The 82813-nt window shown below is 41.4% G+C and carries 60 protein-coding genes and 1 pseudogene; 26 read left to right on the forward strand and 35 right to left on the reverse strand.

Annotation, left to right across the window (positions count from 1 at the left end; all coding sequences use genetic code 11):
* The first annotated feature begins 677 nt into the window (after positions 1–677).
* Positions 678–1049, forward strand: coding sequence for a DUF2237 family protein (locus tag V7K53_RS14245; protein ID WP_335198160.1), 372 nt, complete (start codon positions 678–680; stop codon positions 1047–1049).
* 76 nt (positions 1050–1125) lie between these two features.
* On the opposite strand, the gene V7K53_RS14250 is transcribed toward V7K53_RS14245, so the two are convergent.
* From V7K53_RS14250 to V7K53_RS14275, 6 genes are all read right to left on the reverse strand, one after another.
* Positions 1126–3273 carry a hybrid sensor histidine kinase/response regulator gene (locus V7K53_RS14250; protein ID WP_335198161.1) on the reverse strand — a complete coding sequence of 716 codons (2148 nt, stop codon included), beginning with the start codon at positions 3271–3273 and terminating at the stop codon, positions 1126–1128.
* Between the two features lie 4 nt (positions 3274–3277).
* Positions 3278–3850: a chemotaxis protein CheB gene (locus V7K53_RS14255; protein WP_289796630.1), complete on the reverse strand. Its 573-nt coding sequence runs from the start codon at positions 3848–3850 to the stop codon at positions 3278–3280.
* A 65-nt stretch (positions 3851–3915) separates the two neighbouring features.
* The gene (locus V7K53_RS14260) at positions 3916–4779 is read right to left on the reverse strand and encodes a metal ABC transporter permease (protein ID WP_335198162.1); all 864 of its coding nucleotides are present in this window, start codon (positions 4777–4779) and stop codon (positions 3916–3918) included.
* A 45-nt stretch (positions 4780–4824) separates the two neighbouring features.
* The gene (locus tag V7K53_RS14265; protein WP_335198163.1) at positions 4825–5604 is read right to left on the reverse strand and encodes a metal ABC transporter ATP-binding protein; all 780 of its coding nucleotides are present in this window, start codon (positions 5602–5604) and stop codon (positions 4825–4827) included.
* Positions 5605–5754: 150 nt separating this feature from the next.
* The gene (locus tag V7K53_RS14270) at positions 5755–6753 is read right to left on the reverse strand and encodes a metal ABC transporter substrate-binding protein (protein WP_335198164.1); all 999 of its coding nucleotides are present in this window, start codon (positions 6751–6753) and stop codon (positions 5755–5757) included.
* Between the two features lie 671 nt (positions 6754–7424).
* Positions 7425–7565 carry a hypothetical protein gene (locus V7K53_RS14275; protein WP_335198165.1) on the reverse strand — a complete coding sequence of 47 codons (141 nt, stop codon included), beginning with the start codon at positions 7563–7565 and terminating at the stop codon, positions 7425–7427.
* Here V7K53_RS14275 and V7K53_RS14280 point away from each other — a divergent pair.
* The 5 genes from V7K53_RS14280 (at position 7547) to V7K53_RS14300 (ending at position 12058) form a co-directional block, all read left to right on the forward strand.
* Positions 7547–8047 (forward strand): DUF2231 domain-containing protein, encoded by a 501-nt coding sequence (locus V7K53_RS14280; RefSeq protein ID WP_335198166.1) that lies wholly within the window; start codon positions 7547–7549, stop codon positions 8045–8047. The two genes, V7K53_RS14275 and V7K53_RS14280, sit on opposite strands and share 19 nt — an antisense overlap.
* A complete protein-coding gene (locus V7K53_RS14285; RefSeq protein ID WP_335198167.1) occupies positions 8044–8661 on the forward strand; it encodes a DUF2231 domain-containing protein in 618 nt (205 codons plus the stop codon). The genes V7K53_RS14280 and V7K53_RS14285 overlap by 4 nt, the downstream gene beginning before the upstream one ends.
* 98 nt (positions 8662–8759) lie before the next feature.
* Complete coding sequence (locus tag V7K53_RS14290) at positions 8760–9686, forward strand: cytochrome c oxidase subunit II (protein WP_335198168.1); 927 nt, start codon at positions 8760–8762, stop codon at positions 9684–9686.
* Between the two features lie 13 nt (positions 9687–9699).
* Positions 9700–11361 carry a cytochrome c oxidase subunit I gene (gene ctaD, locus V7K53_RS14295; protein ID WP_335198169.1) on the forward strand — a complete coding sequence of 554 codons (1662 nt, stop codon included), beginning with the start codon at positions 9700–9702 and terminating at the stop codon, positions 11359–11361.
* Between the two features lie 94 nt (positions 11362–11455).
* The gene (locus V7K53_RS14300; RefSeq protein ID WP_335198170.1) at positions 11456–12058 is read left to right on the forward strand and encodes a cytochrome c oxidase subunit 3; all 603 of its coding nucleotides are present in this window, start codon (positions 11456–11458) and stop codon (positions 12056–12058) included.
* Between the two features lie 115 nt (positions 12059–12173).
* Here V7K53_RS14300 and V7K53_RS14305 read toward each other — a convergent pair whose 3' ends face one another.
* From V7K53_RS14305 to V7K53_RS14315, 3 genes are all read right to left on the reverse strand, one after another.
* Positions 12174–12770 carry a hypothetical protein gene (locus V7K53_RS14305; RefSeq protein ID WP_335198171.1) on the reverse strand — a complete coding sequence of 199 codons (597 nt, stop codon included), beginning with the start codon at positions 12768–12770 and terminating at the stop codon, positions 12174–12176.
* A gap of 202 nt (positions 12771–12972) precedes the next feature.
* A complete protein-coding gene (locus V7K53_RS14310) occupies positions 12973–14325 on the reverse strand; it encodes a helix-hairpin-helix domain-containing protein (RefSeq protein WP_335198172.1) in 1353 nt (450 codons plus the stop codon).
* Between the two features lie 217 nt (positions 14326–14542).
* The gene (locus tag V7K53_RS14315; protein ID WP_335198173.1) at positions 14543–14677 is read right to left on the reverse strand and encodes a hypothetical protein; all 135 of its coding nucleotides are present in this window, start codon (positions 14675–14677) and stop codon (positions 14543–14545) included.
* Between V7K53_RS14315 and gatA the strand changes: the two genes are divergently transcribed.
* A complete protein-coding gene (gatA, locus tag V7K53_RS14320) occupies positions 14676–16136 on the forward strand; it encodes an Asp-tRNA(Asn)/Glu-tRNA(Gln) amidotransferase subunit GatA (protein WP_335198174.1) in 1461 nt (486 codons plus the stop codon). The genes V7K53_RS14315 and gatA overlap by 2 nt on opposite strands.
* A gap of 106 nt (positions 16137–16242) precedes the next feature.
* Here gatA and V7K53_RS14325 read toward each other — a convergent pair whose 3' ends face one another.
* Together V7K53_RS14325 and V7K53_RS14330 are read right to left on the reverse strand one after the other, a co-directional pair.
* A complete protein-coding gene (locus tag V7K53_RS14325; RefSeq protein ID WP_335198175.1) occupies positions 16243–16707 on the reverse strand; it encodes a helix-turn-helix domain-containing protein in 465 nt (154 codons plus the stop codon).
* Positions 16708–17001: 294 nt separating this feature from the next.
* On the reverse strand, positions 17002–22398 hold the full coding sequence (locus tag V7K53_RS14330) for a Calx-beta domain-containing protein (RefSeq protein WP_335198176.1): 5397 nt from the start codon (positions 22396–22398) through the stop codon (positions 17002–17004).
* 518 nt (positions 22399–22916) lie between these two features.
* Here V7K53_RS14330 and V7K53_RS14335 point away from each other — a divergent pair.
* The 3 genes from V7K53_RS14335 (at position 22917) to V7K53_RS14345 (ending at position 25815) form a co-directional block, all read left to right on the forward strand.
* Entirely contained in the window at positions 22917–24044 is a 1128-nt protein-coding gene (locus V7K53_RS14335; protein WP_335198177.1) for an acyltransferase family protein, read from the forward strand.
* A gap of 264 nt (positions 24045–24308) precedes the next feature.
* Positions 24309–25007, forward strand: coding sequence for a CAP domain-containing protein (locus V7K53_RS14340; protein WP_335198178.1), 699 nt, complete (start codon positions 24309–24311; stop codon positions 25005–25007).
* Positions 25008–25107: 100 nt separating this feature from the next.
* Positions 25108–25815: a hypothetical protein gene (locus V7K53_RS14345; protein WP_335198179.1), complete on the forward strand. Its 708-nt coding sequence runs from the start codon at positions 25108–25110 to the stop codon at positions 25813–25815.
* A 15-nt stretch (positions 25816–25830) separates the two neighbouring features.
* On the opposite strand, the gene V7K53_RS14350 is transcribed toward V7K53_RS14345, so the two are convergent.
* The 6 genes from V7K53_RS14350 to V7K53_RS14375 form a co-directional block, all read right to left on the reverse strand.
* Positions 25831–26007: a hypothetical protein gene (locus tag V7K53_RS14350; RefSeq protein ID WP_335198180.1), complete on the reverse strand. Its 177-nt coding sequence runs from the start codon at positions 26005–26007 to the stop codon at positions 25831–25833.
* Between the two features lie 318 nt (positions 26008–26325).
* Positions 26326–27708 carry a carotenoid oxygenase family protein gene (locus tag V7K53_RS14355; protein ID WP_335198181.1) on the reverse strand — a complete coding sequence of 461 codons (1383 nt, stop codon included), beginning with the start codon at positions 27706–27708 and terminating at the stop codon, positions 26326–26328.
* 275 nt (positions 27709–27983) lie between these two features.
* The gene (locus V7K53_RS14360) at positions 27984–31178 is read right to left on the reverse strand and encodes an efflux RND transporter permease subunit (RefSeq protein WP_335198183.1); all 3195 of its coding nucleotides are present in this window, start codon (positions 31176–31178) and stop codon (positions 27984–27986) included.
* 115 nt (positions 31179–31293) lie between these two features.
* On the reverse strand, positions 31294–32880 hold the full coding sequence (locus V7K53_RS14365) for an efflux RND transporter periplasmic adaptor subunit (protein ID WP_335198184.1): 1587 nt from the start codon (positions 32878–32880) through the stop codon (positions 31294–31296).
* 997 nt (positions 32881–33877) lie between these two features.
* Positions 33878–35167, reverse strand: coding sequence for a glycosyltransferase family 4 protein (locus V7K53_RS14370; protein WP_335198185.1), 1290 nt, complete (start codon positions 35165–35167; stop codon positions 33878–33880).
* An 866-nt stretch (positions 35168–36033) separates the two neighbouring features.
* Positions 36034–36618 (reverse strand): PEP-CTERM sorting domain-containing protein, encoded by a 585-nt coding sequence (locus V7K53_RS14375; RefSeq protein WP_335198186.1) that lies wholly within the window; start codon positions 36616–36618, stop codon positions 36034–36036.
* A 246-nt stretch (positions 36619–36864) separates the two neighbouring features.
* On the opposite strand from V7K53_RS14375, the gene glyS reads away from it, so the two are divergent.
* A complete protein-coding gene (gene glyS / locus V7K53_RS14380; protein WP_335198187.1) occupies positions 36865–39018 on the forward strand; it encodes a glycine--tRNA ligase subunit beta in 2154 nt (717 codons plus the stop codon).
* 85 nt (positions 39019–39103) lie between these two features.
* A complete protein-coding gene (gene murD, locus V7K53_RS14385; RefSeq protein WP_335198188.1) occupies positions 39104–40645 on the forward strand; it encodes a UDP-N-acetylmuramoyl-L-alanine--D-glutamate ligase in 1542 nt (513 codons plus the stop codon).
* A 140-nt stretch (positions 40646–40785) separates the two neighbouring features.
* Here murD and V7K53_RS14390 read toward each other — a convergent pair whose 3' ends face one another.
* From V7K53_RS14390 to V7K53_RS14405, 4 genes are all read right to left on the reverse strand, one after another.
* Positions 40786–41010 (reverse strand): type II toxin-antitoxin system HicB family antitoxin, encoded by a 225-nt coding sequence (locus V7K53_RS14390; RefSeq protein WP_289796608.1) that lies wholly within the window; start codon positions 41008–41010, stop codon positions 40786–40788.
* Positions 41011–41021: 11 nt separating this feature from the next.
* Complete coding sequence (locus V7K53_RS14395) at positions 41022–41204, reverse strand: type II toxin-antitoxin system HicA family toxin (RefSeq protein ID WP_335198189.1); 183 nt, start codon at positions 41202–41204, stop codon at positions 41022–41024.
* 136 nt (positions 41205–41340) lie between these two features.
* Positions 41341–41949, reverse strand: a complete 609-nt coding sequence (locus tag V7K53_RS14400; protein ID WP_335198190.1) for a hypothetical protein — start codon at positions 41947–41949, stop codon at positions 41341–41343.
* A gap of 176 nt (positions 41950–42125) precedes the next feature.
* Entirely contained in the window at positions 42126–42713 is a 588-nt protein-coding gene (locus V7K53_RS14405) for a thylakoid membrane photosystem I accumulation factor (RefSeq protein WP_335198191.1), read from the reverse strand.
* A gap of 388 nt (positions 42714–43101) precedes the next feature.
* Between V7K53_RS14405 and V7K53_RS14410 the strand changes: the two genes are divergently transcribed.
* From V7K53_RS14410 to V7K53_RS14430, 5 genes are all read left to right on the forward strand, one after another.
* Entirely contained in the window at positions 43102–44439 is a 1338-nt protein-coding gene (locus V7K53_RS14410; protein ID WP_335198192.1) for a Mur ligase family protein, read from the forward strand.
* A 56-nt stretch (positions 44440–44495) separates the two neighbouring features.
* Entirely contained in the window at positions 44496–45314 is an 819-nt protein-coding gene (locus V7K53_RS14415; protein WP_335198193.1) for a type 1 glutamine amidotransferase, read from the forward strand.
* Positions 45315–45399: 85 nt separating this feature from the next.
* Positions 45400–46023, forward strand: coding sequence for a Uma2 family endonuclease (locus V7K53_RS14420; protein WP_335198194.1), 624 nt, complete (start codon positions 45400–45402; stop codon positions 46021–46023).
* A 52-nt stretch (positions 46024–46075) separates the two neighbouring features.
* On the forward strand, positions 46076–46699 hold the full coding sequence (locus V7K53_RS14425) for a Uma2 family endonuclease (protein ID WP_335198196.1): 624 nt from the start codon (positions 46076–46078) through the stop codon (positions 46697–46699).
* A 650-nt stretch (positions 46700–47349) separates the two neighbouring features.
* A complete protein-coding gene (locus V7K53_RS14430; RefSeq protein ID WP_335198197.1) occupies positions 47350–50259 on the forward strand; it encodes a COR domain-containing protein in 2910 nt (969 codons plus the stop codon).
* A gap of 174 nt (positions 50260–50433) precedes the next feature.
* Here the strand turns inward: V7K53_RS14430 and V7K53_RS14435 are convergent, their stop codons facing one another.
* From V7K53_RS14435 to V7K53_RS14445, 3 genes are all read right to left on the reverse strand, one after another.
* Entirely contained in the window at positions 50434–51000 is a 567-nt protein-coding gene (locus V7K53_RS14435) for a hypothetical protein (RefSeq protein ID WP_335198198.1), read from the reverse strand.
* Between the two features lie 112 nt (positions 51001–51112).
* Positions 51113–51706 carry a DUF4360 domain-containing protein gene (locus V7K53_RS14440; RefSeq protein ID WP_335198199.1) on the reverse strand — a complete coding sequence of 198 codons (594 nt, stop codon included), beginning with the start codon at positions 51704–51706 and terminating at the stop codon, positions 51113–51115.
* A 689-nt stretch (positions 51707–52395) separates the two neighbouring features.
* On the reverse strand, positions 52396–52590 hold the full coding sequence (locus tag V7K53_RS14445) for a hypothetical protein (protein WP_335198200.1): 195 nt from the start codon (positions 52588–52590) through the stop codon (positions 52396–52398).
* 401 nt (positions 52591–52991) lie between these two features.
* On the opposite strand from V7K53_RS14445, the gene V7K53_RS14450 reads away from it, so the two are divergent.
* Positions 52992–53378, forward strand: a complete 387-nt coding sequence (locus V7K53_RS14450; protein ID WP_335198202.1) for a CVNH domain-containing protein — start codon at positions 52992–52994, stop codon at positions 53376–53378.
* 240 nt (positions 53379–53618) lie between these two features.
* On the opposite strand, the gene V7K53_RS14455 is transcribed toward V7K53_RS14450, so the two are convergent.
* The 3 genes from V7K53_RS14455 to V7K53_RS14465 form a co-directional block, all read right to left on the reverse strand.
* Positions 53619–55232 carry an NAD(P)H-quinone oxidoreductase subunit 4 gene (locus tag V7K53_RS14455; protein ID WP_335198203.1) on the reverse strand — a complete coding sequence of 538 codons (1614 nt, stop codon included), beginning with the start codon at positions 55230–55232 and terminating at the stop codon, positions 53619–53621.
* 787 nt (positions 55233–56019) lie between these two features.
* Positions 56020–56466 (reverse strand): DUF29 domain-containing protein, encoded by a 447-nt coding sequence (locus V7K53_RS14460; RefSeq protein WP_335198205.1) that lies wholly within the window; start codon positions 56464–56466, stop codon positions 56020–56022.
* A gap of 217 nt (positions 56467–56683) precedes the next feature.
* Positions 56684–56872 (reverse strand): type II toxin-antitoxin system HicB family antitoxin, encoded by a 189-nt coding sequence (locus tag V7K53_RS14465; protein ID WP_335198206.1) that lies wholly within the window; start codon positions 56870–56872, stop codon positions 56684–56686.
* Positions 56873–57153: 281 nt separating this feature from the next.
* On the opposite strand from V7K53_RS14465, the gene V7K53_RS14470 reads away from it, so the two are divergent.
* Together V7K53_RS14470 and V7K53_RS14475 are read left to right on the forward strand one after the other, a co-directional pair.
* The gene (locus tag V7K53_RS14470; protein WP_334767871.1) at positions 57154–57453 is read left to right on the forward strand and encodes a Pepco domain-containing protein; all 300 of its coding nucleotides are present in this window, start codon (positions 57154–57156) and stop codon (positions 57451–57453) included.
* Positions 57454–57456: 3 nt separating this feature from the next.
* Positions 57457–61953, forward strand: coding sequence for an HD domain-containing protein (locus V7K53_RS14475; protein WP_335198208.1), 4497 nt, complete (start codon positions 57457–57459; stop codon positions 61951–61953).
* Between the two features lie 71 nt (positions 61954–62024).
* Here V7K53_RS14475 and acnB read toward each other — a convergent pair whose 3' ends face one another.
* The 3 genes and pseudogenes from acnB to V7K53_RS14490 form a co-directional block, all read right to left on the reverse strand.
* Positions 62025–64688 carry a bifunctional aconitate hydratase 2/2-methylisocitrate dehydratase gene (acnB, locus tag V7K53_RS14480; protein WP_335198228.1) on the reverse strand — a complete coding sequence of 888 codons (2664 nt, stop codon included), beginning with the start codon at positions 64686–64688 and terminating at the stop codon, positions 62025–62027.
* A 136-nt stretch (positions 64689–64824) separates the two neighbouring features.
* Positions 64825–65100 (reverse strand): annotated as a pseudogene (locus V7K53_RS14485) (DUF4351 domain-containing protein); the annotation flags it as partial.
* A gap of 2 nt (positions 65101–65102) precedes the next feature.
* Entirely contained in the window at positions 65103–65423 is a 321-nt protein-coding gene (locus V7K53_RS14490; protein ID WP_335198209.1) for a hypothetical protein, read from the reverse strand.
* A gap of 259 nt (positions 65424–65682) precedes the next feature.
* On the opposite strand from V7K53_RS14490, the gene V7K53_RS14495 reads away from it, so the two are divergent.
* The 4 genes from V7K53_RS14495 to V7K53_RS14510 all read left to right on the forward strand — a co-directional run bounded on the left by V7K53_RS14495 (position 65683) and on the right by V7K53_RS14510 (position 70550).
* Entirely contained in the window at positions 65683–66177 is a 495-nt protein-coding gene (locus tag V7K53_RS14495) for a hypothetical protein (protein ID WP_335198210.1), read from the forward strand.
* Between the two features lie 61 nt (positions 66178–66238).
* Positions 66239–66712: a hypothetical protein gene (locus tag V7K53_RS14500; RefSeq protein WP_335198211.1), complete on the forward strand. Its 474-nt coding sequence runs from the start codon at positions 66239–66241 to the stop codon at positions 66710–66712.
* A gap of 180 nt (positions 66713–66892) precedes the next feature.
* Positions 66893–67720, forward strand: a complete 828-nt coding sequence (locus V7K53_RS14505; protein WP_335198212.1) for a P pilus assembly protein, chaperone PapD — start codon at positions 66893–66895, stop codon at positions 67718–67720.
* 190 nt (positions 67721–67910) lie between these two features.
* A complete protein-coding gene (locus tag V7K53_RS14510) occupies positions 67911–70550 on the forward strand; it encodes a carboxypeptidase-like regulatory domain-containing protein (protein ID WP_335198214.1) in 2640 nt (879 codons plus the stop codon).
* Between the two features lie 204 nt (positions 70551–70754).
* On the opposite strand, the gene V7K53_RS14515 is transcribed toward V7K53_RS14510, so the two are convergent.
* The 5 genes from V7K53_RS14515 to leuC all read right to left on the reverse strand — a co-directional run bounded on the left by V7K53_RS14515 (position 70755) and on the right by leuC (position 77450).
* Complete coding sequence (locus V7K53_RS14515) at positions 70755–72299, reverse strand: calcium-binding protein (protein WP_335198216.1); 1545 nt, start codon at positions 72297–72299, stop codon at positions 70755–70757.
* Positions 72300–72858: 559 nt separating this feature from the next.
* Positions 72859–73293: a type II toxin-antitoxin system VapC family toxin gene (locus V7K53_RS14520; RefSeq protein WP_335198218.1), complete on the reverse strand. Its 435-nt coding sequence runs from the start codon at positions 73291–73293 to the stop codon at positions 72859–72861.
* Positions 73290–75215, reverse strand: coding sequence for a DUF4209 domain-containing protein (locus V7K53_RS14525; RefSeq protein ID WP_335198220.1), 1926 nt, complete (start codon positions 75213–75215; stop codon positions 73290–73292). Before V7K53_RS14525 ends, V7K53_RS14520 begins: the two co-directional genes overlap by 4 nt.
* Before the next feature lie 134 nt (positions 75216–75349).
* Positions 75350–75958 (reverse strand): 3-isopropylmalate dehydratase small subunit, encoded by a 609-nt coding sequence (gene leuD, locus V7K53_RS14530; RefSeq protein ID WP_335198222.1) that lies wholly within the window; start codon positions 75956–75958, stop codon positions 75350–75352.
* 88 nt (positions 75959–76046) lie between these two features.
* Positions 76047–77450, reverse strand: a complete 1404-nt coding sequence (gene leuC, locus V7K53_RS14535) for a 3-isopropylmalate dehydratase large subunit (RefSeq protein ID WP_335198224.1) — start codon at positions 77448–77450, stop codon at positions 76047–76049.
* Between the two features lie 294 nt (positions 77451–77744).
* On the opposite strand from leuC, the gene V7K53_RS14540 reads away from it, so the two are divergent.
* Together V7K53_RS14540 and V7K53_RS14545 are read left to right on the forward strand one after the other, a co-directional pair.
* The gene (locus V7K53_RS14540) at positions 77745–79097 is read left to right on the forward strand and encodes a P-loop NTPase fold protein (RefSeq protein ID WP_335198225.1); all 1353 of its coding nucleotides are present in this window, start codon (positions 77745–77747) and stop codon (positions 79095–79097) included.
* Between the two features lie 75 nt (positions 79098–79172).
* Positions 79173–82813 (forward strand): nSTAND1 domain-containing NTPase (locus V7K53_RS14545; RefSeq protein ID WP_335198226.1); only part of this gene is annotated, 3641 nt, incomplete at its 3' end.

Here is an 82813-nt window from a genome sequence, read left to right on the forward strand (position 1 = left end):
TCGCCTGTGAAACTACTTTACACTGCTTTACAATTTTTAATCAAGTTTTATTACTACAGGAAACCTGATACGAGTTATCAGCTTTGCTTATTTAAAAGTAAACAACGAGGCAGGAATACGCCGAAGCGATCTTTTGTATGACATATCTGGTTATATGCCTATTTAGAATCGGTGTCTGATTTATGTCTACGATTGCTCAACAGGAGTAACCCTCTATTCGCGCAGCCTTTCGTAGAAAATGGAACAAGAAATGCTGATGTTGGAGGCTATAAGTATTATTTGCTTAATTCTCTGGGAATAATAAGTTTGTATATTACCGCTATTCTAAAAAAATTAACCCTCAGCTTAATACTGGGGGCTTTTTTTGTTTGGCAAAATGGCATATCTGTAAACTAGAGGGTTGCTATGGTATTTGAGTACGATACATTCCATGCGAAAAGTACTGACTTGCATTACCCTTGGTAGTTGGCCAGGGGTTTTATTTTTTATTTAAACTGAGAGCGATCGCTCTTAAATATTTTGCTGAAAAATTTATTTTTAACGATTTTGAGATAAGTAATTTTAGAATTTACTGCTTTTGGCAATTAATTAGGGATAGCGATTTTAATTTAACCAGGGAATTGACAATAAATATAAGCTTAATATCAAGTGGAAAAATCAAGTACAACGAATTAACGATGACAGACGCTAAAAATGTAATCGATGGAAACCTAGAGGTTTGCTGTACTTCTCCCATGACTGGGTTTTACCGCGACGGTTTTTGTCGTACAGGTGGTCAAGATTTCGGGTCGCATGTCGTATGTGCCCAAGTGACATCAGAATTTCTGGAGTTCACCAAATCGCAGGGGAACGACCTCAGCACACCTGTTCCTGATTTTAATTTTCCTGGATTGAAGCCTGGCGATCGCTGGTGTTTGTGTGCTTCTCGCTGGCAAGAAGCTCTAGAAGCTGGCGTTGCTCCACCCGTAATACTTTCAGCAACCCATGCGAGAGCTTTGGAAGTGGTTTCTCTAGACGAACTCAAAAAACATGCCTTAACTTCGTCTTAATTGGGGATTGGGCACAAGAGGCCGAAGGACAGAGGGGAAAAACTTACTGCAATTTCTCCCCTGCTCCCACTCCAAATCAACTCACTGGAACCTCAATAGGCAGTTCTAATACATTGACAACCGCAGAAATCAACTTATTGGGGTCAATTGGCTTAGATAAATGCTGCTGAAACCCTGCTCTTAGTGCTTCCAAGCGGTCTTCCTCTCGCGTGTACGCTGTTAAAGCGATCGCGGGGATGCATCCGCCTTTTTCTGGTTCCAAAGAGCGGAGTTTCCGAATCAGTGTATAACCATCTTGCCCTGACATACCGATGTCGCTAATCAGGATATCTGGTTTTGCTTGTTCAAGTACTGCTAGCGCTTCATCAACTGAGGCTACCGCAGTGGCAAAAGCCCCATAATCCTCAAACATGAAACTGAGAAAGTTACGGGTATCTGCTTCATCATCTACAACTAACACTCTTAATCCAGCAAGGGGCGTAGATGCTACAGGAGAGGAACTTTTTCCTGTTGCTTCTCTATTCCCCCTATTGTCTTGTAAGAGTGGTAATCTCACAGTAAAGGTGGCTCCTTGCCCAGTGCCTAAACTTTGGGCAAAAATTGTCCCCTTGTGTAGTTCGACTAGATGACGGACGATCGCTAATCCTAGTCCTAGTCCATTGTGCGATCGCGTTGTGGTACTATCTGCCTGGCGAAAACGCTCAAATACTTTGGGTAAAAACTCGGAACTAATACCAACGCCCGTATCGATAACTTCAATTTGGGCGTACTGAGATTTTAAATTTTGAATTTGGGATTGTAGATTACTGTTTTCATCAGTGTTTGAAGAGGCTAAATTTTTACCATCAGATCCCAACCCAAAACCGTTCGACTGAGCGCTCACACTGAAGTCTGAAATCGAAAATCCAACATGCTTTGATAGCCTAACCTCTACCCTACCGCCTTTAGGGGTAAACTTTATTGCATTAGTTAGTAGGTTCCAGACAATTTGCTGTAGACGAGCTGGATCGCCATAGACTGACCCGATCGAAGTATCCAGCACAGTACTTAATTGAATATCTTTCGGTTCTGCTAGGGGACGCACTGCCTCTAATGCCGCCTCCATGACTGAGATTAGATTCACTGCCGATACGTTTAACCGCAACTGACCACGGATAATCCGAGATACGTCCAAGATATCCTCAATTAGTTGCATCTGAGATATGGCGTTGCGTTCGATCGCCTCCAAAGCGCGAGAAGTGGCTTTTTCGTCAAGTTTCTTGGCGCGGAGGATTTTTGACCAGCCGAGCATTGAGGTTAGAGGCGTGCGAAGTTCATGGGAGAGAACAGCTAGAAACTCATCTTTCATCCGATTCGCAGCTTCTGCTTCCTGTCTTGCTGTTTGTTCGCGAATCACTTGAGCGCGGACTTCTTCTGCTTGCTTGCGTTCGGTAATATCTTCAAGAGTGCCTACATAACCCAACAAGTCTCCTTGACTGGAAAGCATTGGTGATGAGCGAACTTGAACCCAACGAATGTTACCGTGAGCGGCTTGAAAACGAAATTCTTCTGAGTATTCCCGACCTTCACAAATGTAAGCAGACCAACTAGCGATCGCTCGTTCTTTATCTTCTGGATGAACAGATTCTAGCCATTTTTTTTCTAAACTATCTGCCGCTTTCAAGCCACAAATTGCCTGATAGCGGGGATTAGTATATTTACAGTTACCTTCGGTATCAGTTTCAAAGATGCCAACGGGTGAGCAGGTACTTAGCGATCGGAATCGTTCTTCACTTTGCCTGAGTTCGGTATTCACAGCTACCAATTGCGCTGTTTGTTGCTTGATGGCTTCTGTTTTCTTAAATAGTTCTACGAATACTGTGACTTTAGAAGTCAAAATATTGGGATCTAGTGGTTTGAGCAGATAATCAACTGCACCCAAGGCATAACCTTTAAACAGCATTTGGTCGCTGGTGCTAAAGGCGGTAAGAAAGATAATTGGAGTGTGACGCGATCGCCCCCGATTGCGAATTAAGGTAGCAGTTTCAAAGCCATCCATCCCAGGCATTTGCACATCTAGCAAAATCACTGCAAAGTCTTGATGCAGCAGACACCTCAAAGCTTCTTCCCCGGAAGTAGCTCTCACGAGATTCTCCCCTAATTTTTCTAGGATTGCCTCTAGTGCCAGCAAATTTTCTAGTTTATCATCTACTAGGAGGATGTTGACTTTGCGTTCCATCTGCATCGGTTTATTTCTGTGATAATTGACAAAGCTTGACCATCTGGGAAGCAATGTTTGAGAGTGTCAAAATCCAGTCTACTGTAATAGCAGAAATTGCTGCCTCTGGCATAATGTCGCTCTCAGCTGTGGCAGGTTCTTGTACAATGGTAATTCCTCCCCGCGCTTTTATTTTCTTAAGGCCTTGCATACCATCTTGGTTGGCTCCTGTCAATATTACACCAATAACTTGCTCTGTGTAGACATCGGCTGCCGACTCAAACAGCACATCAATAGATGGTCTAGCATAAGAAACAGGCTCATCAGTCGAAAGAGCAAAGTGACCTGGTTCAACCAGTAAGTGATAATCTGCTGGGGCTATGTAGATATGTCCTGGTAGTATTTCGTCCTTGTCTTCTACTTCGCGAATTTTCAACAAAGTGGATTCTTGTAATAAATCCTGGAGTGTGTTGCTAGATTCTTTATGACGGTGTTGCACGATCGCGATCGGTACAGGGAAGTCTGCTGGTAAATTGCCCAGGACGATTTTCAGTGCTGATAATCCGCCTAAAGAAGTACCAATTACCACAATTTTAAACGACACTTATTTCGCTCTCATACCTATGGAATGGGGGGTTACGTAAATAGCAAAGAGTATTTAATACTGAATCAGTCAGTGTTTTCCTGCTTCTTTGCTCTTACCAGTAACCCATGTTTAGGTGCAAAAATCATTGCTACAATAAACAACAAGGTTTGCAACACAACTATGCAACCTCCTGTTGCACCATCGATATGATAGCTGATGTAAGTTCCCATAACACTAGAAAATACGCCCGATGCCATTGCAATTAGTATCATGTGGTCGAAACGGTCTGTTAATAAATAAGCCGTTGCTCCCGGAGTAACCAACATCGCTACAACCAGAATAATTCCCACTGTCTGGAGCCCGGCGACAGCAGTTAGCGATAGTAATGATAGTAAAATATAGTGTAGTACCCCTGTATTCAAGCCGATGGAACGTGCATGAGTGGGGTCAAAACAAAATAATAGTAGGTCTTTGCGTAAAACAGCTATTGTTACTAAAGTAATTACGCTAATAATCACCGTTTGGATAATATCCTCATTAGAAATACCCAAAACATTCCCAAATAAAATGTGTGTCAAGTCCACGCTGCTGGGAGTTTTGGAAACTAGTACCAAACCCAAAGCAAAAAAACCTGTAAAGACAAGTCCGATGACAGTATCTTCTTTAATTCTCGTCTTCGCTTTGATATAACCGATCGCAATAACTGAACCCACTCCAAAGACAAAAGCACCCACAGCAAAAGGGATATTTAAAACATAAGCAATTACAACCCCAGGCATTACTGCATGGGAAACAGCATCTCCCATTAATGCCCAACCTTTGAGGGTCATAAAACAAGATAAAACAGAACAGACTACCCCAACTAAGGCACTTACACAAATTGCCTTCACCATGAATTCATGCTGGAGGGGTGTGGTTAACCAGTCTAAGAATGCGAGAGTATTCATATTTTTATAAATCTAATCCAAGCAATATCAACTAAAAATTCTCAATCAATCAGATTCATTTTGATTTCCACGGATTATCTGACTTTTGCTGAGAGATAAATCTCCCAGAGAACCGCCAAAAGTCCGTGAGAGATTCTCTTCTGTAAAGACTTCCGATGTATCACCATAAGCTAGAATAGTCCGATTAATGAGTACTACTTGGTCACAGAAAGTAGTGATAGAAGCTAAATCATGGGTAGAAATCAAAATTGTATGACCTTCTTCCCGCAATTCTAGTAATAAGTCAATCATCGCTTTTTCTGTTTTGATATCTACCCCGGTGAAAGGTTCATCTAATAGTAAAACTGTTCCCTGTTGTGCTAAAGCACGGGCGAGAAAGGCACGTTTTTTCTGTCCCCCAGAGAGTTCTCCAATTTGGCGATCGCGCATCGACCACATTTGCACTCTTTCCAAACTCTCCCTCACCACTCTTTGATCGTTCGCCGACGGAATTCGCAGTATGTTCATGTATCCGTAGCGTCCCATCATCACCACATCATGGACACTTACTGGAAAATTCCAGTCCACTTCTTCTGACTGTGGTACATAAGCAACCAAGCTTTTTTTCTGTACAGTCTTTATCGGTAAACCATTAATCAAAACCCGTCCTGTAACTGGCTTCAAAAAACCCATAATTGCCTTAAATAGGGTTGATTTACCGCTACCATTCATCCCCACTAAACCACTGATTGAACCTGCTTGAATTTGCAAAGAAGCACCATGTAAAGCAACTTTGCCGTGATAAGCTACTGTCAAATTTTCGACATCAATACTAATGGATTTCATTAAAAATCACCTCTAAAATTAATTCATAGTTTGTAGTGAGCGGCTCTAGTCATCTTTCCAAAGACGTAACGTTTTCCAGAGAACAAAATAGGACTAAATTTGTTACTACAAGCTTATTTACAATAGTTAGATTTATTCTTGCATACTTGCTCATTTTTCCTCTAATCCCTGAGTTAGAGTATTAATATTACCTTCTAGCAACTTGAGATAAGTAGGTGCTGGCCCATTCGCTGGAGACAGGGAATCAACATAAAATACTCCACCAAACTTTGCTCCCGATTCTCTAGCTACCTGACGTTGCGCTCCATCGTTGACTGTACTTTCACAGAAAACTACAGGTATTTTATTTTTTTTAACTATATCAATGACTTTTTCTAACTGTTTGGGAGTAGCTTGCTGTTCAGAGTTGACTGCCCAGAGATAAGCTTCTTTCAACCCATAATCGCGGGTGACGTATGAGAAAGCGCCTTCACAGCTTACCATGTAGCGCTTGTCTGCTGGAACTACCGACACGGCTTTTCGCAGTTTCTCATCAACTTCCTTAATCTTTTGGCTGTATGCTTTGGCATTGGTGTTATAAGTCTCTGTATTCGCTGAGTCTAAATTAACTAATGCCTTACGAATATTCTCTACATAAATCAAGGCGTTTTCTGGTGACATCCAAGCATGGGGATTAGGTTTCCCTTTGTAGGCATCCTCCGTAATTTCAACAGGCCTAATTCCCTCACTTAGGGTAACGTGAGGTACATTAGGAACGCTGTTATACAACTTCTGTGCCCAACGCTCTAAATTAAGACCATTATTTAAAATTAGGTCTGCTTTTTGCGCCCTCACTAAATCGCTAGGAGTTGGTTCGTAACCATGAATTTCCGCCCCTGGTTTGGTGAGAGATTCAACAATCGCCTTGTCTCCCGCCACGTTTTGCGCCATATCTGCAATGACTGTAAAGGTGGTAAGAACTACTTTTTTACCTTTTTTATCTAGGTTGGTGGTAGTTGTGCCTGGGTTTGGACTTAACTGTGGTTGAGAATTGGAGGCTGACGGGCTACACCCACTCAAACATAGCCACAATAGCAGCCCAGACGCTATAACCAATTTTTGTCCGTGCTGCGGTAGTTGCATCTGAAAGTTATTGATATTAAATCTCATTATAGCAATTTCATAATCTTCTCACTTTTGTCTCACTTTAGCAGAAGTAAGATAAAAATGAAAGAATTATGAAACTAATATTAGAAGGAAAAAGCGAACCTATTGCAATAAACTGTATTTCTGAGTTCTGACTTAACCATGATTCCCTACTTTTGTCTTTTTAAAGGTTTTTTTGAGTGATTCAAATATTTTTGTTATTTACATCACAAACAAATATTTGATTATTGTGAAATAACTTACAGACAAATATGATATTTCGACTTTTTTATATTTTAAAAATTGCAAAAATAAATACATTGTGAAAATATTTTTTTGTTAAACAACTAACTTTTAAAAGTTTAATATTTATTGTTTTGACAATTCATAAAAATTTACTTAAGCTAAAGGATAGGTTAAGCAAATCAACAAACGACAGCGATTTGATTTAGCTACATCAAGAATTGCTGTTGCAGACTATTGGCATAAGGAAATGAATCAAAACAAAAATTATTCCATGTAGGCAATTTAACCAAATTTGGCTACAAAAAGCTAAGACATGATTAAGCGTATTGAACCGCGCAGATATTGAACAGAATCCCGTCAATTATGGATGGATACTTGTGGTGATGTTAGTGAGTGTCCATCAATTATTGAAGCTTGACTAGCGATTTTAGATTTTTGATTAGAGTCTTCTAGTTTATATCTCGTCTGGGACGGAATAAATCTAAAAGACGTTCGCTAAGACTGCGCGATCGCCAATCCAAAATCCAAAATTTATTGACCAAAGTGCGGTAGATATGTCCAGGAGAAGACAATGCTTGAGTATTTGACATCTTTGAACGACCACAATTTGCCCTATCCAGATACGATTCATCCCATCGTTGTCCACTTCGTAATTGCGATGGTGCTGTTTTCCTTTTTCTGCGATGTAATTGGCTATTTTACTGGTAAATCCGGTCTTTTCGAGGTGAGTTGGTGGAACATGTTAGTTGCCACGATCGCCATCTTCGTCGCGATCATTTTTGGTCAGTTTGAAGCGGGATTAGCACAGCCTTACAGCCTAGCGAAATCGGTGCTAAATTTGCATACGCTAATTGGTTGGTCGCTTTCAGGAATTATCACAGCGATTACAGCTTGGCGCTATGTAATTCGTGCCCGCAATCCTAAAAAAGTACCGATTTATTATTTGGGAGCCGGACTAGTTTTAACCTTAATAGTTGGCTTACAAGTATATCTCGGCGATGAACTTGTTTGGATCTATGGATTGCATACCGTGCCAGTTGTGGAAGCAGTAAAGGATGGTGTGTTGCGATGAACTCAGAATTAATTGACCAATTGAGCGGCTCTTTAGGTGCAAACGGACTGCCTTACACAATTCCCATTCATCCCAACTTAGTCCATCTGACAATAGGTTTGTTCATCATTGCGATGACCTTTGATATTGTTGGTGTTCTGTTCCCCTTTGAAAAATGGGTCTTCAAATTTTTGGCAATTACTGTCGAACGTGACAACTTATTTGCTGTTGGCTGGTACAACATGTTAGCTGCCAGCATCATCACATTTTTCACAGTGGGAGCAGGCTTTTACGAAATGCTATTGGCAGCACCACCGGCTGATATGAAGAGTGCCTGGGGATTGCAGGCAATGGAAACTATGCTCTGGCATGGTGTGGGTGGTGTGTTCTTATTAGCGCTGATTGTTGGCATGACCATCTGGAGAGCATGGCAGCGCTTCGTTTGGGGCAAACAAGAATATAAACAGACAGATAGAGAAGTGCAATGGATCTATCTGTTCGCAGGCATAGCAATCATGTTCATTCTGTACGTCCACGGCACACTAGGAGCGCAATTAGCCGCTGAATTTGGCGTACACAATACCGCAGATAATCTGCTGCGATCGCACCAAGACCTCAATACAACACTCAAGTAAGTCATTTGTTATTTGTCCTTAGTCATTTGTCCTTTGACTAATACCCAATGCCCCATACTTCGGCTTCGCTCAGTACAAGTGCCCAATAAGCAAAGACCATGAAAATCCAGAAGATTTTAAATATTTTGACGCTGCTTACAGGCGCGATCGCAGTGACTGTTACGAGTCTCTGGATCGGCAAGCAGGCTTACTCCTGGCTTCCTCCCCAAGCAGCGGCCGAATCCCTACTAATTGATGATTTGATTAGCTTCTTAGTAACCCTCGGTGCCTTCATCTTCTTGGGAGTAACAAGTACTCTGATGTATTCTGTCATCTTCCATCGGGCAGTCAAAGATGACTTCACTGACGGCCCTCCGATTGAAGGTAATGTCACCTTAGAAGTTGTCTGGACAGCAATCCCAATTCTCTTGGTGTTTTGGATTGCAAGCTACAGCTACCAAGTTTACGAACAAATGGGAATTCAAGGCCCATCGGAAATAGTTCACTTGCATAATCCATTAGGAATCCAATCGGCTTATGCAGACCCAAAAGATCCCCCAGCTAAAGCCTTAGCAGAACCCGTTGAGAAAATTGACGTATTAGCTAAACAGTGGGCGTGGGTTTTTCATTACCCAGAAAGAGATATTACCAGTACCGAATTGCATTTACCAAGCGATCGCCGGATACGTTTAGCACTGAAATCACAAGACGTTCTCCACGGCTTCTACATTCCTGCATTTCGCCTCAAGCAGGATATTATTCCCAATCATGCGATCGACTTTGAATTTACTCCCATCCGTCCCGGACAATACCGATTGACCGATTCCCAATATAGCGGCACATACTTTGCGACGATGCAAGCGAATGTAATCGTCGAATCTCCTGAAGATTATCAGCAATGGCTGGCACAAGCTGCAACCCAAAAGCCATCCCTAGCAAAGAATCAAGCAGCTTTTGAGTATGCCCAAACATCCAATCAATCAGTCCAAACTGGTTGGGTTACAGTTCCACCTGCTGCACCTCCTCTAGTCAATTCACCTGGTTGAAAGGAAAGTAACCATGACTAATGTTCCTATTGAAGGTATTCTTCTCCCTAATGAGAAGCCTAACTACGAATCTCCGAGTAGCTGGAAAGAATACTTCAGCTTTAGTACCGACCACAAGGTAATTGGTATCCAGTATCTCGTTACCTCATTCTTCTTCTTTCTCGTCGGCGGTATCTTTGCGATGGTGATGCGGGGAGAATTGATGACACCCGAATCAGATTTAGTCGATCGCACCGTCTATAACGGTATGTTCACCATGCACGGCACCGTGATGCTGTTTTTGTGGACATTTCCCTCACTCGTTGGTTTTGCCAACTATCTAGTACCCCTGATGATTGGGGCGCGAGATATGGCATTTCCCCGCCTGAATGCCGTCGCCTTTTGGATGGTGCCAGTAGTCGGGATTTTGATGATGGGTAGCTTCTTCGTCCCTGGAGGGCCAGCCCAAGCCGGCTGGTGGTCTTATCCACCAGTTAGTCTCCAGAATCCCACAGGTAACTTAATTAATGGTCAAGTTCTCTGGCTGCTAGCGGTGGCAATATCCGGCGTATCCTCAATTATGGGGGCAGTGAACTTTGTCACCACCATCGTCAAGATGCGGGCCCCAGGAATGGGCTTCTTTAAGATGCCGTTGTTTGTCTGGGCAGTATTTAGCGCCCAAATCATCCAACTATTTGGACTTCCAGCACTGACAGCTGGCGCGGTGATGCTGCTACTTGACCTCACAGCTGGCACTGCCTTTTTCGACCCCGCCAAAGGTGGAAATCCAGTGATGTTCCAACATTATTTCTGGTTCTACTCCCACCCAGCCGTTTACGTGATTATTTTGCCTGTCTTCGGCATTTTCTCAGAAATTTTCCCAGTTTATTCACGTAAACCCCTATTTGGTTACAAAGTAGTTGCCATTTCATCCATCTTGATTGCCGTAGTTAGCGGCATTGTTTGGGTACACCACATGTACGTCAGCGGTACACCTGGCTGGATGCGGTTGATTTTCATGCTAACGACAATGTGCGTGTCTGTCCCCACAGGAATTAAAGTATTTGCTTGGGTGGCAACTATTTGGGGCGGTAAACTGCGGCTAAATACCGCCATGCTGTTTGCCTTGGGTGCATTAGTCATGTTTGTGTTCGCAGGAATCACAGGCATCATGCTTTCTTCGGTGCCCGTTGATGTCCACGTTAACAATACCTACTTTGTAGTCGGACACTTCCACTACGTCCTCTACGGCACCGTGACAATGGGCTTATTTGCAGCCATCTATCACTGGTTCCCCAAAATGACCGGAAGGATGTACTCCGAAAGCTGGGGTAAAATCCACTTTTGGTTAGCCTTCATCGGCACAAACCTCAACTTTTTGCCCATGCACCCCTTGGGATTGCAAGGAATGTTACGCCGAGTTGCTTCCTACGCCCCAGAGTATCAATTCTGGAACATCATCGCCAGCCTCGGCGGATTCCTCTTAGGAATGTCCACCTTGCCTTTCATCTTCAACATGGTGATTTCTTGGATGCAAGGCGAGAAAGCACCCGCTAACCCTTGGCGAGCAATCGGACTAGAGTGGTTAGTTTCTTCACCCCCTCCAGTAGAAAACTTTGAAGAAACTCCCATCATCATCTCCGAACCCTACGGCTACGGAAAATCAGAACCCTTAACAGCCAACCTCCCAGAATAAACGCCAACCATCGGGAAGACGCAAAAACCCTCCGCGTACCTCTGCGCTTCCCTCCGCGTACCTTTGCGTTTCAAACTCCCCCTCAAAAACCAAAATGGACAGCTATATCAATTCCCACGAATTGCCCCATACAAGCGCAGAACACAGGCACGACGAAGAAGGCAACAAAATGTTTGGCTTCATTGTCTTCCTACTGTCAGAAAGCGTCATTTTCTTAAGTTTCTTCATCGGATATGCCATCTACAAAACATCAACGCCTAATTGGCTACCAGCAGGTGTTTCTGGACTAGAAATAAAAGAACCGGCAATCAACACAGTAATTCTTGTTGCTAGTAGCTTTGTAATTTACTTAGCAGAACGCGCCCTTCAACGCCACGACTTAGTAAAATTCCGCCTGTTTCTCTTGGCAACAATGGCAATGGGAACTTACTTTTTAATTGGACAGGCGATTGAATGGAACGGCCTCGCCTTTGGTTTCACCTCCGGGGTATTTGGTGGGACGTTTTACCTACTTACAGGCTTCCACGGTTTGCACGTTTTCACTGGTATTCTGTTGCAATTAATAATTTTGATCCGTTCTTTCCTACCTGACAACTACGATACAGGTCACTTCGGCGTCAATGCAACCTCATTGTTTTGGCACTTCGTCGATGTTATCTGGATTATTTTGTTTGTCCTTATCTATGTTTGGCAGTAAAGATTGATGGGAAGGAAAACCCAGATAATTCCTCTGGGTTGGTGTATGTGGCATTATTAATGACTTTTATGCCCCATACACCATTCACTGTAATAACTATAATTTAGGTCTTAGTTCAACCTTTCAAATTAACCCTCTCCTCAAACTTTGACCCATCTTGATGAGATAAAAATTTTTCACTACTGTGATAACTTCTTCGCCATTGTTCGAGCTTATCTATAGATATCGATTTAGATGTGACATTCACACCATTTCCTCGCCAAGCAACTTCTGCATCTGTTGTGAAAACCCCGCACTCTAATTGGTCTAGCCTCATATTCCAATATTCGCTAAATCGACCTTTTAAAGTAATAACTTGCTCAAATACCTTGTTTCTATGCTTATTTCTTCTTTTTCGTTCTGTTGCTCCAGTTGCCTCTGTATCAATAAACTTAGTTTCTATTAGAAATAGACTACCTTTAAAGGTTAGGAAGACAAAATCACACTTTCCTAAATCTGTATAATCTGAAATTGGAGACTTTTCAAATAACAGCAATTCAGCGCACGAGGGAAACAACTCTTTAATATTCAGAAATAAATAAGCTTGCAATAGAAGTTCCTTATCATAAGGAAATAATATCACTCCTTCAAAAAATTTTTGAATGTCCTCGTGAGTTTGGGGTTGAATTTTTTTACAGTATGAAACAAATCTATGTAGCTCGTTGACAATCATCAAGTTCTAACTCCTTCCCCCGGTCGCAGCCTTAAGGGTCTTAGCATCAAAAGATACCACTCCCTCAAGGAAATTATCATCCGCATAAGTAACTAAAAAAACGATTAAAATCCTGAATACTTAAGGCAATGTACTGTTGACAGTTCAATCAAACGAATTTTTAAGTTGCTTTTCAGTATTGGTGGATTTTTGACTCCTGGCCTCAGCTACCAGTCAGCGATTTTATATGAGCAGGAAAACTGGCATTTTGCAAAGCTTGAACGGTAATTCTAGAATCTTGTACACAAAATTGCCAACCCAAGCGAACAAGCTTACGAGAAGTTTCAGTTTGAATAATTCCAATCACCGGCATTTTTGCCTTTTCTTTGTCTACTGAATGCTCTTGCAAAATTGTTTTCAAGCGATGTAAATCTTCCATATTACCTGCTTGCTGGGGATTTAACTCCACCATTACCATTTGTACTGTTTCTACTGGTTCTGCATCTTCAAGAATAAATTGAGTTTGCTCGTCACGTCGATCTACTTTTCCCCAAATAATCAATCTAGTATCAACTTGGAGCAGGGAACTAATGCGTTCATAAGTTTTCGGAAAAACTACAGCTTCTGATTGCGTAGTTAGGTCTTCTATTTGCAGAATTGCCATCTGATCGCCTTTTTTTGTCACCACTTTTTTGACGTTATTCAACATCACAACTGCACAAAGCCTTGTATCTTCCCTTTGTTCTCCCAGCTGCGAAAGGTTAATTGGAGTCAAAAGTGGTGCTATTTGCCGTAATGATTTCAGGGGATGATCTGATACATAAAAGCCTAGTAATTCTTTCTCCATTTGCAACTTTTTTTGTGGGGGTAAATCCGTCACAGGTTTAGATTTAGGAGCAGTTTCAAAGGCATTATTTGCTCTTTTATTCTGAGTCGAAGAAAATCCGTCACCCAATAAATCAAATAGATTCCCTTGACCACTAGCTCTATCTTTAGCACGAGATTGTGCCCAATCATACACTAATTCTGAGTCGTTAATTAACTGTTGGCGGTTGGATTCAATTTTGTCAAAGGCTCCACAGTAAATCAACGACTCCAGAGTTCGGCGATTAACAGCACGCAAATCCACCCGATCGCAAAAATCAGCGAGTGATTTAAACTCTCCTGTCTCATTTCTCGCCTCCAAAATACAAGCGATCGCATTTTGTCCCACGTTACGCACTGCCGAAAATCCAAACAGAATCTTTCCTGCCGTTGGCGTAAAATCAACACCAGAACGATTAATATCTGGCGGATCTATGGATATCCCCATATTTGTACAGTTAGTAATGTATCTCTGTACCTTATCGGTATCACCACTGTTAGCTGTTAACAGCGCCGCCATATATTCCAATGGGTAATTAGCTTTTAAATATGCTGTTTGATATGTTACATAACCATAGGCTGTTGAATGGGATTTATTGAAACAATTAGCAGCTATTAAGCCATTTTTTATCGTAAAATTATGGTCACGCTCAACCCCAATGTCATAAACATTTTGTTTGCCTAAATATTTACGTGTAGCTATTTTTATCATCCTACCTTACCTCGAAAAATTTTGTTGAATTGAATAAAATTATGAAGTTTGTAGTATTAATAAGCTTATAATACAAAATTATATCATTAGAAAACACTGCTATACTCTTACACAAAAGCAGACAATATATATGAAAACTTTGGCAAACTATTCAATAGATGGTTAATAGCCATGTATTTGCTGTTTTCAAAACTTATGAAGTACATTTCAATACATATTAATCCGCTTTGTCAGATGAATGGGCAATGGCAAGCAGAGGAGAATAAGCAATGCCCAAAGCCCAATAACCAATACCCAATTTTGACCAATATGTACTAGAATCAATGACTTGAGTCACAAAGAGAGCAATCATGGCATCCATCCGCGAGTTGCACCAACAGCTGGTTAAAAAAGAACGTTCTGCCGTTGAAATTACCCAAGAAGCCTTAGAGCGCATTCAAGCGTTAGAGCCGAAATTGCACAGCTTTTTATGTGTGACGGCAGACCGGGCATTAGAGCAGGCGGGTGCTGTGGATGCAAAAATTGCCGCAGGAGAAGAAATTGGGCTGCTAGCAGGCATTCCTGTGGGTATCAAGGACAATATGTGTACCAAGGGGATTCCTACCACCTGCGCCTCTCGGATTTTGGAAAATTTTGTGCCGCCTTATGAATCAACGGCGACGCAAAAACTTGCAGATGCTGGGGCGGTAATGGTAGGCAAAACCAACTTGGATGAGTTTGCAATGGGTAGTTCCACAGAAAACTCTGCTTATCAAGTCACAGCTAATCCTTGGGATTTGTCACGAGTTCCAGGTGGTTCTTCTGGGGGTTCGGCGGCGGCAGTGGCGGCTCAAGAATGTGTAGTTGCTCTCGGTTCTGATACTGGCGGTTCGATTCGCCAACCTGCATCTTTCTGCGGTGTGGTGGGGATGAAACCCACTTATGGTTTGGTTTCTCGTTATGGCTTAGTAGCTTACGCTTCATCTTTGGATCAAATTGGGCCATTTGGAAACACAGTGGAAGATGCGGCAATATTATTAAGTGCGATCGCAGGTTACGATCCCAAAGATTCTACCAGCCTGAAAGTTGCCATTCCCAACTATGCTGCTAGCTTAAAACCAAACTTCAAACCCAGAGGTCAGCTAAGAATTGGTATCATTAAAGAAACTTTTGGTGAAGGTTTAGACCCTGTAGTGGAACAAGCTGTTACCAAAGCAGTAGATCAACTACAAAGTTTGGGAGCAGAAATTCATATAATTTCCTGTCCCCGCTTTCGCTATGGCTTACCCACCTATTACATCATCGCCCCATCAGAAGCATCAGCAAACCTGGCTCGTTACGATGGCGTTAAATATGGGTATCGCGCTCCTGATGCCGATAATCTGTTATCAATGTACACTCGTACCCGTGCTGCTGGTTTTGGTACAGAAGTTAAACGCCGGATTATGATCGGCACTTACGCCCTTTCGGCTGGCTATTATGACGCTTACTACCTGAAAGCGCAAAAAGTCCGTACTTTGATTAAGCAAGACTTTGAAAAGGCTTTTGGCGCGGTTGATGTGTTAGTTTGTCCCACATCTCCCACTACAGCATTCAAAGCAGGGGAAAAAACTACTGATCCCTTGAGTATGTATTTAAATGACTTGATGACTATTCCTGTAAATCTTGCTGGTTTACCCAGTTTAAGTTTGCCATGTGGTTTTGACGAACAGGGGCTACCGATAGGATTACAGCTAATTGGCAATGTGCTGCGAGAAGACCAGCTATTTCAGGTAGCTTATGCTTATGAACAATCTACTAGTTGGCATCTGCGTAAACCGCAAATATCTTGAAAATGGGTATAGGGAATAGGGTCTGGAGCATTGGTTATTGTTCTTGTCTCCCTTATCCCCTTCATCTTGCTCCACTCCCCACTCCCTACTTCCTCTGCCTTCTTGGTCATTTGTTAGTCTGATTACTGACTATTGACTGTTGATTATTGTCTTCTGGAGTCAGGGATTCAGCTGTAAGCTGTGGATTGAGTATATGAAGAAGACCAGCAGATGCACCGACCAATAATAAAATATAGGTCAGAACAAGAGGTATATATGTATTTTGTTTATTGTCTGAATTGTGATGAGCATTTTTAGAATCTTGACAGACAACATTGGCGATCAGGCTGTACGATAAAGCATTTCCATCCAACCCTAAAGCATCTCCATAACGACGGATGAATCCTTGCAGAAAAATCGGCTCAGGCAATTCTTCAAATCGATCTTCTTCCAAAGCTTGCAAAATGCCTACTCGAAGCATTGTTTGAGAGGCTATTTCTTCTATACGAATAGATTTTTCTTGTCTTACTTGTCGCAAGCGTGTGGTTATTTCCTTTAGTTGCTCTACTTGAGCTTCATTTAAGAGCGTCACAGTCTTCTCCTGTATGGGCTAATTCTACTATTCATTGAGAAGACTTAAATCCGCATACGTAATTTTACTGAATATTTGATTTTCGGATAAATTTTTTTGAGAATGGCTTAATCCTGGATTTTAAAATGCTAGTCGAACTCCAGCTAAGTATAAATTTGGTTATAATGAATACTTTGCTTTGCAAAAACTGGTTGCAAAAATAAATATGCCGTAACTTATAATACAGGTATTTTCCCACCCCCTACTCTGGGTCGGGATAATTGCAGCGATCGCTAATGTTTTGCTCAATAACGATTAGTCATCATTCTTGATTGTGCCAACTCCTTGGTGATTATTAAACATGGCATTTGCTGCACCATAGATATTGACAAAAAATGTTTCATTGGGTTCAACTTTATTATCACCTCTGACGCCAATACTAATAACTTTGCTAGTTTCGCCAGGGTTAAAAACAATTGTCCCCAACCCGAAATTGTAATCCGAGTCAGATTCTTGGGCAGTACCATCATTCGTACTGTAATTTACGGTTATCGGTTGATAGAATTCATTAGAGAGAGTGACGACAAAATTAGCATTAGTTGTCATCCCTGTTGTGCCTTCTTTGACTAATACATCTGCAATGCTGATGGCTGGGGGTTGGTCATCATTTATGATAGTAGCCACTCCCAAGCTATCAGTAATTGTGGTGTTTGTAGCACCAAAGAGATTGACGGAAAATGTCTCGTTGGTTTCAGCTTTGTTATCACCTATGACACCAATAGCAAGAGTTTTACTGGTTTCGCCAGGATTGAAAACGATTGTCCCGGAAGCAGGGTTGTAATCAGAGTCAGAAACTTTAGCAGTGCCATCACTCGTGTTGTAATTTACAGTAACCTGCTGTAAACTCGCTGCGGAGAGAGTGACGATAAAGTTAGTATTAGTTGTTGTGCCTGTGTTACCTTCAGCAATTGAGACATCCGAGATACTGACAGTTGTTGGGTTGTCATCATCAATGATGGTAGCCACTCCTAAACTATCTGCAATCGTGCTATTTGTCGCGCCTGAAAGATTGATAGAAAATGTCTCGTTGGCTTCACTTTGGTTATCGCCTATGACGCCAATACTAAGAGTTTTGCTAGTTTCACCAGGAGCGAAAATAATTGTTCCTGAATCAGAGTTATAATCAGAGTCAGCAATTTGGGCAGTGCCATCACTCGTGTTGTAATTTACAGTAACCTGCTGATAACTAGGATTGGAGAGACTGATAGTAAAGTTAGCATTACTTGTTGTGCCTATGTTACCTTCAGGAACTGAGACATCTGAGATGCTGATAGTTGGTTGATTATCATCGTTGATAATAGTACCAACTCCTAAGCCATCTGCGATCGCGGCATTTGTCGCACCCAAAAGATTGACGGAAAATGTCTCGTCAGTTTCAAATTTGTTATCGCCTAAAACACCAATGCTAAGAGTTTTGCTAGTTTCACCAGGATTGAAAGTAATCGTCCCTAAAGCCGAATTGTAATCAGAGTCAGCAGCATTAGCAGTACCATCACTCGTGTTGTAATTTACAGTAACTTGCTGAGAACTAGGATTAGAAAGACTGATAGTGAAGTTAGCATTAGTTGTTGTACCTATGTTGCTTTCAATAACCGAAATATCCGAGATACTAATAGTTGGTTGATTGTCATCGTTGATGATGGTAGCAATTCCTAAACTATCTGCGATCGCGGCATTTGTTGCAGCCGAAAGATTGACAGAAAATGTCTCGTCAGTTTCAAATTTGTTATCGCCGATGACACCAATGCTAATAACTTTAGTAGTTTCGCCAGGATTGAAAGTAATTGTCCCGGAAGCAGAGCTGTAATCAGAGTCAGCAACTTGAGCAGTACCATCACTCGTGTTGTAATTTACAGTAATCTGTTGAGAACTAGGATTAGAGAGAATGATCGTAAAGTTAGCATTAGTTGTTGTACCTGTATTGCCTTCGGTAACTGAGACATCTGAGATACTGATAGTTGGTTGGTTGTCATCATCAATGATGCTACCAACACCTAAATCATCTGCGATCGCGGCATTTATTGCACCCAAAAGATTGACAGAAAATGTCTCGTTGGTTTCAGCTTTGTTATCACCGATGACACCAATGCTAATAACTTTGCTGGTTTCCCCAGGATTGAAAGTAACCGTCCCGAAAGCAGAGTTGTAATCAGAGTCAGCAACTTGAGCAGTGCCATCACTCGTGTTGTAATTTACAGTAATCTGCTGATAACTGGCATTGGAGAGAGTGACAATAAAGTTGGCATTAGTTGTTGTGCCTGTATTGCCTTCAGAAACTGAGACATCCGAGATGCTGATAGTTGGTTGATTATCATCGTTGATGATGGTAGCAACTGCTAAATTATCTGCGATCGTGGCATTTGTCGCACCCAAAAGATTGACAGAAAATGTCTCGTCGGTTTCAAATTTGTTATCGCCTACAACACCAATGCTAAGAGTTTTACTAGTTTCACCAGGATTGAAAGTAATCGTCCCTAAAGCCGAATTGTAATCAGAGTCAGCAGCATTAGCAGTGCCATCACTCGTGTTGTAATTTACAGTAATCTGTTGAGAACTAGGATTAGAGAGACTAATAGTAAAATTAGCGTTAGTTGTTGTACCTGTGTCGCTTTCAGTAATTGAGACATCCGAGATACTAATAGTTGGTTGGCTATCATCGTTGATGATATTTACTGTAGCCGAACTGTTAGTAATTGTGGAATTTGGCGCTCCAGTTATGAGGCTGGGGTTACTCAGGATAATAGTAATGTCTTCATTGAGTTCAAATGCGTTGTCACCCAAAACATTAGCTGTAATTGTCTTTGTGGTTTCCCCAACAGCGAAGCTTAAAGTCCCAGATGCAGCAGTTCCTCCACCCATAACCTGAATATTGCTATAGTCACTGCCAAAAATTGCCGCACCGCTAAAAGCATAATCTACGGTACTAGCTACGCCAATACCACCACTACGAGTAACCGTGAAGGTAACAGCTTGAGTACCGCTATTACCTTCAGTTAAAGTTGAGATGGGAGTGGAAATTGCATATTGAATCGCATCATTAGCAGCAATATTTAGAGTAGTTTCAGTTATTGTCCCTAAATCAGCCCCTGTTAGCGTGCCGAAGTTAAGTACAACTGTTTCTGCATTCTCAGGTAAATCATCTGGGTTAATAGTAAAAGTAATTAGCTGTGTTAAATTTGCGCCTGTTGCCCCAGCAGTAAAGTAGATGGTAGTGGGGGAAAAAGTGTAATCGTTGCCACTAGTAGCCGTGCTACTGTTTTTAACGACAATAGGAATTGTGACAGCCGTTTCAGGAGAGGCATTTAAGGTAACAGAAATAGTTACTGTAGTGGCAGTAATATCTTCTATTGTATTGTACGTAGCAGCACCAAAGCTAACTTTTGGAAGCACATATTCAAATGCTCCAATGTCAATTCTGCCGCTTTCAATACGGTTAAAATCTGTGCCGCGTTGGTCGGTAGTTAAGCTACCATTGTAAGCCGGATTGCCAGCATTCCTGGCAAGACTGTTAAAGTCTAGAGCGTGAGTTTGTGTCGAACCACCATAATCTCCTAGCGGTTTGAGTCCGGGGTTGGGGTTAATAATATCTGTACCCGTACCCAAAGTTCCTGATAATTTACCAGCAATTTTGCCAATCAGGTTGTAAGCATTACCATTGAAGTTGCCACCATAGACATCGGGTGCATCATCACTTAAATCAATATTGCCAGCAATGATGCTATTGCTGATGCTCCAAGTACCAGCAGATCTATAAATGCCGCCACCATTACCTGTGTTACTGTTATCGCTATCAGCGATGTTGCCAAATATAGTGCTATTACTTACGGTGCCACCGCCAGAATAGATACCGCCGCCGTTGACTTTTGCGGTGTTACTGGAAACAGTGCTATTACTAAGTGTGGTCGCGCTGCTGTAGATGCCGCCGCCATTAGTGTTCGCTGTGTTGCCAGAAATAGTGCTATTAGTAGCTGTGACACTACTAGTGCTGTAGATGCCGCCACCGCTAGTGTTCGCTGTGTTGCCAGAAATAGTGCTATTAGTAGCTGTGACACTACTAGTGCTGTAGATGCCTCCTCCAAGGGTTGCTATGTTGCCAGAAAGATTACTATTGCTGACTGTGACACTACTACTGCTATAGATGCCGCCACCATTATTACTACTGCCTGCATTGCCCCCAGTTATCTTCAACCCATCAATTGACAGGGAGGCACTGGCATTAAAAATACGGGAAGTATTGTTACCACTGATGGTGAGTTTATTTGCCCCAGTTCCTTGAATGATCGCTCCTTCAGTGATATTCAATTGCCCAGAAGTGAGGGTAATGGTGTCGGGGGTAGCATCACCGAATATCCCAGTCATATCAAAAATAATTGTCTCAATCCCTGGATCGTTATTGGCATTGATAAGAGCTTGCCTTAACGAGCCAGTACCACTGTCATTGATGTTAGTTACTATGTAGGTGGTGTTATCTACTTTGATAGATACATCGTCAATGGCTAAACCATGATCGTTGCCTCCATCATCTATATCTTCCCAACGCAATATAATCTCTTCACCGTTAGCGATTAGGGTCGCTAGATTAAATATTACAGGCGTTATAACAACTTGATTGGCTATTTGATTGCCATTCAGGGCACCCACAGTTGCAGTTGCAATTGGCCCAGTGAAATCCAGCGAGGTGACAGGCGTCCACGTTCCTGTTGTTAAACTTGTGATAGTTGACCCAGTTTGATAACTGAATTTCAACTGTTGCTGTGATGTATTACCACCATTACGCCATTGTTCACCTGTGTAACTTACTTGCAACTTAGTAATTGCTGCACCTGTGTTGTTTTGGAGTCGCAACCCATAATAAATAGTTCCTGTAGTACCAGAAGCTAGAGAACCAAGTGCCCGGTCTGGGTTATTAGAGCTACCAAAACTGTACAATCCACCTGTGTTATTACTGCCAGTACCAGGGCTGTAAGTTGTTCTCGTAGAATACCAGCCCGAAATAGTTGAATCATTAACCCAAGCTGGTGTTCCAGAAATAGCTAATGAGCTAAAGTTTTGAGTGTATGCGCCAGTAAAACTAGCTGGCAAAATCGATTGGTAAGCCTGTATTACTTCAGGTTGAAATGCCAGAGAAGCCTCAATTTTCCCTGTCTTCACTTCTAAATCCCAGTCGCCATCTAAAGCTGCACTTCCAGTTTTGTCAGTGGAAGCGGCAACATCTGCTCCAGTAATTTGGCTAATCTGCTGTACAAATTTTGTGCCTTCACCACTGGCTACATCACAGCCATAAAGTAGGATATCAGCTTTATCAGTTAAAGCACTTGCCCACTTTTGTAACTGATTTTTGTAGCTATCCAGATTGCTAAGATTGAAGTTGATTGACCCTAGCTGCAAACTCCCTACACTTCCGTGAGAAACAATGTGAATTGATTGAACTGAATTGGATTCACGTTTTGCTAGGAACTCGGTGATTTGTGCTAAACCGTCTCTATTGGCATCAAGAATAACAACTTCATTGCCGAGTGTGATACCAGCCATTAAGCTTTGGTAATCTAGAACTTTTGGATCTATAAAAACAATATTTGTGCTTGCATCGATTAATTTTATAGTAGACTTATTTCTGGTTTTAGGATGAGAATTTTCTAGCTGTTTTATCATAATTATTATTCCTTAAATATAATTTATTAGCTTTGGCTTAGTAATATTTATCGTGCATAACAAAATAGAAAGTGAATGACTCTGCATTCGCTTTCATTCCCAAATTAAATCGGTAATTAAACCTTTTATCTAATGAGACAAAACCGCGATCTTTTTAGTTTTTATATAAGCAAGCACGCCTTGAGTAAAGTTAGCTGTTTTTTCATCACAGCTTTTGTTTATAGCAATTTATACTAAGCCTAGTGACAATACAACTGCATTTTCACTTAAATAACGATGGAGAGATTGATTGAAATTTGAGTATATCTAGCTTTATTAACAGTTCTGATACTACTAATCCTTTTTGGATAGCTAAAACTGTGGTCTAGGTGCGATCGCGTACTTCTAATTTCATACAAGATAGTATGGGCAGGAACCTTGATGAAAAACTATATTTAGTAAGTAGACCTATAAATTTTGCTTGCTTACCTGCATCAAGCGGAGTAATTTAGATACTCATGTAACATAAAATTCCGCTTATGCGCCTGACTTCACTGGATGTTTTTCGCGGCATTACCATCGCTGGAATGATTCTCGTTAATATGGCGGGTGTCGCAGATGATGTATATCCTCCCTTAGCCCACGCCGATTGGCACGGCTGCACGCCAACGGACTTGGTATTTCCTTTCTTTCTCTTTATTATCGGTATAGCGATGACTTTCTCGCTGTCAAAATACAGCGAAGGCAATAAACCAACCTCAGCTGTTTACTGGCGGATATTGCGCCGCGCCGCTATTCTCTTTGCCTTGGGATTGCTACTAAATGGCTTTTGGAATCAAGGTCTTTGGACTTTTGATTTGAGTAGTATCCGAATTATGGGAGTGTTGCAGCGCATCAGCCTTACCTATTTGCTGGCTTCCCTAGCTGTTCTCAACCTTCCGCGCAAAGGTCAATGGATATTAGCAGCAGTTCTACTCATTGGCTACTGGCTAACGATGATGTATATAGTAGTGCCAGAATATGGTGCGGGAGTTTTGACGCGAGAAGGTAATTTCGGCGCTTATGTTGACCGCCTGATTATTCCCAAAGCACATTTATACAAGGGTGATGGTTTCAACTTTATGGGAGATCCCGAAGGGCTTTTCAGTACTATTCCCGCCATAGTAAGCGTCCTTGCTGGCTACTTCACAGGTCAATGGATACGCAGTCAACCTGTACAGTCACGTACAAGTATCGGTCTAGGATTATTTGGAGTCGCTTGCTTAATTATCGGTTGGGCGTGGGGGTGGACATTTCCTATTAACAAAAAGTTGTGGACAAGCTCTTATGTAGTATTTACAACAGGTTGGGCGTTATTATTACTAGCAGCTTGTTATGAACTTATCGAAGTACGGCTGATGCGTCGCTGGAGTAAACCTTTTGAAATTATGGGCTTAAATGCGATCGCTCTTTTCGTTGCATCGGTTTTATTAATTAAAATTTTAGTCAAAACTACTATTGGCACTGCCAAAGACGCTCCCAGTACCTACAATTGGATTTACCAGAATTTTTTCGCATCTTGGGCGGGAGTGCTGAATGGTTCCCTGCTATTTGCCTTAGTCACCGTGTTGTTGTGGTGGGCTGTTGGTTTTCTGATGTATCGGCAACGCTGGTTTCTGAAAGTGTAAAAAAGATTTTTGTTATTATTTACGTTTTAGTGTTTTCAATGTTACAACAGGTGTTAAGTGATAGATTGTAACACTTTAGGAACAAAGGCAATCGCAACTTTATCAATATTATTGGCGCGTTAATCTGCGCTTTCTTTAGCAAACTTACTTAAGCCCTGATATCGTTTCTAACGGCAGAAGCGTATACAGATTTATCTGTGCGTTGAAAATTCTTATTTCTTCTAATTCACTAAATTAATCCATAGAAAAATTGTGAGGTAATCGATGCGTCGCATGAATTTTTGGGTATTTTTGCCAATTACCTTGGTATTGGGCTGCTCAAATCAACTGCTTCAATCTAACCCATCTGTAGCCAACTCTAACCCAGCAGTACAAACTAGTCCAACTTTATTAGCAAAGGCTAGTTACCTTTCACCGTTAGAACAACAGGTAATTGTTGAAACCAATAAGGTAAGAAAAAATCCTAAAGCATACCTCCCAATTCTGGAAAACTATAGAAAGCGCTTTGAAGGGAACCGAGTCAAAATTTCTAATAATACTTATCTGCGAACTCAAGAAGGAGTTAAGGCAGTTGATGAAGCGATCGCATTTCTCAAATCAGCACGTCCTGTAGGAACCTTGAGTGCATCTAAGGGTATGTCTTTAGGAGCAAAAGATCACGTAAAAGACCAAGGCCCAAAAGGTGCTATAGGTCATGATGGTAGCGATGGTAGCAACCCTTTTACTCGCATCAACCGCTATGGTAAATGGCAAACAACCGCAGGTGAAAATATCAGTTATGGCCCAAACAGCGCTCAAGATATCGTTATGCAGTTAATTATTGATGATGGTGTGAGCGATCGCGGCCATCGAAAAAACATTTTTAATGGTGCTTTTAAAGTCTCTGGTGTTGCTTATGGAACTCACAAATCATATAGAACAATCTGCGTGATTGACTACGCTGGCGGATATAAGGAAAAATAATTTGAAATGGGGAATGGGGAAATCGGGGAGAAAAAACGAATGTCTATTGCACCATTCCCAATTAAAAATCTCAAATCTAAAACCCAAAATAGTATCGTCTATGTCTCAAGATTTTCTTGCTATCATAATATCTGTTACTTTTGTAGTTGTTGTTACAAATATTTTATATTTTCAATGGAAAAACAAAAAAGAACAGCAAAGAACTGAAAAAATTAAACTTATTACTGATCAGTTAAAAATTAGTTTTTTAGCAGAAGACAGTAACAATATTATGCAACACTTACACGATTTTAGACTATTCAAGCAAGGAGGTAGAAAACTAGTTAAAAATATATTGTCGGAAGAAATAAAAAACTTTAATATATACATTTTTGAATACAGATATTCAATATCTAGTGCTAAAACTAGATATGAATATTGGCAAACGGTAGCTTTTTTGCATAGCGAAGATATACGTTTTGCTAAGTTTTTGTTAAAACCAAAAGGTATTTTTGATCAACTCAGTCATTTTTTAGGATATCAGGATATCAACTTTAAGAAATATCCCAGATTTTCTGAACAATATTTGTTGCGTGGTAGTGATGAGAAAGGGATTCGTCAGATATTTACTGACAATGTACTGTCTTTTTTTGAAGCCAAAATAGGATTTTACCCAGCTATACAAACAACGCCATGTCTAGAGGCAGCAGATGCTTGTTTGATTTATTACCGTGAAAATGTACGTCTTGAACCAGAACAGATTGAGTTATTCTTACAAGAGGCGATGAAAGTTTTTGATTTATTGAGAGCAAACATATCCGACAACTAAAGGATACTGTCAAAATTATCCTAAACTGAATAATTTTGCGATCGCAGGCAATAATTTATGACCCGCTTCCACCAGAGAGGCGATCGCAGGTAAACTAGAAAATATACCTTTCAACATGGTGATTGCGGTTTTTGCAGTCTTTTGCTTGGTAGATTCTTGGGGATTTTTACCCGCTTCAGCTAAAGTTTGCACCAGCAAGGTCTTGTCTACCTTTGAAGTTGCGTCCTCGAAGATTTTGATCGGAGAAATCTAAAGCCATGTTCCACTTTACAGAGGTGAGCAAATTTTACTACATACTCACTGCTGTAAATTCAAGAATAGTTAGATATATTTCTAAGTTGAGGCTAAAAGGTGCAACGTTGAGGTTCAAAGGCCCAACTTTAAGGTTCAGAGGCGCAACGCCGAGGTTCAAAGAAGCGATAAATCGCCGTCTCTACAATAATTAGTCCTTGGTAGAGACGGCGATTCATGGCGTTTCTTGCTTTAACCGAACAGTATTGTCTATCTAACTTATTCCCCCAGAACCCAAGCACCATGAAACCCATAAGGCACTCGTTGAGGAATTATCACCCGCGCTACAGGTTTAGCCATTATATCTTGAGCATTCAGCACTACTAATTCTGAAGTGTTTGAATTCTCGTCGTGGACGAAAGTCATCAGCCAACCATCATCCTCAGCCATTGCACCAGGACGCGGCGCAAATACAGTTTCACCGTTATAGCGCCCCTGCCCAAATTCATGTATTTGGGATTTTCCATTGCTGAAGTCGTATTTGATAATACCTTCAAATAAAGGTACGGGACTGTTTGCCGCTTTGTTAGTGTAGCCATATCGGTTTTGTCGCCCCAATCGATTTTCGTTGATGCGGGGAAATTCCGAAGCTACATCATCCAACATTTCTTCACGTACTGTCCCCGTGCTGAGGTTAAATCGCCAGCGATGCAAACGGGGTATATTTGCGTTTGGATCGGGTTGCGAATCATCAGAACTCAAAACAGTTGTAGAACTCATACGACACGCAATCAGCACTACTTCGTCTCCCTCTTCGTAAGCATTGAGGGTATGAAAAACGTAGCAAGCGGGACTTTCAAACCAGCGGATATTACTGTTGTCACCGTGACGTGGTACGATACCGAAACGACTGGAGCGATCGCGCTCAAACATCATTAAAGGTTCTCCCCGTTGCGATCGCTCTAGGTTAAAAGTCAGCGGCAAATCCATGAAAATTGTGTAGTTTTCAGTGATGGCAAAATCGTGCATCATCACCCCTATTGGCAGTTCAATTGGCACTGTCCGCAACAGTTCGCCTTCTGCTGAAACCACACTATATTGCAGATACGGTGGCGCAAACAGAGAATAGCCAAAGAAGATCATTTCCCCTGTAACGGGGTCTACTTTAGGATGGGCTGTGAAGGCAGAAACCAGCTTGCCATTATAGCTATACTCGCCAATGGTTTTTAATTCAGGTAGCTTGATGGCGTGAGGTTTACCCCCCTCGTTCAGCGCCAACATCTGACCAGCGTGCCACACTAAGGCAGTATTGGCAGTATTTTTGTAGCGCCCGTGCGGGTTATCCATTTGTGGTGGTTCTAACAACCCAGTCCAGATAGCTTTACCTGCTTCTCGTTCTTTTTTCCATCCGAAAGTCTGGACGTAGCGGTTACGATAAGTGGCTATGCCGTTGCTAATTTGCACACCATGCAACATCCCATCCCCATCAAACCAATGATATTGACCGATAGGTGTCCATTGAGGGTTAGGGCCATTCCGCACAAACATCCCTGATAGGTCAAGGGGTAATTCACCGATGACTGACAATTTGTCGGTGGTAATTTCTTCATGGACTGGAGCAAAGTTGCCATCGAGATAGGGATTGACTGCTATTGTTACCATTGTCTTGATTTCAGCGTACATTTGTACTGTACATTCTGGTTTGTCATTATGCCCACATGGAAATTTTGAGGGCGTTGTAGAATTTTTGCAATCAGTCTACAAATTAAACTTTTTTCTCTTGCTGTTTAATTCATTTTATTTGTAGGAGGTTCCAGTAATCTTCAGAATAGGGTGTGCTAAACCAGACATCTGAATATTTACTTAGCGATCGCTTCTGTAGTTTTCTTTTTTGCAAGTCTCTAAATTGATTTGCTTCAATCGATAACGAAAGATAATCAATCTTCAGTTTTTGTTGAATATACAGCAGTGCTACCACCATTCAATGACGCAGCTTCTACTGATATTTCTTGGTGCCGATTTGGTTTGATAAAGCGCTCTGTTGTCGTCTTAATGACGATGTACAAGATTGGCACTACAAACAAACTTAAAAAAGTCGCAATTAACATTCCACCAAAAACTGCTGTTCCCAAAGATTGGCGACTACCTGCTCCTGCACCTGTGGAATTAGCCAAGGGGAAAATTCCTAAAAGAGTAGCAAAGGCAGTCATCAAAATTGGGCGTAACCGTTCTTGTGAAGCTTCAATTACTGCTTTAGTCATTGAAAGACCTTGATCTCGCAATTGGTTAGCAAACTCCACAATCAAAATAGCGTTCTTACTAGCTAAACCAATCAACATTACTAGACCAATTTGACAGTAAACATCATTAGAAAAACCCCGTAACGATTGAGCTACAAGCGCTCCAAAAATAGCTAAGGGAACTGATAACAGAATGATAAAGGGGTCAATGTAGTTTTCGTATTGAGCAGCTAATACCAAAAATACAAATACCAATCCTAATCCAAAGATCAGGGGTGCTAAACCACCAGAATCTATTTCTTCTAATGCAGTCCCTGACCATTCATAGCCATAACCTGCTGGTAAAACTTCTTTAGCAACTTGTTCCATTGCTTTAATTGCGTCTCCAGAACTAGAGCCAGGGGCGGCGGCACCATTAATTTCAATTGAGCGGAACAGATTGTAGTGATTGATAGTTTGCGCTCCCACCGTTGAAGTAACTGTGACTAAGTTACTTAAAGGAATCATTTGATTCTTTTGAGAACGAACGTATAGTTTACCAATATCTTTTGGGTTGGAACGAAACTGCTGATCTGCCTGGAGATACACGCGATAATTGCGCTGCTGGAGATTAAAATCATTTACATATTGCGATCCCAAAGCAGTTTGTAAAGTACTGAAGACATCATCTATAGAAACTTGCAATGATTTGGCTTTATTGCGGTCTACTTCCACAAGCAATTGTGGTGTATCTGCGGCAAAAGTACTAAATACAGCTTGTAACCCTGGTGTTTGATTAGCTTTACCTAGCAACTGACCCATTGACTGGACTAGATTTTGTAAGCCACTGTTACCTCTGCGCTCTTGCAGTTGAAAGACGAAGCCGCCAAAGTTGCCTAAACCCTGAATTGCTGGGGGGTTCACAGGAAAAACTCTGGCTTCTGGGATTGCCATCAACTTCCCTTGCAAGCTGCCAATAATCGCCTGTACTGATTGATCGGGTTTTGAGCGCTCATCCCATGATTTTAAAGTGGTAAATATGATGCCGCTATTGGCAGTGCTACCACTAAAACCAAATCCACCGATCGCAAAAGTCCCCACTACTTCAGGAATTTTCAGAATTTCTTTTTCTACCTGTGCAATTACATCGCTGGTATATTGCAACGAAACCCCTTGTGGCCCTTGGATAATTGTGATGAAGTAACCTTCGTCTTCATCGGGTAGAAAAGCTGTCGGTACTGTCATGTACAGCCAAGCAGTCATTCCCAAGGAAACAATAAACAACCCAATGACGATGCCTTTAATGCGTGCGAGAAAAGTAAGCGATCGCTTATAACTATGCTGTACCCAGTCGAGAAAGCGATTTATCTGGCCAAAAATCCAACCCAGCCAGCCTGAAGGTCTTTGTCCTTGACGCAGCAATACTCCACACAAAGAAGGTATCAGAGTCAAAGCCAAAAAAGTCGAAATCGCAATGGAAAAGGCGATCGTCAGCGCAAATTGCCGATAAAGTGCGCCTGTGGTTCCCGGAAAGAACGCCACTGGTACGAACACCGCCATCAATACTAGTGAAGTGGCAATAACCGCGCCAAACAGTTCCCTCATTGATTCACTAGCGGCTCGGCGAGGACTAATTCCTTTATCCTGAATAAAACGGCTGATTTGCTCTACTACAATAATCGCATCATCTACCACCATCCCTGATGCTAAAGTCAGACCAAACAAAGTCAAACTATTAATCGAAAAGTTAAAAACTTTGACAAAGGCAAATATCCCAATGAAGGAAAGCGGAATAGTAATTGCGGGAATTAAAGTAGTTCGCCAGTCCTGCAAAAACACAAAAATTACAATTATAACCAGTACCACCGATTCAATCAGGCTCTTAAGCACTTCTGCCATCGACTCTTCGACAAACATGGTTGTGTCAAAAGCTACCTGATATTTCATACCTGGGGGAAAACTTGGAGCCAATCGCGCAATTTCGGCTTTGACTCCCTTAGCTACATCCAAGGCATTACTACCAGGAACCTGATAAATCCCTAAACCGACAGCATCGTTAGCACGAAATCGTAGAAATGAACTGTAGTTTTCTGCACCCAGTTCTGCTCTACCGACATCTTTGAGCTTGACTAATGTGCCATCATCTCCAGTTTTGAGGACAATTTCTTCAAATTCTGATGGTTCAGCTAATCGGCTAGCAGCACGCACATCAAGTTGATACCTTTGTCCTTCAGGAGCAGGTTCTTGTCCAATTCTCCCTGCACCAACTTGCAAGTTTTGTTCAGATAAAGCATTCGCTACATCCTGAGTTGTTAGCCCCCGATTGGCAAGGCGACTAGGATCTAACCACAGGCGCATTGCATAGCGGCGTTCGCCAAAAATTTGAACGTTGCTCACACCTTTGACTCTTTTTAAGGCATCTGCTAAGTAAAGGTCGGCATAGTTACTTAAGAATGTATTGTCATACTCTTTATTTTCAGCGAATAAACCAATCGCTAAGAGGATGTTACTAGATTCTTTCGATACTCGCACTCCCGTGCGTTGCACAGAGTCTGGTAGTTGTGGCTGGGCAACAGAAACCCGATTTTGCACATCCACAGCTGCAATATCTTTATCACGCGATGAATCGAAGGTGGCTGTAATGGTACTAGTACCATCGTTACTGCTGCTGGAAGTGAGATATCTTAGTCCCTCAACCCCGTTGATTTGCCTTTCTAAGATATTTGTCACTCCGCTTTCTACGACTTCTGCACTAGCTCCGCTATAGTTGGAAGTTACAGTGATTTGGGTGGGACTAATTTCTGGGAATCTAGCGATCGGTAGTGAGGGAATACTGATTAATCCTGTTAAAAGGATGATGATCGCACATACCGACGCAAAAATTGGCCGCTTAATAAAGAAGTCAACAAACATAGTTTAAAAATTGGGCTTTGGGTATTTGGTATTTGGCATGGGGGATGGGGACTATTGGGCATTGGTTATTTCCCCCCTGCTCCTCTGCCCCCGTGACCTCATCTTCCCTCTTCAGCTAAGGCTTCTGGCTACCAACTTCTTGTGTTTCAGGAGTAATGGGAGCGTTATTGGTTAAGTTAAGAATGCCGGAAACAACAATTTTGTCCCCTGCTTTTAGTCCTTCGATAACTTGATAACTATTCCCCTCAATAACTCCTAATTTCACCGGTTTTTGTAGAGCTACCAAAGCTGGCGCTCCAGGTTTAGACTTTTCCTGCGGCGTCTGCGCCACAAATACAAAAGTCTCTCCACCTAAGCGGGATATTGCTGTAACTGGAATTAAAATTCCTGGACGTTCGTTCCAGATCACTTTGGTTTGTACTGACTGAAGATTAAGCAGTCGATTTCTTAAATTGCCAAAGTTGGCTTTTACCAAAACTGTCTGCGAATCGGAATTAGCATTTGGGGAGATAAAACTGATTTTACCTGTTGCGATGGGTTTGTCTTGGATATCCAGCATTTGCACAGGTAAGCCCAAGCGCAACTTTCTGGCTTCGGCTACGGGAACGGAAATATTCAGTTCTAAGGAGTCGTTTCTGGTGAGTGTAGTTAGTTGATCTGCTTTTTCCACATAATCTCCTACTTTTGCTGGAATATCACCAACAATGCCAGTGAAAGGTGCTAGAACTTTTGTGTATTGCAGTTGGACTTGAGCGGCTTGGAGTTGTCCAGCGGCTTGAGTTACTTGCGATCGCGCTTGGGCAATTTCTTCTGGGCGGGAACCATTTTCTAGTTGCCTTAAGTTTTGTCTCTGTTGTTCCAAAGCACCACCTAGCTCGTTGATACTCGATCTTCTGCTTTGGCGCAGTTGATCTAGGCGTTTCTGGGCTACAACCAGAGCAGCTTCAGCACTTTGCTGTTCTTTGACATATCCTTCTAAGGTATCTTGGGAAACTGCGCCCTCTTTTCTCAATTGTGCGTATCGCTTGGCGCGTGACTGTGCTAGTTCTACATCGGATTTAGCTGACTGAATTTGAGCCTCAGCCTGAGCAATTTCTTCTGGTTGCGATCCCGATTGGGCATCTCTAAAGCGAGCTTGAGCTTGAGCTAACTGCGCTCTAGCTTGGGCAACTTCTTCTTGTCGCGTACCTGCTTTGAGTTCAGCAAGACGTGCTTGGGCTTGTTGCAGTGTGCCTCTAGCTTGTAATAGTTGAGCTTGGACATTATCACTTTGCAGACTAATAATGACTTGTCCTTGTTGAACGCGGTTGCCCTCTTGGATGAAAATCTCGGTAATTCGTCCTTCAACCTGTGGCTTGATGGTTACTGAACGTGGAGCCTCTAAGGAGCCAATAAACTCCGAACTTTCTTGAACGGTTTCAGTTTTTACTGTCGCTAGCTTGACTGGAACTGCTCTAGGTTGACTAGCATTTGCTTCAGCACCACCTGGTGCATTGCTAGCATTACTAGTTTTCCACCAGCGCCAACCAAAACCTACACCTGCAATTAATAAGACGATTCCTAATAGTAGGGGCCAACGACGTTTTTGAGGTGGCTTAGGCGATCGCTGTGGCAATTGTTGCGACTCTTGACTAGAATCAGTAACAGCAGGCTGTTCTATTTCAATGGGTAAGGGAGAGTCAGGGAACTCAGAATGGGACATCTTCGTTTTCTCGTCTTGTGGATTTAGACTTGGGCAATCTACTCTTCGCTAAAAATGCATTATTTGGAATAGTTTTTTAGCCCTTTTTTTTCTATAGTTGATGAAAAATATGTTTGGGTATTTGGGCGATCGCTCACGATGTCTAGCACCTAAAATGAAGCAATTTTGTTCAGCACATTATGGTTGATTTGTACATTACTTAACTCCGTTCAATTTCTTAAAGTGTAATTTATAGTTTTTTGTTAGCCAGTATAAACCCAGTGCTTTAGCTCAGAGAGAAAGCACGGTTCATGTTGTTGCAGCTAAAGCTTCTGCCTATAAAGCGTAGGCATAGCCCGCCGTTTGCGTAGCGTCTCGTAGAGAAGGCATCGCTTCGGTAATTAGAGCAAGTTAGTAGTTGCTTTTCAGTTCTGGAAATGACGAAATAAAGTTACCTCATTGACCGCAGCAACACGAGCAATTTCTCATGTTGTCGCTGTGGTTAAACTTGCCGTTGCAAATACCTTAGTTGCTGACTAGATCAAGGATGCATAAGTTTGTGCCGTACTTGACGCTAATTTTTCTATGAGTGTTTGCAAGCGCTTGCTTGCATTATAACCACATAGCAGACGAGATTGGTATAAGTTACAGATGAGTTTATCGCCCTTGAGTACTAGTGAATACTGATCTTAAGGAAGAAAAAAGTCTGGAGCTATGCCTTGTTTACGAGACGCTTGTCTGCGACACGCTATGTGTAGCTTTGCTTCTTTGCAGGAGTAAGACTACGCTGATTAATTCAGTTGTCTTTATCAAAGTTGCGAGTTTCATCAAGTTATCCTCACCAAGAACGACGTGCAATCAGCCAATGTTCTCTAGATTCCTATTTTTGAGCAGTCTCAACTTCCTACAGTTAGTTCACCCGATCGGTCGATCTTTAACTCACCCGAATGGGTGATTTAATTTATCCCAATCGGGGTTTTGTTTGTGTAGCCAACGAGTGAGAAATCCTCAATCCCCTTCAACCATCTACAACTGATTTCTTAGAATCAAATTTTGGTAAAATCCCCACAGTTGATTTTCGGTTAGTAACAATATGAGAAAAAAGCCACTCATAGCGATCGAGGGCTTGCTCTAAGGAATAGTTTTCTTCGGCAAATTGTCTTCCTGTGTTACCTAGCTTTCTCCCTAGAGCCGGATTAGCATATAAATCATGCACCGCAGCGGCCATTGCCTGGGGCGATTCTGGCTCAACAACTATCCCACCACCACTGAGTTCGATCGCTTTAGCAGCAGTACCAGTGGCGGGAACTGAACCCACAATTGGGCGACCACTCGCCAACAACAGTGGTATTTTTGAAGGCATATTGAACGAAATCACGTTGTGCTTTTGCACAATTAGCCCGACATCAGAAGCTGCTAGCATTTCAGGTAGTTTTTCTCGCGGCTGTAACGGTAGTAGCAAAACATTATCAGCTCCATTTGATAGACAATATTCCTGCAATCTTTGCAATGCTCTTGATTCGCCAACAATGACAAAGACAATATCTTTGATATGACGTAAAGAAACGGCTGCTTCTATTACTGTCTCTAAACCTTGCGTTAAAGCAATATTGCCTGAATAAAGTACTACGAATTTCCCATCTAGTTGATGGTTAGATATCCAAGAGTTGCTCTGTTTCGGTAACGGGCGAATAAAATTTACATTTACCCAATTGGGAATACAAACGATTTTATTAACAGGTACTCCCTTATTTACTAAATTCTCACGAAACCCATCAGCGATCACACTAATAGTATGTGCAGTCCGATATGCAAATTTCTCTAAAGCTGCAAGAGTTCGGATCATCCACTTGTTTTTTAATAACCCGATACGCACAGCAGCTTCTGGCAAAATATCTTGCACATTTAGAACTATTGGGCAGTTGTATAACCAGCCCAATATTGTTGCTGGCAACGTACCTAGTAGCGGCGGGACTGTTAAGATAATCACATCTGGTCGCCCACCTTTAAAGGCTTGGGGTAAGCTCGTAAAAACAAAGCTCAACTCCAGCAATAGCCGATCTATGAGGTTAGGTTTAGACTTAATACGGACGTAACTTCGCGCAATTGTGACGCCATTTTTTTGTTCAGTAAGATACCATTTATTCTGATACCCATCGTAAACTTCGCGCTGAGGATAGTTGGGCATTCCCGTAATCACTCGCACTTTATGACCTCGCTTTACTAGTCCTTCTGCCAATTCAGTCATTAACGGAGCAATTCCAATTGGCTCTGGATGATAGTTGTAGGAATAAATCAGAATATGCATGAATTATTTGTGAATTTTGTGAAGATAGCATGAGACGATCGGATTACTTATGAATAGCCAGTGGGGCCGCTATTTTTATTATTTACAGAACTTTTTGCATGAAGTACAAAGCTACCGATTTGGAAGCAGTAGGCAGAGATAGAAACTATTTATATCGGATTTGTATCCCTGCATTTTGTTACCTCATTTATTTACAAATGCTGTATTTTGACTGGTTAAATTGTTTGATTAAAAAAAATGTGTTAAACATTGGTAAGAATTTTTCTTTGTGGTTTTCAAAAGATAATTTTTGTCCGGCATAAAATACTTAAAAATCAAAATATGGCTTTGTATAAACAGGTTAGACTATTGATAAATATAGACTTTATTTTTTGGTGATTATGACAATAGTTGGTCTGTTTATTTCCGAACTAATGCCTCAATTTATACTGGGAGAATTGTAACATTATATTCACTGTTATGCATATAACCCTCATTCCGCCTTTTCAACTGGCACATGAAGTATTTTTAACCAAGTTATCAGTATTGTATTCATTAAGCAAAATCCAACTTTTTGAGTAGTTCAAAGGCACTGACCAAAACAGTGTTGGATGCTGAGTCATAAATGGTGGGGTAAAAGTAAAAATTAATTTCACTCAGCCCTGTAGCTTTGTAAAAGTGTTGATGACAAACTAATAGACTATTTGGTGAAATTAAATATGCGTTATCCAGAATCCTTGTAGAGACTTAGCGGTGCTAGGTCTCTACATTCTTTTTCACTCATATTTTAATGAGGTTATATGATAGCCCCACTAGTTAACTGAACTAGTAGGGCTAGAATAGAGATTCAGTAAATTTGGCAAGCTCTGACTAGAAAGCCCTAATTTCTAGTCAGAGGCTTGCTTTTTCTTGAAAGTTGAAGCTACACCCAAACCAGCAAATGCTAGCAAACCCAAGAGAGAAGCAGGCTCAGGGACTTTGGATACTTGGATAGAACCAGAATTTTGATCTAGTGTTGTTGACGTTCCCTGTTGATCGACATCCTGACGTAAGAACAAAGAGTCGCCAACCGTTCCCTGAAAGAAATATTCTCCAATTACACCCGTTCCTCCAGCGACATCAAAGGGACCAAATAATGTCTGAGTGGAAGTATTAAAATTGAAAGCAAAGAAGTTAGATTCTGATACTCCACCACTAACGGTGTTATAGGTTCCCAGAAGATTTTTAGATGGGTCTAAAAAGGAGACATTCAAGGATTGTAAAAAGTTGGTAGCTCCACTACCAGCTTCTGAAATGATTGTTGGTGCTGTAGTTTCGTCGTAGCTGAATGAACCTGTTGCTGAGTAACCAGCATTACCTTGCCAGTTAAAGTTTAATTCAATAGCTTGGGCTGGGTTGTTAGCACCAGCTGCGATCGCAATACTGGTTGCTGCGATCGCGGTGATTTTGGCGAAAATATTCTTCATGGTCATAACTCCGAAATTGATTGTCATGATGCATATATCAGTGCATCAATCAACACTAAGCTTACGATAGAAATATATATCCGTAAATACCGCACAAAACACGGTATGTAATGTAATGAATTTATGAAGAGAAGCACTTGTTTTATAAAGTTTTGCATAAAATGTCAAGTCTATGATTCAGCTAAAAATCACGAGCGATCGCTTGAGAATAACTGATAAAGTTGAGCTACGCAAAGTTGAAAACAGTGTTATATGCCTGGGTTTCTATTAGAAGTTGGTACAGAAGAACTACCTGCAAGTTTTCTCAGTGATGCTTTAGTGCAATGGCAGGAACGCATTCCCCAAAGCCTGGAAGCAAACGGCCTCAAGTCCGAAAGTGTCAAGGTGTACGGTACTCCCCGGCGGCTGGCGGTAGTGATTACAGGTCTACCATCGCAGCAACCAGATCGAGAAGAAGAAATTAAAGGGCCCCCCGCCCAAGCCGCCTTTAAAGATGGTCAGCCGACAGCCGCCGCCGCAGGTTTTGCCAAAAAGCAAGGTGTGGAACTGGATGCGCTATCAGTTCGCCCCACTGACAAAGGGGAATTTGTCTTTGTGCAAAAAAGAATTCCCGGTCGTCCTGTGGCGGAAATTTTGACAGAACTTGTTCCCCAGTGGATTTGGGGGTTAGAGGGTAAGCGGTTGATGCGTTGGGGGAATGGGGATGCGAGGTTTTCCCGACCAATTCGTTGGCTGGTAGCTTTGTTAGATGAGACAGTGCTGCCTTTAGAATTAGTGAATGGTTCTAAAACTATTGAGAGCGATCGCATTTCCCAAGGTCATCGGGTTTTGCATCCTGAACCTGTGACAATTGCCCAAGCTACTGATTATGTTACTGCCCTCAAGTCTGCTTATGTCACCGTTGACCCAGAAGAACGGGTAAATCTGATTAAAGAGCAAGTAAATGCAGTCGTAGAGAATTTAGGCGGGTATACAGTAATTTACCCCGATTTGTTAGCGGAAGTAACCAACCTTGTAGAATATCCCTCCGCAGTTGTTGGTAAATTTGAACCAGAATTTTTAGAATTACCAACTGAGGTAATTACTGAAGTGATGGTTACTCATCAACGTTATTTTCCTGTATTCAAACCAGGGAGTTTTGAACAAGAATTATTGCCCAACTTCATCACCATTTCTAACGGCGATCCCAAGAAATCAGATATTGTTGCTGTCGGGAATGAAAGGGTAATTCGTGCCAGATTAGCTGATGGTAGATTTTTCTACGAAGCTGATTTAACTAAGCCAATAGATAGCTTTTTACCCCAGTTAGAAAAAGTCACTTTCCAAGAAGAATTGGGTTCGGTGCGTGCCAAGGTAGATAGAATAGTTAAAATTGCCGAGCAAATTAGCAGTCAATTAGAATTACCGGAACATCAAAGCCAAAGAATCCAACGTGCTGCTTTATTATGTAAAGCAGATTTGGTGACACAAATGGTCTACGAATTCCCCGAATTGCAAGGCATTATGGGAGAAAAATATGCCTTAGCTAGCGGTGAAGATGCGGAAGTAGCAAAGGCAATTTATCAACATTATTTACCAAAGGGAGCAGGTGATGTTTTACCTGAAACACTCACAGGTAAAATTGTTGGTTTGGCAGATAGATTAGATACTTTAGTCAGTATCTTTGGTTTAGGTTTAATTCCTTCAGGTTCCTCCGATCCCTTTGCCTTGCGCCGTGCGGCTAATGCTGTAGTTAAAATTGTTTGGTTTGATAATATGCCAATAAATTTAGATGATTTATTGAAGCAAATATCGATAGACTTTGCAGCAAAATATCACAAAGATCGAGCATCATTAACCACAGCATTACAAGAGTTTTTCTTGCAACGCATCCGTACTTTACTACAAGAAGAAAAGCAGATTGATTATGACTTGGTAAATGCAGTATTGGGAGAAAATGACCCAGAATACACAGAACGGACGTTAAAAGATTTATTGGATGTACGCGATCGCGCCTTATACTTACAACAAATCCGTAACGACAGTACCTTAGATAACATCTACGAAACCGTTAACCGTTCCACACGATTAGCCGCCCAAGGTGATTTGGATACAAAACAGCTAGAACCAACAACTGTAGTTCGTCAAGAACTATTCCAAAAGCCCTCTGAAGACGCTTTGTATAATGCATTAATCGAATCAGTACCACAAACTCAAGCAGCACAGCAGAACCGGAATTATCAACTGTTACTAGCAGCACTCACAAAAATTGCTCCGGCAGTTAGTAACTTCTTTGATGGCCCAGATAGCGTTTTAGTTATGGACTCCGATCCAGAAGTCAAGCGTAATCGGTTACATCTGCTGGGATTAGTTCGCAATCATGCCCGTGTTTTAGCTGACTTCGGCGCGATCGTTAAAAATCTGTAGCGTAAGTCAACAAAAACTTGTGTAATTTTTGCCAAGAAAGGCTACTATAGGGAGTGCTTAACCAGGGACACTCTGCTTGCAATCTATGTCCAAAGCTCATGTTGTTGGATTGGGAAAGTCCGGTGTTGCTGCGGCGAGATTGTTGAAATGGGAAGGTTGGGAGGTAGAGCTGAGTGATGGCAACACCTCCAAAACCCTCCTAGAACAACAACAAGAACTCGCTGCCGAGCAAATAACCGTTAAACTAGGACAATCCCTAGAATTGAATGGTGCTAATTTACCCCAATTAATAGTCGTTAGTCCTGGTGTGCCTTGGGATATTCCCGTATTAATTAAGGCACGCCAACTAGGTATTGAAACCATTGGCGAAATGGAACTCGCATGGCGAAATTTGCGATCGCTACCTTGGGTAGGAATTACTGGCACTAATGGCAAAACTACTACCACAGCTCTAATTGCTGCCATTTTCCAAGCAGCAGAATTAAATGCACCCGCCTGCGGTAATATTGGCTACGCTGCTTGTGAAGTTGCCCTATCCCAGAGGGGACAGGGGACAGCACTTCGGCTCCCTTCGGCTCCGCTCAGGGCAAGTCGCTCAGTGGCCGAGGGGCAGGGGGGCAGAGGTGAAGGAACTGCGATCCAAAATCATGTTGATTGGGTGATTGCGGAAGTTAGCAGCTATCAAATAGAATCTTCTAGCTCTCTTGCTCCCCGGATCGGTGTTTGGACGACTTTCACACCGGATCATCTTAGTCGCCATCAGACTTTAGAGAACTATTACAACATCAAAGCCAAATTATTACGTCAGTCTGAGTTGCAAGTGTTCAATGGCGATGATGCCTACTTGAGCCAGCTAGGTTTAAGTGCTTGGCCTGATGCCTATTGGACAAGTGTGAGAGGAAAAGATTTTTTGATTAGCGAAAAAGGCTTTTACATTGAAGACGGCTGGGTTGTGGAAAAATTGACTGCAACCTCGACACCAGAACCGATTGTGAAAGTATCTAGTTTGCGAATGGTGGGAGAACATAACCAGCAAAATCTGTTGATGGCAGTAGCAACAGCAAGATTAGCGGGAATTAATCGTGATGCGATCGCACTTGCAGTTCGGGAATTTCCTGGTGTTGCCCATCGTTTGGAGCATATCTGCACATGGGAAGGTATTGATTTCATTAACGACAGCAAAGCCACCAACTATGATGCGGCTGAAGTTGGTTTAGCATCGGTTAACAGTCCAGCGATTTTAATTGCTGGTGGAGAAGCTAAAGCGGGTGATGATACTGCCTGGCTAGCACAAATTCAAACCAAAGCTGCTGCTGTGTTATTGATTGGCTCTGCTGCACCCGCCTTTGCCAAACGTCTCCGAGAGGTGGGGTATCATAACTACCATATTGTGGAAACTATGGAAAGGGCAATTCCCAAGTCGGCAGAATTAGCCAAGCAGTATCAAGCGCCTGTGGTGTTGCTATCTCCAGCTTGTGCAAGTTTCGACCAGTACCCGAATTTTGAGGTGCGGGGCGATCGCTTCCGTCATCTATGCCTTGCTTGGGCAGGAGGCTGGAAACCCGCCAGAGTAGAACTTCCAGAACTTGAAAACTCTAGTCAAGAGTCCATAGTTCAAAGTCGATAAGCATTATTTGTCAACAAGTTCGTAGTAAGGACTTTAGTCCTTGTTTTCTAAGCACTAAAGTCCTTACTATAAACTTTCAAAACTAACTTTACAAAATATCTAGAAGGATTGTTTAGTGCTAATTTAGTATTTTTCTATAATTATATTTTGCTGTAGTTTGCAACTTCAACCTCATGAGCGATGCTTGTAGGTTTAGGAATAGGTAAACCATCTTCTAGCATTCCTTCTATATGAAATTCAATAGCTTCTGCAATCATCTGCTTGACTTCTTCTAAAGTTTCACCCACAGCTACACAACCTGGTAAATCAGGGACATAAGCAGAGTAATTACCTTCAGCCTTTTCAATCACCACTACATACTGCATTGCGGTTCTCCTTATAACTGTGCTTGCCTCCAAATACTACTGAGAGTACCAGGGGCTAAGTCGTCAGACGATTTACCTGGAACTGTAACCACACCGGGTTTATCAGGATGTTTGAACTGTCGATGACTACCTTTAGTTCTATCTAGATACCAACCATCAGCTTCCAGTAGCTTGATTACATCACGTACTTTCATGTTACTACTTATCTGTACAGGTAAAATTTCTGTTACAGATAGAGTGCCTTATTAAGAAAGCAAAGTAAACACAATTATGTCGCAATTATGTCCGTCATTTTGTCATGGGTTTTAGTATTCCTACCCAACACATCAATCAACCAATGGGGCGATTTCCGGGATTGACTGCATGAATATATTCACTACCCGATCGCGGTCTTCCTCGTTTATAATAAGCTTCTTCTGGTTTACCCCATCCTAACTGCAAAATCATTTCCAAAAAGTTAGAATTTTCCCACTTGCACAAACTTGCCCACTCTGTTCTTTGAACAATTCTCTCTACATCAGATGTGGCAATTTGTTGGTGTTGTTTACTATTATTGAAACTCAAGTATAAATCCATTCCTATAGTGACTTCATACCAAAATTCTACGATGGAATTTTTAGCGGCTTTTAATATCTCTAAGTCACCATTGAGGGCAATTAACTCAGTATCTATTTCGGGATAGTGCAAGCTTTTTCCTTTAACTGTCACTTCTCGCCAAATAATACCGGAAACTCGATTTTCTTTCTGATACTCGTGAATTGCAGTTTTGAAATCTTGATAGGCAGTAAACTGTTGCAACCCATCAGTTCTGATAAACTGGTCAATTACAGGATTGCCAGAGACTTTTATTTCTAACTTTAAGCGTTTTCCTTTGAGGCAAGCTTGGCGTTCGGCTGCCAAAATTTGAATTAGTTCCTGGGTGGTGTAAACCTTTGACATCAGAATACACTCTAGTTAATTATTGGACAATGGGCATTGATTACGGACTATAGACTATGGATTAATTTCCTCAATTGTTAAGACAGATATTTCAATATTATGCTTTGACCTTGGTGGCAATGTAGTAACAGATATAACTAAAAATTAGGGCAGACCAAATTGGTCTACCCCATAATTTACTTAGCTAACTCACTACTAAACTCGTTAAAGGCTCGCCGCTTTAGCTGTGCTGTTTCAGTGCGTGGTAATAAATCAAAGATTTTACGAAATTGATCGTCTATATCTTCAAAAGGTACTTGACCCTTTTTATTCAAAACTACTTCACCTGATTTATTTAACACCACGACTTGAGGAACACTCCCAGCAAAGTAATATCCTGGTTCTGTTGGATCGTAGGTCTCTTTAGGCGGGATAGTATCTACATTAATCGGCATAATCTCTGCTACCCGACCATAGAATTCCTGTACCCGTGAAATGGAAATGGCATATCTTTTGGAATCGCTACTATCATCCAGATAAAAAGCCAAAAACACGGGTTTATGTTCCGCTAAAGTCTGTGCGAGTGTCTGTCTGGGAGGAACCAATGAACCATTCCCAGCATAAACGACAAAGATGTTGCCATCATATAAATCATTATTCAGACCAGCAGATGCAGGTTGCATACTTATAATGAAAAGACTTACAAGCAACAACAGGCATTTGGATAACCACCTTTGCCAGCTAGTAATTTGTTTATGTAAAAAAAGAAACTTTGTGCTATTCATCAAAAGGAACCTTGCAAGCTACTACTTGTTGTGAGTTTGTGCTGAATTTGGCCAACTGGGCTAGATATGTAATTACGCCCACGCACTATTTTTTAAGATAACGCCTACTGAGATTATCTCTCGCAAGTGGCTGGTATAGCTACGCAGAATTCAAAACAAAGGTAAAGTAGCGCAACCCAACAATCCAAAATCATTCGATGGTTCCTGAGCGAAGTCGAAGGACTGAGCGTAGCCCTACCCTTCTGAGGAAGCAAGCAATGTGTAGCATTCCGCAGGAAGTCTAAAATTCAAAATTGCGAATACTGGCTTTTTTAGCCAGGATTCGCTAAACTCACAAGATTAAATTTGCACTTTTAATTAACAACCGCCAGAACACTAGGGTACAGATGTGGGAAACAAAATACAATTCATAGATAGACTGCGATTGGGTTTCGCGGTGTCAGTGGCAAAGAGTGTCACTTTTATAGTGCGATCGCTCCGTCTGGGTGCTGCTAGTGTATTACCAGGCTCGATTGCTCGTCGCATTGAACCCAGACTCTTACAATTATTGAGTCAGCAAGTTAAAAACGGGGTGATTTTAATTGCTGGTACTAACGGCAAAACTACTACAGCGCTGCTTTTATGCACGATATTAGAACGCAAAGGTTTTCGCGTCACTCATAATTCTACAGGTGCAAATCTGGAAAATGGCTTGATGACGGCGCTGTTAGAAAGCACCAACTTACTAGGTACGCTAAATACTGATTATGCCATTTTGGAAGTTGATGAAAATATTGTACCAAGAGTATTAGCGCCACTCCAGCCGCGAATCATTCTCTGTTTAAACTTGTTCCGCGACCAACTCGATAGGTACGGCGAAGTAGATACAATTAGTAAGCGTTGGACAAAAGTTATTTCTACCCTACCAGCAGAAACGGTGGTAATTCCTAATGCTGATGACCCAACTTTATCTAACCTCGGTCAGCAGTTACCCCAACGGGTGTTATTCTTTGGCTTGAATGAACCAGAACATTATCTAGAAGCAATTCCTCACGCTGTTGATTCTATTTATTGTCCCAAATGTGGACATTCCCTAAATTACAAGGGTGTTTATTTGTCTCATTTGGGAGATTTTACTTGTCCCAAGTGTGGTTTTAGTAAAAGTAAACCTACTCTTGAAAGTAGTGAATGGTCGCAAATTCTGGTTGGTTTGTATAACAAATATAATACTTTGGCAGCTGCAACTGCGGCTATTGAGTTAGGAGTTGATGAAGTAACAATCAGAGATACTATTAATACCTTTCAAGCTGCCTTTGGTCGGGCTGAAGATTTAGTAATTAACGGTAAACGAGTGCGGATTCTGTTATCGAAAAATCCTGTGGGAACGAATGAAACCATTCGCGTAGTTACTCAAAGCACAGATAAAACCACATTGCTGGTATTGAACGATCGCACACCCGATGGCACTGATGTATCCTGGATTTGGGACGTGGATACCGAGAAATTAGTCGAACGCGGGGGTACTTTAGTAGTGAGTGGCGATCGCGTCTATGATATGGCACTACGTCTACGTTACAGCCAAAAGTCCCTTAATAGCAACTTAAATTTAATAGTTGAAGAAGATTTACGACAAGCGATCGCAACTGCATTAGAGCATACACCAGAGAATGAAACTTTGCATATTCTACCTACCTACTCAGCCATGTTAGAAGTGCGAGAAGTTCTGACTGGTCGGAAAATTCTTTAAATTTGTCATTTGTTATTGGTCATTTGTCATTTGTAATCGTCCCATTCCCTAAATTTATGACTTCTCAAAATTTAGAATTAACAATTGGTTGGCTTTATCCGACGCTGATGAGTACTTATGGCGATCGCGGTAATGTAATTACTATAGAACGTCGCGCTCAATGGCGGGGATACGATGTGAAAGTGTTACCCCTAGATCAAAATTCTACAGCCGCAGATATTAAAACTGTAGATGTAATCGTTGGTGGTGGCGCACAAGATCGTCAGCAAGAAATAGTCATGCGTGATTTACAAGGTGCGAAAGCTGACGCGATGCGCGAGAAAATCGAAAATGGAACACCAGGAGTATTTACTTGTGGTTCACCCCAATTACTGGGACATTATTATGAACCAGGATTAGGACAACGAATTGAAGGTTTGGGAATACTCGATTTAGTCTCCGTGCATCCTGGTGAAAATACTAAGCGCTGTATTGGCAACTTGGTAATTGAAGTGACAGCTTCCCGTCTAGCGCGGGATTTAAAAGAGATGACGGGTAGCACACCATATTTGGTAGGCTTTGAAAATCACGGCGGACGCACCAAGTTGGGAAAAGTGGAAGCTTTAGGGCGCGTGGTATACGGTTTGGGAAATAATGGTGAAGATGGGACAGAAGGAGCATTTTATCAGAATGCGATCGCTACTTATTCCCACGGGCCATTGTTACCAAAAAATCCTTTTGTCGCCGATTGGTTAATTCAAACAGCACTGCGGCTAAAGTATCAACAGGAAATTACCTTAGAACCTTTTGACGATAGCCTCGCTGTACAAGCACGAGAAGCGATGTTTAAGCGATTGAAAGTGAGTTTACCAAATGCTGCTGCGGCGAAAGTTTAACCTAAGTTCGTTGATTAAGCCTCTCTCCGTGTCGGGGAGAGGTTTGGAGAGGGGTCAAATTTGACATCAAGCAAAAGGGCAAAGCATGACTCAAGCCTTAACCAAACAAGTAACATTTGATGAATTTATCGCCTGGTATCCCGAATCTTCAGACAGGCATTATGAACTACATGATGGGGTAATTGTTGAAATGCCTAAGCCAACAGGGAAGCACTCAGAGATAGCTGGGTTTATAAATGGTTCTTTGTTTATTGAAATCGCCCGTTTGTCAATCCCTTGCTTTATCCCTAAAGAATGCGTCATCAAGTCACTTAACACTGATTCAGGTTATGAACCAGATGTCATTGTTCTTGATAGACAAGCTCTCAGCAATGAACCACGCTGGAAAAAAGAATCTATCATTACGCTGGGTAGTTCCGTCAAGTTGGTTGTAGAAGTTGTTTCAACCAACTGGAGTGATGATTATGCTTTGAAACTAGAAGATTACGAGTCTTTGGGCATTCCTGAATATTGGATTGTAGACTATTTAGGTTTAGGTGGTAGGCGATTTATTGGCAATCCCAAACAACCAACAATCTCGATTTACCAACTAATTGAAGGTGAGTATCAAGTTAGGCAACTTAGAGGAAATGACCGCATTCAGTCGCTAGCGTTCCCAGAGTTGAATTTAACTGCTGAACAGATTTTTCGGACTGGAGAAGTCGCGTAATTTAGATGGCTAAGGTTTAAATTTTTATCTGACTTTAAAGCAAGAGGAAAGTATGACTCAAACCTTACGCAAACTAGTAACATTTGATGAATTTATCGCTTGGTATCCAGAAAACTCACAACGACGCTATGAACTGCATGACGGAGTAATTGTAGAAATGGCTCCTCCCACAGGCGAACATGAACAGATTGTTGGATTTTTAGTTGGGGAAATAGTTACAGAATACAAACGTTTAAAACTACCTTATTTTATCCCCAAAACAGCATTCATTAAACCGACTCATAGCGAAGCAGCTTACTCACCAGATGTAATGTTGTTGAATAAGTCTAATTTAGTAAATGAACCTCTGTGGAAAAAAGAATCTACTGTAAGCCAAGCGGCATCAATTCCTTTAGTAATTGAGGTGGTAAGTACCAACTGGCGAGACGACTATTTTACCAAAGCAGGTAAATACGAGGAGGTTGAAATACCTGAATATTGGATTGTAGATTATCTAGGTTTAGGTGGTAGGCGGTTTATTGGCAATCCTAAACAACCAACTATCTCGATTTACCAATTAATTGAAGGTGAGTATCAAGTTAGGCAATTTAGGGGAAGCGATCGCATTCACTCGCCAGCGTTCCCAGACTTGAATTTAACTGCTGAACAAATTTTTCAGGCTGGAGAAGTCGCGTAAAAAACAGCTAAAGAAGTAAAATAACCATCAAAGACTCGTCCACGAGTATCAAAGACTCGTCCGCGAGTATTAAAGACTCGTCCGCGAGTATCAAAGACTCATCCACGAGTATCAAAGACTCGTCCGCGAGTATCAAAGACTCATCCACGAGTATTAAAGACTCGTTCACGAGTATCAAAGACTCGTCCGCGAGTATCAAAGACTCGTCCGCGAGTATTAAGGACTCGTTCACGAGTATCGAAGACTCGTCCGCGAGTATCAAAGACTCGTCCGCGAGTATTAAAGACTCGTTTACAAGGCCAATCTAAGCTATTGGTAATGATAAATTCTTTTTAGATTCAGTAAAAATTATTAGCACTCGTGTAGTGTTACACAGGATAGTAGATTGCTTTGATATCTTGCAGCATTCTTAATTAGTAGCCGCGATCGCCTAAAACTCGAAGTTCCAGGAACCAATAGCCAAAGCCACTCAAGTAGAGTAAAACCTAAGTCTGGAAAGAATTTAGCCCTCTGAAGAGGACTTTCGCTATGAGCCAGAGGTTTCTAATCTATGGCGGTTGTTGGGATTAGTGGAAGATACTAATGGTTGCGAGATTGTCCAATGAATCAGGGGCATTACATATAATTTTCGTTGACAGGTGAACTTCAGTATGGCAAACACGTCTCAACGTTTTCTTAAAAAAATCCGAGAAGCGAAAGAGAAACAGCTTAAACGATTAGATTTAAGCAATGATTTACGTACTAATGACAAGGAAAAATTAACAGACATTCCTACTGAGGTGTTTGAACTGGAATGGTTGGAGGTTTTAAATTTAAGCCACAATCAATTAACGACGCTGCCAGAAACCATCACCCGCCTGTCACAACTCACCTCCTTGAATTTAAGCCACAATCAATTAACGACGCTGCCAGAAACCATCACCCGCCTGCAACAACTCACTTCCTTGGATTTAAGCTACAACCGATTAAGAACGCTGCCAAAAGCCATTAGCCGCCTGCAACAACTCACTTCCCTAAATTTAAGCGGCAACCAATTAAGGACGATGCCAGAAGCTATCACCCGCCTGCAAAAACTGACTTCTCTGAATTTAACCGGGAATGAATTAACATCAATTCCAGAGCAGATTACTCATTTAAAAATATTGACAAAACTAGATTTTGGATTTAATAAATTAACTATTATTCCAGAATGCCTCATTCAGCTAAAAAATCTAAAAAGTCTTAGTATAACTGGTTATGAATTAACTACATTACCGGAGTGGATTATTGGAATAAAAGGATTAATCTCATTAGACTTAAGTGGTAATAAATTATCTTATTTAACAGAAGCTTTCGCTCAACTTCAAAAACTGAAATTCCTAGATTTAAGTAATAATAACTTTGATGAAATACCTAATTCTATTTTTAAATTAAAGTTTCTGAAAGAATTAAGATTGGAAAATTATGCTTCTTATTATATAAGAGAAAGAAAATATATAGAGTATTCAAGTCATAATAAAATACAAGAAATATCTTCTAAAATATTGCAATTAAAAAGCTTAAAAAAATTAATTCTGTTTAAGAATAATATAGAAAACTTACCACCAGAAATTATAAGGTCTGAACCATTTGGGAGTGTAGATGTTGAACAATTAAAAAATTACTTTAGACAGTTAGCAGAAGCGGGGGAAGATTATCTGTATGAAGTAAAGTTACTAATTGTCGGCGAAGGAGGAGCAGGAAAGACAACGCTGGCAAAGAAGATTGAAGACCAAAATTATCAACTCCAAGAGGAAGATAGTACAGAGGGAATTGAGGTCATCCAGTGGGGTTTACCAATGGAAAATGGGCGAGAATTTCGAGTCAACATCTGGGACTTTGGGGGACAAGAGATTTACCACGCTACTCACCAGTTTTTCCTCACCAAGCGTTCACTCTATGTCTTAGTAGCAGATACTCGCAAGGAAGACACAGATTTTTATTACTGGTTGAATGTAGTAGAACTATTGAGCGATAACAGTCCGCTGCTGATCATCAAAAACGAGAAGCAAAACCGCCACAGGGAGATTAATGAACTCCAGTTACGGGGACAGTTTACTAATTTAAAGGAGACTTTATCAACAAACCTTGCTACCAACAGAGGTTTAGAACAGGTTTTAAAACAAATCAAGCACCACGTTAAAAACCTGCCCCATATTGGCAGTCCGCTCCCAAAAACTTGGGTTAAAGTTCGGGAAGCTTTGGAGAGTGACACGCGCAGTTACATAGGCTTGGATGAATACCTAAACATCTGCCAACAAAATGGGTTCACCCAAAGAAATGATAAGTTGCAGTTGAGTGGCTATCTGCATGATTTGGGAGTATGCTTGCACTTCCAGGAAGACTCACTTTTGAACAAAACTGTCATCCTCAAACCCAAGTGGGGAACTGATGCAGTCTATAAAGTCCTAGATAATGAAACAGTGATTAGCAACCTGGGCAAATTTACAAAGTCTGACTTGGCAATCATCTGGTATGAAGACGAATACGCCACGATGCAAGATGAACTCTTGCGGTTAATGATCAACTTCAAACTATGCTATGAAATCCCTAGAAGCAAAGGAACTTACATTGCGCCACAATTGCTAACTGAAAATCAACCACCCTATAACTGGGATGAAACTGACAACCTGATTTTGCGTTACACTTACGAGTTCATGCCCAAAGGGATCATCACCCAGTTCATTGTCGTCATCCATGAATTGATTAATGAACAAAAATGTGTTTGGAAAAGCGGTGTTGTTCTCAGCAAAGACCAGACAAAGGCAGAGGTGATTGAATATTACGGCAAGCGGGAGATTAAGATTCGAGTTTCAGGTTGTCACAAAAGAGATTTGATGACCATAGTTACACATGAACTCGATAAAATTCATGACTCGTATAATAAGCGACTAAAGTACAACAAGTTAATTCCCTGTAATTGTTTCACCTGCAAAGATAGCCAAGAGCCACATTTTTATAAGCTTGAAAATTTAAAAAATCGCCTTGTTAGACAAAAATATGATGTTGAATGTGATATTAGCTTTTTCAAAGCTAATGTTTTGAGCTTAATTGATGATGTGATAGATAGAAGTAAAGAGAGGTTGTTTTTAGAGCAGTTAGGGATTGAAGCGAATCCTCATCAATCTCCGCAAATACCATCTAATATATATATCAACCTAAATCAAGTTCAAGAACAACAAAATAAAATTAGTCAAAAGGAAAACAATCCAATGTCAACAGTAAATCAATACGGTTCTGGGGATAACGTTGCTGGCGATAAAGTCATGCGTGATAAAATCGGCACTCAAATCAACAACTCGCAAAACTTGGCACAAGCTGCAAAAGATATTAAACAACTTTTAGATCAACTGTCACAGGAATATTCTAGTACTGCGATGGTTGGCGTCAAAGCAGTAGAGGAAATAGAACAAAAGCCAAAATTGAAAGCTCGAATTGTCAATGCCCTGAAAGAAGCAGGATCAGAAGCTCTGGAAAAAGCAGTTGATCATCCTGCTGTCAGCATTGTCATAGCAGCCACCAAGGGCTTCATAGATGGTTAAAGATATGGTGATTTAATCAGACTGAAAAGTAAAATTCACCGCCTAAATACCAGCTTGTTTTACTAGAAACTTGAATGGTAAATTTCTGTTTTCATTCAGATTCACAAGCGATCGCACCACCCCAGCATATTACTGTTCTTCACCTTTCTCCTGAAGGAGCACTAAAACCAAATTTTATTGTTGTTGAAGTGCAAACTTCATTTCTGTCAACTCTAATTCTCCTCCGGTTGTTGTTAATACTAAATTAACGCCTAAAACACTTTTTCCTGTAGTTGTATAGTTAGTTGGAGGTATTTGATTAGTCAAATCAAAATTCATAGCACTTCCATAGATCATTTGATATGGAGTTGGTTTATCGCCAAGTAAAAATGATGTGATAGCTACTCGTGCTGGTGCTTTCTTTACTACACCTTTTAAAGCTAAAGGCACGAGCCTAAATTGCTTTTGAGTATTAGAGGTATCAATTCTAACGATACATCTAGCCCTTGGCGATTGTGCATTTACAGTTATAGGAGCGCGAAGTGTAAACTGATTTATTTGCGGGTCGAAACTTATATTACATCTCCTATTAACCAAAAAATTTGGCTGGTTGTCTATTGCAGTAGCAGTGCTAGATGAATTGGCATCATAACAATAGAAAAAAAACAAGCACATTAATATGAAAAAATTACGTGCATCACTTAATCTCAACATAACTTCCTCTCCATCAACAGAAATTTTTAATTTTAAAGAAGAATACATTCGGTAGATTCAATGAGTGGGGGATTTAGACCCATCACTCATTGAAGACCACCAAATTTGGAATTTGGTTCGGTGTATCACCATCTATCAGCAGAATCGCTAAAAGCAAGGACTAGCAACGTCTTAGGTCAAAATAAAGCCTTACATCCCCAGCATTGATATCGGCTGTATCAACGAAAATAGAACTTCCTCGTGAGGATTGTGCAATCATATTAATACCTAATAGTCCTTGCCCACCACCACTACATAAACCTGTAGCAGCTAGAACAGTAATCTCATCTTGCTCCGCAAATGCCTTACTAGATGTAAACTTGCTAGTTTTAGGGGGAGCTACGGCTTGACCAAGAGCACCACCACTAAAGCTATAAGTTCTGCTTAAGCTGGTACCTCTACTCCCTCTATCAATATCAGTAGTTCCTTGGTACAGTACTTGTACATCTTGGACGATGAAACCACTTGGAATAAAAGTTTGAACGCGCAAAATACACTTTTGACGCTGACCATTGAATGCACTAAAGTTATCCAAGACGATCGATAAGCTTCTACCATCATCTCCAGGAAGCTGATCGGCAACACTACATCCACCAGAACCGAGTGCATCTCCAAAAGTAATACTAGGCTCTTCAGCCAAAACCTTGGTCGTAAGCACATTCATTCCAAGAATTGTAGATAGAGATAGTAATACACCAAATTGTTTAAAGTTCATATTGATTGTACCTATGTTGTTAAAGTTGTTTTTTCATGGAAAATGCAGTCAAAATGCATTTCCCTCAACTATTTAACTAGTGCAGGATAAATCTCTAGAAGATTTACTTTATTTAGAAACTAAATCGTTTTTAACTGTGGCAGGAATTAACTTAGTGTAGGTATAGCATCACCTACGTAAGACTCACCTGTAATAGCCTAAAGTCTTGAGATTCAAAAATGGCACTTTCTCTGTAAAATCCATGAGAGAACTCTCCTACAGATGCAAAAGTAGAATTAAGCCTTAATACCTTTGCTAAAAAAAGAGGTAGTCTAGCTTTTGCCGAAAGACCCCAACGCACGCAAGAAGGCTGTAAACTCTCAAGCTAATTAATTGCAATAGTTGAGTGTCTCTATCTTGAAGTTACAAAAAGAATCTGAGGAACTTGTGAGGAAATATGGTGCTTATTAAAACTTAAATTTTGTCAGGATTCAAACTGGAGTTTGCTGAAATATCAACAAAACTAATATTAAAACTACAGAGATATTTATGTTGTTTGTCCTTATATTGAGATATCTGATTAAAAAGAATGTGAGGAACTTGTGAGGAAATACGGTACTTATTAAAACTTAAATTTTGTCAGGATTCAGACTGGAGTCTACTGGGATATGAATAAAACTAACATTAAAGCTACAGAGATATTTATGTCGTTATCTTTTTGTATTAAACATTTGGTGAAAAAGTATGTAGAGACGTTGCATTGCAGCAAATTTTTGTCGGAGTTCCCATGCAACGGTATAGCTTCCCTGCGATCGCTTTTTATCCACGCTGCATCGGGCGATCGCAGGTTGCAATTGCAAGATCATTGGTATAATTTCTTTGACTACAGGTAAGTTGGTGGTCATAATTGCTTTTTGGCTACTTTACTTGCCTTCACTATAATCTCTTCACGCTCTAGGGCAAAATTATTAGAAGTGATTCGGTAGCCATAAGTCTATTCCCACATTTCTCACAAGCTTGAGGTTAGAGGGGCAGAAAGGCAGAGGGGAAAGAACTTGTAGAAGAACTCTCCCCTGCACAAGGTTTTGAGAGATGTGGTGAGAAATCCGGGTATTGTCCAAGCTTGAAAACAATTGTTGCATTAATGGGATAGTGATGTGAGTCGTTGTTTGCGTAGTATCTCGTAGAGCATGTATCGCTATCAGGTATAGTTAAAAACTATTATTTTTAAATAGAGAAAAATACAAAAGTATAAAATGTTCTCTTGGTTAATTCAACCAATTATCTACTTGAGGACAGAGGACTAATGCTGAAAATTTGTGCGGCTTTTTTGTGTGCTATCTTTCTGAGCTTTAATTTAGTCACCGCTAACGCTTGGGCAACTGGTCAATTTTCTCAGACTTGTAAAGACATTAGTATTGATGGCTCAACTTTAACGGCTACTTGTGAAAAAGCTGATGGATATACTCCTTCTACAACTTCTATCGATTTAAATCCATATATCGCCAATTTTGATGGAACATTAGACTGGGATGGAGAGAAATTTGCTCTGACCTGCGACAATATTGGTCTAGCTGGTGCTAGCAGACTGCGTGCTGAATGCGAAAGAGCTGATAAGCAAACATCTCTCGGAACATACATTGATCTTAATGAACACATTACCAATATTGACGGAACTCTCAAGTTTGAATAATTTTTAGGCAGGGGCAATACTCTGCGGAAAGCCGCTTCTCTACGTTCCCTGCGGGACGCTTACGCGAACGCGCAGTATGTCGCAGACAGACGCTTACGCGAATGCGTCTACATGAATTGCCCTTACCTAAAAATCTATTTCAACTCAATAATTCTAAAATTTTAGGGGTGGTTATGAAACCACCCCTTTTTTCTCCTAATATTTAGAATTTACTTGCAGACCCCTTAATGGGAAGTTAATTTACTCAGAAATGTTAATCGAACTTTCAACTTGAGAAGTAGCCAATGTTGGTGCAGAGAAAATACGCGAGTACAGACTTGATGGTTGTTGATGAGCAACAACTGGTAAAACTTGACGAGCATGAGCGGCTAATTCTACTGCTTTCACATCATAAGTCTGCGTTGCCAACTTGGGATAAAACCCGATTCCGATGATTGGCAGTAACAAACAAGCAGTAATAAATATTTCGCGGGGTTTGACATCAGATATTACAGCATCCAAGTGCAAATCTTGACTTTGCTCACCGTAGAACACTTGACGCAGCATCGACAGTAAATAAATCGGTGTCAAAATCACGCCAACCGCTGACAGCAGAACGACTACAACTTTGAAACTGGAACTGTAAACATCACTGCTGGCGATACCCAGAAACACCATCAACTCACCCACAAAACCACTCATTCCGGGTAAAGCGAGAGAAGCCATTGAACCAATGGTAAACAGAGCAAAGGTTTTGGGCATTACTTTAGCCATACCGCCCATTTTATCCATCATTAAGGTGTGGGTGCGATCGTAAGTCACGCCAGAGAGGAAGAACAAGCTAGCAGCAATTAAGCCGTGGGAAACCATCTGTAACACTGCACCACTGATACCAAGCTCTGTGTAAGAGGCAATCCCAATCAGCACAAACCCCATGTGGGCAATTGAAGAGTAAGCCAAACGGCGTTTGAGATTGGTTTGAGCAAAGGCACAGCAAGCACCGTAGACAATGTTAACCACACCCAAAACTGCTAACACTGGGGCAAAAGTCACATGGGCATTGGGCAACATTTCCACATTGAAGCGGATGAGGGCATAACCACCCATTTTTAACAACACGCCAGCCAAAATCATTGAACCGGGTGCTGATGCTTCACCGTGGGCATCAGGTAGCCAAGTATGTAAAGGGAAAATTGGTAACTTTACACCAAAGGCAATTAAGAAACCTGCATAAACCAATAATTCCAAGGTTTTGGGGTATTGTTTCATTCCTAGAGTCGCCATATCGAAAGTGACGGTATCTCCAGAGAATGCCATTGCAAAACCGGCAATCAAGATAAATATTGATGCAGCAGCGGTGTAAAGAATGAATTTGATAGCGGCATAACGGCGGTTTTGTCCTCCCCAAATGGAAATCAGCAGGTAAACCGGCACTAACTCGATTTCCCACATCAGAAAGAACAGCAGCAAATCTTGGGCAACAAATACGCCAAGTTGGGCGCTGTACATCGCTAACATCAAACCATAAAATAATCGCGGCTTGGTGGTAACTTTCCAAGCCGCGAATATTGCGAGGGTATTTATTAAGCCTGTCAGAAGTAGTAAGGGCATCGATAAACCATCAACCCCCACAGCCCAATGCAAACCTAACTGCGGTATCCAAGGATAGTTTTCTACAAGTTGGAGTGTTGAGCTTTGGAAGTCGTACTTATACCAAAAGGCATAAATCATCAGTGCAAAGTCGGCAAAAGCAACTCCCAGACCATACCAGCGAACAGTTCTACCTTCCTTGTCTGGGATTAGGGGGATGGCTAAGGCAGCCACCAAGGGTAAGAGGATTATGGCTGTTAGCCAGGGAAATTCAATAGCATTCATCACTTCTGACAATCAGTTTGGCTTATCGCTTTTAATTTAATTATATTAAGGAATCAATACTTTTGTAAACATTCTTTAACTCTATGAATATTAAATTTTTGACATAGATAAGAACATATACTCATTGAATGTCAAATTATCAGGATAAATAAGAATAAATACTTATCTGTTTTTGACGATTCCATTCTAAATGTAAACTTTTGCAACGTCAACTAAAGCCAGCGTTACAATACAGTTACATTTCCTGCTTCAGCCCCATTGTCACGGCTATATAGCCTATGCTTCTAAGTTGAGTCATAGACTTAACCCCCAACACTTCCCAACTAGGTTGGGCAGGGTGAAGAAAAATGGATAACTAACAAGTATGAATTTCGTCGAACAATTGCAGCAAGTCCCAGGCTATAGGCACATCCGGGGACGAAGACATGAATTATGGTTGGTATAAAAAATTAGTGAGATAGTGATCGTACAGCAATTAATATCCGAAGTCTACGATGGGCTACCTTATACACTTTTATGTAAACTTTCTTGAGATCGAGGATTTATCGGTGTTGGTGAATCATGGGATGATTTCGCCCAATTTTGAAAGAATTTTCAATGGTTTCAACCGCCAATTCAGCCCACATTTATGCAACGCCGATTTATCATACTGATTCAGTGTCTTACACTGACAAAAACTCATTTTATGTCGTTTACTTAATCCTATAGTTCCAAGTCTTAATAAAGCATCAAGCTACCCAATAGCCAAAACTTTGTTTAATTCCAAGTCAAAATTAATTAATGCAACCTAATAACTATTTTTTAAGGTTTCTTCTAGTGTAAAAGGAGATTCTTTAGGAAAGAAATTTGTTTGAATCCCGGTTTCCTCAGATGCTTTGAGACGAGCTTTTTGATAACAATCCTCAAATACTTCTGCAAGTAGAGGTTGCAAACTTGGACTATCTTCTAATAATGTTTCAATACAGATACGTTGTTCAGAAATGGTACTTCGCCAACTTTCACTGCGTTTTTCTGGTTGATATTGCCATTTGAGTAAGTGCATTAATAGCACAATTAATCGATTTTTTAACTCGCGTTTTTCACTTCTCCCCATGCTTTCAATTTCTTCAATTAAATTAGGTATATCTATTTCATTAAAATTATTTTCTTTTAACTGATGGGCAATTGTTTGTGTCCACAAGTAAAAGTCTTGTTCATAGAGATTTTGTTCATTTATAAAAGATGGACTGGTCATTAATATTCCTCTTGGAAACGCTAAAAATTAGGTGGGCATAAGACAATGTTTGAAAAGATTGGGCGAATATAATTCGCTACTACACAAGCGAAACTCATGTAATTCTTCTATAGAAATCCGGTTTGATTCCTGAATTTAGTTGCGTAGACAGGGGACAGAGAACAGGAAAGAATGGATAGATCCGTACTGAGTCTTGTTCAAAAATCAAATAGGAGTCCTATATAGTGAGTGAAGCATGGTAAATATCAGGTTCTATTTTATAGACTTCCAAAAAAGATGCGATCGCTTCATTAAGTTGCTTGATTGTTGCTTCTGGATTTATCCCTTGTCCTACAAGTCCATTTTCTAAGCATAAAGCAACCCAATAACCCGCACTATTTCGCAAAACTGTTGTGTAAAAGTTCATAAATGTGTAGACAAGAAGAAACTTTATTCCGCATTCATTGCAAAATTTTATCAAACAAGGTGCTAATCTCAGAGTAATTAGACTTTAACAGTTTACAAATATCACACTTTTAGGTTAATTAAAAGGACAATACACCTTTGTTTACTCCCATATAGTAAGTTGATAAATCTAGTAACTATACTTATAAGCAATTTTATTATGTTATGTTACACTTACGCTAAAATTGATACTTGGTCGTTTGTAAATTTTATCTCTCTCCAAAACTTTAGAAGAAGGTATAAATGATGGAGACGATTCCAATCTTAGTGAGCCTGCCCGACAAAGACGAAGAAGTAAAAGGCATTTTTTCTCCTGATGCAGAAGTAATTTTACGCGATATTCCCACGGAACTGCTTCGAGATAACTTAAACAAGTTATGCCAAGGAGTGGCTACTTTGCTTAATGATATTAAGAAGGTTGGCGGCTTTCGGCTAAAAGAAGTCACAATTCAAGTTGAGGTGAATGCTGAAGGTGGTGTGGAGCTAATTGGTACAGCTAAGGTAGGTGGCAAAGGGGCAATTACTCTAACTTTTGCGGAGTAGTTAATGAAAAAACGTCGAGCGCTACTAATTGGAGTTCCTGAATATGAAAGTGATGCTATTACCAATCTACCCATTGTCTGTCGAGATATAGAAAACCTTCATGCCTCCTTAGAAAAATCTGGCTTTACTATCCGCTCGTTAGGTACAGATGGAATTTCACAGACTGGGCGCAGTAAATTGTTACAAGCGCTACGGCGGGAATGCAAGGAGGCGCAAGGAGTAGAGACACTGCTCCTTTATTTCTCAGGACATGGAATGCATTATAGAGGTAAAGATTACCTTATTCCATCCGATGCGGTGTTAGATGATGCCGAGTATGTTGAAGAATACTTGGTATCTACAGATATAGGTGACATTATTGATCAGTCAGGTGCAGAGACGATTATTTTTTTCATTGATGCTTGCCGCGAAGGTGTTAAGTTAGGCTTCAAAGATACTTATCTTGCTGGCTGGAGCAGAGGTGATCGGCGACAAGCTTTACAGCGTAGTTTTATAATGGTGTTTGCCTGTGGGCCTGGTCAGGTCAGTCAGTATGTAGGAAATGAACAAGGGTTTAGTCTTTTCTCCAAAGCTCTGGCTGAGGTGTTAGATCCACAGCACTTCGCCTGTACTTTAAAAGAAGTTCTTGACGAAACTCAGGCAAGACTCAATACTTTGATAGCAGAACAAGGGAAGCAGTCACAAAAAATTTACTATGCTTCTGAGAGTGCTGTCGATGATAATATCTTATCACGGGTAATTTGTGAAAGTGTTACTGCGGCAGCAGTGAAAGGTAAAGCTAGTGACCCGTGGTCTGAAGCTGCATTACAATCACAACTTTGGAAAAATAAAGGCACTGAAGCAAATTCAATAGTTGCACAACTCAAGCAGCAGGTAGCTAAAGTGTTAGCTGCTTGTTGGCAAGAATGGAAAGCTGCAATCAATAGTTTTCCCCAAGATCAGTGGCGAGATGAGACACTGCCAATCAGAGTGCTAGAGGCACTAGATTTGCTTGTGTTTCGCTCCGATCCTCCGATTGAACTGACAGATGCTGAAACAGCGTTAGTAGTAACTGCACCATTTGTACGTGAAGCAGTTCTAGCTAGTGGTTTGGTACAAGTAGCTAAGGCAAATCCACTATCTTTAGAGGAAACTAACCCGAAAACTGGTCTTCGGAGTGGCATAGATAAAGTACATCAGAGTAATCCTCGCCTCGTGCGTAAAGCCCAACGTCTCCAAGATCAGGGTCGTACAGGAGATAAAGATATAGTTATGACATGGCTACTACACCGCTGCCTGCTGAAAACACTTGAGCTTTGGATGCCAGAATCAGAAGGTGGTCAACTTTCTAGCAATTTGCTTCAATCTTTGCAAAGTGTGAGTCAGTGTAGCTCACGTCTGACCAAGGAGACATTGACACCAAAGCGTTTGTTGGAACTTGCCCGTTGCTTGTTTGCAGACGTTGAGCGTATTAGTCGTGATGACCGTCCTGAAGCTCTACAGCCAAGACTAACAGTGGGTGGCTATTCAGAAGAGCAGCAAATTCGGGAAAAGATGGTAGCTTATCTGCTGAAGTTGGCAGGATTGCTAGCTATTGATATCCGCACTCTCCCTGATGTGTTAATAGACCATATTGGTTTGTCAGACCCCCTGACACCTAACGATATAAGTTGCACAATAGCAAAAGCTCGTTGGAATCCTTCTGGACGAGGGCGCACACTATGCGTTACTTGCCTCCATCCAGCAGTAGATTTGGTTATGCAAGAACACGTTGAGCAAGCTAATCTGGTTCTCACTCATATTCTTCGGCAAGTAGAAGTGAAAAGGGTGGATATGGAGATGCTGGTTGGTTTGCCAGTACACTTATCGCCCGATGGAATTATTGCTGAGAAGCAAAATGGTGTAGCAGTTTATCAAACACCACACGTTAACTTCCAACTTGCCCATGATGAAGTGCGGGAGTTGCTCATGGGAGAACAGCTTTATGGCGATCCTCGGTTGGCAATTCGTGAGTTATATCAAAATGCTCTTGATGCTTGCCGTTACCGTAAGGCAAGGCTGACATATCTTAAGCAGACAGGAAAATATCAAGGACAAGACCAGACATGGGAAGGACGAATCATCTTTCGTCAGGCAAAAGATGAGAATGGGCGAGAATATATTGAGTGCGAAGACAACGGCATTGGTATGGGTAAACAGCATCTGTCACAGTGTTTTGCTCGTGCAGGTCGTCGCTTTGCTGATTTACCTGAATTCATTGAAGAACAAGCAGAGTGGCTAAAATGTAATCCGCCGATTCGGTTATATCCTAATAGCCAATTTGGGGTAGGTGTTCTTAGTTACTTCATGTTGGCTGATGAGATAGAGTTGGAAACCTGTCGGTTAGATCGTAAGGGCAAACCTGAACAAAAATTAAGGGTACGTATACCTGGAAGTAGTGGACTCTTTCGAGTTCAAGAATTGGCAATTGGGGTTGATTCAGGGACGCGAGTACGTCTTTATTTAAACCGAACTCACTACGAAAATCAGTTAATTTCTTGTGTTGAAACATTACGTGAACTCCTATGGGTTGCACAGTTCCGAACAGAAGCCCAACATTCTAGTAAACAGGAAATATGGGAACCAGAGCAACTAAAACATCCGGAATTGACTGAAGACAAATACCTTAAGGTAGGAGATACAGACGTATGGTGGGTAGCAAGTAGTAGATACAGCGAATACGATAAGCAAGGATGTATCTTATCTGATGGACTTTTTACGGGTGAAAGGCAAACTTGTTTTATTGTAAATTTGCGCGGCAACAATTATCCCAAACTCACGGTAGATCGCACAGAAATTGTAGAATTAGACAAAGAATGGATTAGCCATTTACTAATCCACAATTCAGAGGCACTAATAAAATGGCAGCATCTAAATTTTCAATGGCTGTGGAGTCTTTCAGATGATTGGACAGCAGTTGCTGCACATATATTTGATGTTCTGAGCATAAATAATGTAAGTATCAAACTAGGAAGATGGCACAATGATACCTTAAAACTACCTATTGCTGAAATAGGTTGTTTTGCTGGTGATGCTCATCTATTGAGCTTTGATACATCTTCATTTGAAAGCTTATTCAATCTTTTTGGAATGCCTTGGTGGCTATTTCCTTATCGTCTATTTCTATGGAAGCAATATGGACTAAATAATTTATCTCTTTCGTTATATAAAAATGAGTTTATAGAAATACAACCTGATTTTTGTCCAATACCAACACCAGAGGATAGCTTGATACTATCTTGTGACTTGGAACATCCCCATACTAGATATCCTAGATATATCCAAGGCAAAATTTCTATCGCTCAGATAATTTTGTCTTCTATAAAACTTAATAAGCCTTTATCTTTTATAATAAAGCAACTACAAAGATTTGCATTTTTAGGATTAGAGGTAACTCAGGTAGAGCCAGAAATAGTAGATAATTTAAATCTAACTTTAGAAGATATAAATTTATTTAAAAATGATTTAGGATTTATAAACCATAAATTATTTGATGATAAAATATCTGTTGCTTATATTGTCAGAAGTGCACAAAAGTTAGGTCATCCAATAGATACAATTTTTAAAAGATTGCAGAGATTTGAAACTTTAGGGCTACAGTTACCTAAAGTAAATTTACAATATATTAGTGAACTTTCAATTATTCCTGAAGATATCCTACTTCTTTCATCAAATTTAGATGGTAAGACTCCTCTACGGGAAGATAAAATATCAGTAATTCATTTAATTTTAGCTTCACAAAATTTTAGTGAGCCGATTGCTAGTATCATTGTAAAGTTGAAACGCTTTGAAGTTTTTGGTTTAAAATTACCTCAACTCGATTTAGAAACTATTAAAGATATATCTATAACAGAACAAGATTTAATAGCCATATCTAAAAATTTAGACGGCAAGGCTCCTTTTTTAGAAGAAATATCGACTATTCATTTAATTATAGCCTCAGATAGATTAAATGAGTCAATTGCTAACACTTTTAAAAGGCTGCAAAAACTAGAAGTTCTGAAAATAAAATTGCCATCATTTGCTAGCGAGCTTTTAGACAATATCTCTATCACCTCTGAAGATATAATATTGTTCTCAAAGAATTTAAATGGAAATAGTCCTTGGTTAGAAGTCCCAATATTTACTATTAACATTATTATTGCTGCAAATAGTCTAGGAAAGTCAATAGATACAATCATAAATCAACTTAAAAAATTTGAACCTTTAGGTTTAAAAGTACCTCTAGTAAGTCTTTACTTATCATATAGTCAAAGTGAAATCAGAAAATATTTATTAATTTTTTCCAAAAGCATGGATGGTGAAGCACCTTGGATAGAAGATGATATTCATCCTACTCGTGTACTTTTAGCAGCATTAATTTTCAATGAGTCTATAGAAGCTACTTTAGAACGGTTACGTACTTTTGCACCTCTCATAGAGGTAAACTTTCCCGAAGGAAATGAATGGTTTTGGCAATTTTTGAATAAAATAACAAGATGAATATATAAGTTTTAAATCACTAATTAAATTGATGGGCAGGTGGGCATTGCCCACCCTACTTTAATTATCTACTAACGCAAACTACTAGCTGGCATACCCAAAATATCCTCAAGCCTCGGCATATCTTCCAACGCAATCACACGCCCTTCATCCTCAAAACCGGCAATTTGATCAAAGTTTAAATACCTATACAAATCATCTGCAAAAGGATGAATTCGACTCGCCACAATATCCAAGTATTCCTGCACTGTGGGAAGCCGTCCCAGCAGCGCACAAACTGCGGCTAATTCTGCTGAACCAAGATACACTCGCGCATCTTTACCCATGCGATTATTGAAGTTGCGGGTAGAAGTAGAAAACACTGTTGTGCCATCAGCAACTCGCGCCTGATTACCCATGCATAAACTGCATCCTGGCATTTCTGTTCTAGCACCCGCAGCCCCAAAAACGCTGTATACACCTTCTTCTTTTAATTGGTGTTCATCCATGCGGGTTGGTGGCGCTATCCACAGGCGAGTTTTTACCTCACCTGCGCCTTCCAAAACTTTTGCTGTTGCCCGATAATGACCAATATTTGTCATACAAGAACCGACGAATACCTCTTGCACTGGATCATTAGCAACTTCCGATAATAACTTAACATTATCGGGGTCATTGGGAGCAGCAACAATTGGCTCTTTGATTTCGTTTAAATCAATTTCAATTATTTCGGCATACTCCGCATCGGCATCGCCTTCTAATAACACGGGATTCGCTAACCATTCTTCCATCTTTGCCACACGGCGCAGCATGGTACGCGGATCGTGATAGCCCCGTGCTATCATATTTTTCAACAACGCTATGTTAGAACGCAGATATTCAGAAATTGTCTCTACACTCAGCTTAATTGTGCATCCGGCACAAGAACGTTCGGCACTAGCATCGGTGAGTTCAAAGGCTTGTTCAACTTTTAAATCTGGCAAACCTTCTATTTCGAGAATTCGCCCAGAGAAGATATTTTTCTTGTTCTGCTTCTCTGCTGTCAGCAAACCTTTTTGAATTGCTACGTAGGGAATGGCATTCACGACATCGCGCAGGGTGATACCTGGTTGCAATTCACCTTTGAATCTTACCAAAACTGACTCTGGCATATCTAAAGGCATCACACCCAAGGCGGCTGCAAAGGCCACTAATCCAGAACCGGCGGGGAAGGAAATACCTAAGGGGAAACGGGTGTGAGAGTCGCCGCCAGTTCCCACGGTGTCGGGTAGCAGCATCCGGTTTAACCAAGAGTGGATGATACCATCACCGGGACGGAGGGCGACACCGCCACGAGAAGCAAAGAAATCGGGGAGTTCGTGATGGGTTTTGATGTCTACTGGTTTGGGATAAGCTGCTGTGTGGCAGAAACTTTGTATCACTAAGTCTGCACTGAAACCAAGACAAGCGAGTTCTTTCAATTCGTCGCGGGTCATGGGGCCTGTGGTATCTTGAGAACCAACGGTGGTGATGATGGGTTCGCAAGATGTGCCGGGACGCACACCAGGTAATCCGCAAGCTTTACCTACCATTTTCTGTGCTAGGCTGTAGCCTTTGCCTGTATCAAAGGCTTGCTGGGGACGGGTGAAAACTGTGCTGTGTTCTAAACCAAGTGCAAGACGAGTTTTGTCGGTGAGGGTACGTCCAATAAGTAGGGGTATGCGTCCACCTGCGCGGACTTCATCGAGGATGGTGTCAGGTTTGAGGGCAAAGGTGGAAATGACTTCGCCTGCTTCGTTTGTAATTTCGCCTTTGTAGGGATGGATGGTAATTACCATGCCGGTTTCGAGTTTGGTGACATCGCACTGAATAGGCAAAGCACCGGCATCTTCTGCTGTGTTAAAGAAAATTGGCGCGATCGCACCACCTAAAACATAACCCCCAGCGCGTTTGTTTGGCACAAAAGGTATATCATTTCCCATGTGCCACAATACGGAGTTGATGGCAGATTTACGCGAGGAACCAGTACCAACTACATCCCCAACGTAAGCTACAGGATGTCCTTTTTTCTTTAGTTCGGCAATGGTTGCCAAGCTTCCCGGTTGCCGTGACTCTAACATCACTAAAGCGTGTAAGGGAATATCTGGGCGAGTTGTGGCGCTTTGGGCGGGTGATAAATCGTCGGTATTGGTTTCGCCAGGAACTTTAAAAACGGTGACAGTAATCGCTTCTGGGACTGTGGGGCGCATGGTAAACCATTCAGCTTCCGCCCAAGAGTCAACCACCCGCTTGGCGAAAGGATTGGTTTTAGACAACTCTAAAACATCGTGGTAAGCGTCATACACCAAAAGAATTTTGCTTAAGGCGTTGGCGGCGTAAGCGGCGATGGGTTCCTTTCCTTGTCCACCCATTACTAAAGGTGTTTCAGATGAGTCGGAGAGGGATACGGTGGGCCATTGCAGCAAATCGATTAAAGATTGCACGTTGTAACCACCTATCATTGTGCCCAGCAATTGCACCGCTTCGATGGGCGCAATCAACGGACTGGTGATTTCCTTCTTGGCGATCGCGGTGAGAAATCCAGCTTTGACATAAGCTGCTGGATCAACACCAGGAGAAACGCGATCGCGCAATAAATGTAATAATATCTCCTCTTGACCCTTGGGCGGATTTTTCAGTAATTCACATAATTCTGAGGTTTGCTTCGCATCCAATGGTAAAGGAGGAATACCGAGTGCTGCTCTTTCGGCAACGTGTTTACGATATTGTTCTAGCATTTTTATCTTCTCCATTGGGATGTTCTCCCTTCAATTATGAAATATTTTTAGGCAATACTCGGCTATAAAAGTTTAGCTTACTTTTATTAGTGAAAGCCTTACTGGTAATCGGTTATTAGCAACTTTTTTATACTGGAACCCACAAATTGGGAATTGCTGAATCCTGAAGTTTGGTTTTATTGGCTTTAGCTTCTCGTAGGAGAGCCTTGATTTCTAATAATTTGAGAATACAATCGCAGATTTCATCGGTAGAAACTGGATTGCGGTATGGTTCTATAATTGCAGGCTGTTTGGCAAATCTTCCTAGCAAACCTAGTATTTGTATATTAGAGTTTTGCTGTTTAGTAGGAGTGAATAAAACATCTATTTCTTTAATCTCTCCTGAGACTTTTTCTGATGCTTTGACTAGCCCTTTCAAGGTGTGCTAATGTTCTGTGTTTTCTGACCTAAACAAACTTTTACACGACGTGCCTTTAACAGTTGACCTGAAACACCTATTTCTTCAGCAGATGCTTGGTGGGCTGCATGTACTGATGGGTGGACTCCGCAGACGACAAGGCTCATCAAATTGACAACTGTGGAGAATAATAACTCCCAAGTGTACTGGGTTTTTGCACTACGTTCAGACAGTTCATCCAGAATTTGGGGACATAACGCTTTTTCTAAAAGCCCACGAACCATTACGGAAACAGGACTTTCTTTTATAAATCGCTCAAACACCTGTCCTCGCAACATTTCTATTCTCCACCCAACAGAGTTTCATCTCTTTTGAGCAAACTACAAATCAAGCCATTACACAACACCTTGAAAGGGCTAGTCCTAGAATCGACAAAAAACCTAAATTTCATAAATCGTAACTTGGGCTAAGTATCTTAACGGAATTTGCTCCTAGAGATAGAAATATCGTATTTCTGCGGTCGATAATGTAGCATTTGATAGCTATGCTAAGAAAAGCACTGAGACAAGACACGCTGAGTAATTAGTTAACTTCTTTATGCTTTACCGTCTAGCGTTAACCTCTAGCCTAGTGCTGGCAAGTGCATTAAGCTTGCAGGCATTCGCTCTAGATCGATCTGTGCTAGCTCAAAATGCAGATGTTCCGTTCAGTGGAACAGTTCCAGCGGAAGCTACTTTTGTTTCTCCTGCCCCTGGCACTGCTGAACCAAATATTTCTAGCACTTCTAGTGTAATTGCGACAAATCTTGAATCACAAACTCCTGCCACTATCGGTGTGCAAAGCAGCACATCTGCAACCGTTTCTGTTTCTCCCCCTAGGCTTGTATCTGGCCCTAGTCCCGATCCATCTGGGACAACGCACATTGGCTTTTTAAAATTTGGTTCGACCAATGTTCGCAGTGATGTTGGTGGTGGGAGCGCAACTTTGCCAGCAGGTAACACAAATTTAGAGGTGAATTTGTTAGTAGAACGACCAGTAGCATTTACGCCAGGAATTTATACCTACGTTGTCACCTTAACCATCGCACCATAACTGCTTTTCTTGTTGATGCTTCGTTTGATTGAACTCTAATTCATTTGAGAAGGATTTAAAAATGATTCGTCGTTCTTTATTAACCGCTGCTTTGATAATTGTTGGTTCAGTTGCTGTTGCGCCCAAAACAATGGCACAAACTGCTGATGTTCCTTTTACAGGAAATGTCGGCGGTGTCTGCAACTTCGATCAAATTATTCCTGGTAAACTGGGGCTTAACCAGCCGACTAATGCAACTGCACTAGCGGGTGGATTTCCTGGAGGGCAATTTGGTAAGGTTTTTGTTAGCTGTAACCAAGGTGCCAGAGTGAGTATATCTAAACCACAGCAGACTGGGGGCCCTAGTTTTACACCCATTAACTCTGTTGGGATGATCAACTCATCTTTTGGTAGTACGAATTCTCAGGGTGGTAGTCCTGTGTTACTGCCCTCTGGTAGCGGTTTGCCTTTGGATATAGACATGATCGTAGATAAGGGCAGTCCCCTTGTTCCTGGAAGCTACAGCTATGTGACAACCTTGACTATCGTGCCATAGTCTAAAATTTTTCCCGTTTCCTTCAGATTGATTGAGAAAAATAGCTACTGAATATCTTGTCGCTAGAGAATAAATCTTCAAGCGGCAAGATATTTTTCTGATTACCTAGAGATAAAATAAGTCTGCTTTTGGGAATTATAAATCAAGAATTCAATTAACAATCCTGACATATTTATAAATATGCTCAATAATAATTGGCGCTCTCTAGCCACTGTTAGTGCTAGTTTATTCGCCCTAATTTTGTTTCCTGTTGCTGCGAAAGCACAAATGAGCGTTTCTCCTCTAGTGATTGAAGCCAAGGCGGAACGCGGACAAGCTCAAGGAATGATTACAATTTCCAATACCAGTAAGACTCCTTCCCGGATTCGGATCTATGCTCAACCTTTCACATATAGCCGCGATGCAGGATTTCAAACCTTATCCTCTAGTCCCAATGACCTGACAAAATATCTGCAATTCTCACCGCGTGAATTGACTGTTAAACCAGGAGAAGTTCGGCGGGTGCGCCTCATTAGCCGCTTGGCTCCTAATTTACCTGATGGGGAATATCGTGCAGTAGTATTTAATGAAACTCTCAGTGAATCCAAAGATGCTGCTGGTAATAACGTTACTTTGGTGGCACGAATTGGCGTGACATTCTACGTCAGAAAAGGCAATCTTTCTCCACAATTAGCAATTGATAGTGCCAGCTTTAACCCAGAGCAAAAACAAATTCAAATTTTAGTTCGCAATAACGGTCAAGCAACTGTTCTTCCTAGTTTAAATTGGACTTTACGCCAAGGTCAAACTGTTATCAAAACTGGTCAGGTAGATACTAATGCTGTGGTGGCAAATAGCGATCGCAATTTCTTATTAAATTACCCCAACAAAGACCAACCAGCCCTGAAACCTGGTCAATATCAGCTAAGTGGTGAGTTGTTTTGGGGTGAAGACAGTAAAAAAAGTAAGTTGCCCTTCAATTTAAATATTACTATTCCTACACAAACGGCGGCATCACAGAAGAAATAGCTTGTGTAATAATTCGTAATTCATAATTAAATTAGGCATCCGTAGCCTGATTTGGGAGAATTAGTCTTGCTATAAAATACAGTATTAATATAGATAATTTTGCCTGGCAAGTGGGAATTATATGTTGTGGAGACATTGCAATGCAACGTCTCTATTTTTATAAATAAATTTCCTGATAAATGAAAATTTTGTGCAACTTCGGTTATTAACTAATATAGGCAAATTTCTGCTAGCTGCGATCGCTCTGATCTGTCAAATTACGATCGCTCCAGCGAAGGCAGATACACCTGCGATTTCAAATCTACAAACCTCCACAACTGCACAATTAGCTAAGGATTCCGAATTTAAAGTTTTTCCCGTAGGATTGAATGTAGGGAACCGCAATGTTAATCCCAGCGTTTTAGTGCGTGGTCAAGAAGATGGTTCCGAAGCAATTGATTTTGCAAATTGGCTGTTACCATACGATGCTGTAATTCAAGGCTTAAAATTAAATATTACCACTTTACCTGATGGTCAATTAGAAGTGCGATCGCCTGGTGTTGTGACTCGCATCGACCCAACAAAACTTCGCACCGATCCAGAATTAGGATTAGTATTTACAATCCAAGATTTACAAACTCTCTTTGGTGTAGCAGCAAAATTTGATATCAATGAATACGCAATAGTTTTGGATGTTCCAGGACTAGATCAATCTAGTGGCAAACTAGCAGAAACGGAAACTCCGATTCAACTAGAAGGATTATCACACGTTGCACCTCAAAAGTTTAGTATCGCCGCAATTGAACAGAAGGTAAATGTTAGTGGTAGTGCTACCAGATCGACAAACTATAGAGGTGATTTTCTTGCTGTTGGTAGTGCTTTTGGTGGTTCGTGGTTCATCCGCACCGATCAATCAAATTTAGAAAATCCGCAAACTTGGAATATTGCCGAAGCACAGTTTTTGCGACAAACTAATTCAGCTGATTATTTTGTAGGTTCCCAGCCAACGTTTTGGCAGGCTCAAGGAACAGGAGACTATTGGGGTTTTACATCCATTCAACGACAGGAATTTGTACCACCTCAACCCTTCGGTGGTGGTTCTTCCGATCCTCGCCAACGGTTACAAGCAGATTCTATTGGACGGACAATTTCTGGTAAAGCTGAACCAGGTACATTAGTGCGGTTAGTACAAGGTTTTGGCGATCGCGTAATTGCCGAAATTTTAGTTGATTCTTCTGGCATTTACCGCTTTGAAAATATTAAAAGTCAAAATCAATTTTTGGGCAACAATTATCGCGTCTTGCTCTATCCCCAAGGACGACTCACCGCCCAACCAGAAATTCAAGAGGCTACTTTTTCGACAGTACTAGGACAATTACCAGCAGGTGCTTCAGGATTAATCGTTTCTGGTGGGTTACGACGGGATTTTGTGGGAAATCAAAATCTGTTGGGCAACTTTTCTGACTTTCGGGGTGGAATTGCTGGACGTTGGGGTTTATCGGAAAATCTGACAGTAGGCTTAGGTGGAGTGTATGACGAATCGGCTAGAGCCTTAGCAGAATTATTTTGGCGTCCGGGAAAGTTACCTTTGCAGGTAGCAGTTTCAGCATTGACGGGTAATAAGTGGGATGTGAATACAGATATTCGCTATAATCCATCTTCTACCTTGAGTGCTGCATTTCTCAGCGATCGCTTGTCTAGCCGTTTTAATCTAGATTGGCGAGTTTTACCTCAATTCACCTTATTCGCCAGTACTGACACAGCTGATGCAACATCTGGCGGAATGCAAATTAACTTGAGTGGCAAAGATGCCTTTACCTTTGCCCGTGTCAGCTTAGATACTAAAAACCGCCTGCGCTGGAATTTGCTGCAACGTCTTGGGAGACTAGAATTAACGCAACGTGGCAACGAAATTGGCAGTTTGTCGGAACTGACTTACAAATTTTCTAAAAATAGCTTTTCTAATAGTGGCAGCGCCCTGCTGTTAAATTATGAAACACAGAATCAAAACCGTAACGACAGCTTGCTAAGTGTGAGTTGGCGCTATCGTTCACAACAACAGGCGATTGATGGTAGTTATAGATGGGAAATACAGTTGGGTTATGGCACTGGTTCTCAGGGTAATGGACTATTAGCGACATTATCAACAACAGTTTTACCAGGTTTGCTATTACGGGCGCGTTATCAAGGTGTATCGCCGAGTTCCGATGAAGCAACTTTCAGCATAGATTTAGCTTCTAGCCTGAATCTACAAGGGGGTATTAGTCCAGGCGATCGCCGTTCTAATTATTTCCGTACACAAGGTGGACTGTCAATTAAGCCATTTTTTGACCGGAATAATAACGGCAAACAGGATAGAGGCGAAGAAGTTTATACAGATAACGCTGATTTATTGTTGACTTTGAATAATAAACCGCTGAAGTCGTTTTTACGACAAATTCAAGGCGATCGCACCTTAGTACGGATGTCTCCTGGCGTTTATCGCCTCGACCTCGATCCAGCAGGTTTACCGCCTGATTGGCAGGCTGCGGCTGAATCCTTAGCCGTTGATGTGATTGCTGGGAGTTATACCCCTGTGATGATTCCGCTAATTCGTTCTTACACGCGATCGGGGGTAATTACGGATGCTCAAGGCCAAGCGATCGCAGGCGCACGGGTAGAAGCTATACAGCCAGATCGGGGGACTCGGCGTTTTTCTGTTACTAACGGTGCTGGAGTCTATTATTTAGAAGGCTTGCCACAAGGTAAATACACTCTACAAATCAACGGTAAATCTGCTGGTAGCTTGAAATTGGAAGAGTCTTCTGAAGCATTCCAAGAGCTTAATTTACAACAGCCGTCAATCCCCTAGAGCGTGTCATCTATAAAGAGTGTCTGCCTTCTGCCTCCGTAGCCTCATATTTCATACAAAAGAAAACTGCTGTACAAATCCTCCCCGTACTTGAAGTATGAGGAGGATTCAATTATCCCAAATTAGCAATATTGCTGATTGCTAATTTGGATTTAGCTGTAAGCTTGCAGACATGCCTTAGCTTCTACGGATTTTGAGAGATGTTTACGCAACGATCTCAAAGTTTGTCGCTGATAATAATGGTGGGGCTGTGAATTGATTGTTATCGTTATCAATGTTGGCAAACAGACTACCTGTCCCATAGCCTGGTGATGTCAAGTTTTGATTGAAGAACAAGTTGCCAGTTCCAAGACTGTAAGTAATGAGTCCAGAGCTAGTTGCAGCTGCTGCATCATTAGCTACTATCCTAATTTGGGACAGATTATTGAGTCCGGCAAAAGTTGTCTTATCGAGGACAATTTTATCGCTAAAGTAGCTGAAGTCAGTAATTTTATCTACACCGAGATCGGCACTATTGTACCCAGCACCTGAGTTGAATACAAAGCGATCGCCACCAGCACCACCAGTCAGGATGTCATTACCTTTACCACCTCGTAATGTATCATTACCAGCATCTCCATAGAGTAAGTCATTGCCAGCACCACCATAGAGAATGTCATTACCCTCACCACCGAAGGCTCTCAACGGTGTTGTTGTGCCACTACCATCCAGGAAGTCATTGCCAGCCCCACCTGTGAACCAGACTGCATTTACAGAAGTTCCTGAGAGGTTGTTGACATCGAGGATGTCATCACCTCCACCACCATTGATTTCAAACCTCTCTGCACTGTCTACAGTCAGAGTGAAGGGAACCAGGTTCAGGCGATCGAAGATTGCTCTGCCTTGAGCATCTTGTTGCAGGCGGAAGTTGTCTCCCACACCTGCGCCATTGACCTCAACCACGTCATAGCCAGCATTACCGCTGATTCTGTCGCTACCGTCACCATTGTTCCAGATCAGGCGATCGTTGCCATTTCCACCAGTGAAGGTGTCGTTGCCACGATTGCCGAGTATGGTATCGTTCCCGTCCCCACCGGATAGAAAGTCGATACCATCGCCACCTCGTAACAGGTCATTACCGGTATCACCATAGAGGTTATCGCTGCCAGTACCACCTGTCAGGCTGTCATTACCCTCACCACCCAAGGCTCTTAACGGTGTCGCGGTGCCACTACCATCCAGGAAGTCATTGCCAGCCCCGCCTGTGAACCAGACTGCATTTACAGAAGTTCCTGAGAGGTTGTTGACATCGAGGGTGTCATCACCTCCACCACCATTGATTTCAAACCTCTCTGCACTATCTACGGTCAGAGTGAAGGGAACCAGGTTCAGGCGATCGAAGATTGCTCTGCCTTGAACATCTTGTTCTAGGCGGAAGTTGTCTCCCACACCCGCGCCGTTGACCTCAACCACGTCATAGCCAGCATTACCGCTGATTCTATCGCTACCGTCACCATTGTTCCAGATCAGGCGATCGTTGCCGTTTCCGCCAGTAAAGGTGTCGTTGCCACGATTTCCGATTAGGGTATCCTCTCCATTGCCACCGGATAGAAAGTCGATACCATCGCCACCTCGTAACAGGTCATTACCAGCATTTCCAAAAAGGCTGTCATTTCCATCCAAACCATTCAAGTTATCAGAAGCGGCATTACTAATACCTACATCTGCTCCATTAGTCGGGCCTGGGCCTGGAATCCAAGTTACTGCCATGATTAATACTCCTAATTCTTAATTTCTCTAAGTGAACAATGAGTTACTAATACTTCATTTTTAAGAAATGTATGGAAATACTAGTTTCTCTCTATGAACTACAAAACTTATAGTTTTTAGCTGCTAAGTATTACTCAGAGATATTTTCTTCTTTTATGCAGAATATTGGTTTTTGTAAAACTTCTTCACTATGAATTTTAGAGACATACCTAACTGTATCCTGACTTTTCACGTCATTTGAAAAAGAAAGAGTAACTCGTGAATGCCTTTAGCAAACTAGCTTTCAACCGATTGAACGATTGTCGCTAAAGTTTAAAATAGTGCTTATGATGTACGAAAATTGAATGCCTAATGGTTAAATTTAGCACCTAAGTCTGAAGTCCATACACTGTTTCAAAGATATTAATTACACAGTCACAAATGACTTCTATGAAGAGAGCAAAATCTTGTTAAAAGTAGTATAAAAAAGAATTTTAAGCGTTATTACAAAGCGTAAGATCAGTATCTTACTTAGTGCAATAGGCATTATATTAAACACGTGATTTGTTTTCGTGTGTTTTTAAGAATACCCATCCATAGTCCAATCTTGAAGACATAAATTAGGAACTTTGCTAAAATCTTTTTGATTACGCGTAACCAAAATTGCTCCCTTAGCCAGAGCGATCGCAGCAATTCTTAAGTCTTGTGTACCTATCTGGATTTTTTGCCAGCGCAAACTTTGGTAGCAACTGTATGCTGCATCATCGAACTCCAGCAAATTCATACTACAAAAGTAAATCTGGGTTATTCGCAAATTTCTATGAGCAACTGCTAAAAGTTCTGGTTTAGTAGCACATTTACTGATAGAAGCTAGTCTGCCTTTTAATTGTTCTTCGAGTGTAACTGTCGTAACAAATATGTTGGAACTGCCAACAACTTGAGCGCGTTGTAGAATTTTAGAATTACCATGTTGAGAAAGAGTAACATGATCAGTATCGAGGATATATAGGCTCAAGCTGACTGATTCTCCTCTAAGGAAGCTTCATAAGCACCAACTTCTGCATCTAATTCACATCGATTTGCATCCATACTTTCGACAAAATCATCAAAAAGCGGGTCATCTTTGAAAATACCATCAAACTTAACCCAAGGATTGGACTCTTCAACCTGCTGTTCATGTTTCAACATTGGCAAACAACAAAGCCGTAATGTGACCCACCATAAGTAAGACATGATAGGGCTGTTGAACTCACTATCATTAATTAAACCATGAGCCATACGGTTTCTTAAATTTGAACCTGAACGCTCAATTAGCAAGCCTTGAAGATCAAAAAGTGCGTCTTCATTAAAAATTGAGTTTATTTCTGGATAATTGCGGGGGAAAAGAGTAGTATTCAAATCACGCTCATCTTCAATTCCCTTATCAATATCAATTTTTGAGGGTAACGCACCCTGCCTTCGGAGTAAATAACGGATAGAATTTTCAAATTGAGGAATGAGAATATGAGTGGATGTGAAGAAATCTCCAATTAGTCCAGCGTAAAGCCCTTTTGCAAACTGATATTCTCTCCCAGGAGGTACAAAGAGGTTGTTTGAAACAAATGGAAATAAGTCTTTTACTTCTATACTATGTTCTAGATTTATTTGACCCCTTGCAGGCTCAATGTAAGCTTGGGCGTAAAGTTTGTGATAGAGGACTGCATTCCTGTACATCTCAAAACGAATTGCTTTCTCTGCTTCATCTGAATTACTAGATTGACGGGCTATAACCTTACCCATCTCATTCATAATTGTTATTGGCATGAACTGAGACAACAAAGCTGTCTCTTCCACCCTTTGTTGAAGGTGTGAGACTTTAGGTGGAATCCCCAAAAGAGCCAAGGCTAATATTGCATCTTGAAATTTTTTGCCCCTAACATAGGCTCTAGCTAGTTCTACGTCAGTGCTGATATTAAACTGAGAAGATATTGTTATTAACTCATTCAAGGATTGTTTTTGATACTCTGGCAGAAGCTTACGAACTTCCTCGGATCTAGCTTTTGCTGCTGCTTTTTGTTCCTCTGTACCTTTGCTTTTTAATTTTTCAAATTCTTCAAACGCCTTTTGTAAATCATTTGATGCTTTGGAATAAGGCTGAGGGTGTTTTGTCAATGAATCTTCAGCTTCCTTTATATAAGTTTCGGCAGCAAGCATTAGTGTTGCATATACCTTTTCGCTATTCTTGTCAATGCGATGCCATTCTGCTTTAATTTCCCAGTAGTTTCTTGCCTTATCCCAGTCTTTGGCAGATTCCGCTATAATTGCTGCTTTCTCAGCCAGAGCAGCATATTTAGTCGGATTACCAAGTTTGTATTCTTGCAAAAGCTCCATAAGTTTTGTTGATAGCCACAGTGGATCTTCTCCATTGCAGCGATCAAGGACTGCCTCTATGTGTGCGACAACTACTTCCACTTGATAATTAATTTTGCGTGCTAGCCGAAGCGCTCTTTTAATCCTCTCGACACACCGACTAGTCCATTTTTCAGGATCTTCTAATTCTGCGGCAGATTTTAAGTAGGCTGTAACAGCTAACTGTGCCATCTGATAATTGCCCTTTTTGACCCAGAGAATATCCGCAATTCGTGCTTGAAGTTCTGGATCTGATACTTCAGAAGCAATTTCAGTAAGAAAATTTAAATGTTCATCAGTAAGATTTTGAAATTTTTCAGCAAAAAACTCCTCTGTTGATTCTGGTTTGATTGCAACACGAGTTACGAACGCCAAAATCTCAAATACAGACTGTTCTCTGACATTTCCTGCCTCTTTTGCTTCCTGTGCCTTGTTCCAGAAGACTCTGTTGTAAGCAAGACACTCTTTTGTTTCGCTGCTATTAACCACTTCTAGCCAGCGAGAGTTAATGAAATCTTCTTTAGTGAGAGGAGGGTTTATTAATGGCATAGTCTAGAATTACTTGGCTATATATCTACTATGCCAAATCTGAAATAGATAGGGCTATTGTTAGCTCTGGCTGAATAATGCAAACAAAAGCTATAAATTAACATTCCCCAGCAGAGCCAGGGAAGGAGAGAATGCTAACTTGCAGCTAAATTGCCCCAACCCACGTAGGGTAATTTAGTAGCAGTTGCCCGAACTTGGTCAGCATTCGCCACCAACTGACCGCAAGCGTCCCAAGTTCCAGAAATAAATGTGCTTCTGGTACCTTCACCGATCGCAACTGGGGCAGTGTAATCACCAATTTGCACTTGCAAGGTTTCCAGGTTTACTGTTACAGCGGCTTGAGGATTGGCAGCGACTAAATCTTGCAGTTGTTTAACAGTCACAGCATCGGCTGTCAGACAAGGTATGCCCATTGCCACACAGTTACCGAAAAAGATTTCGGCAAAGCTTTCACCGATTAAAGCTTGGATTCCCCATTTTGCGATCGCTTGGGGTGCATGTTCCCGTGATGAACCACAGCCAAAGTTACGGTTGACTATTAAAATATTCGCGCCTTTGTATTGGGGTTGGTCAAAGGCATGTTCGCCTTTAAGTGCTGTCCGATCGTCGATAAATGCGCCTTCGCCTAACCCATCAAAGGTTACGGCTTTCAAATATCGCGCGGGAATAATGCGATCGGTATCTATATCATTGCCCACTAAGGGTACACCGCGCCCTGAAACTGTTTTAACTTCACTCACCATAAACTTGATTTACCTATCATTTCAATGACAGCCTGTTAATTTCTACAAATGACCAATGACAAATGACCAATGACAAATGACAAAAAAATTACAGCAACTCGCGCACATCAGAGACTTCGCCTTTAATCGCAGCAGTGGCGACCATTGCCGGACTCATTAACAATGTCCGACCGGAGGAGGAACCTTGTCTTCCTTTAAAGTTGCGGTTGGAAGAAGAAGCGCTGATTTGTCTTCCTTGTAGTTTATCGGGGTTCATGGCTAGGCACATAGAACATCCCGGTTCCCGCCATTCAAACCCAGCTTCTTCAAAGATTTTATCCAATCCTTCAGCTTCCGCTTCTTCTTTCACCCGTTCAGAACCAGGGACAACGAAGGCTTTAATTCCTTCTGCAACGTGGCGACCTTTGGCGATTTTTGCCGCTTCTCGCAGATCGCTAATTCTGCCGTTGGTGCAACTCCCAATAAAGCAGACATCTATTTTAGTGCCCTTGATCGGTTGACCAGGATATAAATCCATGTAGCGGTAAGCTTCTTCGGCAATGAATCGGTCTTCTTCCAACAGTTCTTCCGGTTGAGGTACTGACTGATTGACACCGATACCTTGACCGGGAGTAATCCCCCAAGTGACAGTAGGAGAAATTTCCGCAGCGTCGAATACCACCACATCATCGTATTGGGCATCAGCATCGCTCTTGATGGAATCCCACCAAGCCACTGCTTTATCCCAATCTGCATCTTTGGGAGCAAAATCTCTGCCTTTGAGGTAATTGTAGGTGACACGATCGGGATTGACATAGCCGCACCTAGCACCACCTTCGATCGCCATGTTGCAGACAGTCATCCTCTCTTCCATATTCATTTGCTCAAATGTCGTCCCTGCAAATTCATAACCATAACCCACACCACCTTTCACGCCAAGGGTGCGGATGATATGCAGGATGACATCTTTGGCGTAAACTCCTGGGTTGAGAGTGCCGTTAACTTCTATTTTGCGGACTTTCAGTTTGGAGAGGGCGAGGGTTTGGGAAGCGAGAACATCGCGGACTTGGCTAGTACCGATACCAAATGCGATCGCACCAAATGCCCCATGACTGGAAGTGTGACTATCTCCACAAGCGATCGTCATTCCTGGTTGGGTCAGTCCGAGTTCTGGAGCGATGACGTGAACTATACCCTGGCTACCAGAACCAATGTTGTAAAAAGTTATGTTATTTTCTTGACAGTTATTTTCCAGCGCTTGGATCATTTCCTCTGCCAAGCTATCGGCAAAGGGACGCGCTTGGTTTTCTGTGGGCACAATATGATCGACTGTGGCGACGGTACGCTGTGGAAAGAGTACTTTTAGACCTCTTTCGCGTAACATAGCAAAGGCTTGAGGACTGGTGACTTCATGAATTAGGTGAAGCCCGATAAATAGTTGCGTCAGCCCTGAGGGAAGTGTACCAACGGTGTGTAAGTCCCAAACTTTGTCAAACAGGGTACCTTTGCTCATACGTCAATCAATATTTAAGGAGTCCGGTCTTAAATAGTATCAAAAAATAGTCTGGATTTTTGCAGATCGCTTAATATTACTTACAGCTTTGGGTAAGGTCGTGGGGAATTGAGGGGGGAAATTTCAACGCAGAGGGGCGCAGAGGTACGCAGAGAATTCGTGATGTGATTGGATCGCTTTTGAGGTAGTAAATGCGAAAATTCTCCGAAATAGTGAGATGCAAAGATGTAAATAACTTTATCCTTTTCTACAAGGATATGTTAAGACAATACCAGATTATTGCACTACCAGGTTATGTCCATAGATTTACGGGAATTTTATCAGGCTAGCGATCCCAGCAGAACTCTGTTTGTCAACAATAGCTCTGATGGCAAGTATTATATAGATTTTTCCTCGGTACGAGGTGGTGATATTCTTGGCAAGCTGAAGCAGAAAATTACTTTTTTTAAACCGAATGAACCCACTTGTACTTTATTTACTGGGCATATTGGTTGTGGAAAATCGACAGAACTATTACGGTTACAGGCTGAACTGGAAAAGTTAGGTTTCCACGTCGTCTATTTTGAGTCCAGTGACGATTTGGAAATGACCGATGTTGATATTGCTGATGTGCTGCTAGCGATCGCTCGGCGTGTGAGTCAAAGTTTGGATAAAATTACTCTGGAGTCACCTAACAAATTTAATGAGTTGCTGCAAGGTGCTTGGAAGGTCTTAAACTCCGAAGTGACGGCGGGAAAAGTTAAGCTTCCTGTGGTTGGTGATGTGGGTTTATCCGCAGATAAAGATAAGTTTTCTCTGTCTGTAGGGATTGGTGAAATCACCGCGAAAATGAAAAATGACCCAATGCTGCGAGAAAAACTCAATCAGTATTTAGCACCGCAGAAAACCAAGCTACTGGAAGCGATTAATCAAGAATTATTGGAACCTGCGATCGCTAAACTCAAACAGCAAGGTAAAAATGGTCTGGTGGTAATTGTCGATAATCTCGACCGCATAGATAATCGTGCCAAACCTTGGGGTCGTCCGCAACAGGAATATTTATTTGTCGATCAGGGTGAGTTTTTGACGAAGCTGAATTGTCATCTCATCTACACCATGCCTTTGTCTTTGAAGTTTTCCAATGATTACGGAATGCTGACTCAGCGTTTCCCAGAAGACCCCAAGGTGTTACCAATGGTTCCTATACAATGGGCTGATGGCAGTGTTCATACACAGGGGATGGCACTCATGCAGCAGATGGTGCTTGCTAGAGCTTTTCCTGACTTGACACCAGAGGAGCGTTTAAATAAAGTTACTGAGATTTTTGATAGTGCTGCTAGCTTAGAGCGTTTATGTCAAATGAGCGGTGGTCATGTGCGGGATGTGCTGAGGCTGCTAAATACCTGGATTATGGAAGAGATGAGTCTTCCTTTAACTCGTGCAACCTTAGAGCAAGTAATTCGTTCTCGGCGGAATGAAATCATGTTGCCGATTTCTGAGGATGAGTGGCAATTGTTACGCCATGTCAAAGAAAAGAAAAAGGTGAGTGATGACCACGGATATCAAAAACTGATTCGCAGTCGCTTTGTGTTTGAATATCGCGATGGTGGCGAGTCTTGGTTTGATGTTAATCCGGTTTTGGCAGAAGCCAGGGAATTAGGTTTGTAGTCAGCACTTTAGTGCTTATTATTCCATATCTTTGAAAGCACTAAAGTGCTTACTACGAACTAAACACATAAGCTTATGAGTTCACAGCAACCATCAGAAGATGACCATGTAAACAGCGATGTCTACGACGAGCTACACCTACGCACTCTGAAACAATTAGCTTGGGCGATCGAATCCTCCGTCGGACAGTTTAAGCTAATTTTGGCACGGTGTAATTATGGTAGCTTGCGCGATCGCTTAATCTCCAGACTGCGAGAAATCTGTCAAGTCGAAGTTCGTGTTTTGGCCGTGCAGCAATCCAACAGGACTCTTTATACTGCGATTCAGGAAGAATTCAGCGCAGAAATACCAGCTTGTGTGATGGTTGTGGGGTTGGAATCTGTGCAGAATTTGTCTGTGATGTTAACTTCTGCAAATCAAGTACGGGAGGAGTTTCGCAAGAATTTTGCTTTTCCCTTAGTGTTGTGGATTGACGATGAAATCTACAAGCAACTAATACAGCTGGCGCCAGATTTGGAAAGTTGGGCAACTACTAGAAATTTTGCCATATCAACACAGCAATTAGTAGATTTTATTATCGAAACGGCTAATCAGTGGTTTAGTAATAACTTAAAATTTAGCGTAGATGTATATCTTAAGCTGGAAAATGAGTTAGAAGCAGCGCAAAGAGATTTAATTAAAAAGCCAGATGTTTATAATTTACAAATTCAAGCTAACTTAGAATCTTTATTAGGTTTTGTTAAACAGATAAACAATCAAAAAGATTCGGCACTACAACATTATCACAAAGCTTTAAAGCTCTGGCAGCAAAGTCATAATTTAGAAAGACAGGTAAAAATCCTCGCTGAGATTAGCTTTTGCTATTATCTCAAAGCTTTGAAGCATCAAGATATCAATTCTCAAGATGGGCAGACAACTTGGCATTATCTTCAAGAGTATATAAAGTTTATTAGCCAGTTTGAAAGTCCAGATTTAATTGCTAATTCAGTCGTTAAATTCGGTGATATCTTGCGAGACTTGAAAAAGTGGGAAATATTGCAGAGTCTTTCAGAACAAGCTTTAGTAATCCATCAAAATAACAAGCAGCCAAGGGAAATAGCCAAAGATTATGGTTTTTTAGCTGAGGTGGCTTTAGCTCAAAAAAACTGGGTTAAAGCAAATCAGTTAGTTAAACAAGCATTAGAAGTTTTTGCTGCGATTACAGATTTGGAATCAGCTAATATATCAGAGATTTTATCTGATATTCCCGAAAGGGTTTTAAAATCAAAAGACTTGAGCTTATATCAATTTATTTTAGGTCGTGCTCAATACTATTTAGGTCAAATTCAAGAGGCAACCCTCAGCTTAGAAACTGCTAAAGATGTGGGTAATCCCCTAGAAGATGTCAGGCTTTACTTGGATATTCTCAGATTTTTGCAGCAGCTTTATTTTGAGCAGAAAAAATATCTCAAAGCATACAAAATTAAACAGCAACGGCGTTCCATTGAACAGCAATTTGGCTTGCGGGCTTTTATTGGTGCGGGTAGGTTAGAAGCTACAAAACAGGCATTTGTAGAGACATTGCGCTCAAACTCTCCCCAAGGAAATATTGCCCCAGAAATTGCTGCATCTGGTCGCCTCTTAGATGTAGAACGTTTAATTGAACGTATGGGTCGCCCTGATTATAAGTTGATAGTAATTCATGGGCAATCGGGTGTAGGCAAAAGTTCTCTGGTAAATGCGGGACTAATGCCAGCTTTAAAGAATAAAGCAATCGGCACTCAAGATTATTTGCCGGTGGTAATGCGCGTTTACACCAACTGGGTGGAAGAGTTGGGGAGGCTTTTGGGAGGAAATGGGGAATGGGAAATGGGGAATGGGGAATGGGGAGAGTTAGAGCCTCAACTTTCAGCCTCGGAACTCGGAACTTCGACCTCGGAACCCGGAACTTCGACCTCGGAACTCAGAACTTCGACCTCGGAACTCGGAACTTCGACCTCGGAACTCGGAACTTCGACCTCAGAACTCGGAACTTCGACCTCGGAACTCGGAACTTCGACCCCTGAACTCGAAACTTCCGCCTCAGAACTCGGAACTTCGACCTCAGAACTCAAAACTTCGACCCCTGAACTCGAAATTTCAGCCTCAAAACCTCAACGTTCGACCTCAAAACTCGAAACTTCGACCTCCAATACACAAAATCCCCACTCCTCACTCCTAACTCCTAACTTCCTAATCACCCAACTTTGTAAAAACGAACAGCGTAACCTCCGCACAGTGCTAATTTTCGATCAATTTGAAGAATTTTTCTTTGTTTACACCGAACCTGCACAAAGAAAGCAATTCTTTGAGTTTCTGGGAGAGTGTCTGAATGTTCTATCAGTGAAAGTTATCTTATCGCTGCGGGTGGATTACATTCATTACTTGCTGGAGTGCAATGATTTGTCCAGTCTTAAGATTATTGGCAATGACATTCTCAGTAATAATGTGCTTTACAAGTTGGGGAACTTCTCACCAGCTGATGCGAAGTCAATTATTCAGCGTTTAACTGAAAATACTAGTTTTCACTTAGAACCTGCTTTAGTTGAACAACTGGTACAAGATTTAGCCGGAGAATTGGGTGAAGTTCGCCCCATTGAGTTGCAGGTTGTGGGGGCGCAACTGCAAACGGAGAATATTACAACTCTGGCAGAATATCGGCAGCGTGGCACTAAGGACGAATTGGTTAAGCGTTATTTGCATGAAGTTGTTAATGATTGCGGTGAAGAAAATCAGCAAGCAGCAGACATATTACTCTATTTGCTAACCGATGAAAAAGGAACTCGCCCTCTCAAGACTCGCGCTGAGTTGGAACGCGATTTGCTCCCGTACTTCTTCGATATTCCTCAAATCCCTCTTAAAAAAGGGGGCTTTATTCTTTTTACATCTTTTTTAAGGCGATCGCAGCAGGCAAAAGTAAGTCTGAGCCGCGGCTTTCGTCGCTCAGAACTTCAGGGAGGGTCAGAAGCTAGGGAGAAACAAGCTTCTGAAATCAGTAAATTAGATTTAGTGTTAGAGATTTTTGTTCAATCCGGCTTAGTGGTTTTGCTACCAGAAAACCCCGCCGACCGTTATCAACTAGTACATGACTACATCGCCGCCTTTATCCGCCAGCAACAGGAACCGAAGTTAAAGCAGGTAATGGCGGAACTGGAAAAGGAACGAGAACAAAGAAAACTGAGTGAGGCGAAACTAAATAACTTTCTCAAACGCGCCCTTTTTAGTTCTATCGCCGCAGGTTTAGGATTTGCTGGATTGGCAGTAGTAACATTCCAGTGGACAGTAGAGGCAAATGTTCATCTAATTAACGCCATCAATAATTCTTCTGAAGCCTTTGTTGCCTCTGGACAACATCCAAATACTTTAATTACAGCCTTAAGGGCAAGTAACAAACTTAAGCATACAATTTGGGCACAGCATAGAAGCGATACCCGAATGCAAACTGTAGCAACTTTACAGCAAGCGGTTTACTTAAAGCCAAATGAGCGAAAAGAAAATCGGGCGATTGAGGTGAATACTTTAGAAGGTCATAGTCATCCAGTTAATAGCGTCGCCTACAGCCCCAATGGACAACAGTTAGCTTCTGCGAGTGCTGACAACACTATCAAAATCTGGGATGTCAGCAGCGGTCAACTCCTCAAAACCCTAACTGGTCATAGTAGTCCAGTCAATAGCGTCGTCTACAGCCCCAATGGACA

It is taken from the genome of Nostoc sp. (genome assembly GCF_036917355.1).
GTDB lineage: Bacteria > Cyanobacteriota > Cyanobacteriia > Cyanobacteriales > Nostocaceae > Nostoc.

What these genes read in the sequence shown, in the direction of transcription:
- V7K53_RS14245 (WP_335198160.1), top strand. Translation starts at nt 678, where the DNA reads ATGACAGACGCTAAAAATGTAATCGATGGAAACCTAGAGGTTTGCTGT.
- V7K53_RS14250 (WP_335198161.1), bottom strand. Translation starts at nt 3,273, where the DNA reads ATGCAGATGGAACGCAAAGTCAACATCCTCCTAGTAGATGATAAACTA.
- V7K53_RS14260 (WP_335198162.1), bottom strand. Translation starts at nt 4,779, where the DNA reads ATGAATACTCTCGCATTCTTAGACTGGTTAACCACACCCCTCCAGCAT.
- V7K53_RS14265 (WP_335198163.1), bottom strand. Translation starts at nt 5,604, where the DNA reads ATGAAATCCATTAGTATTGATGTCGAAAATTTGACAGTAGCTTATCAC.
- V7K53_RS14270 (WP_335198164.1), bottom strand. Translation starts at nt 6,753, where the DNA reads ATGAGATTTAATATCAATAACTTTCAGATGCAACTACCGCAGCACGGA.
- V7K53_RS14280 (WP_335198166.1), top strand. Translation starts at nt 7,547, where the DNA reads ATGCTTGAGTATTTGACATCTTTGAACGACCACAATTTGCCCTATCCA.
- V7K53_RS14275 (WP_335198165.1), bottom strand. Translation starts at nt 7,565, where the DNA reads ATGTCAAATACTCAAGCATTGTCTTCTCCTGGACATATCTACCGCACT.
- V7K53_RS14285 (WP_335198167.1), top strand. Translation starts at nt 8,044, where the DNA reads ATGAACTCAGAATTAATTGACCAATTGAGCGGCTCTTTAGGTGCAAAC.
- V7K53_RS14290 (WP_335198168.1), top strand. Translation starts at nt 8,760, where the DNA reads ATGAAAATCCAGAAGATTTTAAATATTTTGACGCTGCTTACAGGCGCG.
- ctaD (WP_335198169.1), top strand. Translation starts at nt 9,700, where the DNA reads ATGACTAATGTTCCTATTGAAGGTATTCTTCTCCCTAATGAGAAGCCT.
- V7K53_RS14300 (WP_335198170.1), top strand. Translation starts at nt 11,456, where the DNA reads ATGGACAGCTATATCAATTCCCACGAATTGCCCCATACAAGCGCAGAA.
- V7K53_RS14305 (WP_335198171.1), bottom strand. Translation starts at nt 12,770, where the DNA reads ATGATTGTCAACGAGCTACATAGATTTGTTTCATACTGTAAAAAAATT.
- V7K53_RS14310 (WP_335198172.1), bottom strand. Translation starts at nt 14,325, where the DNA reads ATGATAAAAATAGCTACACGTAAATATTTAGGCAAACAAAATGTTTAT.
- gatA (WP_335198174.1), top strand. Translation starts at nt 14,676, where the DNA reads ATGGCATCCATCCGCGAGTTGCACCAACAGCTGGTTAAAAAAGAACGT.
- V7K53_RS14315 (WP_335198173.1), bottom strand. Translation starts at nt 14,677, where the DNA reads ATGATTGCTCTCTTTGTGACTCAAGTCATTGATTCTAGTACATATTGG.
- V7K53_RS14330 (WP_335198176.1), bottom strand. Translation starts at nt 22,398, where the DNA reads ATGATAAAACAGCTAGAAAATTCTCATCCTAAAACCAGAAATAAGTCT.
- V7K53_RS14335 (WP_335198177.1), top strand. Translation starts at nt 22,917, where the DNA reads ATGCGCCTGACTTCACTGGATGTTTTTCGCGGCATTACCATCGCTGGA.
- V7K53_RS14340 (WP_335198178.1), top strand. Translation starts at nt 24,309, where the DNA reads ATGCGTCGCATGAATTTTTGGGTATTTTTGCCAATTACCTTGGTATTG.
- V7K53_RS14345 (WP_335198179.1), top strand. Translation starts at nt 25,108, where the DNA reads ATGTCTCAAGATTTTCTTGCTATCATAATATCTGTTACTTTTGTAGTT.
- V7K53_RS14355 (WP_335198181.1), bottom strand. Translation starts at nt 27,708, where the DNA reads ATGGTAACAATAGCAGTCAATCCCTATCTCGATGGCAACTTTGCTCCA.
- V7K53_RS14360 (WP_335198183.1), bottom strand. Translation starts at nt 31,178, where the DNA reads ATGTTTGTTGACTTCTTTATTAAGCGGCCAATTTTTGCGTCGGTATGT.
- V7K53_RS14365 (WP_335198184.1), bottom strand. Translation starts at nt 32,880, where the DNA reads ATGTCCCATTCTGAGTTCCCTGACTCTCCCTTACCCATTGAAATAGAA.
- V7K53_RS14370 (WP_335198185.1), bottom strand. Translation starts at nt 35,167, where the DNA reads ATGCATATTCTGATTTATTCCTACAACTATCATCCAGAGCCAATTGGA.
- V7K53_RS14375 (WP_335198186.1), bottom strand. Translation starts at nt 36,618, where the DNA reads ATGACCATGAAGAATATTTTCGCCAAAATCACCGCGATCGCAGCAACC.
- glyS (WP_335198187.1), top strand. Translation starts at nt 36,865, where the DNA reads ATGCCTGGGTTTCTATTAGAAGTTGGTACAGAAGAACTACCTGCAAGT.
- murD (WP_335198188.1), top strand. Translation starts at nt 39,104, where the DNA reads ATGTCCAAAGCTCATGTTGTTGGATTGGGAAAGTCCGGTGTTGCTGCG.
- V7K53_RS14390 (WP_289796608.1), bottom strand. Translation starts at nt 41,010, where the DNA reads ATGCAGTATGTAGTGGTGATTGAAAAGGCTGAAGGTAATTACTCTGCT.
- V7K53_RS14395 (WP_335198189.1), bottom strand. Translation starts at nt 41,204, where the DNA reads ATGAAAGTACGTGATGTAATCAAGCTACTGGAAGCTGATGGTTGGTAT.
- V7K53_RS14400 (WP_335198190.1), bottom strand. Translation starts at nt 41,949, where the DNA reads ATGTCAAAGGTTTACACCACCCAGGAACTAATTCAAATTTTGGCAGCC.
- V7K53_RS14405 (WP_335198191.1), bottom strand. Translation starts at nt 42,713, where the DNA reads ATGAATAGCACAAAGTTTCTTTTTTTACATAAACAAATTACTAGCTGG.
- V7K53_RS14415 (WP_335198193.1), top strand. Translation starts at nt 44,496, where the DNA reads ATGACTTCTCAAAATTTAGAATTAACAATTGGTTGGCTTTATCCGACG.
- V7K53_RS14420 (WP_335198194.1), top strand. Translation starts at nt 45,400, where the DNA reads ATGACTCAAGCCTTAACCAAACAAGTAACATTTGATGAATTTATCGCC.
- V7K53_RS14425 (WP_335198196.1), top strand. Translation starts at nt 46,076, where the DNA reads ATGACTCAAACCTTACGCAAACTAGTAACATTTGATGAATTTATCGCT.
- V7K53_RS14430 (WP_335198197.1), top strand. Translation starts at nt 47,350, where the DNA reads ATGGCAAACACGTCTCAACGTTTTCTTAAAAAAATCCGAGAAGCGAAA.
- V7K53_RS14435 (WP_335198198.1), bottom strand. Translation starts at nt 51,000, where the DNA reads ATGTATTCTTCTTTAAAATTAAAAATTTCTGTTGATGGAGAGGAAGTT.
- V7K53_RS14440 (WP_335198199.1), bottom strand. Translation starts at nt 51,706, where the DNA reads ATGAACTTTAAACAATTTGGTGTATTACTATCTCTATCTACAATTCTT.
- V7K53_RS14445 (WP_335198200.1), bottom strand. Translation starts at nt 52,590, where the DNA reads ATGACCACCAACTTACCTGTAGTCAAAGAAATTATACCAATGATCTTG.
- V7K53_RS14450 (WP_335198202.1), top strand. Translation starts at nt 52,992, where the DNA reads ATGCTGAAAATTTGTGCGGCTTTTTTGTGTGCTATCTTTCTGAGCTTT.
- V7K53_RS14455 (WP_335198203.1), bottom strand. Translation starts at nt 55,232, where the DNA reads ATGAATGCTATTGAATTTCCCTGGCTAACAGCCATAATCCTCTTACCC.
- V7K53_RS14460 (WP_335198205.1), bottom strand. Translation starts at nt 56,466, where the DNA reads ATGACCAGTCCATCTTTTATAAATGAACAAAATCTCTATGAACAAGAC.
- V7K53_RS14465 (WP_335198206.1), bottom strand. Translation starts at nt 56,872, where the DNA reads ATGAACTTTTACACAACAGTTTTGCGAAATAGTGCGGGTTATTGGGTT.
- V7K53_RS14470 (WP_334767871.1), top strand. Translation starts at nt 57,154, where the DNA reads ATGATGGAGACGATTCCAATCTTAGTGAGCCTGCCCGACAAAGACGAA.
- V7K53_RS14475 (WP_335198208.1), top strand. Translation starts at nt 57,457, where the DNA reads ATGAAAAAACGTCGAGCGCTACTAATTGGAGTTCCTGAATATGAAAGT.
- acnB (WP_335198228.1), bottom strand. Translation starts at nt 64,688, where the DNA reads ATGCTAGAACAATATCGTAAACACGTTGCCGAAAGAGCAGCACTCGGT.
- V7K53_RS14490 (WP_335198209.1), bottom strand. Translation starts at nt 65,423, where the DNA reads ATGTTGCGAGGACAGGTGTTTGAGCGATTTATAAAAGAAAGTCCTGTT.
- V7K53_RS14495 (WP_335198210.1), top strand. Translation starts at nt 65,683, where the DNA reads ATGCTTTACCGTCTAGCGTTAACCTCTAGCCTAGTGCTGGCAAGTGCA.
- V7K53_RS14500 (WP_335198211.1), top strand. Translation starts at nt 66,239, where the DNA reads ATGATTCGTCGTTCTTTATTAACCGCTGCTTTGATAATTGTTGGTTCA.
- V7K53_RS14505 (WP_335198212.1), top strand. Translation starts at nt 66,893, where the DNA reads ATGCTCAATAATAATTGGCGCTCTCTAGCCACTGTTAGTGCTAGTTTA.
- V7K53_RS14515 (WP_335198216.1), bottom strand. Translation starts at nt 72,299, where the DNA reads ATGGCAGTAACTTGGATTCCAGGCCCAGGCCCGACTAATGGAGCAGAT.
- V7K53_RS14525 (WP_335198220.1), bottom strand. Translation starts at nt 75,215, where the DNA reads ATGCCATTAATAAACCCTCCTCTCACTAAAGAAGATTTCATTAACTCT.
- leuD (WP_335198222.1), bottom strand. Translation starts at nt 75,958, where the DNA reads ATGGTGAGTGAAGTTAAAACAGTTTCAGGGCGCGGTGTACCCTTAGTG.
- leuC (WP_335198224.1), bottom strand. Translation starts at nt 77,450, where the DNA reads ATGAGCAAAGGTACCCTGTTTGACAAAGTTTGGGACTTACACACCGTT.
- V7K53_RS14540 (WP_335198225.1), top strand. Translation starts at nt 77,745, where the DNA reads ATGTCCATAGATTTACGGGAATTTTATCAGGCTAGCGATCCCAGCAGA.